We start from the raw sequence: 114,301 nt of genomic DNA on the forward strand, positions 1-114,301 counted from the left end.
GCTCCGAACCGGGGTCGGGTTGGGCTGGTGCGACGCGCTGTCGACCCCGCTGTCGGCCGGACAGGTCCGCCGCCTGGCCGTGGACGCACAGATGCTGCCCGTCATGCTCGGCACCGGCTCCCAAGCCCTCGATGTGGGCTACGCCCTACGGTTCTTCACCCCCGCCCAGCGGATCGCGTTGGCCGAACGTGACGGCGGGTGCGCGTTCTGCCACGTCCCCGTGTCGTTCTGCGACGCCCACCACATCGTCGAGGTCTCCCGCGGCGGCCGCACCGACCTGTCCAACGGGGTCCTGCTCTGCACGAGGTGTCACCACCGCATCCACGACGAGCACTGGCAGGTCCGCGCCACCGCCACCGAGGTGTGGTTCATCCCACCCGCCAACGTCGATCCCACCCGCACGCCCCGCCAAGGCGGCAAAGCCGCCCTCCACGTCGACCTACCCCAACCCGCACCCGCCACCGCCAGCCCGCCCACCTGACCACCACGCCCCAACGGCGCCACCACCCCGGGTGAGCGCCACCGAGGCACGCCCGAGCCCAGGAGGCACCTGGTGAGACTAGAAGCCGCTCGTACCCGAACCCGCGGCGTTGGCAGCGCCGACCATGGCGACCAGCGCCACCGCGTCCGGCGCCAGCATCAGCGTCCCGAGACCGCCGTCCGCCCCCTCGACCGCCACGTTGCCGAACACCCCGACCACGCGACCCTCGAGCGGCACCTCCATCGAGGAGCCCGACAGGTTGGCGTGCACCCGGACCGGTCCGTGCATCGTCAGCTGCCGGGGTGCGAGCTCCGACGCTCCCGCCGGATGCGCGGCCCACGCCTCATCAGGCAGCGTGAGGTGCCGGGCCTCGATCACCTCGGCCATCCACGCCTCGACCCGGGCGTTCGCAGCCGACCCAGCCGCCACACCCGAGCCCAGCTTCGACCGCAGGAACGTCTGCCGGTCCTGCGGGTCGGGGACGGAGACGGAACCCCCGTACAGCTCCTCCCAACCGTGGCCCGCGAACTCGTGCATGCGGCCCTCGGACACGGCGGACCCGAGGGGCTCGTCGTGGTCGGTGAAGAACATGAACGGCCTGGTCTCGCCGTACTCCTCGCCCATGAACAGCATCGGCGTGAAGGGGGACAAGAGCACCAGGGCGAGCGACGCGGCCTGCGCGCCGGGGGAGAGACGCGACGCCGGACGGTCGCCCAGCGCCCGGTTGCCCACCTGGTCGTGGTTCGAGGCGAACACCACGAACCGCCGCCGGTCCACCGCGTCCGGCACGGGTGCGCCCCAGTCCTTGCCGCGGAAGGAGGAGAACCCGCCGTCGTGCACGAACACCGAGCGGTACGCCTTGTCGAGCGCCGCGAGAGACCCGAAGTCGCCGTAGTACCCGTGCGTCTCCCCGGTGAGGTACGCGTGGAGGGCGTGGTGCACATCGTCCGCCCACTGGGCCGTCATGCCGAGCCCGCCCTCGGCGGTCGGCGTCACCATCACGGCGTCGTTGAGGTCGGACTCCGCCACCAGGGACAGCGGCCGGCCCACCCGATCCGAGAGAGCCCCGACCGTGTCAGAGAGCTCCGCCAGGATGTGGCGGGGCGAGTCGTCGACCAGGGCGTGCACCGCGTCGAGCCGCAGCGCATCGAGGTGGAAGTCCTCGAACCACCGCACCGCGTTGTCGACGATGAACGAGCGCATCCCGGCCGCGCCGTCCTGGTCCAGGTTCACCGCCCAGCCCCATGGGGTCTCGTGAGCGTCGGTGAAGTACGGGCCGAACTGCGCGAGGTAGTTCCCGTCTGGACCCAGGTGGTTGTAGACCATGTCGAGGCACACGCCCAGGCCGATGCCGTGCGCCCGGTCCACGAACCGCTGGAGCGCCGCCGGGCCCCCGTACGCGTCGTGCACGGAGTACAGCGCCACGCCGTCATAGCCCCACCCGCGCGAGCCCGGGAAGGCTGCAAGGGGCATGAGCTCCACCATCTCGACGCCGCGCGAGGCCAGGTCGCGCAGCTGGCGCTCGTCGATCGCGTCGAGAGTACCGCGCGGCGTGAAGGTTCCCACGTGAAGCTCGTAGGTGACCGCGCCCAAGGCGGAACGGCCCGCCCAGTCGGCGTCGGTCCAGGTGAAGCTGCCCGTGTCGAACACCCGCGACGGCCCGTGCACGCCATGCGGCTGCCACGCGCTGCGCGGATCGGGGAAGGGTCCCGCGCCATCGACCGCGAAGGCGTAGTCCGTCCCGTCCGCGAGCGCCGGGCCTTCCCACCACCCGTCCCCATCCGGGTGCATGACATCGACCACCGCGGCATCCGCCGGCCCGACCAGCACCTCGACGCGCGACGCCACGGGCGCCCAGACCCGCACCGGCGCGCTCATGCCCGCTCCAGGAGAGCCACGGGGTGCGAGCGCAGCAGCTGCGCGATCGGCACCGCCCCGCCCTCGATGGTGTGCCGGCCGATCACGTCCCGCCAGCGGCCCTCGGGCAGCTGCACCGTGTGCTCGCCCCACCCTCCGAGCCTCTCGAGCTCCAGGCCCGCCCGGGTCGCGACCGTCACGGCGACAGGCTCGTCGCCGTCGGTGCGAGCGAACACCACCGCATGGCCGGACGACGCGGCGAGCGGCACATAGCCTGCATCGTCGCCGACGAAGGCGTCAGGGTGGGACCGCCGCAGCCGCAGGGCGGCCGCGGTCACGAGCATCTTCTCCTCGGCGAGGCCGCGCGGCCTCGCCTTGCCGAGGGCGCGCTCGAGCATGTCGGCGCGCACCTCGTAGTCGACCGGACGGCGGTTGTCGGGGTCCACCAGGCTCGGCGCGAGCGACTCGGTGCCCTGGTAGACGTCAGGGACGCCGGGCATCGTGAGCTGCAGCAGCTTCTGCCCGAGGATCGCGGCACGCGTGCCGGTGGCGGTCGCGCGATGCCAGCCCTCGATCGCCTCGCGGACCGCGGGGTCGGCGTGGGTGGTCTGCGCGAACCAGAGCACCTGCGACTCGTAGGTCTCGTTCACGGAGGTCCACGTGGTGTGCGACTTCGCCTCGCGCATCGCCTTGATGAGGTAGCCCTCGAGCCGGTCCCACTCCATGAAGCCGTCCTCGTCGGACGTGCCGACCAGCGTCTGCCACCAGAGGTTCTCGGTGCGCCCGTCGAGCTCGGCCGGCCGCATGTCCTCCGTCGCCTCGCGGAGGCGCTGCACCAGCTCGTCCCACTGGTCCGCGGCCTCCGAGAGCACGCCGAGCCGCGCGCGCACGTCCTCGGACCGCTTGGTGTCATGGGTCGACAGGCACGTCATCGCGTGCGGGAAGAGCTGCTGCTGCTCGATCGCCCAGGCATGGAAGGCCGCCGGCGGCATCGCGAAGCGTCCCGCGGGCGAGCCCACCTCGCACAGGGGGAGGAGGTGGGTCCATCGGTAGTAGGCCGTGTCCTCGACGCCCTTCGCCATGACCGCGCCGCAGGCCTGCTGGAACCGCATGACGAGCTCGCGGCGCTTCGCGTCCGCGGTGCGTCCCGCGGAGCCGACCTCGGCGCCCTTGAGCAGGTCCACCACGACGTCGAGCGTCTCGTGGCGCTCGGGATCCAGCAGTCGCCGCGCGCGGTCGGCGGCGTGGTCGATCGCCTCGAGCGATCCGGGTCGCGGCGCGACGTCGGGGACCACGTACGCGCGGTAGCGGTCGAACGTCACGAGCATGGTGCGGAGGCAGTCGTACAGCGCGCGCCACGTGTGGTCGCGCAGCCGCACGTCGGTGGTGCAGACCGTGTGGGCGATCGTCGCGAGACGATGGACCTCGCTCGACAACGACTCCTTCACGATCTCGCGCTTGGCCGCGTCGATGAGGTCGGGGAGCTCGCCCATCGCGTCCCCGGTGACGCGGTGCAGGGTCCCGGCCAGGGGAGCCGCGCCCGAGGGGTCGCGCAGCAGCGCGCCCACACGCCACGAGGCGTCGTAGCCCGTGGTGCCCGCGCACTTCCAGCTGGTGGAGAGGCGCTCCTCGTCCTCGAGGATCTTCTCGACGACGATCCAGGCCCCCGCGGTCGCCTCCGAGAGCCGCGCGATGTACCCCTCCGGGTCGGCAAGGCCGTCGGGGTGGTCGATCCGCAGGCCCTGCAGCGTGCCGTCCTTCACCAGGGAGACGATGCGCGCGTGCGTCGCGTCGAAGACGTCCTCGTCCTCGACCCGCACCGCCACCAGCGAGCCCACGTCGAAGAAGCGACGGTAGTTGAGCTCCTCGTTCGCGACGCGCCAGTACGCGAGGCGGTAGTGCTGCTCCTCGACCAGCGACGCGAGCGGCAGGTGCTCGGTGCCCTCCCGGATGGGGAACACGTGGTCCCAGTACCGCAGCACGGGCACCTCGCCCCGGTCCTCGAGGCCCGGGATCACCATGTGGTCCACGGTGAGCTCGCCCGCCGCGAGGATCGTGCCGATGCGCTGACCCAGCACCGGCATCAGCACGGGCTCGCCGGACTCCCAGTCGACGTCGAACCAGTGCGCGAAGAGCGAGTCGTGGCCGTGCTCGAGCACGTCCCACAGCGCCTTGTTGTGGAACGCGGGGGTGGGGACCGCCATGTGGTTGGGCACCACGTCCGCGATCAGGCCGATGCCCCGCTCGCCGGCCTGCCACGAGAGGTCGCGAAGGCCCTCCTCGCCGCCGAGCACCTGGTCGATGCGCGAGTGGTCGACCACGTCGTAGAAGTGCGTCGAGCCCGGGGCCGCGGTGAGCACGGGGGAGAGGTAGAGGTGCGTGACGCCCAGCGCCGCGAAGTAGTCGAGCCGGGCCGCGGCGTCGGCGAACGTGAAGTCCGCGCTCAGCTGCAGCCGATACGTCGACACCGGGACCGGCGCACCCGCGCGCTGACCCGGCCTCTTCCTGCTCCTCGTCCGTTCGTGCGTGCCGTCTGCCATAGAGAGAATCAGCCTCCTCAGGTGATGTCCATCATGACAGACACGACCTGAGGAGGCTGGTATTCCCTTGGCGCGGCCTTTACTTCGCGGTGACCGTGATCTCGACGGGGATGTTGCCGCGCGTCGCGTTGGAGTACGGGCACATCTCCTCGGCCTTCTCGGCCACGCGGTCCGCGGTGTCCTGGTCGACACCGACGACGGTCACGTGCAGGCGAACGCCCAGCCCGAAGCGGTTGAGCGCGATGGGGCCGATGCCCACGCGCGCCGTGACCTCGGAGGACTCGAGCTTCACCTTCATGAGCTTGGCCGCGCTCTGGAACGCCGAGTTGAAGCACGCCGCGAAGCCCGAGGCGAAGAGCTGCTCGGGGTTGGTCTTCTTCGGCTTGGTGAGGGGGTTCGGCGTCACCAGGTCGAGGTCGAGCAGGCCGTCGCTGGTCGCGACGCGGCCGTTGCGGCCGTCGCCCGTCGCGGTCGCCTCGGCCGTGTAGAAGGCCTTGGGCCGCTTGGGCGCCTTGTCGTGGTGCACGCCCTCGCCGGGCGTGATGTCGACCTCGGTGGTGGTGGGCTCGGTCATGGCTGCTCCTCGGTCTCTCGGCGTAGAGTTACTAGTACGTCTACATCAGGCTACACCGAGATGCGGGATGATCGAGTCCCGGACCCGATCGGTCCCGGAGGCAGAGAAGAGGGATCCACGTGAGCACCACGGCCATCAAGGCCCCGGCCAGGCGAGGGCCCGCGGTCCGCGAGGCCATCGTCGACGCCGCCGCGGCGCTCTTCGCCGAGCACGGCATCCGGGCGATCAGCGCCGATCGCATCCTCGCGGAGGCGCGCTTCTCCAAGGTGACCTTCTACCGGCACTTCCCGACCAAGGACGATGTGGTGGTCGCCTACCTCGAGCGCGAGCTCGCGTACGTACGGGACGTGCTGGGGAAGGCCGAGGGCGCCGACTTCACCGTCGACGAGATCGCCGCCGCGCTCACCGAGCAGATGTGCCGGCCCCACTTCCGTGGGTGCCCCTTCATCAACGCCGCGGCGGAGTATCCCGACCCCGCGCACCCCGTCCGCAGGCTCGTCGCGTCCTTCCGCGCGCTCATGACCGCCGCGATCGAGCGGTGGCTGGCCACGGCGGGGCTCGACGCGGCGTCGGCGTCCTCCGCGGCCACCCAGGTGATGATGCTCCGCGACGGCGCGCTCGTCGCCGGCTACCTCGACCAGGACCCGGACCGCGTCGCGGCGGGCCTCGCGGACGCGATCCGCGCCATCCTGGACCGCACGCCGTGACGGATGCGTGGCAGATCCGCGACTGGCGCGTCCGCGTCGCGGACCTGTACGCCCGCGTGCGCCTCGAGGCGGACCCGCGGGCGGCGCATCGTGCCTGGGTGGACGGCCGCGCCGCGCTGCTGCGCGAGCATCCCGCGAGCCCCGTCCCCGAGGCCGCCCGCGCATCGTTCATCCCGGATGTCGCGCCCTACGACGCGTCATTCCGGTTCGTGGTGCCCGTGGACGCGGCGCCGCCCGAGCGTCGCGAGGTTCCCACGGCGACCGACGGCATGGTCCCCTTCGCGCGCCTTGGCCGCGTCGAGCTCCCCGGGCTGGGCGGGCTCGACGTGTGGTGGCTCGACTCGTACGGCGGGGGGATCTTCCTCCCGCTGCGCGACGCCTCTCCGCGCACCTACGGCGGCGGGCGCTACGTGCTCGACACCGTCAAGGGAGCGGACCTGGGCGGCACGCCCGAGGCGCTGGTGATCGACCTCAACTTCGCGTACCAGCCGTCGTGCGCGTACTCCTCCGACTGGGTCTGCCCGCTGCCCGGCCCGGGCAACACGCTCGACGTGGCCGTCGAGGCGGGGGAGAGGTACCGCCCCGTCGAGGGTTGACGGATCAGGACGCCTCGACGTTCATCCGCAGCAGCTCGATCACCGTCCGCGGGTGGTAGGTCGAGAACCGGTCCGCGACCAGCGCCATCGTCGCGCCCGAGGCGGGGTCGGTCAGGGTGAGCAGGATGTCGGTGAGCCTTCCCTTGACCGCGACCTCGAGCTGGGACCGGTCGAAGGTGCCCATGAGGTAGGCCTGCTCGGGATGCGGCGCGAAGAAGCCGTGGGGAAGCCCGAGGAGGTGCAGCCGCGTGGGCGTCACCGCGAGGCACACGTGCGGCGGCAGGTGCGCGCGGTCCGCCGCGAGGTCGGCGCCCAGGTCCGCGCCGGCCTCCACCGTCTCGGGGCGGCCGTCGGCGTCGAGCGGGACGCGGTGGTCGGCGCGGTCGTTCCAGATCGGGTCGTCGAGCGCGGACTCCGGCATGAACTCCGCGACATCCGTGATGGTGTCGTCGCCGGTCACGGTCCGCGCGGCGGTCATGAGGCGTTCCTCGCGTGACATGGCGGCCTCCTCCCGGGCGGCATGGCATCGTCGCCCGCATTCCACCGTACGCGCGCCGCGGACGCCGTGCCGGGCGGGGAAGCACGAAGGCCCCCGGGGGATCCCGGGGGCCTTGCGATGTGGTGGGCGATACTGGGATCGAACCAGTGACCTCTTCCGTGTCAGGGAAGCGCGCTACCGCTGCGCCAATCGCCCGTCTTCTCCAGACGGAGCAATCGCCGGGCTCCCAGGGGGAGACCGGCGATCCTTGGAGCGGACGACGGGACTCGAACCCGCGACCCTCACCTTGGCAAGGTGATGCTCTACCAACTGAGCCACGTCCGCGTTGCCGGGGCAGAAGCCCCGGACTTCATGAGGATCCCGAAGGAACCTCGTGGTGGGCGATACTGGGATCGAACCAGTGACCTCTTCCGTGTCAGGGAAGCGCGCTACCGCTGCGCCAATCGCCCGAGGTGGAGATGGGATTCGAACCCACGTATACGGCTTTGCAGGCCGCTGCCTCGCCTCTCGGCCACTCCACCGTAGTGCCGTAACCTAGGGCTACGACGCTCCGAGCGGACGACGGGACTCGAACCCGCGACCCTCACCTTGGCAAGGTGATGCTCTACCAACTGAGCCACGTCCGCATGTCTGGGCTGTTGCCCTGACGAGAGATAGACCTTAGCGGATGTCTGGCCTCGAAACCAAATCGGCTCCGCGTCCCGCGTGTCGCCGCGACCGCGCTGAACGGGCGCCGAACGGGAGCCGTGCGGGCGGGCGCCGTCGGCTCCCGCCAGTAGCGTTGTCGCCATGACACGGGAGGACGATGCGCGCCGCGCCGGGAGCGCCGCGTTCCGTGGTGTGCGGGCGTGGGAGCCCGTCGAGCACGTGGCGCTCGACCGGGCGGGCGAGCGCATCGCCGCCGGCGGGTTCTGGGTGGTCGTCGCTACCTTCGAGGGTCGGCTCGATGCCTGGCGCATGGCCCGCGTCGAGAGGGACGATGCCCGCCCCGAGCCTGCGCCGAAGCCCGGCCGCGACTGGCGCGGCCCCGAGGCGCACTCCTGGAGCACCTCACTCGACGAGGCCGCGTACCGGGCAGGCGTCGAGCGCATCCGGGGCGACATCCGCGAGGGCGACGTCTACCAGGTCAACCTCTGCCGCATGCTCGAGGCCCCGCTGCCGGCGCCCGAGCCCGGGCCGGACGCCGTCGCGCTCGCGCACCGTCTCGCGACGGGCAACCCCGCGCGCCACGCCGCCCGCATCGTGATCCCGCGCGCGGACGCGTGGCCCGGCGCGTGGGTCGTGTCCGCCTCGCCCGAGCTCTACCTCCGCATCGATGGCACACGGGTGCTGTCGAGCCCGATCAAGGGCACGGCGGCGCCGGGGGAGGCGATGCTGCCCAAGGACGAGGCGGAGAACATCATGATCACCGACCTGATCCGCAACGACGTGTCGCACGTCGCGCTGCCCGGATCCGTGACCGTCCCCGAGTTCCTGGGCCTCCACGAGCTTCCCGGGCTGGTGCACCTGCAGTCCACCGTCGCCGCGACGCTCGCTCCCGACTACGACTGGACTCCGGCCCTCTGGCCGGCGCTGCTCGACGGCACCTTCCCGCCCGGGTCCGTCAGCGGGGCCCCGAAGTCGTCCGCGCTGCGCATCATCGAACGCGAGGAGCCCGGCGTCCGCGGGGCGTACTGCGGGGGCATCGGATGGATCGACGCGGACCGCCGCGAGGCCGAGCTCGCCGTCGGCATCCGCACCTTCGAATGGGTCCCGGACCAGGGGGGACGCCTCCGGTTCGGGACCGGTGCGGGCATTACGTGGGGTTCCGACCCTTATGGGGAGTGGGCGGAGACGGAGCTCAAGGCGCGTCGCTTGATAGCGCTTGCCTCGGCCCCCAGAATGGCGACATGACAACAGTGGTGTGGGCTGGGGGGCTCCTGCGCGGCGAGGATGATCCGATCATCACCGCAGGTGACCACGGGTGGACAGTCGGCGACGGCGTCTTCGAGACCCTCGAGGTGGTGGACGGTCGCGCCTTCGGGCTCAGGCGGCACCTGCGCCGCCTCGCGTACTCCGCGGCCCGCATGGGCATGCGGGAGATCGACCACGAGGCCGTGCGGGAGGCGGTCGGCGAGGTCCTCGGCGCTGCGCAGGGGCTCCGTCGGCTGCGCATCACCGTGTCGAGCGGGCCGGGACCTGGCCCTCTCGCCCGAGGGGAGGGTCCGCACACCATCGTGGTGACGGCGAACGACTCCCCGCCTCCCGCCTCGTGCCACGCCGTCCGCGTCCCGTGGCGCAGGAACGAGCGCTCCGCGCTCGCGGGCGTGAAGAGCACGTCCTACGCCGAGAACGTGGTGATGATGGAGTTCGCCCGCTCGCGTGGGGGCGACGAGGCCATCCTCGCGAACACGCACGGGCACCTGTGCGAGGGCGCGACCTCGAACATCCTCATCGAGCGCGGAGGCGAGGTCCTGACCCCGCCGCTCGCGTCGGGATGCCTCCCCGGCATCGTCCGCGGGCTCGCCCTCGAGTGGGGGGCCGATGCGGGGCTGCCCATCCGCGCGGCCGCGCCGGGGGAGCTCGAGATGAGCGTGCTCGACGAGGTGGTCGCGGGGGAGTCCTTCGCGGCCGTCACGTCCTCGACGCGCCGGATCCAGCCGCTCGCGTCGCTCGACAGGGCGCCGGTCGAGCACGGCCCGCTGCTCCTGCAGCTGGGCACGATTTTCGAGGAGCGCGCCGCCGCGGACAGCGACCCTGCACCGAAGCACTCCAAATAGCCGCTATAGTTGTCGTCGCACCGCAGAGCGGGGCACAACTGAAGACGGGCGATTGGCGCAGGGGTAGCGCGCTTCCTTCACACGGAAGAGGTCACTGGTTCGATCCCAGTATCGCCCACCATGACGAAGGGCCGTCCGGATCTCCGGACGGCCCTTCGGCGTTTCCCCTGGCTGTGGTCAGTCGCCGGTCGACGCGGTGGTCGCCGGCTCCTCGGACGAGGGCGAGGCTGCGGACGACGTGCCGGCCGCGCGGGCACCGCGCGCTCGCCGGGCCCGGATCACCGCGAGCGCCACCGCGCCGAGGACGGCCGCCGCGACGAGCCACGGCAGCAGCACGCCGGTCACCACGAGCACGCCCCCGAGGAAGCTCACCAGGCCGTTCCAGCCGGACTCGAGGCCGCTCCAGAAGCTCCGCGGCGAGTCGTCGACCTCGACCACGGGCTCGGTGGTGAGCGAGAGGTCGATGGTGGACATCGACACCTGGTCGTCGAGGCCCCGCTGCCGCGCCTCGAGGCTCTCGAGCTCCGCCTGCCTGCTGTCGAGCTCGTCCTCGAGCGTGATGATGTCCTTGATGTCCTCGGCATCGGCCAGGAGTCCCTCGATGCGCGCGGTCGAGGCGCGCAGCGTGGAGATCTGGGCCTCGAGGTCCGTGACCTGCGTGGTGACGTCGGCGGTGTCGGTCGAGAACTCGTCCACGGTGCCGAGCGTGCGCAGGTGGTCGACGACGGAGTCGAAGCTGCTGGCGGGCACACGCAGCGTGAGCTGGGCGCTGCCCCGCTCGTAGGGCCCGTCGGCGGTCTCGCTGCGGGCATCGATCCGGCCGTCGGCGTCCTCGACGATCTCCACCGCGGCGTCGGCCGCCGCGATCGGATCCTCGACCGTCATGTACATCCAGCCGGTCACGATGAGCGAGCGGTCGTCGGTCCGGATCTCGCCCGCGCCGTCGGTGCCCATGTCCTCCTCGGCGACCGCGGCGTCGGCACCGGCGTAGCCGTACTCCTCGCCTCCGCTCGTCGACTCGTCGGCACCGGACGTGCAGCCGGCGAGCGCCCAGGCGAGGGCGAGGATCGAGGCCGCGACGGCGCCTCGGCGGGTGGTGCGGGGCCTTGCTGCGGCGTGGATGCTCATGGCGCTCATGCTAGGGAGACGTCGGGGGTCGCGGAAGCGTTGGTGATCAACCTGTGACCCGGCTGTGACCAGGCGTGATGTTCCCTTGCGAGGGATGCGCCGGTGCCAGGCGCCGTCCATGCCCCAGAATCGGAGACAGGCGGAGGCGAGGGGCGGGATATGGGCGAGCAGACGGCGGTGGTTCAGCGCCGCGAGGTGTCTCCCGTCGAGCTCCTGTTCGATCTCGCGTACGTGCTGGCGATGATCCAGCTCACCCATCACCTCGTCGGCCACCTCGGCTGGCGCGCGGGGGCCGAGACGGCGGTGATGCTCGTCGCGGTCTACTCGGTGTGGACCTTCACCTCGTTCCACCTCACCCTGCGCGATGTCGAGCGGCGCTCGACGCGCGCGGTCACCATCGTCGTGATGGGACTGGCGCTCGTGATGAACGGTGCGATCGGCGTCGCGTTCGAGGAGGGCGGGTGGCTGTTCGTCATCCCCCTGGTGCTGGCTGGCGCCGTGCCGAGCGCGATCTCCGCGGTGCGGGAGCAGCAGTCGTTCTTCCGTAGCCACAGCCGCAACATGCTCGTCTGGGTCGCCGCCTCCGCGCCGTTCTGGCTCGTGGGCGCGGCGATGGAGCCCGAGGTCCGGCTCTGGTGGTGGATCGCGGCGGCCACGATCGACGTCGCGGGGGTGTTCAGCGCTCATCCCGTGCCGCGCCACGTCCTGGAGCCGACGGCGGTCGACTACGACGCCCCGCACATGTTCGAGCGCATGCGGCTGTTCCTGCTCATCCTGCTGGGCGAGACGATCCTCGGCATCGGCGGTGCCATCGCGGATGCGGGACCCGAGCCGGTGGTGGTCGCGGGGGTGCTCGGCGCCTTCGTCGCGGTGGTCTGCCTCTGGTACTCCTACTTCGGCGGCGCCGAGGATCTGGTGGTCGCCGAGGCGCGGGGCACGCGCGACCCGATCGGCACGGTGCATCGCGGCATCGTGGTCCTGCTCTTCGTCATGGCGGGGCTGATCCTGTTGGCGGCGGGCGCGGACCTGGTGGTGGCCCATGTCGAGGACGAGCACGCGGGCGTCGACGGCGCGCTGCTGCTCATCGGCCCCGCGGTCTTCCTCGCCGCCCAGGCGGCGTACGTCATCGGTGCGGGCATGACACGGTGGCGCGTGCGGATCGTCGGCGCGATGCTGCTGGTGGCCGGCTCGGCCGTGGCGCCGTCGCTGCCCCCGCTCGCCGCGGTGGCGCTGCTGGACCTGATCCTGGTGCCCATCGTCGTGGGCGCGAACTGGCGCGACGCGGGCGAGCCCACGCGCGCCGGCGGCGACAGCTAGAAGGGCCGCCCATGCGCGGCGGTTCCGTCGCCGCAGTACCGTGAGGCGTGAGGCTCTTCATCGGGATCATGACCCCCGACATCGTCGACGACGCCCTCGACGATGCTCTCGGCGCGACGCTGCGCGGCCGCGCCCGCGACGCGGGGCTCGATCGCTGGACGCCGCGCGAGGAGCGTCACCTCACGCTCAGGTTCATCGGCGAGACCGACGCCGAGGCCGCGGTGACGCGCGCGGCGGCCCACGCGGCCGCGTCGTTCGCCGCGATGCGGATGCTCCTGGGCGCCCAGGCCGCTCCGCTGACCGCTCGTGTGGTCGCGGTCCCGGTGGCCGGTGCCGAGCACATGGCGGCGGCGGTCGACGCGGCGCTCGCGGACGAGGGCTTCGCTCCGCGCGACCGGCTCTTCACGGGACACGTGACGGTGGCGCGCGCGAGCCATCACCTGCGCGTCGCCGCCGTCGAGCAGGCCCTGCACCACCCGCCGCTGGCGGTGCCGTGGCAGGCGGAGGGGATCGAGGTGATCGCGAGCTCGTCCGACGGCCCCCACCGCTACGTGGTGCGCACGACGCATCGCCTGCTGGGCGCGGCGGCGTGACGGTTGGCGATCCCGCGCGCGGGTCGCTACCGTCCCCGTAAGGATCGACGGGAGAGCCGCATGGACGACGCACGCGAGGGCGCTGAACGGGGCTCGACCGACCCGGGCGGTGTGCCGTCCGTCCCCGACCCGCGCGTCGCGCGATCCGTCCCCGAGGAGCTCGACGAGTTCCAGCGGGGCGAGTACCGCCCCGAGTACCGGGTGGACCTCGAGCGCATCCGCTTCTCGCCGTACTTCTCGCGCCTGTCGGCCGTGACCCAGGTGATCTCGCAGTCGGGCGCGGGCCTCGCGGTGCACAACCGCCTCACCCATTCGGTGAAGGTCACCGCGGTGGCGCGCTCGATCGCGGTGTCGCTCAACGGCGACTGGGGCGAGCGCGGCGCCCTCGTGCGGGACCTCGGCGGCTGCGACCCCGTGGTGGTGCAGGCGGCCGCGGCGGCCCACGACCTCGGCCACCCTCCGTTCGGCCACCTGGGGGAGCAGACGCTGGACCGGCTCGCGAGGGAGCGCTTCGGTCTCGAGGAGGGCTTCGAGGGCAACGCCCAGACGTTCCGCATCCTCACGCGGCTCGACGAGTACGACCGCGCCGGGTCGGGGCTCAACCTCACGCGCGCGGTGCGGGCGGCGGTGCTCAAGTACCCGTGGACGCGCGAGCAGGGCGAGGGGTGGAGCGGGGGAGCGGACACCCCGCGAGGCCTCTCGCCGCGCCGCCCCGGGGAGGGCGCGCGCAAGTTCTCGGCGTACACGCTGGACCTCGACGACATGCTCGACGCCCGCCACGCCTACCCCGAGATCGCGCGCCGCCAGCAGACCGTGGAGTGCTCGGTCATGGACATCGCGGACGACATCGCGTACTCGCTCCACGACCTCGACGACTTCTACCGCGCGGACCTCCTCAACCAGGCCGCCGTCTCCGCGGAGTTCCGCACGTGGAGCCGCGACCGCGCCGCGCTCGCGGCCACGCCGCTCGAGCAGCTGCATCGCGCGCGCCGGACGCCCGGGCACGGGCTCGAGCTGCTGCGCCGGCGGCTGGTCGCGCGTGATCCCTGGGTCGCTCAGGACGATGCTTTCGCCGAGTCGGTCGCGCGCGTCGCCGACGAGGTGGTGGACGGCCTGCTCTCCGTGCCCTACGACGGCTCGCTCGCCGCGGACCGCGCGCTCGCGGTCTTCATGGCGGGCTGGATCGCGCGCCTCCAGCACTCGATCGTGGTGACGCGCGACCCCGACATCCGCTCGGGGCACGTGAGCCTCGATGCGGCCGCCTTCCACGACGTCGCGGTGCTCAAGTTCCTCCAGGAGCGGTTCGTGCTCCACCGCCCCGACCTCGCGGTGTACCAGCGGGGCCAGGCGAGCGTGATCGAGCGGCTCGTCACGAGCTTCGCGGCGTGGCTCGACGACGACGACGATGTCCGGCGTGCGCCCCGGCGCCTGCTCGACCTGGTCGAGCTCGCGGCGGAGGACTACCTCGCGGTGCGGGACCGGACCCCCGAGCTGCTCCCCACCACCGACGCCCAGGCGCTGCATCGCTACGCGACCGGGCGCGGGATCGTCGACTATGTCGCGTCGCTCACCGATGCACAGGCGATGTCCGTCGCGAACCTCGTCTCCGGCGCCTCCGAGCGTCTGTGGGACGGGGGACAGGGGCTCTGATGCACGTGCGCGCGGCGACTCGGGCCGCGATGGCTCGGTAGCATCGTCTCCGTACCATCCACACCCGAGGAGTGACCCTGTGCCCAGCGTGAATGCGACCATCGACGGCGTCGAGCGAGAGCTCGAGGCGGGCACGACGGGCGCCGACCTGTTCGCCGACCGCAAGGACGTGGTCGTCATGCGCGTGGACGGCGCGCTGTGGGACCTCGCGCGCGAGGTGCCGGCGGGCGCGACCGTCGAGGCCGTGCCGGTCACCGAGCCCGACGGGCTCATGGTGCTGCGCCACTCGACCGCGCACGTGCTCGCGCAGGCCGTGCAGCAGGTCAACCCGGACGCGAAGCTCGGCGTGGGCCCGCCCATCGAGAACGGCTTCTACTACGACTTCGACGTCGAGACCCCCTTCACCCCCGAGGACCTCAAGGCCCTCGAGAAGGCGATGCAGCGCATCGTCAAGGAGGGCCAGGCCTTCGTGCGCCGCGAGGTGACCAAGGAGGAGGCTCTCGCGGAGCTCTCCCACGAGCCCTACAAGTGCGAGCTGCTCACGCACGACACCGAGGGTGCCGAGGGCGCCTCGGTGGAGATCGGCGAGGGCGACATCACCATCTACGACAACGTGCGCCGCAACGGCGAGCGCGCATGGGGCGACCTGTGCCGCGGCCCGCACGTCCCGAGCACCCGCGTCCTGCAGAACGGCTGGTCGCTCATGCGCTCCGCCGCCGCGTACTGGAAGGGCTCCGAGAAGAACCCCCAGCTCCAGCGCGTCTACGGCACCGCGTGGCCCACCAAGGACGAGCTCAACGCGTACAAGGAGCGCCTTGCCGAGGCCGAGCGCCGCGACCACCGCAAGCTCGGCGCCGAGATGGACCTGTTCTCCTTCCCGGATGAGATCGGCTCAGGCCTCGCGGTCTTCCACCCCAAGGGCGGCATCGTCCGCATGGAGATGGAGGAGTACTCGCGCCGTCGTCACATCGAGGAGGGCTACGAGTTCGTCTACACGCCCCACGCGACCAAGGGGAAGCTCTTCGAGGTCTCGGGCCACCTCGACTGGTACAAGGACGGCATGTACCCCGCGATGCACCTCGACGAGGAGCGCGACGCGGACGGCAACGTCACCAAGCAGGGCCAGGACTACTACCTCAAGCCCATGAACTGCCCGATGCACAACCTGGTCTTCGACTCGCGCGGCCGCTCGTACCGCGAGCTGCCGCTGCGCCTGTTCGAGTTCGGCACCGTGTACCGCTACGAGAAGTCCGGCGTGGTCCACGGCATGACCCGCGCGCGCGGCTTCACGCAGGACGACGCCCACATCTACTGCACCCGCGAGCAGATGAAGGACGAGCTCACCAAGACCCTCGAGTTCGTGCTCGGCCTCCTCAAGGACTACGGACTCGAGGACTTCTACCTCGAGCTCTCGACCAAGAACCCCGAGAAGTCGGTCGGCTCGGACGAGGTGTGGGAGGAGGCCACCGAGACGCTGCGCGAGGTCGCCGTCGCCTCCGGCCTCGAGCTGGTCCCGGACCCGGGCGGCGCCGCGTTCTACGGCCCCAAGATCTCGGTCCAGACCCGCGACGCGATCGGCCGCACGTGGCAGATGTCGACCATCCAGCTCGACTTCAACCTGCCCGAGCGCTTCGAGCTCGAGTACACGGCCCCCGACGGCTCGCGCCAGCGTCCCGTGATGATCCACCGCGCGCTCTTCGGCTCGATCGAGCGCTTCTTCGCGATCCTCACCGAGCACTACGCGGGACAGTTCCCCGTGTGGCTCGCGCCGGTCCAGGTGCGTGCGATCCCCGTCGCCGAGCCCTTCAACGACTACCTCGCCGAGGTGTGCGCGAAGCTGCGCGCCGAGGGCGTGCGCGTCGAGCTCGACGACTCGGACGAGCGGTTCCCCAAGAAGATCCGCACCGCCTCCAAGGAGAAGGTGCCGTTCGTGCTCATCGCCGGCGGCGACGACGCGGACGCGAACGCGGTCTCGTTCCGCTACCGCGACGGCAGCCAGGACAACCAGGTGCCGGTCGACGAGGCGGTGCGCCGCATCGTCGAGGCCGTGCGCACCAAGGCGCAGGTCTGACGATGCCCGACCAGGTGGACGCCGAGACGATGGGGGGTGTCCCCGACGGGCTCGAGCGCCTGTGGACACCGCATCGTCTCGCGTACATCGAGGGCGACAAGCCGAAGGGCGCCGATGCCGGCTGCCCGCTGTGCAAGAAGGCGGGGTCGGACGACCGCGAGCACCTCGTGGTCCACCGGGGCGAGCACTGCTACGTGGTGCTCAACCTGTACCCGTACAACCCCGGCCACCTCATGATCTGCCCGTACCGCCACATCGCCTGGTACACGGAGTGCACCGACGCGGAGCGGGACGAGATGTCGACGCTCACCCAGCAGGCCATGCGGGTGCTCGCGAAGGTGAGCGGACCGCGCGGCTACAACATCGGGATCAACCAGGGAGAGGCGGGTGGCGCCGGGATCTCGGCGCACCTGCATCAGCACGTGGTGCCGCGGTGGGAGGGGGACACCAACTTCCTCCCGATCATCGCGCAGACCAAGGCCGTGCCCCAGCTCCTGGACGACACATGGCGGCGCGTGAGCGACGCCTGGAGAGAGGACCACTAGATGCTCGGCAGGCTCCGGCCGTACATGGCCGCCCTGTGGCAGGCGCCCGCGCGCTTCCTGCTGTCGAAGGGGATCCACCCGAACGTCATGACCGTGCTCGGCACGGTGGGCGTGGTGCTCGGCGCCGTGCTGTTCTTCCCGCACCAGGGCATCTGGTTCTTCTGGGGCACGATGTTCATCACCTTCTTCGTGGTGACGGACATGCTGGACGGCACGATGGCCCGCCTCGGCGGCAAGAGCTCGCGCCTGGGCGCGTTCCTCGACTCGACCTTGGACCGCGTGGCCGATGCCGCGATCTTCGGCACCCTCGCGTGGGTGTTCATCGACATCGACCGAGCGACCGCGCTGGGCGCGCTGCTGTGCCTCGCGATCGGGTCGCTGGTGCCCTATGCGCGTGCCAAGGCCGAGGGCATGGGCGTCGCCGCCAACTTCGGGCTCGCGGAGCGCTCGGACCGCCTGGTGATCTCGCTCGTCGCGACGGGCTTCTACGGGCTCGGGCTGTTCCCGCTGTGGGTGCTCACGGGCGCGCTGTGGTTGCTCACCGTGCTCGCGACCATCACGGTGGGCCAGCGCATCTGGGCCGTGGTGCGCCAGGCGCGCCTCCACCCCGAGTGGAACGCGCGGCTCGAGGGCCAGCCCCAGCCGTACCCGCACGAATGAACGCCTTCCTGCTCGCGTTCCGCGCCTCGCGGTACGCGCCGATCTCGCTCACGCGCGGCCTCCTGTGGTCCGGCACGATGCTCCAATGGGCCCGGCGCTCCAAGCCGGCCCGCCGCCTCGAGGACAACCTGCATCGCGTCACCGGTCTCGAGGGCGATGCGCTGCGGCGGCTGTCGCGTCGGGGCATGGCCTCCACCGCGCGCTACTACTCCGAGACGTTCGAGCTGGGCCGCATGACCCCGGCGACCGTGGACTCGCGCGTGCGCGTCGAGGATCCGCACGGGGCCCTGGAGCGCATCGATGCCGAGGGCCGCGCCGTGCTGGTCCTCTCGCACTCCGGCAACTGGGACCTCATCGGGGCGTACGCCTGCCGCCACATCGCGAAGGTGACCTCGGTGGCCGAGGTGCTCAAGCCGCGCGAGGTGTTCGACGAGTTCGTCGCGCTGCGCGAGAAGGTCGGCATGCGCATCCTGGGGCACGAGGGCGGCTCCACGTTCCGCGAGCTCATCCGGATCGGTCGGAAGGAGGGCGGGATCCTGTGCCTGCTCGCCGACCGCGACCTCTCGGGCTCGGGCGTCGAGGTCGAGATGTGGGGCCAGGGGGTCAAGGTCGCGCCCGGCCCGGCGGCCCTGGCCGTCGCGATCGGCGCGCCCCTGATCCCGGTCCACGTCCGCTACGAGAGGCTTCACGGCCGCGCGCGGTGGCGGGCGCGCTCCCGCTGGGGCTGCGTGCTGCGCTTCGGCCCGCAGATCGAGCCGGGCGACGCGCCGGAGGACGACCGCGTCGGGCACCTCAGCCGTGCCTGGGTACAGTTCATGTCCGAGGCCATCCGGGAGCATCCCGAGGATTGGCACATGCTCCAGCGGTTCGGATGGACGGAGACCTAAGAGGTGAGGATCGGCATCGTCTGCCCGTACTCGCTCGACCGGCCCGGCGGCGTCCAGCTGCATGTGCTCGACCTCGCGAAGGCGCTCATGGCGCGCGGGCACGATGTGAGCGTGCTGGCGCCAGCCGCTGAGGACACCCCGGTACCCGCCTACGTCTCGAGCGCCGGGCGCTCGGTCCCCATCCGCTACAACGGCTCGACCGCGCGGCTGACGTTTGGCCTCATGGCCGCCAGCCGCGTCCGCGAGTGGCTCAAGCTGGGGCACTTCGACGTGGTGCACCTTCACGAGCCCGGGGCGCCGTCGCTCAGCGTCATCGCGATGTGGGCGAGGGTGGGGCCCACGGTCGCGACCTTCCACTCGTCGCAGTCGGAGTCGCTTGCCATGAGGCTCGGCAAGCCGTGGATCAAGCCGGGCTACGAGGAGCTCGACGCGCGCATCGCCGTGTCGCCCTCGGCCGCCGCCACCATCCGCGACCACCTGCGCGTGCAGGCGACCCACATCATCCCCAACGGCGTCGACACCGCGCGCTACGTCGAGGCCACGTCGGACCCGCGCTGGGAGGGGCGTGAGGACGCGCCGACCATCGGGATCCTGGGACGCCTCGACGAGCCGCGCAAGGGGCTCGAGACGCTGCTGGGCGCGATCCCCGCGGTGCGCGCCCGGCATCCGCACGCGCGGTTCCTGGTCGCCGGCCGCTTCCCCGACCACATCGCCGCGAAGGCGGCACGCGCCGGCGCCGAGGTCGTGGGCGAGCTCGACGAGGAGCAGAAGGCGAGCTTCATGGCGTCGGTGGACATCTACTGCGCGCCCAACCTGGGCGGCGAGAGCTTCGGCATCGTGCTCGTCGAGGCGATGGCCGCCGGAGCCGCCGTGGTGGCCTCCGACCTGCAGGCGTTCATGGACGTCTCCACCATGGCGGACGGAGGCAACGCCGCCGCGCACCACAAGGTCGGCGACGCCCAGGCGCTCGCCGCGGAGATCAACGCGCTGCTGGACGATCCCGCCGCGCGCGCCGAGCTCGCGGACCGCGGACGCGAGTGCGCCGCGGCCTTCGACTGGTCCAATGTCGCGCCTCGCGTCGAGGAGACGTATCGCGACGCCATTAGGATGGACGCCGAGTTCCATCCCCATCCGACGAAGGACGTCACATCGCCATGAGCACCATCGAAGAGACCACGAAGCCCCAGGTAGGCACCGACCTCGTGAAGCGCGGCATGGCCGAGATGCTCAAGGGCGGCGTCATCATGGACGTGGTCACCCCTGAGCAGGCGAAGATCGCCGAGGACGCCGGCGCCGTCGCCGTCATGGCGCTCGAGCGTGTGCCCGCGGACATCCGCGCCCAGGGCGGCGTGTCCCGCATGAGCGACCCCGACATGATCCAGGGCATCATCGAGGCCGTCTCGATCCCCGTCATGGCGAAGGCCCGCATCGGCCACTTCGTCGAGGCGCAGGTCCTCGAGAGCCTGGGCGTGGACTACATCGACGAGTCCGAGGTCCTCACGCCGGCCGACTACACGCACCACATCGACAAGTGGAACTACACCGTTCCGTTCGTGTGCGGTGCCACCAACCTGGGCGAGGCGCTCCGTCGCATCTCCGAGGGTGCGGCGATGATCCGCTCGAAGGGTGAGGCAGGCACGGGCGACGTCTCGAACGCCACCACCCACATGCGCAAGATCCGCGCCGAGATCAAGGCCCTCACCGCGATGCCCGAGGACGAGCTCTACGTGGCCGCCAAGGAGCTCCAGGCGCCGCTGCCGCTGGTCCAGGAGATCGCCAAGACGGGCAAGCTCCCCGTGGTGCTCTTCACCGCGGGCGGCATCGCCACGCCGGCGGACGCCGCGATGATGATGCAGCTGGGCGCCGAGGGCGTGTTCGTCGGCTCCGGCATCTTCAAGTCGGGCAACCCCGCGCAGCGCGCCGCGGCCATCGTCAAGGCCACCACGTTCTACGACGACCCGTCGGTCATCGCGGACGTGTCGCGCGGCCTCGGCGAGGCGATGGTCGGCATCAACGTCGAAGAGGTCCCCGAGCCGCACCGCCTCGCCGAGCGCGGCTGGTAAGCGGGTCTCGCACGCGTATGGGCGCCGCGTCGGAGGATCGCATCCACCGTCGCGGCGCCCGCGTGCTGCTCGTCGACCACACCGGCGACGAGCCTCGCCTCCTCATGGTGAGGGGGCACGATCCCCACGCGACCGAGCGCTTCTTCTGGTTCACGCCGGGAGGCGGGCTCGAGGCGGGGGAGACGATGCGCGACGCGGCGGTCCGCGAGCTGGCGGAGGAGACGGGGCACGTCCTCGAGACCCACGAGCTGGTCGGACCGGTGTGGCGCCGCACCGCGGTCTTCGACTTCGCGTCGAGGCCGTACACGCAGTTCGAGGAGATCTTCGTGGGGCTGCTGTCGCACGCCGAGACGCGGGCGCGGACGGCAGCGGAATGGACGGCGGTCGAGGTCGAGACCATCGACGAGGTCGCCTGGCTCACCGAGCGCGAGCTGCGGGAGGCCGAGATCGAGGTCTTCCCCGCGCCGCTGCGTGACGACTGGACGTGGTTCCTCCGGTGGGACGGCGTCACACGGGACTTGGGAGAGGTGGACGAATGAGCACCGTCGGCGTGCTGGCCCTGCAGGGAGACGTGCGCGAGCACCTGGCCGCGGCGACGCGGGTGGGCGCGGAAGCGGTGGGGGTGCGCCGCCTCGGGGAGCTCGAGGCCGTCGACGCGCTCATCATCCCCGGCGGCGAGTCGACCACCATCGACAAGCTCCTCCGCGCCTTCGACCTGTTCGCGCCCCTGAAGGAACGCATCCACGCCGGGATGCCCGTGATGGGTTCCTGCGCGGGCATGATCATGCTCGCGACGGATCTGGTGGGCGGCATCCACGACCAGCAGAGCCTGGCCGCCATCCCGATGACGGTGCGCCGCAACGCCTTCGGCCGCCAGGTCGACTCCGCCGAGACCGAGCTGGTGTGGGAGCCCGACGGCTCCGCCATGCACGCGACGTTCATCCGGGCTCCGTGGGTGGAGTCGTGCGCGCCGGAGGTGGAGGTCCTTGCGACCGCAGCCGGCCCCGACGGCACCCGTCACCCGGTGGCCGTGCGTCATGGGAACGCGATCGCCACGAGCTTCCACCCGGAGATCGCAGCCCCGGGCGCCGTCCACGACGACCGCGTCCACCGCCTGCTGCTCGACCTCGTCTGAGCCCTTCCGCCTCCTGGCGGGACCTGGGTGCTGGATCCGACCCGGATCCGACCCTCGTGTCCCGCTGCGGGACGATCAGCCCTCGATGCCGGGCGGCTCCTCGCCGGTCACGCCGTCGATCACCTGACGGTCGCCCAGGTCCGCCTCGAGCTCGACCTTGAGGCTGTCCAGGCAGGCGTCCCCGGGATCGCGCTTGGTCGAGGTCACGGTGATGGTCACGGTGCTCTCCGTCTCGACGATCTCCGCCACCGGATCCCCGTTGCAGGTGTCGATGTGGACGACCTGCACGTCGCCGCCGTTCGACCAGCCCACGATCGGCACGGGTCCGCGCGTCTCGGTCGGCTCGGATGCGTCGCACCCTGCGAGGACGAGCAGGGACCCGACGAGGAGGATCGCGCGCGGCAGCGTCATGGCCAGACGCTACCGCGTACGGCCAGCCGCCGCATCGTCCCTTCCCGCTGGCACTACACTGGACGGGATTCCAGACCGCCATTCGACGAGGAGCACACGTGTCCGGGCATTCCAAGTGGGCGACGACCAAGCACAAGAAGGCCGCGATCGACGCCAAGCGCGGCAAGCTGTTCGCCAAGCTCATCAAGAACATCGAGGTCGCGGCGCGTGTGGGCGGCGGCGACCCCGCGGGCAACCCGACGCTGTTCGACGCGATCCAGAAGGCGAAGAAGTCGTCGGTCCCGAACGACAACATCGACCGCGCCGTCAAGCGTGGCTCCGGTGAGGACGCGGACGGCGTCAACTACGAGACGATCATGTACGAGGGCTACGGCCCCAACGGCGTCGCGATCCTCATCGAGTGCCTCACGGACAACCGCAACCGTGCGGCGACCGAGGTGCGCGTGGCGCTCACCCGCAACAACGGCACGCTCGCCGACCCGGGCTCGGTGTCGTACCTGTTCTCGCGCAAGGGCCAGGTGATCGTGTCCAGCGAGGGCGACGTCACCGAGGACGCGCTCATGGAGGCGACGCTCGAGGCCGGCGCGGAGGAGATCAACGACCTCGGCGACGTGTTCGAGATCATCTCCGAGGCTACCGACTTCGTCGCGGTCCGCTCCGCGCTGCAGGAGGCGGGCATCGACTACGAGAGCGCCGAGGCCACGTTCATGCCCTCGATGAAGGTCGAGCTCGACGTCGACGGCGCCCGCAAGATGCTGCGCCTCATCGACGCCCTCGAGGACTCGGACGACGTCCAGAACGTCTACGCGAACTTCGACGCGTCGGACGAGGTGCTCGAGGCCGCGCAGGCCTAGCGGCACCCGGCGGACGCACGATGCGCATCCTGGGGGTCGACCCCGGCCTCACCAGGTGCGGCATCGGCGTCGTCGAGTCCGGCGCCGCGCGGCGCGTGTCGATGCTCGACGTCCGCGTCGCGACGTCCCCGTCGACCCACGAGACCCCCAGGCGCCTCGCGCAGATCGCGACGGTCCTCGAGGCGATGCTCGACGAGCATCAGCCCGAGGCCGTCGCGATGGAGCGCATCTTCGCGCGCTCCGACGTCTCGACCATCATGGGCACGGCCCAGGTGTCGGGCGTCATCATGCTCGCGGCCGAGCGGCGCGGGCTCCCGCTCACGCTCTATACGCCGTCCGAGGTCAAGGCCGCGGTCACGGGCAACGGCCGCGCCGACAAGGCGCAGGTGACCTTCATGGTGACGCGCCTGCTCGGTCTCGACGAGGCCCCGCGGCCCGCCGATGCGGCGGACGCCCTCGCGATCGCGATCGCGCATGCCTGGAAGGGCGGGGCCGCGCCCACGGGCTCGGGTGCCACCACGCCCGCGCAGCGGCGCTGGGCCGAGGCGGAGAAGGCGGCGCGGCGTCGCGGGTGAAGTCGCACCCATCGGCTAGCCTGTTCGCACAGGTGTTCGAAAGGGGTACGGCGTGATCGCACAGCTCAGGGGGAGCGTGGCCCACGCTGGCGCGACCGCTCTGGTCCTCGACGTGGCGGGTGTGGGGTACCGCGTGCTCGCGACCCCCGCGGCGCTCGCCGAGCTGCGCACGGGTCAGGACGCCACGCTGCACACCCACATGGTGGTCCGCGAGGACTCGATGACGCTGTTTGGCTTCCTCACGGCGGGGGAGAGGGACACCTTCGAGCAGCTGCAGAGCGTCCAGGGCGTCGGCGCGAAGCTCGCCCTCGCGATGCTCGCGGTGCACTCGCCGGAAGCGCTCGCCGCCGCCGTCGCCGCGGGCGATCAGAAGGCGCTCACCAAGGTTCCGGGCATCGGCCCCAAGGTCGCGTCGCGCCTGCTTCTCGAGCTGGGCGGCAAGCTGGTGCTGCCGGAGGACGCCCCGGGCGCCCCCGCGGCCGATGCGCGCGGCGAGGTGGTCGAGGCGCTCGTGGGGCTCGGCTACCCGCTCAAGACGGCGCAGGCCGCGGTCGACGCGGTCGCCGAGGAGCCCATCGCGGCCGGCGAGACCGGCTCCACGCTGCGCGCGGCGCTCAAGCACCTCGGAGGCACGCGTGGATGACGAGGCCCGGGTGGTGAGCCCCGACGCGGACGCGATCGAGCGCTCGAACGAGGCCGCGCTGCGGCCCTCGAACCTCGACGAGTTCGTGGGCCAGCGCGTGGTGCGCGAGCAGCTGTCGCTGGTGCTCAGCGCCGCCACCGGGCGCGGCACCCCGCCCGACCACGTGCTGCTGTCCGGCCCTCCCGGACTGGGCAAGACCACGCTCGCGATGATCATCGCGCAGGAGCTGGGGAGCGCGCTCCGGCTGACGTCAGGCCCCGCGATCCAGCACGCGGGCGACCTCGCCGCGATCCTCTCGTCGCTCGACGAGGGCGACGTGCTGTTCCTGGACGAGATCCACCGCCTCGCGCGTCCGGCCGAGGAGATGCTCTACCTCGCTATGGAGGACTTCCGCGTCGACGTGGTGGTGGGCAAGGGCGCGGGAGCCACATCGATCCCCCTGAGCCTCCCGCCGTTCACCGTGGTCGGCGCGACCACGCGCGCGGGCCTGCTCCCGGCGCCGCTGCGCGACCGCTTCGGCTTCACCGGCCACCTGGACTTCTACGAGGACGACGAGCTCAAGGCGATCGTCGTACGCTCGGCGGGCCGTCTGGGGGTGTCGATCTCGCACGACGCGGCGCATGAGATCGCCTCGCGATCCCGCGGGACCCCGCGCATCGCCAACCGCCTGCTGCGCCGCGTGAGGGACTGGGCGCAGGTCCACGGCTCCGGTCGCGCCGACATGGTCGCGGCGCGCGAGGCGCTGGCGGTGTACGAGGTCGACGAGCGCGGCCTCGACCGGCTCGACCGTGCGGTTCTCCGCGCGCTGTGCACGCGCTTCGCGGGCGGCCCGGTGGGGCTGTCGACCTTGGCCGTGACCGTGGGCGAGGAGACCGAGACGGTCGAGACCGTGGCGGAGCCGTTCCTGGTCCGCGAGGGCCTCATGTCGCGCACGCCGCGCGGGCGCATCGCGACCGCGGACGCGTGGCGCCACCTGGGCCTCACCCCGCCGGCGGACGCGATCGGCGGCGAGGCCGGCGGGCGGCTCTTCGACTGAATCGGCCGGCGCGCGTGGCCCCGTGCAAGCGTCCTTGAGCCCGACACCGCGTGCCGTGTTCGACTGAGGGCCCCGGACCCGCCTAGAATCGCCCGGGGCTCAAGCGAGCCGAGACCGTGAGGAATCCTGTGGCACGTGTGAAGAACGAGGCGCGTCGTGCGCTGACCTGGCTGGGCGCGATCGTCGTCGGCCTGTATGGAATGTTGGCCGTCGGAGTGGTGACGGGCGGTGCGTCCTGGACGCCCGACCTCGCGCTCGACCTCGCCGGCGGACGCGAGATCGTGCTCGCGCCCGTGCTGACCGAGGGCAGCGAGGAGACGATCACCCAGACCGACCTGGACCAGGCCGTGGAGATCATCCGCCGACGCATCGACGCGTCCGGTGTCTCTGAGGCGGAGATCAGCACGCAGGGCCAGAACATCGTGGTCGCGCTGCCAGGCAACCCGTCCGAGGAGACCGTCGACCTGGTGCGCCAGAGCGCGCAGCTCCAGTTCCGTCCCGTGCTCGAGATCGGGTACAGCGACCTGACCACCGACACGTCGGCGACGCCGGAGCCCAGCGCGACCGCCTCCGACGAGGCGACGGACGAGTCGTCCGCCGAGCCGACCGCCGAGGCGACTGCCGAGGCCACCGCGGAGCCGTCGGCCGACGAGAGCGCCGCTCCCGCCGCCACGGACGAGGCGACCGCGGAGCCGTCCGCCGAGGCGACGGACGAGTCGTCCGCCGAGGCCTCCACCGAGCCCGCGGAGGGCACCGACGCCTCGTCGCTCGAGTGGATCACCGATGACGTCCAGGCGAAGTACGACGCGCTCGACTGCACGAAGGCCGCGAACCTCGCGGGCGTCACGCCCGGCGACCCGACCAAGGCCGACGCGGTCTGCGACCAGGACGGCTACGTCAAGTACATCCTCGGCCCCGTCGAGATGGACGGTACCGACATCGCCACCGCGACGTCGGGCCCGGAGTACAACACGCAGGGCAACCTGACGGGCCGCTACGAGGTCCGCATGGAGTTCACGAGCGACGGCGGCGACACGTTCGCCGGCATCACCGGCCGCATCAAGGACCTCGAGTCGCCGCGCAACCAGTTCGCGATGGTGCTCGACGGCGTCGTGATCTCGGCCCCCTCGGTCTCCACCACCATCACGGGCGGCCAGGCGTCGATCACCGGTGAAGGCATCACGCAGGAGTCCGCCGCACAGCTGGCCAACCAGCTGAAGTTCGGCGCGCTCCCGATGACGCTCGAGGTGCAGTCGGAGCAGCAGATCTCCGCGACGCTCGGCGCCGACCAGCTCCAGAAGGGCCTCATCGCGGGCCTCATCGGTCTGGTGCTCGTGGTGATCTACTCGCTCATCCAGTACCGCGCGCTCGGCCTGGTGACGGTCGGGTCGCTCGTGATCGCGGGCGGCATCACGTACGGCCTCATCGCGGTCCTGTCCTGGACCATCGGCTACCGCCTCTCGCTCGCCGGTGTCGCGGGTCTGATCGTCGCGATCGGTGTGACGGCGGACTCGTTCATCGTCTACTTCGAGCGCGTCCGAGACGAGCTCCGCGAGGGCCGCAGCCTCCAGTCGGCGATCGATCACGGCTGGCGTCGCGCCCGCCGCACGATCCTCGCGTCCGACGCGATCAACATCCTCGCCGCGGTGGTGCTCTACGTGCTCGCGGTGGGCGGCGTCCGAGGCTTCGCGTTCACGCTCGGCCTCACGACGCTCGTGGACATCCTCGTGGTGTTCCTGTTCACCCACCCGGTGCTCATGCTCCTGGCCAAGGTCCCGTTCTTCGCGCACGGTCACCCGTGGTCCGGTCTCGATCCCCGCCAGCTGGGCCGCGACACGATGTACAAGGGCCGCGGCCGCGTGGTCCGCACCGACCAGCCGACGCTCGCCGAGCGCAAGGCCGCCGCCGCGATCGCCGCCGCGAAGGGCGATGCCCCGGAGGCCGATGCGGACGATGCCGAGCCCGCCGACGCCAACCCCGCGGGGGAGGAGAACCGATGAAGCTCAACCTGGCGCAGTGGGGCAACAAGCTCCACTCGGGTGAGAAGACCTACCCGATCGTCCAGCAGCGCAAGCGCTGGTTCCTCGTCTCGGGCGTGCTCGTCGCGCTGTCCCTGCTGCTGCTCTTCACCAAGGGCCTCAACATGGGCATCGACTTCACCGGCGGCACCGAGTTCCGTGTCACCGACACCGCGATCACGGAGCCCGAGGAGGCCCGCGCGGTGATCGAGGAGCTCGCTCCCGGCGAGACCGCCCGCGTCACCATCCTGGGCGACAACGACGTCCGTATCCAGATCGGCGTGCTCGACGAGGACACCGCCACGGAGACCGCGCGCGAGATCACCACGCAGCTCGCCGAGGCCTACGACGTCCCCGAGGCGCAGGTCAGCTTCACGCAGATCGGCCCCACGTGGGGCGCGTCCGTGGGCAAGGCCGCGGTGCAGTCGCTCGTGGTCTTCCTGGTGCTCGTCTCGATCGTCATGGCGCTGTACTTCCGCGCGTGGCGCATGTCCGCCGCGGCGCTCGTCGCCCTCGCGCACGACCTCATCATCACGGTGGGCGTGTACGCGGCGACCGGCATCGAGGTCACGCCGGCGTCAGTGATCGGATTCCTCACCATCCTGGGCTACTCGCTCTACGACACGGTGGTGGTGTTCGACAAGGTCCGCGAGAACACCGCGAACCTCACGTCGCAGCACCGGTACACGTACGACGAGCTCGCGAACCTGGGTCTCAACCAGACCCTCGTGCGCTCCATCAACACCTCCGTGGTGGCGCTGCTGCCCGTGAGCGCGATCCTCTTCATCGGCTCGTTCCTGCTCGGCGCGGGCACGCTGCTCGACATCTCGCTCGCGCTGTTCGTCGGCATGGCGGTCGGCACCTACTCGTCGATCTTCGTCGCCACGCCGGTCGAGGTCGCGCTGCGCGACAAGGAGGAGCGCATCGCGTCGCACACCGCCAAGGTGCTCGAGCTGCGTGCGTCCGGCGAGACCGATGTCGCGATCTCCGAGGACGGCGAGGTCCGCGTGGGCGCCGTGAACAAGGGCAGCCACCAGGGCACGGCGGCGCAGCCCAAGCGCAAGAACCGCAAGCACTGACGGGAACCCGTCCCGAGGGGGACGATGCGCGGAAGCCTTCCGTGCATCGTCCCCCTCGGTCTTTACCAGGGAGAGCATTCAGGACGTCCGCGCGCGGATAGACTGTCGGTCTACCAGCCACGGAGGTGCGTGTGACGGAGACCCGTCCCTCGACCGGGACGCTCGGGCTCGGGTTCCTCCGCCGGGGGAGCCGGGAGTCGAGCGCGATCGACGGCGTGCTCGACACGTATCGGCGCATGTACCCGCGCGGACGGACCGGCCTGATCGAGCGCGCCTACAAGGTGGCCGAGGAGGCGCACCGCGAGCAGAAGCGCAAGAGCGGCGAGCCCTACATCACGCACCCCATCGCGGTCGCCCAGATCATCGCCGACCTGGGCATGCCGGACTCGGTGATCGCCGCGGCGCTCCTCCACGACGTGGTCGAGGACACGGACTATCCGCTCGAGCGCATGGAGGCCGAGTTCGGCGGCGAGGTCGCGATGATCGTCGACGGCGTCACCAAGCTCGACAAGGTCAAGTACGGCGACGCGGCCCAGGCCGAGACGGTCCGCAAGATGGTCGTCGCGATGGCCAAGGACATCCGCGTGCTGCTGCTCAAGCTGTGCGACCGGCTGCACAACGCGCGCACGTGGAAGTACGTCGCTCCCGAGTCCGCGCGCAAGAAGGCGCAGGAGACGCTCGAGATCTACGCGCCGCTCGCGCACCGCATGGGGCTCAACGCGATCAAGTGGGAGCTCGAGGACCTCAGCTTCCAGACGCTGTACCCGAAGATCTACCAGGAGATCGTCGACGTCGTCACCGACCGGGCGCCCGAGCGCGAGAAGTACCTCGCCCAGGTGCGGGCGGAGATCGAGAAGGACCTGCGCGGGATGCGCATCAAGGCGGAGATCACGGGCCGCCCCAAGCACTACTACTCCGTCTACCAGAAGATGATCGTGCGGGGCCGCGACCTCAACGACATCTACGACCTCGTGGGGATCCGCATCTTGGTCGAGACGGTGCGCGACTGCTATGCGGTCCTGGGCGCGATGCATGCCCGGTACCAGCCCGTCCCGGGCCGGTTCAAGGACTACATCGCGATGCCCAAGTTCAACCTGTACCAGTCGCTGCACACCACGGTGATCGGTCCCACGGGCAAGCCCGTCGAGCTGCAGATCCGCACGTACGACATGCACCGTCGGGCCGAGTACGGCCTCGCGGCGCATTGGCGCTACAAGGAGAACGCGAAGACCGGCGAGCAGTCGCGCGGCAGCCAGGGCGACATGGGCTGGCTGCGTCAGATCGCCGACTGGCAGCAGGAGACGGCCGACCCGACCGAGTTCCTCGACAGCCTGCGCGGCGAGATCTCGCGGGCCGAGGTCTATGTGTTCACGCCGCGCGGCAAGCTCCTGTCGCTGCCCCAGGGCGCGACCCCCGTCGACTTCGCCTACGCGGTCCACACCGAGGTGGGCCACAAGACCATCGGCGCGAAGGTCAACGGCCGCCTGGTCCCGCTCGACTCGACGCTCGAGAACGGCGACACGGTCGAGGTCCTCACCACGTCGGACGAGAACGCCCATCCCAAGCGGGACTGGCTCGAGTTCGTCCAGTCGACGCGCGCCAAGAACAAGATCCGCCAGTGGTTCACGCGCGAGCGGCGCGAGGAGTCGATCGAGACCGGCCGCGACATGCTCGCCCGCGCGATCCGTCGCCAGCAGCTGCCGATGCAGCGCCTGATGTCCCGGCCCACGCTCCTCGCCCTCGCGAAGGAGATGCACTACGAGGACGTCGACTCGCTCTACGCCGCCATCGGCGAGCACAAGGAGCAGGCGGCCGACGTGGTGACCCGCATGGTCGAGGCCGTGGGCGGCCAGGAGGGCGCGGACGAGGACCTCACCGAGATCACCCGTCCCGGCCTGCCCGCGCAGCGGACCCCGTCGCGCCGCGGCGATCCTGGGGTGGCGGTCCACGGGCTGACCGACGTCGTGGTCAAGCTCGCGCGCTGCTGCACCCCGGTGCCGGGGGACCCCATCCAGGGCTTCGTCACGCGCGGCTCGGGCGTCTCGGTGCATCGTGCCGACTGCGAGAACCTCGCGCAGCTCCGGGCGCAGAACGAGCGTCTCATCGACGTCGAGTGGACCGGTCACAACGCCGGGACGTTCCTGGTGCAGATCGAGGTCGAGGCGCTCGACCGCAACCGGCTGCTCTCGGACGTGACGCAGGTGCTGTCCGACCACCACGTCAACATCCTGTCCGCGAACGTGTCGACCAACCGCGAGCGGGTCGCGATGTCGAGCTTCCAGTTCGAGATGGCCGACCCCTCGCACCTCGGCGCGATCCTCAGCGCGGTGCGGCGCATCGACGGCGTCTACGACGCGCGGAGGGTCACGGGGGCCAAGCGCCCCTGAGCGCCTGAACCAGGGAGACGAGCCGCACGTAGCCCGCTCCTGTGGGAGCCTCCCGCTCGAGCTCCACGAGCAGGGTGCGCGTCCGTATCCGCCCGGACGCGAGGCCGGCGCCGACAGCCCGCAGCGCCGGCTCGGGCGGCTCCCACCTCAGCGCGTCGAGGCACGCCCGCGCCGGCGCGGCCACCCGCAGCGGGCCGATGCGGACGGCGTGCGTGGCGGTGCGGCCCGAGTGGAGCTCGACCAGGCACCCGGCCGGGCGGTAGAGGCCGCGTGCCCCGACCGCATGCCAGGTGGAGGGTGGCGCCGGCAGCCATCCGTGCGTCCAGAGCGCCGCGAGCCCCGTGAGGACGGTGTGCGCGGGCACGCGGGGCGCGGCGACGATCGCGCGGAGCCCGGGGGAGTCGGGGATGTCCCGGGGGCGTGCGGTGCCGCGGATGGCGACCGCGAGGGCGCCGTCGCGCAGCAGCCGCGCATACGCGAGCGGTCCGACATCGTCGGGGTGCACCAGGATCACCGGTCCAGGGTGCCGTGCGCCGTGCCCGACGCGCGACCGGGCTGTGGACTGCCGCCGCGCACCGCCCCGCCCCGGCTGACAGTTCCAACGGATCTCGCGGCGACACGCCCCCTCGCGACCGATAACAGGCGCGACACGCCGGCAGGCCGGGATCAGCTCCGTTGGGAGTGTCGAGGGGGCAAGCACGAGCGCCCCGCCACCTTGCGGTGACGGGGCGCTCGTGACGGCTGCGGCTAGAGCGACTGGATCTGCTTGAGCCACGCCTTGCGTGCCTCGAGCGACTCCTCGAGCTTCGCGGTGCCCTTGCCCTTGGCCTTGGCCTCCGCGATCTCCGCCTCGAGCGCTTCGATGGCCGAGAGCAGCTGCGCGGCGGCGCCGGTGGCACGCGCCTCGAGCTCCGGGTTGCGCGAGTTCCACTCGGCGTCCTCGGCATCGCGCACGGCCTTCTCGACGACGCCCATGCGCTTGGTCAGGCGCGCGACGTCGGCGCGCGGCACGCGGCCGGCCGCCTCGAAGCGGTCCTGGATGGGACGCAGCGCCTGCTTGGTCGCGGCGAGGTCCTTGATCGGCAGCAGCGCCTCGGCCTCGACCACGGCGGCCTCCTTGGCCTCGACGTTGCCCGACAGGGCCTCGTCCTCGGCGTCGGCGGCGCCCCGGCGAGCCTCGAAGAAGGCATCCTGGGCGGCCTGGAACCGCTTCCACAGCGCATCGTCCACCGAGCGTCGGCCGCGACCCGCGGTGCGCCACTCGTTCATGAGATCGCGGAAGCCGCGCGCGCCGCGGTCCCAGTCCGTGGTCTGCGAGAGCTCCTCGGCACGAGCGACCAGCGTCTCCTTGCGACCCGCGACATCCGCGTTCGAACGGTCGAGCTCGGCGAAGTGGTGCTTGCGCGCCTTCTCGAAGGCGGACCTTGCGTGCGTGAACCGCGCCCACAGCGCGCGCTCGACGTCCTTGGGGATACGCGCGCCGGAGCGCTGCGCCTCCTTCCACTGGTCGAGCAGGCCGCGCAGCGTCGCGGTGTCGTTCTTCCAGTGGACCTGGTCCTCGGGCTTGGCCGCGAGGGCCTCGGCCGTGACGACGATCTCCTCGCGCGCGGCGACGGCGGCCTCGCGGGCCACGCGGCGCTCCTCCTGGATGCGCGTGCGGACGTCCTCCGCCTCGGCCTTCACGGCGGCGTAGCGCTCGACGAGCGTGTCGAGGTCGCCGACCACGCTCGGGGGAGTGAGGATCGCCTCGATCGAGGCGATCGACTCGTCGATGTCCTTGGGAGCGAGCTCCGCCGAGGCCAGGCGAGCGTGGAAGCGCTCGACGGAGGCCTCGAGCTCGAAGAACGCGTGCGCATAGGCGTGCAGCGCGTCGTCGTCGGCCGCGGGGCCTACCTCGACGCGCTCCTCGGCGACGATGACGTACGCCTTGCCCTCCTCGACGAGGCCGTGCGCGAGCGCCTCCTCGAAGCGCTCCTGGGGCACCTCGGCCGCGACGGGCACGGGCACCACCGTGTGCGTCGCCTGCTTGGCGACGGCGACGGGGGAGGGGGTCTTGAAGGAGCCGGGCTTGGGTGCGCGAGGCTTCGGGGCCTTGGCCGGCTTCACGGCGGGCGCCTCGGCCTCGGGGGCCGCTGCGGTCTCCTCCGTGGTCTCCTCGGCGGGCGCCTCGGTTGCCGGTTCTGCGGCGGGCTCGGGGGTGGGCTGGGACTCGGCCGCGGGGGCCTCGGTGTGCGGCGCCGAAGCGTCGGACGACTCGGTCATGAGACGGATACCTCGTTCACGATGACGGACTTGGCCGGGGTGCCATCGGTGTCCCCGGTGATGGTGCCTGCATTGGCAACAGAGACCACCCTATCGGTCCCCGCAGTCAGATGACCGAGCACGGTGTAGCCGCCGGCCGAGTCGGACGGGATGGTGGAGTCCTCGTAGACGATGAAGAACTGGCTTCCCATCGACTCCCCGTTGCCGCTCACGCGCGCCATGGCGATGGTGCCCGCGGGGTAGAGGTCGTCCGCCGGGGCGTTCTCGATGGGGCCGTAGCGATAGGCGGGGCCGCCCGTGCCGAGGCCGGTGGGATCGCCGCACTGCAGCACGTAGATGCCGGCGGTGGTGAGGCGGTGGCAGCTGGTGCCGTCGAAGTAGCCGTCCTCGGCGAGCTTGATGAAGCTGGCGACGGCCTGAGGTGCGGCGGCGCCGTCGAGCTCCATCACCAGGTCGCCCTGGTTGGTGCCCATGGTGACGGTCCAGGTGCGGTCCTCGGCGTAGGACGGGTCCGGCGGCTCGGGGGAGGCGGCCCAGCCCGAGGCGATCTCGACGTCGAAGTCGTCGGCCGCGTCGCTGGAGCCGTCCGTGGACCCGGTCGAGGCAGTCGCGGTCGCGGCCGGCGTCGTGGCGGCCGCGGCACCGGTGTCCGCGTCGTCGTCCTGGAGGGCGAGCAGCAGCACCGTGAGTCCGCCGCCGAGCACGAGCGCGGCGAGCGTGATCACCGCGGTCAGGCGGATGACGTGCTGCTGACGGCGTCGCTTCGCTGCGACGCGCTCCTCGTAGGCGTGCTGGCGCTTGGCCGCCTGGGCCTTGGCCTGCTTCTTGGTGGTCATGCGTGGTTCTCCCGATCGGCGTGGTGCCAGGTCAGTCTAGGGCGGGCCGATGCGGAACAATGGCGGGCATGGCACGCGTACAACCGCTCTCCGGATTCCCCGAATGGTCCCCGCAGGAACGCCTTGTCGAGGCGCATGTGCTCGCGACCCTGCGTGAGGTCTTCGCGCTGCATGGCTTCGGCGAGATCGAGACGCGTGCCGTCGAGCCCGTCGAGCGGCTCGCGGGCGACTCGGACGCGTCGAAGGAGATCTACGCGATCGGGCGCCTCAACGCGGAGGAGGGCGGCGACCGCCGCGCCAAGGAGGCGAAGCTGGGCCTCCACTTCGACCTCACGGTGCCGTTCGCCCGCTACGTCGAGGAGAACCAGGGCCACCTGCAGTTCCCGTTCCGCCGCTGCCAGATCCAGAAGGTGTGGCGAGGGGAGCGTCCGCAGGAGGGCCGCTTCCGCGAGTTCTATCAGGCCGACATCGACGTCGTCGGGCGGGACACCCTCCCCGAGCACCTCGAGGCCGAGGTGGCGATCGTCATGGCGCGCGCCCTGCGTGCGCTGCCGCTGCCTCCCGCGCGCATGCACCTCAACAACCGCGGCCTGGTCGAGGGCTTCTACCGGGGCGTCGGCATCCTCGACATCGCCGGCGCGCTGCGCAGCGTCGACAAGCTCGACAAGATCGGCCCCGACGGCGTGCGCGAGGAGCTGCACGGCAAGGGCGTGAGCGCCGCGGCGGTCGACGCGATCCTCGAGCTCGCCGCGATCCAGACCCCGGACGGCTCGTTCGTCGACCTGGTCGAGGCGCTGTGGGACCACAGCCCGATCGTGGACGATGCGGACGAGGCCCGCGCGCAGTTCGACCGCGGCGCCCGTTCGCTCGCGGTGCTGGTCGACGCGGTCAACGCCGCCGTGCCGGAGACCGCGATCGCGGACCTGCGCATCGCGCGCGGCCTCGACTACTACACGGGCGCGGTCTACGAGACGGTGCTCGAGGGGCACGAGGACCTCGGCTCGATCTGCTCGGGCGGGCGCTACGACTCGCTCGTCGCGGGCGGCGGCTTCCCGGGCGTCGGCATGTCGATCGGCGTGAGCCGGCTGGTGAGCCGCATGCTCGGTGCCGGGATCGCGACGGCCTCGCGTTCCGTGCCCCAGGCCGTGCTCGTCGCCGTGACGGACGAGGAGCACCGCGGCGCATCGTCCGCGATCGCCGACCGCCTGCGCGCGCGTGGGATCGCGACGGAGGTCTCGCCCAACGCCGCGAAGTTCGGCAAGCAGATCCAGTACGCCGATCGCCGGGGGATCCCGTTCGTGTGGTTCCCGGGGGCGGGCGACGGCACGTCGCCCGACGGCGAGGTCAAGGACATCCGCTCGGGCGAGCAGATCCCCGCCAACGCCGACACGTGGGCACCCCCGACCGAGGACCTGAAGCCGCGCATCGTCCGCGGCTAGACTGGTACCCGCTCTTCACCCAGACGCGCGCACCCTGCGCGAACGAAAGGCACAACCTTGCTCCGCACGCACCTTGCTGGAAACCTGCGCGCCGCCGACGCGGGCGCGACCGTCACCCTCGCCGGGTGGGTGGGCCGTCGCCGCGATCACGGAGGCGTCGCCTTCATCGACCTGCGCGACGCGTCCGGTCTCGCGCAGATCGTGCTGCGTGAGGACATCGCGCACGCGCTGCGCACCGAGTACGTCATCCAGGTCACCGGCGAGGTCCGGCTGCGTCCCGAGGGCTCGGCGAACCCGAACATGGCGTCCGGCGAGATCGAGGTCGACGTCAAGGACGTCGTGATCCTCAACGAGTCCGCGCCGACGCCCTTCCCGATCGACGAGCACGTCACCGTGGGCGAGGAGGCGCGCCTCAAGCACCGCTACCTCGACCTGCGCCGCCCGCAGCCGCGCGCGAACATCGTGCTGCGCTCCGAGGTCAACAAGGCCGCCCGCCGCGTCCTCGAGCGCCACGACTTCCTCGAGATCGAGACGCCGACCCTCACGCGCTCGACCCCCGAGGGTGCCCGCGACTTCCTGGTGCCCGCGCGCCTGTCGCCCGGCTCCTGGTACGCCCTCCCGCAGTCGCCGCAGCTGTTCAAGCAGCTGCTCATGGTGTCGGGCATGGAGCGCTACTACCAGATCGCTCGCTGCTACCGCGACGAGGACTTCCGCGCGGACCGCCAGCCCGAGTTCACGCAGCTCGACATCGAGATGAGCTTCGTCGACCAGGACGACGTCATCGCGCTGGGCGAGGAGCTCGTCAAGGAGCTGTGGTCGCTCATCGGCTACGAGGTCTCGCTTCCCATCCCGCGCCTCACGTACGCGGAGGCGATGGCGCGCTTCGGCTCCGACAAGCCCGACCTGCGCTTCGGCCTCGAGCTCACGGAGCTCACCGCGTACTTCAAGGAGACGCCGTTCCGCGTGTTCCAGGCGGAGTACGTGGGCGCGGTGGTCATGCCGGGCGGCGCCTCGCAGCCCCGCAAGGTGCTCGACGCGTGGCAGGAGTGGGCCAAGCAGCGCGGCGCCAAGGGCCTCGCGTACGTGCTGGTCCAGGAGGACGGCACGCTGGGCGGCCCCGTCGCCAAGAACCTGTCGGAGGCCGAGCTCGCGGGCCTCGCCGAGGCCGTCGGCGCGAACCCCGGCGACTGCATCTTCTTCGCGGCCGGCAAGACCGGCCCGTCGCGCGCGCTCCTCGGTGCGGCCCGCAATGAGATCGCGAAGCGCGTCGGCCTGATCGACGAGGACCGCTTCGAGTTCTGCTGGGTGGTCGACGCCCCGCTGTTCAAGCCGGTCGACGTGGACGATGACGACGTCGCCCTGGGGACCTCGGCCTGGACCGCGGTGCACCACGCGTTCACGAGCCCCAAGCCCGAGTTCATGGTCACGTTCGACACGGACCCGGGACCGGCCACGGCCTACGCGTACGACATCGTCTGCAACGGAAACGAGATCGGCGGCGGCTCGATCCGTATCCACCGCCAGGACGTCCAGCAGCGGGTGTTCAACGTCATGGGCATCGGCGCCGAGGAGGCGCAGGAGAAGTTCGGCTTCCTGCTCGACGCGTTCCAGTTCGGCGCCCCGCCGCACGGCGGCATTGCGCTCGGCTGGGACCGCGTGACGGCGCTGCTCGCCAAGGCGGACTCCATCCGTGACGTCATCGCCTTCCCGAAGTCGGGCGGCGGCTACGACCCGCTGACGCAGGCCCCGGCGCCCATCACCCCGGAGCAGCGCTCCGAGGCCGGCGTGGACTTCGTCCCCGAGGACGAGGAGCCGGCCGAGGCCTGAGCGCCCGCCGCATCGCGCTGAACGAGGGCGGGATCCCCATGGGGGGTCCCGCCCTCGTCGTCTCGGCGCGTGCCGGCTCAGACCGGTGCGGCGCGCTCGGGAACGGTCGCTCCCGCCGGGACGATGCGGGACTCCGCAGGTTTGGAGGAGGGCGAGGGCCGCGACGCCCAGAGCACACCGGCTACCACGAGCACGCCGCCCGCGAGCTCGCCCCACCCAGGCGCCTCGCCGAGCGCGAGCCACGCGGTGACGATGCCGACCACCGGCACCAGCATCGAGAACGGCGCGACGGTGGAGGCCGGATACCGGGCCATGAGCCACACCCAGATGCCCGAGCCGACGAGCGTCCCGAGCAGGATCGTGTAGGCGAGCCCGAGCCACGCGGGGATCGCGGCGACGCTGAGCGAGGACAGGAGCGCGTCGCCGATCCGGGCCGGGCCCTCGACCGCGAGCGACAGCGCGAGCATGGGCAGCGGCGGCACGACCGACATCCAGAGGACCAGGTGAAGGGGCCGTTCTGCCCGCGCCTGGCGGCTCGCGAGGTTGCCGAGCGCCCAGCCGAGCGCGCCGAGCAGCACCAGCAGGAACGGCACGACGGGCGCGGATGTGCCGTAGCTGACTCCGACCGCCGCGAGCCCGGCGACCGCGACCGCGACGCCTGCGATGCGGCGCCCGCCCAGCCGCTCCCGCAGCAGGAGCGCGCCGAGCACCACCGTGAAGGGCGCCGAGGCCTGCAGCACCAGCGACGCGAGCCCGGTGGGGAAGCCCGCGTGCATGCCCAGGTACAGGAACAGGAACTGGAGCGTGCCGAACCCGAGCCCGTAGCCGAGCAGCCATCGCAGCGGCACACGGGGCCGGGGAACGAGCAGCACGGTCGGGATCGCGATGAGCGCGAACCGCACGGCGACGAGGAGGAGCGGAGGGAACACCTCGAGCGACGCATGGATCGCGACGAAGTTCACGCCCCACAGGACGGCGACCAGGACGGCGAGCGCGACGTGGCGGATGGGCATGACGCCAGTCTGGTCCGGCGCGTCATGAAGAACCAGCGCATGCTTCTGAACCGACCGTTTAGGATGCCTACATGGAAGTCCGCCACCTCGAGCTGCTGCGCGACCTGCGGGAGCGGGGCACTCTGGGCGCGGTCGCCGCGGCCACCTACCGGACGCCGTCCGCGCTGTCCCAGCAGCTGAGGACGGCGGAGCGTGAGCTCGGCGTGCAGCTCGTCGAGCCCGTGTCCCGGGGACTGAGACTCACGTGGGCGGGGGAGATCCTCGCCGATGGCGCGGACGATGTGCTGGCGGCCCTCGCGCGCGTGGAGGCGTCGCTCGACGCCGGGCGCGGCGAGCCGAGCGGCACGGTCCGCATCGGTACCTTGCCGAGCGCCGGCGCCGCCTTGCTGCCAGGGCTGATGGCGAGGCTCGTGGGCACGCGCATCGCGATCGAGCTCGAGGACTTCGACCTCGCGGAGGCCGACTACGCGGGTCGGACGCTCGACGACGACCTGGTGATCGCGCACAGCCTCAGCGCGGACGTGCCGGCCGGTGCCGAGGGGCTGTTCTCCCAAGTGGTCGCTCGCGAGCCCATCGACGTGGCGGTGCCCGCCGACCACCCGCTCGCCTCGCGCGCCGTCCTCGCGCCTGACGACGTCGTCGCGTACCGCTGGATCGCGGTGCCGCGCGGCTACCCGTTCGCCACCGTGCTCGAGAGCATCGAGGGGTCCACCGGCGCGACGCTCGAGCGCATCGTCGAGATCAGGGACAACAGGCTGGTCGAATCGCTCGTGAGCAGGGGGCTGGGGCTCGCGCTGCTGCCGCGGTTCTCGACGCCGGCCTCACCGGCCTACCGCCTCATCCCCCTCACCGGGGTGCGGGCGGTGCGGAGCATCGTGGCCATCGGGCGTCCCGAGCGGGTCGCCCGCCACGCGGTGCGGGCGGTGATGGACGTCCTCGCGGACGTGGGGAAGTCCCTCGGGTGAGAGGCCGCCGTCAGCGGGTGGCGGGCACGTGCGCAGGATCCTCGGCGGACCCGGCCTGTGTGCGCGGCTCGGGCGCGGGCCACCGCCCGATGGCGAGCGCGCCGCACGCGAGCGCGCCCGCGAGGGCGCCGAAGCCGACCGCGAGCGAGGTGGCTCCCGCGACGGCGCCGAGCGCCGCCGTGCAGACGAGCGCCGCCGACTGGAGCGCCATGGACTGCACGGACAGCAGGGTGGCACGCTCCGCGGAGCCGACCTCGCCGTGGAGCAGGGACGCCGTCAGCGGCCCGCTCACGCCGAGCAGAAGGTAGAAGGCGACGAAGGCCGCCGCGGCCGCACCCGCGAGCGGCAGGGCGACGCAGGCGAGCGCGATGGCGGCACCCGCGATGGAGAGCGCGGCCGCCCTCGCATCGTGACGGAAGAGGCGCGACGCTGCGGGCGCGAGCGCCGCGCCGGCCGACGAGCCGAGGAACCCCGCGGTGACCAGCACGGCGTACGGGCCCGCGGCCGCGGCCTCGCCGCCGAGCAGCGCCGACGCGCGAGCGGGCGCGAGCAGCTCGATCCCGGCGAGCGCCACCCCGAGCGCCCCGGTGAACGCGAGCAGGCGGCGGATGCGGGCGGATCCACCCGCGACTCGCAGCCCCCGTGCCACGGTGGCAGGCACCTCGCGCGCGCTGGCGCGGGAGCCGGCGACGATGCGCGCGAGGGCGCCGCGCTGCTGGGGCGCGGCGAGGCCGGGCCGGCGGTCCGGGACCTCGTCGACCCAGGCGAGCGTCACGGCGATCTGCACGAGCGACAGCACGGCGCGGAGGAAGAAGGGGACGGACAGCGCGACGAGGCCCGCGCCCGACGTCGGCCCCGGCACGATCGCGACCGCCGCGCCCGCGGCAAGGGCCCCGACGGCGAGCGAGCCGGACTCCGCGACGGCGGCACGCGACAGTCCCGGCGTGAGGTCCGCATCGGGGTCGACCGCGTGGACGCGGTCCACGTACCAGGCCTCGAGCGGACCCGAGTCGAGCGCGCGGGCGAGGCCCATGAGCACGAACGCGACCGCGAACCACGCCGCGCTGTTCGCGAACGCGACGAGCGTCGAGCCCAGCGCGCTCACCAGCGACGAGGCGACGATCACGCCCCTGCGCCCGACGACGTCGGCGAGGCCGCCGGTGGGCAGCTCGAGGAGCAGCGTCGACGCGCTGAACAGCGCCGTCAGGAGGCCGATGGTGGTGAGGGACATCCCGCGGGTGCTCAGCAGGAGCACGATCAGCGGGGCGACGAGGCCCGTCGGGAGCCAGCGCAGCGCGGTGAGCGTGACGTAGCGGCGGCGGAGCCGAACGAGGTCCTGGCTCATGCGCGGGGATCCTCGCCCGGGTAGGCGTAGGCGAAGTACCGGACCGCGCGCGCCCCGTCGGGACGGGCGGCGGGATCGTGATCACGGTCGACGTAGGGCGCGAAGAGGCGCAGCATGGCCGACTTGAGCGCGACCAGCTCCGCGGGTGTCATCCACGCGACCACGTCGGTGGACATGTCTGCCGCGCGCCAGACCGCCGCCTCGTGGTCGCGGCGGGAGCGGTAGGCGCGCCACGCCTCGAAGCGGTAGTCCTCGATCACGCTGGACAGCGCGGCTGCGGCGACCTCATGCGCCGTCCCGGCCGCGCCGCTGCTGTCCCACGAGATCCCTTCGGAGCGCGCGCGCCACGGACGCTCGCGACCCTTGCCCCCCTCCGCGGGGAGCACATGCCCGTACTTGGCGAGCTGGCGCAGGTGGTAGGAGCAGTTCGCCGGGGTCTGGCCCAGGCGCTCCGCGCACTGGGATGCCGTGAGGGGACCCTCGGAGAGCAGGTCGAGCAGCGCGAACCGCACGGGATGCGCGAGGGCGCGCAGCTCGCGCGGGTCGGTGATCTCGCGGACCGGCCAGGGTGCCGCCTCGTTCTCGGGGTTCTCCACGAAATCGAAAGTACTCTTTCGAAAGAAACCTTGCAACGCGGGAGTGGGCGCGACGCAGGCGTCAGTGGCGGAGCCCGAGCCGCGCGTGCAGCCGGCGCAGGGGAGCGGGCGCCCACCAGTTCCAGTCGCCCAGCAGCGTCATCGTCGCGGGGACCAGCAGCATGCGCACCACGGTGGCGTCGAGGATGACGGCGACCGCGAGCCCGACGCCCACCTCCTTGATCATGAGCAGGTCGCCCAGCGCGAAGCCCAGGAAGACGAGCACCACGACCGCCGCCGCGGACGTGATGATGCGGCCCGAGCGCTGGAGGCCCTTGCGCACCGCGGCATCGTTGTCGTCGCCCGCGTCCACGTACTCCTTGACGCGCGCGAGCAGGAAGACCTCGTAGTCCATCGCGAGCCCGAAGCCGAACGCCGCGATAATGACCGCGACGTACGTCTCGATACCCCCGGTCGATGTGAACCCCAGGGTGGCCTCCAGATGGCCCTCGCCGAAGATCCATGTCACCACGCCGAGCGTCGCGAGCAGGGACAGCGAGTTGATCACCAGGGTCTTGACGGGCACGAGCAGGGACCCGGTCATGAGGAACAGCAGCACCAGCGTCGCGACGACGACCAGGCCGCCCGCGAGCAGTGCGCCCTCGACGATCGCGGCGAGGAAGTCGATCTGCGTCGCGGCGACGCCGCCGACCTTGAGCTCCACGGGCTCCTCGAGCAGGCGGATGTCCTCGACCGCCCGTACGGCCTCGGGACCCGACGGGTCGGTCGCGTCGAGCCGCACGCCGACGAAGGTCTCGCCGTCGACCGTCTCCGGCGCGTCGAGCGCCCGCACGCCCTCGACCTCCGCGACCTGGTCGAGGAAGCCGGTCAGGTCCGCGGGGTCCGCCAGCGTGTGGATCGTGATGGCGGGCTCGCCGAGGTCCGGGAATCCCTCGCGGAACGCCTCGACGAAGTCGCGCCGCTCGTTCCCGGCGGGCAACGCCTCGATGTCGGAGTTGCGCAGCGTGATGCCGAGCACCGGGGTCGCCAGCAGAAGCAGCAGCGCGGTCGCGGCGCTGACGACGAGCCAGGGGCGACGTTGCCCCCATGCGGCGAGCCTCGAGAACGCGCCGTCGTCGCGGTCGACATCGGCGGTGGTGGCGATGACGCGCCGAAGCCCGGGCACGCGCGACAGGACGCTCGGTCCCGTGATGCGCGGAGCGAGCAGGTAGAGGACCGCAGGGACGATGGTGAGGGCCGCGACCATCGCGGTGAGCACCACGCCGACCGCGGCGCCGCCCATGCCCTTCATGATCACCGGCGCGAACAGCAGCAGCCCGCCGACCGCGATCGTCACGATGAGCGCGGAGAAGGTCACGGTCCGCCCGGCCGTCGCCATCGTCGCCTCGAGCGCGTCCGTCCGGGTGGCGCGGGGCTCGCCTCCGCGCCGATGCAGCTCCTCCCGGAAGCGGGACACGATCAGCAGCCCGTAGTCGATCGACAGCCCGATGCCGAGCACCGTCACCACGTTGACCGCGCTCTGGTCCAGGTCCAGCGCGAAGGAGAATCCGTACAGCACCGCGAGTCCGCCGGCGATCGACGCGACCGCGCCCGTCAGAGGCGTGGCGGCGGCGAGGAATCCCCCGAACACGAACACCATGACGATGAGCGCGGCGGGCAGGGAGATCATCTCGCCTGTGCGGAGATCGTGTTCGAGCTGGCGCGTGAAGTCGTCGAACACCAGGGGGTTCGACGAGGTGTCCGCCACCGCGTCCGGTTGGGTGGCGCGCATGTCCGCGACCGCGTCGTCGACGATGCGCGCGACCTCCTGGTGGAGCGGCAGAGGGTCTGCGTCGCCCAGATCCGTGAACCCCACGTCGATGAGGAAGCCCGTGCCGTCGATATCGACCAGCTCGGTCGCGAGGTCGCGCGTCGCGCCGTCATGGGCGGCCGCGGGGTCGAAGGCGGGGCCCGGCACGGCGCCGAACGGGGAGGCCGCCACCGTCACGCCGTCGATCTCCGCGATGCGCGCGACCGCCGCCTGCGTGGCGTCCTGGACCGCCGCATCGTCCAGCGCGACCTGCCGGACATAGGCAGTCGCTCCCGGACCCTGCGACTCGTCGGCGGTGCGGAGCCGTGCCTGGTAGACGGCCCACGAGTCGGAGCCCTCGACGAGCGGCGGGCCGGTGGTGACCCGCTGGAACAGGCCCTCGCCGTTCACGCCGATCGTCGCGAGCGCGTACAGCGCGAGCGTGCCGATCACCGCGAGCACCACGACGAGACGCGGCGCCCGCGCGATGAGCCGTCCGACCCGCGCGAATCCCCCCACGCGTCCAGGCTACGAGGCGTGCGATGCGTCCGGGGAGGCGACGGCGGGAGCGGGCCGTTGCTCGGCAGAGCAGGAAGTGTTTGTTACTCTGCTCGCGTTCGCCGGACGTGCGCCGCGGCGAAGGCGCCCGGTGGGCGGACCGAGAACGAGTCGACCGCCATCTAAGGGCCACCCGCGCATGTCCGTCCCCACCGCCTCCGCGCGCCCCTTGCGCGCGAGCGACACGATGCTGGCCGTCGCCGCGGCGGTGACGCTCGCACAGTCCGGGGGCGAATGCCGCGCCCGTCGTCTCGAGCGCGACGCTTCCGACCGCAGCTGTCTCGTCGTCGCTGCTGGGCAACGAGATCACGTCGCTCTGGGTGGACGTCGAGGAGTGCATCTTCCGTGCCGGGTCCGCGACCAGCACCAAGGAGGTCGCGATCGGCTACAAGCGGGCTCGCGTCACGGCGACCGGCAACGGCCGCTCCGGGTGGATCGAGTTTTCGATCGGCGGCGTCAAGGGCCGGATGCCGCGGAGGTTCCTCACCGCGATCAAGCCCACGCCCGACCCGACCCGGGTCTGGACCACGGAGGACAGCCTGGCGCTGCGCTCGGGCCCCGGCAACAACTACGCCGTCAAGAAGACCGTGCCCGCCGGCACCAAGGGTGTGTTCCAGAACATCCGCCGCAACGGTTGGCGGCTCATCAAGTTCGGCGACACCTACGCGTGGACCTTCCGCAAGAAGGTGAGCGTCGGCGGCTTCTACGACCGCGACGCCATCCTCTCCCTCGCGCACTCGCAGGTCGGCTACCGCGAGCCCGCGTGGCAGACCAACAAGTTCAACACCTGGATCGGCGGCTCCAACGCCTGGTGCAGCGTGTTCGTCTCCTGGGTCTTCGACCACACGGACTTCGCCGCCGGCGTGCCCAAGCGCGATCGCTTCAAGGACTATGTTGCGGACCTCCGCAAGGCGGGAGTCCTCGACACCACCCCCAAGGCGAGCGAGCTGCAGAAGGGCGATGTGGTCCTGGTCGACTTGTACCCGTACGACGGCCCGACGCACACCGGAATCGTGGACCACGTCGCCGGCGACTACGTGTGGCTCGTCGAGGGCAACACGCTCTCGGGCACCGGCGACAAGACCCGCGGCGTGTTCTACCGCAAGCGCGCGCTCGTCAACATCAACGCCGTGTACGACCCGTGGGACTACGCCTGGGAGACCCGCTGACCGTCGCCCGGTCGGGCGGCGTCGGACCCAGCATCTACGCTGGCCCTCGTGGATCTGTTCGACGCCGCCCGCACCGCCGCCTCGGGTGTCCCTGAGGCGCTGGGGAACGCGCCCCTCGCGGTGCGCATGCGTCCCCGCACCCTCGACGAGGTGGTCGGGCAGCAGCACCTCCTGACCGAGGGATCGCCCCTGCGGCGGCTCATCGGCGACGACGCCCCCGCGACGAGCGTGGTGCTGTGGGGACCGCCCGGCACGGGCAAGACCACGCTCGCCTACCTCGTCGCGGGCAACCGTCGCTTCGTCGAGCTGTCCGCGGTGACCGCCGGCGTCAAGGATGTCCGCGCCGTCGTCGACGACTCGAAGCGCCGCATCGCGACGGGGGAGCGCGAGACCGTCCTCTTCGTCGACGAGATCCACCGCTTCACGCGGTCGCAGCAGGACGCCCTGCTCCCCGCGGTGGAGAACCGCTGGGTGACGCTCATCGGCGCGACCACCGAGAACCCGTCGTTCTCGGTGGTGGGCCCGCTGCTGTCGCGATCGCTGCTGCTGGTGCTGCAGCCGCTCGCCTCGACGGATATCGCGGCGGTCCTCGCCCGCGCCGTCGAGGACCCGCGCGGCCTGGGCGCCTCGGTCTCCCTCGAGGACGATGCGCGCGACCACATCCTGCGCGTCGCCGGCGCCGACGCGCGCAAGGCGCTGACGCTGCTCGAGTCGATCGCGCAGGCGGCAGGCCCCGAGCGCACGGTCACGGCGGCGCTGGCGGAGGCGACCATGGACGCCGCCCTCGTCGCCTACGACAAGTCGGGGGACCAGCACTACGACGTCATCAGCGCGTTCATCAAGTCGGTGCGCGGCTCCGACGTCGACGCGGCGCTCCACTACCTGGCGCGCATGGTGGTGGCAGGCGAGGACCCCCGGTTCATCGCACGGCGGCTCGTCATCCTCGCGGCCGAGGACATCGGCATGGCGGACCCGCAGGGTCTCGTGATCGCGCAGGCGGCCGCCGACGCGGTGAGCTTCATCGGCATGCCCGAGGGCCGCATCGTCCTCGCAGAGGCGACGACCTACCTCGCGAGCGCACCCAAGTCGAACCGCTCCTACCGGGCGATCGACGCGGCCATCGCCGACGTGCGCGCAGGCCGGGCCGGCGTGGTCCCCGAGCATCTGCGCGATGCCCACTACTCCGGCGCGGCGCGTATCGGCCACGGCAAGGATTACCAGTACTCTCATGACGCGCCGCATGGTGTGGCCGCGCAGGAGTACCTGCCGGAGACGCTGCGCGGCGCGCGGTACTACGAGCCCACGGAGCACGGCTATGAGCGCACGCTCACCGAGCGCCTACGGGCCATCCGGGGGATGCTCGGCCGCTGATCCTCGCGGTGGTAGGTCGCGACGACGCCGTGGCCGACTGAGGGGACACTCCGCATGCACCATTCCTCGACCCACCGCCACCTGCGCGGGTGGGCGGCCACGGCCGTCACCGTCGCCCTGACCACGGCCGGGCTGTCGACCGCGCAAGCCGCGGACGACGGCATCGAGACCGTCGAGGGGCATGTGGTCCGCGTCCTGTCCGAGGTGCTCGTGCCGGACACGGCGGGGGAGGTCGAGGAGACGTTCATCGTCGACTCCGCCACGGACGAGATGATCCCGGTGACGCTCCCCGACGGCGCCGACGTCGACTCGAGCGCGACGGTGCTCGCGGACATCGACACCGCGACGGGGACGGTCGTCGACCTCGAGACCGTCCCGCAGGCGCGCGTCCTGGAGTCGCAGGGCACCGGCGCGCACACGGCCTACGTCCTCGCCGTCGGCGACGATGTGGGCAACCCCGCCGTCGCGCTCGACGATGCGATCGCGGACCTCACCGATGCGGCGGACTACTGGGTCGCGCAGTCGCGCGGTGCGATCCCGTCCTTCGGCATCGGCGCGTCCGCGACCGTCACCTGGACCTCCGCCTGCCTGTCGTACACGCGCCTGTGGACGGAGGCCAAGGCGCAGTTCCCGGGGATCGACTTCGACCTGGGCACCAACCACCTGGTGGTGTACACGCCGGCGACGTGCAGCTACTCGTACGCGGGAGTGGCGACCGTCCCCTACGGGGACACGCTGTGGGGCGGTCTCATCCACATCGCTGAGCCCGGCATCACCGTGACCGCGCACGAGCTGGGCCACAACATGGGGCTCGGCCACGCGAACCTGCAGGTCGACGTCGCGCCGGGGGAGACCGAGGTGCTCGAGTACTACGGCGTCTTCAGCCTCCAGGGCGCCGCCTTCGACGGCTACGACGCGCCGACCCTCGACGCGGCCTGGCGCGACTACCTCGAGCTGGACGGCCACATCTCGCAGACGCGGGCCGCGACCATCGACCGGGACCTCCCGGACTCCTTCTCCGTCACGCTGTCCGACGTCTCGCTCACGAGCGGCACCACCGCGGTCAAGCTGACCGACGCCCTCACCGGCGAGGAGACGTTCATCGAGTACCGGTCCGGCGTGGGCGCCGATGCGGACGCGTTCTACGCGGACGAGTACCCCTACCTCGGGGCGGTCGACGGCCTGGACCAGACGCACTACCTCGACTACACGCCGGGCGTGGTGATCTCGCAGCTCGACCGCGACCTGGGCGAGCTGACCTTCCTGACCAACGAGGCGGAGGACCCGTGGGACACCGCGTCGCTCCTCGCCTCGGAGACCTACACGCACCCCGACGGCAGCTTCGCGGTCACCGTGACCTCGTTGGACGCGTCCACGGCGGTGGTGAGCGTCCAGGTGGGCGAGGTCGCGGGCGTCTCCGCGACCACCACCACCGTCTCGGTGCCCGCCGTCTACCAGGGCACCGCCCCGAAGGCCAGCATCACGGTCGCCGCCGACACCACCGTGAGCGGCAAGGTCGCCGTCTACGTCGACGGCGCGAAGTACCGGACCGTGGCGCTCGACACCACGGGCGGGGCCTCGGTCGCGCTGTCCTCGAGCCTCGCCGTCGGATCCCACACGGTCCGGGCCGTCTACGTGGGCAGCGCCGCGTTCGGCGTGTCCGAGAGCACATCGACCGTGAAGGTGAAGGCCAAGATCGCCAGCACCACGAGCGCCACCGCCTCCACGCGGGTCTTCGGCAAGGCGATCCCCGTGGTGGTGTCGGTGCCCGCTGCCAAGGGCCACGGCGGCAAGGCCACGGTGACCTTCGGCTCCGGCCGCTGGACCGCGTCGGTGTCGCCGAGCACCGGCAAGGCCACGCTCTGGATGCCCAAGAACTGGAAGCCGGGCACCCGGACCCTCACGGTCACGTATGCCGGCACCGCCGCGGTCAAGGCGTCCACGACCACCGTCAAGGCGGTGACCAAGAAGGCCACGCCGTCCGTGAAGATCACCAGCGCCGGCAACATCGGCCTGGGCAAGCGCGCGACCCTCAAGGTCGCGGTCACGGGGCCGCTCACCGCCAACGAGGCGGGGACCCTGCGGGCGTACGTCAACGGCAAGGCCGTATCCTCGACGGTGACGCTCACCCGGTCGGGATCGTCGTACGTCGCCTCCTTCAAGACCTACCAGCTTCCGAAGGGCCAGATCACGCTGAAGTACGTGTCCAAGAACGCGTTCGTCACGTCGCGGACCGTGGGCACCAAGTACGTCGTGAGGTAGCGCGCGCCGCGGCGTGTCGTTCGCTGGTGACGAGCCAGGGGCTTTGCTACACTTGTTCAGCCCTCGCGGACGGTTGGCTGCTGTCGCCGCGAACTCAGCACATATCGATCATTTCCTCGGACGCATCCGCGCGCCCGGGGAGCTGTGAAGGAAATCATGACCTCTGTTCAGAAGGCACGTCGTCAGGTCCGCCTGTCGCGCAGCCTCGGGATCGCCCTGACCCCGAAGGCCGTCAAGCACTTCGAGAAGCGCCCGTACCCCCCGGGCGAGCACGGCCGCACCGCCCGCCGCAAGGAGAGCGACTACGCCGTGCGTCTGCGCGAGAAGCAGCGTCTTCGCGCGCAGTACGGCCTTCGCGAGAAGCAGATGACCTCGACCTACGCCGAGGCCAAGAAGGAGACCGGTCTGACCGGTGAGAACTTCGTCGAGCTTCTCGAGATGCGTCTCGACGCCCTGGTGCTCCGTGCCGGCTTCGGCCGCACGATCCTCCAGGCCCGTCAGTCGGTCCTGCACCGCCACATCCTCGTGGACGGCAAGATCGTCGACCGCCCCTCGTTCCGCGTGAAGCCGGGCCAGACCATCCAGGTCAAGCCCAAGGCCGTCACCATGGAGCCCTACATGGCCGCCGCCGCCGGTGCTCACCGCGACGTGCTGCCCCAGGTGCCCGAGTACCTCAACGTCACGCTTGAGAAGCTCACCGCCACGCTGGTCCGCCGCCCGAAGCGCGCCGAGGTCCCCGTGACCTGCGACGTGCAGCTGGTCGTCGAGTACTACGCTCGCTAAAGCGCACCGGTGAGGCCCTCGCGGGCCCACCAGCAGTGGCCGCGGTGCGCCGCCCCTCGGGGTGGTGCACCGCGGCTTTTCTGCACGATGCAGGGTGGACCAGGCGCGCATCGCGCCACGGGTCCCGGACACGAGAAGGACTGAGAACCAAGCATGCAGACCTCTGAGATCGCCAAGCGGTGGGTCGACTACTTCGAGAAGAACGACCACCACATCGCGCCGAGCGCCTCGCTCGTGTCGCCCGATCCGTCGCTGCTGTTCACCGTCGCCGGCATGGTGCCGTTCATCCCGTACATCATCGGGACCGACACCTCCCCGCACCCGCGCATCGCCTCGGTCCAGAAGTGCATCCGCACCAAGGACATCGAGGAGGTCGGCAAGACCACACGCCACGGCACCTTCTTCCAGATGCTGGGCAACTTCTCCTTCGGCGACTACTTCAAGGAAGGCGCGATCAACTACGCCTTCGAGTTCCTCACCGGCCCCGAGTCCGAGGGCAACCTCGGCTTCGATCCCGAGCGCTTCTGGGTCACCATCTGGAACGAGGACGAGGAGGCGTTCAGCCACCTCACGAACATCGGCGTCGACAAGTCGCGCATCGTCAAGCTGACGCGCGAGGAGAACTTCTGGGACACCGGCCAGCCCGGCCCCGCCGGTCCGTGCGCCGAGTGGCACTACGACCGCGGACCCGAGTTCGGTCCCGAGGCGGTCGGCGGCACCGTGGATCCGGGCGGCGACCGCTACCTCGAGGTGTGGAACCTCGTGTTCGATCAGTTCCTGCGCGGCGAGGGCGCCGGCAAGGACTACCCGCTCATCCGCGAGCTCGACCAGAAGGCCATCGACACCGGCGCCGGCCTCGAGCGTCTCGCGTACCTCAAGCAGGGGGTCGCGAACATGTACGAGATCGACGAGGTGTTCCCCGTCATCGCGAAGGCGCAGGAGCTCTCGGGCCGCATGTACGGCGCCGACGAGACCGACGACGTGCGCATGCGCGTGATCGCCGACCACGTCCGCTCGTCGCTCATGCTCATCGGCGACGGCGTGACCCCGGGCAACGAGGGCCGCGGCTACGTGCTGCGACGCCTCATCCGCCGCTCGGTGCGCGCGATGCGCCTCATGGGCGTCGAGGACCGCGCGCTGCCTGAGCTGCTGCCCGTGTCGCTCGACGCGATGAGCGCGAGCTACCCCGAGCTCGAGGCGAACCGCGCCCGCATCGAGGCGGTCGCGTACACCGAGGAGGACGCGTTCCGTCGCACCCTCGCCTCGGGCACCACCATCTTCGACGTCGCCGTGTCGAAGGCGAAGGACGCCGGCGCCAAGGCGCTGTCCGGATCCGACGCGTTCACGCTGCACGACACCTACGGCTTCCCGATCGACATCACCCTCGAGATGGCGGCCGAGCAGGGCATCCAGGTCGACGAGGCGAAGTTCCGCGAGCTCATGAAGGAGCAGAAGGAGCGCGCCCGCGCCGACGCGAAGGCCAAGAAGGGCGGCCACGCGGACGTGGGCGTCTACAACGGCATCAAGGAGGCGCAGGGGCTCACCGAGTTCCGTGCCTACCAGGAGCTCAACACCGCCACCGAGATCACCGCGCTGATCAAGGACGGCATGTCCGTGCCCGTCGCGTCCGAGGGCGAGACCGTCGAGGTCGTGCTCCCGCAGACCCCGTTCTACGCGGAGTCCGGCGGCCAGGAGGCCGACTCGGGCGTGATCCGCTCGGCTCACGGCACGCTCGAGGTCATCGACGTCCAGCGCCCGGTCAAGGGGCTCATCGTCCACACGTGCAACGTGGTCGAGGGTCAGGTGGCCCAGGGCGACCAGGTCTCGGCCGAGGTCGACCCCGAGTGGCGTCGCGGCGCCCGCCAGGCGCACTCCGGCACGCACATCCTCCACGCCGCGCTGCGCGAGGTGCTCGGCCCGGACGCGCTCCAGTCGGGCTCCTACAACAAGCCCGGCTACCTGCGCCTCGACTTCTCGTGGCCCTCGGCGCTGTCCGTCGAGACCCGCTCCGAGATCGAGGAGGTCACCAACCGGGCCATCCGCGCGGACCACACGGTCTCGGCCCAGCACATGACGCTGCCCGAGGCCAAGGAGTGGGGCGCGGTCGCGCTGTTCGGCGAGACCTACGACGAGACGGTGCGCGTCATCGAGATCGGCGGTCCCTGGTCGCGCGAGCTCTGCGGAGGCACGCATGTCGAGCACTCGAGCCAGGTCGGGCTCGTGGCGCTGTCGACCGAGTCCTCCGTGGGCTCAGGCTCGCGCCGCATCGAGGCCTTCGTGGGAATCGAGGCGTTCCAGAAGCTGGCGGCCGAGCGTGCGCTCGTGTCCGAGCTCACCTCGACGCTCAAGGTGCAGCCGGGCGAGCTCAAGGGCCGCGTCGAGAAGGTGCTCGAGCGCCTCGCCGAGGCGGAGAAGCAGCTCGCGGGCTACCGTCAGCAGGCGATGCAGCAGGTGGCCGCGGGCCTCGTCGACCGCGCGGTGGACGTGGCGGGCATCCGCGTCGTCACCCACGTCTCGGAGAACGCCGCCGACGCCGACGACCTCCGCAGCGTGGTCACCGACGTGCGCGCCCGCCTGGGCGAGTCCGCCCCGTCCGTGGTCGCTGTCGCGGCGGAGATCAATGGCCGCCCCCAGATCGTGATCGCCACCAACCAGGGTGCGCGCGATGCGGGCCTCAGGGCGGGCGACCTGGTCAAGGCCGCATCGTCCATCCTCGGCGGTGGCGGCGGCGGCAAGCCGGACCTCGCCCAGGGTGGTGGCCAGGACGCGACGCAGATCCCTGCGGCGCTCGAGGCCGTCGCCGCGACCGTGGCGGCGCGTGCTTAAGGGCGCACGCCTCGGGGTCGACGTCGGCACCGTCCGCATCGGCGTGGCGGCGTCCGACCCCGACGGCCTCATGGCGTTCCCCGTCGACACCGTGCAGCGGGGCGACGGGGACGCCGAGGCCGTGGCGCGCCTGGCCGAGGAGCGTGGTGCCGTCACCGTGTTCGTCGGCCTGCCGCGCAAGCTCTCCGGGCAGGAGGGCACCAGCGCCGAGGACGCCCGCGCGTTCGCGGCCAGGCTTGCGGAACTCACCTCCACGAGCATTCGTTTGATCGACGAGCGGTTCTCGACCGCGACCGCCTCGCAGGCCATGCGCAGCGCGGGTCGCAACGCCAAGAAGCAGCGGCAGGTCATCGACCAGGCCGCCGCCGTGGTGATCCTTGAGAACGCCTTGGATGTTGACAGGAACGGTAATCTCGACACGGTGACGATCGAGGTTCCGCGCAAGGGGAATGATGACTGACCTTTTCGAGGCCGAGGCGACGACGACGACCTCGCTTGACCTCCGCCGCCTTCAGCGCAGCAAGCGCCGCGCGGCGCGGCGACGAATGACGTTGCTCGTGACCGCCGTGGCGGTGGTGGTGCTCACCATCGGCGGCTCGGTCGCGTACAGCTTCCTCCAGGGCTTCGAGTCCACGGAGGAGGCGATCCAGGACTACGAGGGTGCCGGCCAGGGCAACATCCAGGTGGTGATCCCCGAGGGCGCCACCGGCACCGACATGGCTGCGACGCTCCTCGAGGACGGCGTCATCGCGTCGACGGAAGCGTTCATGGAGGCCTGGAACGCGAACCCCGACGCGTCCTCGGTGCAGCCCGGCTACTACTACATGCACAAGGAGATGAAGGCCGAGTACGCGCTGGACGCGCTGCTCGACCCCTCCAACAAGGACGTGCGCACCATCACCGCGGTGGAGGGCAAGTCGCTCGACTACTACAAGCAGGCGATCGCCAACCTCACGGGCGCCTCGCAGGACGAGGTCCAGGCCGCGATGGACAACACCGAGGCGCTGGGCCTGCCCGAGGAGGCGAACGGCAACCTCGAGGGATGGCTCTTCCCCGACACGTACACCTTCGATCCGGGCGTCACGCCGCAGGAGGTGCTCACGGCGATGGTGCAGCGGACCATCAACGTGCTCGACAAGCACAACGTCAAGCCCGAGGACCGTGAGCGGGTGCTCACGGTCGCGTCGCTGGTCGAGCGCGAGGCGAAGAAGGACGAGGACCGCGCCAAGATCGCGTCGGTCATCTACAACCGCGTCGACGCGGACATGAAGCTGGAGCTCGACTCCACGGTGAAGTACCTGTCGCCCACGGAGGGCGTGTGGACCACCGACGAGGAGCGCGCGATCGACAGCCCGTACAACACGTACATGTACCCGGGCCTGCCCCCGGGCCCGATCGCGGGCGCTGGCGAGAAGTCGATCGAGGCGGCGATCAACCCGGCGGAGACCGACTACCTGTTCTTCGTCACGGTGAACCTCAAGACCGGTGAGACCAAGTACGCGACGGAGTACGCGGACCACCTCGCAAACGTCCAGGAGCTCCGGGACTGGGCCGCCGCCAACTCGACCTCCACCGACGAGTGAGCCCGGCGCGCCGGGCCGGCGTGCTCGGTCACCCGATCTCGCATTCGCTGTCACCGGTGCTGCATCGCGCGGCATACCGCGAGCTCGGGATCGACTGGGAGTACGACGCGCACGACGTGCCGGCAGGGGGCCTCGCGGGCTTCCTCGCGGACCTCGATGGCTCGTGGGCGGGGCTCTCGCTCACCATGCCTCTCAAGGTCGAGGCGATCCCGCTCATGGACTTCGTCGAGTCGATGGCCAAGCTGGTGGGCGCGATCAACACGGTGCTCGTGCAGGACCTCGGCGGGGTGCGGCAGCTCACGGGCGCGAACACCGACGTGTGGGGCATCCAGTCCGCCCTCCGTGAGGCCGGACTCGACCGCGCGTCGAGCGGGCTCATCGTCGGCGGGGGAGCGACCGCGACCTCCGCGATGGCCGCGCTCGGCGCCATGGGTGTCGAGGCGCCGCTGGTCGCGGTGCGCCACCGCGGCCGCGCGGGAGGGCTCCTGCGGGCGGCGACGAAGATGGGCGTGCGCCCGCACTTCATCGCGCTCGAGGACGTGCCCGGCGCTGCTGCCGAGGTCGAGGCGGCCGTCTCGACGGTCCCCGCCGAGGTGGGCGCGGAGCTCGGCGCCGCGCTGACGCGGGTGCGCGACGACGCGTGCCTGCTCGACGCGGTCTACGACCCGCTGGTGACGCCGCTGGGAACGGCATGGGCGCGTGCGGGCGGCGTGCGCATCGGCGGCGAGCGCATGCTTCTGCACCAGGCGGGGGAGCAGGTGCGGCTCATGACCGGGCGGCAGGCGCCGCTCGACGCCATGGGTGACGCTCTGGCGCTCGCCCTGCGCGCCGCGTGAGATAAGCAACACTCAACCTCACGCGTGAAGTGCCGATGGTAACTTCGCACGGTTATCTTCACGCGTAGGGAGCACGGATGAAGCAACTGGGAAGCATCCTGCTCGAGGACGGCACGCTCACCGAGGACCAGCTCGTCGACGCGATCGACGCGCAGCAGCAGCGGGGACAGTCGCTCGGGCGCACGCTGGTCGAGCTCGGGTACATCTCCGAGGGGCAGCTGGTGCGGGCGCTCGCGCAGCAGGTCGGGATGGAGTTCGTCGAGCTCGCCGAGTACCCCGTCGACCGCACCGCCGTCGCGATGGTCCCCGAGGCCGTGTGCCGCCGCCACCACGCGCTCCCTCTCGCGGTGGGCGACGGCATGATGAAGGTCGCGATGTCGAACCCCGGCAACGTGGTCGCGGTCGACGACATCGGCACCATCACGCGCCTGCGCGTGGTCCCGGTCGTCGCGGCGCACGACGACCTGCAGCAGGCGATCGACCGCTACTGCCGGTCGGACCAGGAGCTCCAGAACCTCCAAGGCGAGATCAGCGACGAGCCCGACGGCGTGGACCTGTCCGACATGGGCGCGGTCATCGAGGACGACGCTCCCATCGTCAGGTTCGTCAACCTGCTCATCACGCAGGCGATCCAGGACCGTGCCTCCGACATCCACATCGAGCCGGCCGAGGCGGATGTGCGCGTGCGCTACCGCATCGACGGCGTGCTCCACGAGATGCAGCGCGCGCCGAAGGCGACGCAGAACGGCATGATCTCGCGCATCAAGATCATGTCCGACATGGACATCGCGGAGCGGCGCAAGCCGCAGGACGGCCGTCTCTCCGTCAACCACCAGGGCCGCAAGATCGACCTTCGTGTCGCGTGCCTGCCCACCGTGTGGGGCGAGAAGATCGTCATGCGTGTGCTCGACAACTCGACGGCGACGATGGCGCTCGAGGACCTGGGCCTGCGCGAGCAGAACCAGGCGCTCTACCGCGACTCGTACACCAAGCCCTACGGCATGATCCTGGTGACCGGGCCGACGGGTTCGGGCAAGTCGACCACGCTCTACGCGACGCTCAACCAGGTGTCGCGCCCCGAGATCAACGTGATCACCGTCGAGGACCCGGTCGAGTACCGCATCCCCGGCATCAACCAGGTTCAGGTCAACCCCAAGGCGGGACTCACGTTCTCGGGCGCGCTGCGCTCGATCCTGCGTGCCGACCCGGACGTGGTGCTGCTCGGTGAGATCCGTGACGGCGAGACCGCCCAGATCGCGATCGAGGCCGCGCTCACCGGTCATCTGGTGCTGTCGACGCTCCACACGAACGACGCGCCGTCCGCCATCACGCGACTCACCGAGATGGACATCGAGCCGTTCCTGGTGGGCTCCGCTGTCGACTGCGTGGTCGCGCAGCGACTCGCGCGCCGGCTGTGCCCGAAGTGCAAGGAGGAGTACACGCCCACCGAGCACGAGCTGGCGCGCTTCTCCTGGGAGGGCGCGGGCGTGCCCACGCTCATGAAGCCGGTCGGGTGCTCGAACTGCTCGCACACCGGCTACCGGGGCCGCCTCGCGCTTCACGAGATCATGCCGGTCAACGAGGAGATCGAGCGCCTCGCGGTCGCGCGGGCCTCGTCGGCGGAGATCTCCCTGGCAGCCCGCGATGCGGGCATGCAGACGCTTATCGAGGACGGCTGGGCCAAGGTCATGGACGGGTCCACCTCGGTGGAGGAGCTCCTGCGCGTTGTGAAATAACTCACAGCGCGTGCGGGAGGTTCCCAAGAAAATGTTAAAGCACGGCGTGAAATAATCCGATTGTGAAGTGAGCGCCGGTAGTCTCCGGAGCGATCAAGGGAGAGGGCCCGATGGACGGATCGATGCCAGACCGACAGTCCTGGCCTGTGCCGCAGCCTCAGACGCCGCCGCAGGTGTCGCTGCACGGCGCGGGACAGCAGCCGGCCCGCGCGCCGTTCCTGGCCGAGCGTCGGGGGACCGGGGCCGATGTCTCGCAGCCCGCGCCGCCCACTGGTGCACCCGTCCCGGGCGCCGCGCCCGCCTCGTTCGTGCCGCAGGCTCCCGCAGCCCCGGCCGCCGCCCCGCAGGGATCGTTCTCGCCGCAGGCTCCGGCCGCATCGTTCGCGCCCCAGCAGCCCGCATCGTTCACCTCGCAGGCACCCGCCGCGTCGCAGCCCGCACCCGCAAGCCCGGCGCAGGCCTTCGAGCAGGCCGCGCAGGCCCAGCTCGGCCAGCAGACCTTCGCGCCGGCCCCGGCGCAGCAGCAGGCACCCGCCGCGCCCGAGGCGCCGGCCCAGCCCGCCGCGCCCGCCCGTCAGGCGGCCCCCGCGACCTCCGCCGGCGGCAACCGCATCGGCATGGCGAGCCAGCGCGAGGACTCGGACCTTGACCTCCAGCTCGCGCTGCGCGAGATGATGCGCCTCGGCGCCTCCGACCTCCACATCACCACTGGCGCGCCGCCGATGGTGCGCCTCGACGGCGGCCTCACGCCCATCCCGAACATGGAGCGGCTGACGCCCGCGAGCATCCAGCGCTCGCTCTACTCGATCCTCACGCAGAAGCAGCGCGAGGTCTTCGAAGAGCACCTCGAGCTCGACTTCTCGTACGCCCTGGTGGGGGAGGGGCGCTTCCGCGTCAACCTGTACCAGCAGCGCGACTCGCTCGGCGCCGCCTTCCGTGTGATCCCCTACGAGATCAAGGCGCTCGAGGCGCTCGGCGTCCCGCCGGCCGTCGGCAGCCTCGCGGGCAAGCACCGCGGCCTCGTGCTGGTGACCGGTCCCACGGGCTCGGGCAAGTCGACCACGCTGGCCTCGCTCATCGACCTGGTCAACCGCAACCGTGCGGCGCACATCATGACCGTCGAGGACCCGATCGAGTTCCTGCACAAGCACAAGAAGTCGCTGATCAACCAGCGCGAGGTGGGCGCCGACACGCACTCGTTCGGCAACGCCCTCAAGCACGTGCTGCGTCAGGACCCCGACGTCATCCTCGTGGGCGAGATGCGCGACCTCGAGACCATCTCCGTCGCGCTCACCGCGGCCGAGACCGGTCACCTGGTGTTCGCGACGCTGCACACGCAGGACGCGGCGCAGACCATCGACCGCATCATCGACGTGTTCCCCTCGGAGCAGCAGGGCCAGGTGCGCACGCAGCTCGCCACCGCGATCCAGGGCGTGGTCTGCCAGGCGCTCGCCAAGCGTGCCGACGGCGCGGGCCGCGCGGTCGCGACCGAGGTCATGATCGCGACGCCCGCGATCCGCAACCTCATCCGCGAGGGCAAGACGCACCAGATCTACTCGATGATGCAGTCGGGCTCGCGTCAGGGCATGCACACCATGGATCAGCACCTCGCGGAGCTGGTGCGCAGCGGTCGCATCTCCTACGAGTCCGGCCTCGAGCTGTGCCACCACTACGAGGACTTCAACCGCCTGTGCGGCCGCACCGGTGCCGATGCGCAGGGAGGCCAGCACTGATGGCGGCCACCGACATCAAGAAGTTCGACTACGCGGTCCGCGACACCCACGGCAAGATCCAGAAGGGCACCATCGAGGCGCCCTCCGAGGGCGCCGTCGCCCACCGCCTCAAGGAGATGGGCCTCGCGCCGGTCTCGATCACCGAGGTGAAGACCGGCGGTCTCCAGGCCGAGATCAAGATCCCGGGCCTGTCCGACAGGATCAAGCTCAAGGACGTCGCCGTCATGTCGCGCCAGCTCGCGACCATGATCGCCTCGGGCCTGTCCCTGCTGCGCGCGCTCAGCATCCTCGCCGAGCAGACCGAGAACCCCGCGCTCGCACGCGTGCTGCAGGAAGTCCGCAACGACGTCGAGGCCGGCTCGTCGTTCTCGGCCTCGCTGTCCAAGCACGACAAGGCGTTCCCGCCGCTCATGGTCAACATGGTGCGCGCCGGCGAGGTGGGCGGATTCCTCGACGACGTCCTCGAGTCCGTGGCCGCGAACTTCGAGGCCGAGGTCAAGCTGCGCGGCAAGGTCAAGTCGGCGATGACCTACCCGGTGGTGGTGTTCGTCATCGCCATCCTCGCCGTGATTGGGATGCTGCTGTTCATCGTCCCGGTGTTTGCGACCATGTTCGCGGACCTGGGAGGCGAGCTGCCGTTCCTTACCCGGATCCTGGTGATGATGTCCGACGGCCTCAAGATCGGCATCGTCCCTCTGATCGTGGGCATCATCGCGCTCAACGTGTTCTGGACCAAGAACAAGAACAGGGTTGAGTTCCGCGAGAAGGTGGAGCCCGTCTACCTCCGGCTCCCGGTGTTCGGGCAGCTGATCCAGAAGATCGCGATCGCGCGCTTCACCCGCAACCTGGGCGCCATGGTCCGCTCGGGCGTCCCGATCCTTCAGGCCCTCGACATCGTGGGCCAGGCGAGCGGCAACATCGTGATCGAGCGCGCGGCCAAGGACGTGCGCGAGTCGGTGCGCACCGGAAACTCACTCGCCAAGCCGCTCGCGCAGCACGAGGTATTCCCGCCCATGGTGGTCCAGATGATGGCCGTCGGCGAGGACACGGGCGCGCTCGACACGATGCTCGACAAGGTCGCGGACTTCTACGACCAGGAGGTCGAGGCGACCACGGAGGCGCTCACGTCGCTCATCGAGCCGCTCATGATCGCGGTGCTCGGCGGGATCATCGGCTTCATGGTCATCGGTCTGTACATGCCGATCTTCTCGGTGTTCTCGCTGGTCGAATAACAACACAAAGGCTTCTCCCCGGCGGACGTCTGAGGCGCTCACCGGGGCAGGAGGGACACACCACCTGGGTGTCCTTGACTCATCACAACGAAAATGAAAGGGAGGCAGCGAAATGATCGCTCGCATCCGCAAGGCCCAGGAGACCGAGGGCTTCACCCTCATCGAGCTCCTCGTCGTCATGATCATCATCGGCATCCTCGCCGCGGTCGCCATCCCGATCTTCCTCTCGCAGCGCGAGAAGGCGGAGGACTCGGCCGCCAAGGCCGACGTGTCGACCCTCGGCAAGGAGATCGCGACGTACTACGTCGACGGCACCGGCACGCCGACCGTGGCGCAGGACGCGACGTCGGGCAAGTACACGCTGACCGGCACCGCCACCGGTGCCACTGCCAAGCCGATTGGCAACTCTTCCGCGAACGTCCTGCTCGGTGACGCTGTCGAGCAGCGTGGTACGGGCACGGCCATCGACTCCACCAACTGGTGCATCGATGTCACCAACCCCAAGGGTGACAAGGCCGTCGTGGGCTACCGCTACTCGGCACAGGGCGGTCTCGAAGAGGGCGCCTGCGCCTAAGAAGGCATGACTGGTCGTTGGTGGTGGGGCGCACGTGCGCCCCACCACCAACGACCGAGGCTAGAAGAGCTGAGGATTGAGATATCGTGACGATGCGCCTGCGACGCCACCTGCTGGACTCGCGTGACGAAGGATTCACGCTGGTCGAGCTGGTTGTCGCCATGTTCATCATCGCGATCGTGCTCGTCTCCCTGATCGGAGTCCAGCTCTCGTCGATGGTCACCATCAGCAACGCGACCAAGCGCCAGCAGGCGACTGCCTACGCCAACCAGGCGATGGAGACCTTGCGTGCAATGCCGTGGGACACCCTTAACAAGGGGAACGTGCCCGGATTCCAGTCGGTGTCGGGGAACTTGGACCCTTACTACAGCGGTAGCAACTCGGCTGGCACCGTCACGGTCGACGGCGAAACGTACACGGTCCGCCTCGCGACCTCGAACACACAGAACCTCGCGTCCCCGCGGCCGCCGTTGTTCGACGCGACGGGCAAGAACGTCGTGATCAGCACTGATCCCGCGATCCCTGGGTTCACCTTCACCACCCGCGCGTACATCGTCGATTCGCTCGCAGGGACTCAGGCATCCGTGGGCTTGCTCGTCATCGTCTCGTGGCAGGACCAGAAGACGGGCGAGAGAGACGACCTGGCGCTTCGCTCATCTGCATTCCCCGGCTCCGAGGGCTGCGGGAAGCTCGAGGAGCTTCCGTACCTGGTCTCGTGCCAGGACCGGTTCACGTTCGCGGCGTCGTCCGGCAGCGTCACCACCTCCCTGAGCTCTACCGAGACGGATTCGACCATGCAGATCGAGCTCCTGGAGGGCTCGGGCTTGCGTGAGCTGGCTGTAACATCGGGCCTGGTATCCGCGTCGGGCGAGTCGGTGCAGGTGACTTCGACGGAAGGCAAGGCTCGGCGCGGAGGCGTCGTGTCCACGCAGCTGCCCGCGACGGCTGCGGACCCGGGCACCACCACCGAGACCGGGTTCTCCGAGACCGCGACGGAGGCGTCCAACAACTTCGCCCTCGCCAATGGCGCTCCGGTTGACGATCAGAGCCTGGTGAGCGCCGCCGGGAGCTCCCAGCAGTCGCTGAGCGTGGGCAGCTGGGTGCTGAAGGCCAAGGGCGACGACGTCCGTTCGGGGACGTCGCGGTCCTCGACCACGCAATCCTGCTTTGCGAGCGGCCTCTACGCTGGCTCGCCTTGCTCCTACACCGACCTGAGCGGCGCGGGAGACCTCGAGATGAGCGTCTCCGTCGCATCGAACACGATGTACCCGGTGGTGCGTCGAGGCACAGCCGCCTCGACCGCGGGCGGCGGCCGGTTCACCACCTCGGTGCCCGGCACCGCCTTCGGGTGCCAGACGCTGAGCTCGTCGGGGTGCACCTCGGCTTCGGGCACGTTCAAGGAGACGCAGCTGGGGATCGGCTATCTGGCGGGAGGTTGGGGCGGCGGCAGCGACTACCTGGTCGAGGTCAGCTACCAGGACTCGGTGCTCGGACAGAGAGGCGCCTCCCAGATGGCGGTCGCGCCGACCGTCACGCGCTCGGCGACGGTGAAGCTCTCGAGCGGTTCGCCCATCTCCATCGGCGCCTCCTCATCGGGCGTGATCGCGACCGGCGCGCCCGTAACCTGGAGCCCGACGGGCGGAGTCGTGGTCACTGCGACCGCCGCCGTGTCCGCGACTCCGGCCTCGACCACGCAGGTCGGGGAGGATCCCGTCGTCGACTGCTCTACTGACGTGTGCGCCGTCACCGCGAACGCAGGCTCGATCACCGTGAGCGTCAAGTACCAGGTGGTCACGTCGACCGGATCCTGGGACATGTATCAGAACACGGTGATCGCAGGGTCCTCCGTGAGCGCGTCCTACGAGCGGAGGAACGGATGAGGCGGCAGCGCCAGGCGGCGCGTCGCCTCCTGCGCGACGACAGCGGCATGACCCTGACCGAGCTGCTGGTCGCCATGATGATCTTCGGCGTGCTCATGGCGATCGTGATGGCGGTGATGATCCAGCTCATGCAGCTGTCGAAGGACAACATGGGTCGCGTGAGCGCTGCAGAGAACGCTCGCCTCGGCGTGTCCCAGATCGACAGGCAGGTCCGTTCGGGGAACGTGATCCTTGATCCTGCACTCGAGTCCCTCGCTGGCTCGGGCGTGGACCCCTACTACTCGTTGCGTATCTTCACGCAGGCGGACGGTGACTCCCGGTGCGTCCAATGGCGTGTCATCGACGCCGACGGCGACGGCTCCGGCGAGCTTCAGTATCGCGAGTGGGATCCTTCGTACCCGGTCGTGGTCGATGTCCAGCCCTGGGGTGTCGTCGCACATGACGTCGTCCTCGGCACGGGCACCACGCCGGACCCGACGGACCCCGCGACGTGGCCGCCGTTCTGGAAGGACACGACGACGATGGTCGCCGCCGGAAGCACCCCGGCCCAGAACGTGCGCATCACGCTCCATGTCAAGAACGACGAGATGCGGGACTCGGCCAAGCCGGTCACCGTCTCGACGGTGGTGACGGGCCGCAACACGGTCCTCGGCTACTCCGAGTCCAACTGCTCCGTCATCCCGGCACCGTAGGAGGCACCGCATGCTCAACCGAATCCGTGATGACCGTGGATCCGCTCTGGTCGCGGCGGTCGCCGTCGCCCTAATCGGCGTCGCCATCAGCATCGTGGTGGTCGCACAGGCGATCATGCTGACGAACGACTCCGCGCGGGACTCCGTCCGGACCAGCGCCGTGCACGGCGCAGAAGCCGCGCTCGACACTGTCATCGAAATGCTCGCCGTTCAGAACCCGTGCCCGACGGTGACGTTCACAGACGTCGCCCAGGGGACCAACTCGGTGGATGTCACCGTGTCGATCGAGTATCGGGACCAGAGCGGCGCGGACCTGACTACGTGCACCAGCGGCCAGATCGTCGGTACGCCGTACAGCGCGATGATCAAGGCAACGGCGACGCCGACCCACGAGGTCAACGGGATCGAGCCGGTGCGGTCGGTCGAGGCGGCCGTCTCGCTGGTCCCGCGCGCGGGTCACTCTGCGGCGATCTACAGCGCTACAGCGCCGTCGACAGGCGCCGGATTCAGCCTCGACCCGTTCATCCCGACCGATACCGCGAACGTCTGGGTCGACAGCGGGGACTTCGTGAGTAACACGAATGTGCAGATCGACGGTGACCTGACCGCGGTCCAAGGCTCAATCACGCTCAACGGCGAGAGTTGGGCCGAGGGCCACGTCTGGGCGCAGAACAACGTCAAGATCGTCTCGACGGCCTCTCACGCCCGCACAGGTGACGGGCTCACGGCGCGCACGGGCAACCTTTCCATCTCGAACGCCTCCCAGGTGTTCAACGGCAATATCTACGTCGGGGGGTCCGCGTCCGGCTGGGGCTACACATCGGGCACGATGGTGGTGAACAATGGGTCGGTCTTCCTGAACGACGCGAGCATCGCCAATCTCTCGCCGATCGGCATCCCTGTGGTGGGCATCGTCCCGTCGGACTGGGCGGGCTTCACGTTCAAGGCGCGTGGTCTCGCGGATGGGAACGCGACCACGTACGGCGGTGCGAACTCCTTCAAGAACGACATCATTAGCGGAACTTCCGGCGGCATCAACCAGTACCAGCGGAGCCAGCTCGACGGCTGTACCGTCGCGAACTGGATGGCCGACTCTCAGGTCGGTGGGTTCGCCGAGATCAGCCTGCCTCCGTTCACCGCCTACGACCTCACGGGCTACACCAACTCATCCCAGAAGTGCACGACGCTCACCCTTCAGAACGTCCGCTTCAAGCTCACCGGCGATGTCGTGTTCTTCGTGAAGAACGTCTCGGCCAACAACCCCGTGCAGGTCGTGAGCGCGGACGGCCTCGAGCACAACATCTGGTTCATCTCGCCCAATGACGATCATGCCTCGATGCAGTCGGTGGGGTACTCGGACTCTGGCGCCGCTATCACGTTCCACTCGGGTACGAACCTCTTCCAGGATCCCATCAAGGTGTTCCTGTATACGCCTGGCACCCTGAGCTTCCAGAACTCGGTCCTGACGAACGGCCAGATGTACGGCGGCACGGTCAACATCGGTCCCAATCAAGACTTCTCGTACTATCCCGTAGGAATCCCGGGCGTGGATCTGACGACCACGCACGCGACCGGTTCCGACGTGACGATCGAGTACAAGCGCGAGGACCGGTAGGTGGCATTGCTGATCAGCCTCGCGGGAGTGCTCGGGCTCCTCTGCGGGTCGTTCGCCAACGTGCTCATCGCGCGCGTCCCCGCACGTGAACCGTGGGCGAACGAGCGCAGCCGATGCCCGCGGTGCGGGCACGAACTGGCGTGGTACGACAACATCCCAGTGCTGTCGTGGCTGTGGCTGCGGCGGCGGTGCCGCTACTGCGCGGCTCCCATCCCGGCGCGCTACCCGATCGTCGAGCTCGCCACCGCAGCGCTCTTCGCGGCGGTCGTCGCCGTCCACGGGGCGAGCTGGCTAACCGCCGGCCTGCTCTACCTGGCGCTCGCGTCGGTCGCGCTGGTCGTGATCGATCTCGATGTTCAGCGTCTCCCGAACGGACTGGTGCTGCCCGCTATCCCGGCGGTGCTCGGCGCTGTCGCGGCGCAGGCGAGCGCGGATGGTGACTGGTGGATGCTCGCCCGCGCCGCGCTCGGAGGGTTGGTGCTCGGTGGGTTCTACTTCGTGCTCTGGCTCATCTACCCCAAGGGCCTGGGTTTCGGGGACGTCAAGGCGGCGTCGCTGCTCGGCACGGCGCTCGGTGCGGTGGGGTGGGACGCCCTCGCCGTCGGGGGCATCCTTGGACCGCTCATCGGCGGGATCGCCGGCACCGTGGCGATCGTCCGCCATCGCGCCGTCGCAGGTGTGCGCATCCCCTACGGGCCGTGGCTGATCGCCGGGGCGTGGGTGGGCCTGCTCGCCGGTCCGGAGATCTGGACGTCCTACATGAATGTGGCCCTTGGTGCTTGAGCATCCGGGGTTCGTGACCGATAGGGAAGACAACGTGGCTCGAGAAGAGGGAGTGCCGTGGCAGTCAAGAGGATAGGCCTCGACATCGGCAGCACCGAGGTGCGCCTCGCCGAGGTGGAGTTTGCTGGCAAGGGCCCCCACGCGGGTGGCAAGGGCACGCTGACCGCGTTTGCGCGCGTGCCGCTGCCGTCGGGTGCGGTCCAGCAGGCTGAGGTCGTCGATGTATCGACCGTAGGTGCCGCCATCAAGAAGGCTTATCACGCCGGCGGCTTCAGCACCAAGGACGTGGTGGTCGGCGTGGACACGCCTGCGGTGGTGGTGCGCGAGCTCGAGCTGCCGGAGATGCCCCTTCAGCAGTTGCGCAGCTCGCTCCCGTTCCAGGTGCAGGAGATGCTGCCGATGTCCGCGGACGAGGCGCTGCTCGATTTCTACCCGACGGGCCAGCGTGACACCGACAACGCGTCGCTGCTTCGAGGGATCCTGGTCGCGGCGCCCAAGGCGCTTGTCGCGCAGAACGTTCTGGCCGTGGAGAACGCCGGGCTGCGTCCCGTGCAGGTGGACCTCGGCGCTTTCGCTCTCCTTCGGGCGCAGATGACCGATACCCTCGCAAATCAGGTGGTCGCCTTCGTCGACATCGGCGCGCGCACCACCACGGTGGCGATCGCGGCACAGGGCTCGCCGCGACTCGTACGTATGCTCGCGGATGGTGGGCAGAGCATCACCTCGGCGATTGTGACGACGGCCAAGGTGGACGCGGTGCAGGCCGAGCAGCTCAAGCAGCAGCTGGGAAGTGCGCCCGCGGATGTGCGAGAGGCTGTCGATTCGGCACTGCGTGGCCTGGTCGAGGGCATCCGCAACACGTTTGTCTACTACGCCAGCTCGAACCCGGGCTCGGCGATCGATCAGGTGGTGATCACCGGAGGTGGCGCCTACACGCCCGGCCTCGGCCAGGGCCTTGCGAGCGCGAGCCGCCTCCGAGTGACATACGGCAACGCCTTCGCACGCGTGGCGGCCGGCAAGAAGGTGTCGCGCGAGACCCTGAGCGGTCTCGAGTCCATGGTGCCGATCGCGGTCGGCCTTGCGTTCGGGGAGGTCTCGTGAATCCGGTACCTGAGTCCGTCAAGGCGCCGCAGGCGCCGCAGGTCAACCTGCTTCCGCCCGAGATCGAGGCGCGTCGCACGCAGGGCCGAGCGAAGGGCCTGTTGGCATTCGCGCTCTTGGCTCTGGCCGTGGTGCTCGGCGCGGCGTGGTTCTGGTTCCACAGCGAGCGAGTCGCTGCGGAGGATGCCCTCGCCGCGGAAGAGGCGCGCACCCCTGAACTGCAAGCCGAGCTGGCCTCTTACGACTACATCAACGGCGTCGCAGCGGACTACAAGAACGCCCTGCTGGCGCGCGCGTGGGCCGGCGCGACCGACGTCGAGTGGGCGGCTCAGGTCGACGCGCTTATGGAGGTGTTCCCGAAGGGCGTCGCGCTGACCTCCATGCAGGTGACTCCCGCCACTCCCTACGGCGCGGTCGCGGATGACGGCACCGTGTTCGCACAGTCCGATATGGGTGCGATCACTTTCGCCGGAAGTTCCTCGGAGCCGGTGGACGTCGCCGACCTGATCGAGCAGATCGACGGTCTCCCCGGTTTCACTGGGACGTGGATCGATACCGAGACGATCGCCAGCGTCGAAGGTCAGAATGACCCGTACTACGAGTATTCCGGATCGGTCAGGGTGACGTACAACGTCCTCTCCAACCGGCTGGAGACCGAGCAGACCAAGGCAGACCCGGATGTTCTTGCCGCTATCTCGGGGGAGGACAACTGATGAAGGCTCAGCAGAGCACGGGCGTATGGATGCTCGCCGGCACCATCGTCGCGGTTATCATGGCGGCGCTTGCTTGGTTCCTCCTCATCTCGCCCGAGGTGGACGCAGCGGCGGAAGCCAACGATCTCGCGGCCACGGCTGCTGACCATAACGACCTGATCGAGCTTCAAATCGCTCAGATGGCGGCTCTCGAGAACGACGTTCCCGATTGGCGGGAGCAGATGGCGAAGATCGCTATGGACATGCCGCCGACGCCGGAGTCGGACGCGGTATACCGCCTCATCGCCGAGACGATGGCGAGCCTCGACCTTCCGGTGGTCCAGCTCGGCATCGGCAAAGCGACCACGGTCGATCCGGGCGCGCTCACCGAGACAGAGCTGCCCACGATCGCCGAGGCTCAGGGTGAGGACCCCGACGCTCCCGCCAGCCCGGAGCCGACGCCCAGCCCCGAGGCCACGGTCGATGCCACCGACGATGCAGGCGCGACCGACGATGGGTCCGGCACCTCGACGGACGAAACGTCGGACGGCGCCAGCGCCGGCACTCCCACTTCGGAGGTCCTATTCGAAGGGCTTCAGGGAATGGCGGTGACGATCACCACCGAGGGCGACCATGCGACGCTCCTCGAGCTGCTGTACACGTTGTCGACGCAGAAGGACCGCTTCTTTACGGTCACGGGCCTCTCCATCCAGCAGGCCTCCGAGATCGACGAGACCCCGGGGCGCCCGGCCCTCACCCGGGACGACTGGACGGTGACGATCACCGGGCTAGTGTTCTCGCTGGTGGATGACACGTTGTCCTACCCGGCCGACGAGGATGGCGAGGTGGCTTCGTACTCGAAGGGCTCGAAGACGGCGAATGTGTTCGAGCCGCTGCCCCAGAGCGTGGGCAAGGGCGAGTGATTTCACCCGTGTGACCCGTGTGTGATATCGCGAGGGGCCGTCCATCCGGGCGGCCCCTCGCGGCGTCCCAGGACGCCGCCGATCTCACCATCCGGACCGGGTGTCCAGTCGTGGAAGAATGACGGCCATGCTCAGATGGCTCACCGCAGGCGAATCCCACGGCCCCGCGCTGGTCGGCACCCTCGAGGGTCTCCCGGCCGGCGTCGAGATCACCAGCAGCGAGGTCCAGGCGGCCCTCGCGCGCAGGCGCCTCGGCGCTGGGCGCGGCGCGCGCATGCAGTTCGAGCAGGACCAGGTCACCTTCCTCGGCGGCGTGCGACACGGGATCTCCCAGGGTGGACCCGTCGCGATCATGGTGGGCAACACCGAGTGGCCCAAGTGGGAGACGGTGATGTCCGCGGACCCCGTCGACCCCGAGGAGCTCACGGGCGCCCGCGCGGCCGCGCTGACGCGACCGCGCCCGGGTCACGCGGACCTGGTCGGCATGACCAAGTACGGCTTCGACGACGCTCGCCCGGTCCTGGAGCGTGCGAGCGCCCGTGAGACCGCCGCCCGCGTCGCGCTCGGGCAGGTGGCGGAGAACTTCCTTGCGCAGGCCGCCGGCATCCGCCTCGTCGCGCACACGGTCCAGGTGGGCGCGGTGGCCGTGCCGGACGATGCGCCCCTCCCGCCCGCGGACGCCACCCCGGGCCTCGACGCGGATCCCATCCGCTGCTTCCACGCCGAGACGTCGCGGGCCATGCTCGAGGAGATCGACGACTGCCAGAAGGCCGGCGACACGCTCGGCGGCGTGGTCGAGGTGGTCGCCTACGGCGTCCCCGTCGGGCTCGGCAGCCACGTCCACTGGGACCGCCGTCTCGACGCGCGCCTCGCTGCCGCGCTCATGGGCATCCAGGCCATCAAGGGCGTCGAGGTGGGCGACGGCTTCCGCACCGCCGCGCGCCGCGGCTCTCAGGCGCACGACGAGATCGAGTACGGCGAGGACGGCGTGACGCGCCGCACCAACCGCGCCGGCGGAGTCGAGGGCGGCATGACCAACGGCGAGCCGCTCCGTGTGCGCGCCGCGATGAAGCCCATCAGCACGGTCCCGCGCGCGCTCGACACCATCGACACCGCGACCGGCGAGGCCGCGAAGGCCATCCACCAGCGCTCCGACGTGTGCGCGGTCGCCCCGGCGGCGGTGGTCGCGCAGGCGATGGTGGCGCTCACGCTCGCCGACTCGCTGCTCGAGAAGTTCGGCGGCGACTCCGTGGCCGAGGTCGCGCGCAACATCGAGTCCTACGTCGCCGCGATCCCGGAGCACCTGCGCTGATGGCTCCGCGCGCCGTCCTCATCGGCCCGCCCGGCTCGGGCAAGTCGACCATCGCGGCCAAGCTCGCCGCGCTGTGGGGCGCGGAGCGCCGCGACACGGATGCCGATGTCGAGGCGCGCGCGGGGAAGGCCATCGCCGACCTCTTCCTCGAGGAAGGCGAGGCGCACTTCCGCGAGCTGGAGCGCGAGGCCGTCGCGGCTGCCCTGGTGGAGCACGACGGCGTGCTGGCGCTCGGCGGCGGCGCGATCCTCGCGCCCGAGACGCAGGCGCTGCTCGAGGCGTACGCCCGCGACGGGGGAGCGGTGGTCTTCCTGGACGTGTCCCTGGCTGCGGCGGCTCCCCGCGTGGGGCTCAACGCCTCGCGCCCGCTCCTGGTGGGCAACCCCCGGGCGCAGTGGGTGGCGCTCATGGAGGCGCGCCGGCCCGTCTACGAGCGCCTCGCCACTGTCACCGTCCTCACCGACAGATCGACTCCGGCACAGGTCGCCGCGCAGATCGACGAGGCACTGAAGGAGCGCGCATGACCGTCGCCCACACCATCGCCGTCGCCACCGCGTCGCCGTACACCGTCACGGTGGGCGAGCACCTGCTTCCCGACGTGGCTGGGGCTGTCCCCGAGACCGCGTCGCGCGTCCTCATCGTGTCCGCCGCGCCGCTGCGCTCCCAGGTGGACGCGCTGCATCGTCTCCTCGAGGATCGGGGCCTCACCGTCGTGGTCGCCGAGGTCCCGGACGCGGAGGCGGGCAAGACCGCCGAGGTCCTCGCGTTCTGCTGGCAGGTGCTCGGCAAGTCCGACTTCACCCGCAGCGACATCGTCATCGGCCTCGGCGGAGGAGCGGTCACCGACCTCGCCGGCTTCGTCGCCGCGACCTGGCTCCGGGGTGTGGGGGTCATCCAGGTGCCCACCACGTTGCTGGCGATGGTCGACGCCGCCGTGGGCGGCAAGACGGGCATCAACACCACCGAGGGCAAGAACCTCGTGGGCGCGTTCCACGAGCCGCTGTCGGTGTGGTGCGACGTGCGGGTGCTCGATGCGCTGCCCCGCCACGACATCGTCGCCGGCCTCGCCGAGGTGGTGAAGTGCGGCTTCATCAAGGACCTCGAGATCCTGCGGATCGTCGAGGACAACCTCGCCCTCCTCAGGGCGGACGATGCGCAGAGCGGCTCGCGCGCCGACGGCCAGGAGAGCGCCGCGGGGCTGGGGATCGAGGCACGGGCGGTGCTCACCGAGCTCATCGCGCGTGCAGTGCAGGTCAAGGCCGATGTGGTCGCCGCCGACCTGAAGGAGTCGTTCCTCCGCGAGATCCTCAACTACGGCCACACCTTCGGTCACGCGATCGAGTACACGGAGCGCTACCAGTGGCGGCACGGCGCCGCCGTCTCGGTGGGCATGGTCTTCGCCGCCGAGCTCGCGCATCTGGCCGGCAGGCTGACGGAGGCCGAGGTCGAGCGGCACCGCATCATCCTCGCGGGGCTGGGCCTGCCGACTTCTTACCCGGGCCACCGGTGGGACGCGCTGCTCACGGCCATGCGCCGCGACAAGAAGACGCGAGGCGACCTGTTGCGCTTCGTGGTCCTCGCGGGCATTGGCAACCCGGTGCGTCTCGAGGGTCCCGATCCCGCCCTGGTCCAGGCCGCCTACGCGGCCGTGTCCTCCTGACGGCCGCATCGTCCCCGGATACGCTGAGCCGCATGAACGTCCTGGTCGTCAACGGTCCCAACCTCCGCAGGCTCGGCACGCGCGAGCCCGAGAAGTACGGCACCACCACGCATGACGAGCTCGCGGTGCTCGCGACCCAGTGGGGCGCGGACCTGCACCTCGAGGTCGAGGTGCGACAGTCGGACGACGAGGCAGACCTGGTGCACTGGATGCACGAGGCCGTGGACGCGGGCTGGCACGTGGTGCTCAACCCCGCCGCGTTCACGCACTACAGCTACGCGCTGCGCGACGCGTGCGCGCTCGTGAGCTCCGCGGGGCTCGCGCTGGTCGAGGTGCACCTCACCAACCCGCATGCGCGCGAGGAGTTCCGGCACACCAGCGTCATCAGCGGCGTGGCGAGCGGGACCATCGCGGGCTTCGGCGTCGAGGGCTACCGGCTCGCGCTCGAGGCCGTCTCGCGGCGCGTCGGCTAGAATCGTCTGCGGACTATTCCCAGACATCTGTGTAAGGACACCCCTGTGGCGACTTCGAACGACATCAAGAACGGCTCCGTGCTCAACCTCGACGGCAACCTTTGGTCCGTCATCGAGTTCCAGCACGTGAAGCCTGGCAAGGGCGGCGCCTTCGTCCGCACCAAGCTGAAGAACGTGCTGACGGGCAAGGTGGTCGACAAGACCTTCAACGCCGGCGCCAAGGTCGAGTTCGAGACCGTCGACCGTCGCGACATGCAGTACCTGTACTTCGACGGCACGTCCTACATCTTCATGGACCCGCAGACGTTCGACCAGATCCCCGTCTCCGAGGCGGTCATGGGCGACGCGACCGACTACCTGCTCGAGAACGAGTCGGCGGTCATCGGCTCCAACAACGGCAACCCGATCTTCCTCGAGCTCCCCGGCTCCGTGGTCCTCGAGGTCACCTACACCGAGCCCGGCCTTCAGGGCGACCGCTCGTCGGGCGGCACCAAGCCCGCGACGCTCCAGACCGGCAAGGAGATCCAGGTCCCGCTGTTCCTCGAGGTGGGCACCAAGGTCAAGGTCAACACGCAGACCGGCGAGTACCAGTCGCGCGTCAACGACTGATGTCCGCCCGGACCAAGGCGCGCAAGCGCGCGCTCGACATCCTCTTCGAGGCCGACCAGAAGGGCGCCAACGTCCTCTCGGTCCTCGAGGAGCGGCTGCGCGTCCCCGGCCGCGAGGCGGGTCTGCCGCCCTACGCCGAGGAGATCGTCCGTGGCGTGGTGCAGTGGTGGGTCGAGCTCAACACGATCATCCAGGACGCCTCTCCCGAGTGGACCCTGCCGCGCATGCCCGCGGTGGACCGCGCGCTGCTGCGCATCGCGGCGTGGGAGATCCTGTGCAACGACGAGGTCGACGTGGCCGTCGCGATCGACGAGGCCGTGACCATCGCGGCGGAGCTCTCGACGGACGACTCCCCGGGCTTCGTCAACGGCGTGCTCGGCACCATCGCGCGCGAGGCGCCGGCGCTGTCGCGAGGCGAGTAGCTCCCAGAGAAGCGGCTCGCGCCTGAAGGCGCGGGCCGCTTCTTCTTGCCCCTGTGGATAACTATCCGAATTGTCGGTTCGCTGTCGGTGGGTGGTGATGGACTGGTGCCATGACCAGGACGGACACCGTCGCAGACCTTGAGGGTCTGCGCGCGCGCCTCGATGTGTGCGGCGCGGCCGAGGACTGGGAGATCGACAACCTGATCCGCGACCTTGTCGACGTCAGACGAGCAGCCGACCTGATGCTCGCCGAGGCCGCCGGCCGTACGGGCGCGCGCTCCGGTCCCGGCAACGGCGGGATGGCGCGTCGCCAGGGGCACCGCAGCATCGACCACTACCTCGCGAGCCGGACCGGCGGCACGGTCGCGGAGGCCGAGCGGCTGCGCCTGCTCGGCGCCGCCTTGCTTGCGGAGGGGGACGATGCCGCGGCCGGGGCCCCCGTCCTTCCTCACCTCACGTGGGTGGCGCGGCAGCGAGAGCTGAGCGTGGACGCGTTCTTCCTTCTCCGTGACGTGCTCATGCGTCATCCGGACGCCTTGGAGGCGGTCGGCGCGACGGTGGACGATGCGCTGCGCGAGGTTCCGCTGGCAAGGGTGCCTCTCGCGCGGCTCGAGCAGGTGACCGTCGACAAGGCGCGGGGTGCCGCTCTCAGCTCCGTCCGCACGCTGGTCGCACAGGTCGAGGTCGGGCTCACGCCCGTTCCCGATGCCGAAGACGGCTACGAGGCGCTGACGCGGCAGCGCTTGGCCTTCTTCCGGGAGGAGCGCAGCGGAATGATCCGCTTGACCGCCCTCCTCGACCCGTTGACGGCCGCGCACCTGATGGCGGCCACGGACGGCTACCTCAAGAAGGCATTCCTCGCCCGCAAGGACGGGGGAGCAGGGGAGGATGACCGCACCCCCGCGCAGATGCGCGCAGACGCATTCGGATGGCTGGGGCGCCACGCCGCCGCATGCGAGCAGCCGCACGAATCGGTGGCCACGGTGGTCAATGTCCGCATGTCGCTCGAGAGCCTCCAGGCGCTCGCCGGTCAGGCGGGCATCGACGGCATCACGCGGAGCTTGCCGGTGGGAGCGTTGCGACGCGAGCTTGCGGAGGCCGGCTTCATCCCGACCGTGGTGGGCGGTGATTCCGAGGTGCTGGACCAGGGACGCATGGAACGTCTGTTCACGCTGCCCCAGCGCCGCGCGATCGGGGAGCGGGACCGCGGCTGCGGCAAGTGCGGCCTCCAGCCGAGCATGTGCCACACGCATCACGTCATGAATTGGCGGCACGGGGGAGCGACGGACCTCAAGAACGGGCTCATGCTGTGCGCGTACCACCACCACTGGCTGCATGAGGAGAAGTGGCAGGTGGTGAGGCGAGGCGGCCTGCCCTGGTTCGTGCCGCCGGCGTCGGTGGACCCGCAACGTCGGCCCCAACCGGGTCACCTTGCCCAGAGCACGCTCACCGACTCCGACCTGCAGGCGATGAGCCGACAGGGGCCGTGGTGAGGGCGGTTGTCGCGGGAGCCCGAGGCCGTGGCATCCGGTAGGCTGACCAGCGCACACCCAGACATCCTTTAATGACCGTCCTGTGAGGCGGGGAAGGGGGTCGCCAGGTGACTGGCACCATCATGGGGGCGGCGGACATCTCGCGCGCTCTCACACGCATCGCCCACGAGATCGTGGAGCGCAACGACGGAGCCCTCGACGTGGTGCTCCTCGGGATCCCGAGCCGCGGGCTGCCGCTCGCGCATCGTCTCGCGCAGCGCATCGCGGAGATCGAGCCCGGCTTCGACGCCGACGTCGCCACGGGCGCGCTCGACATCACGATGTACCGCGACGACCTCTTCAAGAACCCCACGCGCGCCATCGGCACCACCACGGTGCCCGAGGCCGGCATCGACGATGCCGTGGTGGTCCTGGTCGACGACGTCTTCCACACGGGCCGCACCATCCGCGCCGCCCTCGACGCGATCCGCGACCTCGGCCGCCCGCGCGCCGTGCAGCTGGCGACGCTGGTCGACCGCGGCCACCGCGAGCTGCCCATCAGGGCCGACTACGTGGGCAAGAACATCCCCACCTCCCGCTCCGAGCGCGTCGACGTCCACGTCGAGGAGCTCGACGGCGAGGACGCCGTGATCCTGCGCAAGGGGGAGTGACGATGCGCCACCTTCTCAGCACGCAGGACCTCTCGCGTGACGACGCGATCCTCATCCTCGACACCGCTGCCCAGATGGCGGCGACCCAGGAGCGCGAGGTCCGCAAGCTCCCCACGCTGCGCGGCAAGACCGTGGTCAACCTCTTCTTCGAGGACTCGACCCGCACCCGCATCTCCTTCGAGGCCGCGGCCAAGCGCCTCAGCGCTGACGTCATCAACTTCTCCGCCAAGGGCAGCTCGGTGAGCAAGGGCGAGTCCCTCAAGGACACCGCGCTCACGCTCCAGGCCATGGGCGCGGACGCCGTGGTGGTCCGCCACTGGGCCTCCGGAGCGGCCTACCAGCTCGCGCACGGCGGCTGGCTGCACGGCAGCGTGCTCAACGCGGGCGACGGCACCCACCAGCACCCCACGCAGTCGCTGCTCGACGCCTTCACGATGCGCCGCCACCTGGTCTCCGACCCCACCGGCGCGGACCTCGCGGGCCTCACCGTCGCGATCGTCGGCGACGTGCTCCACAGCCGCGTCGCGCGCTCCAACGTGCACCTGCTGCACACGCTCGGCGCGAAGGTGGTGCTCGTGGCGCCGGCCACGCTGGTCCCGGTCGGGATCGACCCGTGGCCGTGCGACGTGGTCCACACGCTCGACCAGGCGCTCGAGGCGTACGACATCGACGCGCTCATGATGCTGCGCGTCCAGCGCGAGCGCATGACCGGCGGAGGCTCGGCGTTCTTCCCGAGCCCCGCCGAGTACACGCGGCTGTTCGGCCTCGACGGCGACCGCATGCGCCGCCTGCCCGACCACGCCATCGTCATGCACCCCGGCCCCATGAACCGGGGCCTCGAGATCTCGGCCGAGGCCGCCGACTCGCCCCGCTCCGTCATCGTGGAGCAGGTCGCGAACGGCGTCGCCGTCCGCATGGCCGCCCTGTACCTGCTGCTTGCCGGAGAGGAGGGCGCCCAGTGAGCCGCCCCATCGTCATCGAGAACGCGTCGCTGTACGGCGACACCACCGCCAGCCTCCTCATCGAGGACGGCGTCATCACGGCGGTGGGGGAGGTGACCGCCCCCGAAGGTGCCGTGGTCGTCGACGCCACCGGCCTGGTCGCCCTCCCGGGCCTCGTGGACCTGCACACGCATCTGCGCGAGCCCGGTCGTGAGGACGCCGAGACCATCGAGACCGGCTCGCGCGCCGCCGCGCGCGGCGGCTGGACCGCCGTCTTCGCGATGGCCAACACCAACCCCGTCGCGGACACCGCCGGCGTGGTCGAGCAGGTGTGGAGCCGGGGGCGCGAGATCGGCCTGGTCGACGTCTTCCCGGTCGGCGCCGTCACGGTCGGCCTCAAGGGCGAGCACCTGTCCGAGATGGGCGCCATGGCGCACTCGAAGGCGAATGTCCGCCTGTTCTCCGACGACGGCGTGTGCGTCTACGACCCCGTGATCATGCGCCGCGCCCTCGAGTACGTGAAGACCTTCGACGGTGCGATCGTCCAGCACGCGCAGGACCTCCGCCTCACGGAGGGCTCGCAGATGCACGAGGGCGAGGTGAGCGCCGAGCTGGGTCTCGCCGGCTGGCCCGCCGTGGCCGAGGAGTCGATCGTCGCGCGCGACGCCCTGCTCGCCGAGCACGTGGGCTCGCGCGTCCACGTCCAGCACCTCTCGACCGCCGGTTCCGTGGAGATCATCCGCTGGGCCAAGGCACGCGGCATCAGCGTGACCGCCGAGGCCACGCCGCACCACCTGCTCCTCACCGACGAGTCCGCGCGGACCTACGACCCGCTGTTCAAGGTCAACCCGCCGCTGCGCACGCAGTCCGACGTCGACGCGCTCCGTGCCGCGGTCGCGGACGGCACCATCGACATCATCGCGACCGACCACGCGCCGCACGCGGCCGAGGACAAGGACTGCGAGTGGGCCGCCGCCTCGTTCGGCATGCTCGGCCTCGAGACCGCGCTCGGCGTCATCCAGAAGGCGCTCGTCGACACCGGAGCGCTCACGTGGCGCGACGTCGCGCGCCTCATGTCGGAGAACCCCGCCCGCATCGGCAAGGTCGAGGACCAGCACGGCCGCCCGCTCGCCGAGGGCGAGCCGGCCAACATCACCCTCGTGGACCCGAACGAGGCCTGGACCGTCGACGGCGCCCAGCTGGCCTCGCGCGCCTCCAACACCCCGTACGGTGGCATGGAGCTCCCGGGCCGCGCCGTGGCCACCCTGCTGCGCGGCGAGCCCACCCACCTCAGCCCCCGTTTCGAAGGAGCGTTCGCGTGACCGATGCGACCCGCGCCGTCCTCGTCCTCGAGGACGGCCAGACGTTCGAGGGCCGCGCCTACGGCGCGGTCGGCGAGACGCTCGGCGAGATCGTCTTCAACACCGGCATGACCGGATACCAGGAGACCCTCACCGACCCGAGCTATCACAAGCAGATCGTCGTGATGACGGCCCCGCACATCGGCAACACCGGGGTCAACGACGAGGACGACGAGTCGCGCCAGTACTGGGTCGCCGGCTACGTGGTCCGCGACCCCGCCCGTCGCCCCTCGAACTGGCGCGCGCAGCGCAGCCTCGACGAGGACCTCGTGGCGCAGGGAGTGGTGGGCATCTCGGGCATCGACACCCGTCAGCTCACCCGCGTCCTCCGCACCGCCGGCGTGATGCGCGCCGGCATCTTCTCGGGCGACGCCCTCGCCTCGGACGATGCGCTGCTCGCCCGAGTGCGCGAGTCCGCGCAGATGAAGGGCGCGCACCTCGCGGACGAGGTCTCGGTCACGGAGCCCTACGAGGTCCCCGCGATCGGCGAGGAGCAGGCCCACGTGGTGGCCGTCGACCTCGGAATCAAGGCGATGACGCCGCACCAGATGGCGCAGCGCGGCATCCGCGTCACGGTGGTGCCCTCGCGCATGCCGGCCGCGGAGATCCTCGCGATGAGCCCTGACGGGGTGTTCTTCTCCAACGGCCCCGGCGACCCGGGCGCGGCGGACGCGACCGTCGCGACGCTGCGCGAGATCCTCGACGCCAAGGTGCCGTTCTTCGGCATCTGCTTCGGCAACCAGATCCTCGGCCGCGCCCTCGGTTACGGCACGTACAAGCTGGCCTTCGGCCACCGCGGCATCAACCAGCCGGTGATGGACCGCACCACGGGCAAGGTCGAGGTCACCGCGCACAACCACGGCTTCGCCGTGGATGCGCCGCTCGAGGGGGAGTCGGACTCCCCGAACGGCTACGGCAAGGTGCTCGTGAGCCACGTGTGCCTCAACGACGACGTGGTCGAGGGCCTCGAGTGCCGCGACATCCCCGCGTTCTCGGTCCAGTACCACCCCGAGGCCGCGGCGGGTCCGCACGACGCCTCGTACCTCTTCGACCGCTTCCTCGACCTCATGAAGGGCCGCAATGCCTAAGCGCGACGACATCAAGTCCGTCCTGGTCATCGGGTCCGGCCCGATCGTCATCGGCCAGGCCTGCGAGTTCGACTACTCCGGCACCCAGGCGTGCCGCGTCCTCAAGTCCGAGGGCATCCGCGTCATCCTCATCAACTCCAACCCGGCCACCATCATGACCGACCCGGAGTTCGCCGACGCGACCTACGTCGAGCCCATCACCACCGAGGTGATCGAGCGCGTCATCGCGAAGGAGCGCCCCGACGCGCTGCTGCCGACCCTGGGCGGTCAGACCGCGCTCAACGCCGCGATCGACGCGGCCGAGGCAGGCATCCTCGACAAGTACGACGTCGAGCTCATCGGCGCGAACCTCGAGGCGATCCACCTGGGCGAGAACCGCGAGCTCTTCAAGGGCGTGGTGGAGCGCTGCGGCGCTGACTCCGCGGCCTCGGTGATCTGCCACACGATGGACGAGTGCCTCGCCGCCGCGGAGCAGCTGAAGTACCCCGTGGTCGTGCGTCCGTCCTTCACGATGGGCGGGCTGGGCTCGGGCTTCGCCTACGACGAGGCGGACCTGCGCCGCATCGCCGGCGCAGGGCTTCACTATTCGCCGACCACCGAGGTGCTCCTCGAGGAGTCCATCCTCGGCTGGAAGGAGTTCGAGCTCGAGCTCATGCGCGACAAGCACGACAACGTGGTGGTCGTCTGCTCGATCGAGAACGTCGACCCCGTGGGCGTCCACACCGGCGATTCGGTCACCGTCGCCCCCGCGCTCACGCTCACCGACCGCGAGTACCAGCGCATGCGCGACATCGGCATCGCGATCATCCGCGAGGTCGGCGTCGACACGGGCGGCTGCAACGTGCAGTTCGCGATCCACCCGGACACCGGCCGCATCATCGTCATCGAGATGAACCCCCGCGTGTCGCGCTCGTCGGCGCTGGCCTCGAAGGCCACGGGCTTCCCGATCGCGAAGATCGCCGCGCGCCTCGCGATCGGCTACTCGCTCGACGAGATCCCGAACGACATCACGGGCTCCACGCCCGCGAGCTTCGAGCCCACGCTCGACTACATCGTGGTCAAGGTGCCCCGCTTCGCGTTCGAGAAGTTCCCGGCCGCGGACCCCGTGCTCACCACCACCATGAAGTCCGTGGGCGAGGCGATGAGCCTGGGCCGCAGCTTCACCGAGGCGCTCGGCAAGGCGCTGCGCTCGATCGACAAGAAGGGCGCCAACTTCCACTGGGACGGCCCCGTCCCGGCGGGGGAGGAGCTCGAGGAGCTGCTGCGCGCGATCGAGATCCCGACGGAGAAGCGCTTCATCCAGGTCCAGCAGTGCCTGCGCGCGGTCGAGGCCGGCACGATCACGCTCGAGCGCGTGTTCGACGCCTGCAAGATCGACCCGTGGTTCCTCGACCAGATGCTCCTCATGAACGAGGTCGCCACCAAGGTCGCCGCCGCGCGCACCCTCGACGCAGACCTGCTGCGCGAGGCCAAGGGCCACGGCCTCGCCGACCAGCAGATCGCGGACCTCCGCGGCCTCAAGGTCAACGAGGTCTTCCAGATCCGCAAGGCGCTCGGCGTGCTGCCCGTGTTCAAGACCGTGGACACGTGCGCCGCCGAGTTCGAGGCCCGCACGCCGTACCACTACAGCTCGTACGACGCCGAGACCGAGGTCCAGCCGCGCGACCGCGAGGCCGTCATCATCCTCGGCTCGGGCCCCAACCGCATCGGCCAGGGCATCGAGTTCGACTACTCGTGCGTGCACGCGGCACTGACGCTCAAGGACCGCTACGAGACCATCATGGTCAACTGCAACCCCGAGACCGTCTCGACCGACTACGACACGGCCAACCGCCTCTACTTCGAGCCGCTGACGTTCGAGGACGTCATGGCCGTCTACGAGGCCGAGCTCGCGGTGGGCCCCGTGAAGGGCATGTTCGTCCAGCTGGGCGGGCAGACCCCGCTGTCGCTCGCGCAGCGCCTCGCCGACGCGGGTGTGCCGATCCTGGGCACCAGCCCCGAGGCGATCGACAACGCCGAGGACCGCGCCGCCTTCGGCCGCGTCCTCGACCACGCGAAGCTGCCCGCCCCGGCCTACGGCACCGCGCACGGCATCGAGCAGGCCATCGAGATCGCCGAGTCCATCGGCTACCCGGTGCTCGTCCGCCCGAGCTATGTGCTCGGCGGCCGCGGCATGGAGATCGTCTACGACCGCGCGCAGCTCGAGGACTACGGCACGCGCATGGACTCGGTCGGCGACCACGCCACCGATGCTCCGCTGCTCGTGGACCGCTTCCTCGACGACGCGATCGAGATCGACGTCGACGCGCTGTTCGACGGCGAGGAGATGTTCCTCGGCGGCGTGATGGAGCACATCGAGGAGGCCGGCATCCACTCGGGCGACTCGGCGTGCGTGCTGCCGCCGTTCTCGCTGAGCAAGGCCGAGCTCGAGCGCATCCGCACCTCGACCGAGGCCCTCGCGCGCGGTATCGGCGTGCGCGGTCTCATGAACGTCCAGTACGCGCTCGTGAGCGACGTGCTCTACGTCCTCGAGGCGAACCCGCGCGCCTCGCGCACGGTCCCGTTCGTCGCCAAGGCCACGGGCATCCCGCTCGCGAAGGCGGCGTCGGAGGTCATGGCGGGCGCGACCATCGCGGAGCTCAAGGCCAGCGGCATGCTGCCCGAGCGCGATGCGGCGAGCGTCGACATGAACCAGCGCGTGGCCGTCAAGGAGGCCGTGCTGCCCTTCAAGCGCTTCCGTACGCACGAGGGCATCGCGGTCGACTCCGTGCTCGGCCCCGAGATGCGCTCGACGGGCGAGGTCATGGGCTTCGACGAGACCTTCCCGCTCGCGTTCGCGAAGTCGCAGTCGGCGGCCTTCGGCGGCCTGCCGACCGGCGGCAAGGTCTTCGTGTCGACCGCGGACCGCGACAAGCGATCGATCACGTTCCCGGTGGCGCGCCTGCGCCAGCTCGGCTTCGAGATCCTCGCGACCGCGGGCACCGCGCAGGTGCTCCAGCGCATGGGCATCCCGTCGACCGTCGTGAGGAAGCACTCGGAGGGCCGTGGCCCGAACGGCGAGCCCACCATCGTCGACGTGATCCACGAGGGCGGTGTCGATCTCATCATCAACACGCCGTCCGGTCAGGGCGCGCGTGCGGACGGCTACGAGATCCGCGCCGCGGCCACCGCCGCGGACATCGCGATCGTCACGACGACCCAGCAGCTCTCGGCCGCGGTGCTCGCGATCGAGGCCCTTCAGGCCGGGCCCTTCGAGGTGCTCAGCCTTCAGGACGCCGCGCGCGCCTGACACCCTCGCGTCGCATCGTCCCCTCGCCGGGGACGATGCGACGCGCCCGGGGCGCGCCCGCGCGCCCGTCCAACATCGCAGGTAGTGTTGCTATGGCTGCACATTCAGGGCAGCTCACAAGGAGGTAGGGATGGCGTTCGGCGCCCGTCTCGCGGCCGCGATGGACCAGTACGGTCCGCTCTGCGTGGGGATCGATCCCCACCCGGGTCTGCTCGCGGCGTGGGGCATGGAGGACACGGCGCAGTCGCTCGCCGATTTCGGCGATGCGGTGCTCGAGGCGGCAGCCGGGGCATGCGCGGCGGTCAAGCCCAACGCGGCGTTCTTCGAGCGCCACGGCTCGGCCGGGGTCGCGGCCCTCGAGCATGTGCTGGGGCGCGCCCGCGAGCTCGGCATCCTCACGGTGCTCGACGCGAAGCGCGGCGACATCGGCTCGACGATGCAGGGCTACGCGGACTCGTACCTGAGGCCAGGTGCCCCGCTCGAGGCCGATTCGCTCACCGTCTCGCCCTACCTGGGCTTCGGTTCGCTGAAGCCCGCGCTCGACCTTGCCGCGGAGCACGGCAAGGGCATCTTCGTGCTGGCGCTCACCTCGAACCCCGAGGGACCTGAGGTCCAGCACGCGATCGCGCCGGACGGCCGAGCCGTCGCGGCCGTGGTCGCCGACGAGGCGGCCGCGCTGAACATCGATGCCAGCCCCATGGGAGACGTCGGCCTGGTGGTCGGCGCGACCGTGGGGGACGCCGTCCAGCGGCTCGGCATCGATCTGGACCGGGTCAATGGTCCCATCCTGTCCCCTGGAGTGGGTGCTCAAGGGGCGGGTGCGGCGGAATTGTCCCTGGTCTTCGGGAACGCGCGGGGTCGCGTGCTCGTCAACCAGTCGAGGGGCGTGCTTCAGGCCGGCCCCGTCGTCGAGAAGCTGCGCGAGGCCACCATCGAGGCATCGTCCGCAGCGAGGAGCATCCTGCGCTAGTCGCAGGCCGACTTTGGAGGGAGAGGCCATGGCCACCCCGGAACTTACCGATGAGCAGCGCGCGGCAGCGCTGGTGAAGGCGACCGCCGTGCGGTCCGCACGACGTGTCTTCAAGGAGGAGCTCACGCGTGGGGAGATGTCCCTCGCGGAGGCGATCCGGCGTGCGAAGGCGGACGAGGCCCTCGCCGGCATCCGCGTGCGCGACCTGCTGCAGTGCCTTCCCGGCATCGGCCCCAAGCGCGCGCAGCTCGTGATGGAGGAGATCGGCATCTCGCTGGCCCGCCGCATCCGCGGCCTGGGTCAGCACCAGGTCGACGCGCTCGTCGAACGCGAGCGTCGATGAGCCGACTCATCGTCCTTGCCGGCCCGACGGCGGTCGGCAAGGGCACCGTCGTGCGCACGTTGCGCGACATGGCACCCGAGGTCTACATCTCCGTCTCCGCGACCACTCGCGACCCGCGCCCGGGCGAGGTGGACGGAGTCCACTACCACTTCATCTCGCGCGACGACTTCGAGCGTCGCATCGCGGCGGGGGAGTTCCTCGAGCACGCCGTGGTCCATGGTCAGAACCGCTACGGCACGCTGAGGGGTCCCGTCGACGAGCGCCTCGCCCAGGGTGAACCGGTGCTCCTGGAGATCGACCTCCAGGGCGCGCGGCAGGTCAAGGAGACGATGCCGGACGCGCACTTCGTCTTCCTCGCGCCGCCGTCGTGGGACGAGCTCGTGAACCGGCTCGTCGGCCGCGGCACCGAGGACGCGGACGAGCGCGAGCGTCGTCTCGCCACCGCGAGGGACGAGATGGCGGCCGTCGAGGAGTTCGACCAGGTCATCGTCAACGACACGGTCGAGCGCGCCGCGGCGGAGCTCCTGTCGGTGGTCCGCGGGACCCGGTAGACTGTCCCGAGTCTTTTTGTGAAATCTGAGGAGTGAACGTGGCCGGAACCGTTGCCAACCCCATCGGCATCACCAACCCGCCGATCGACGAGCTGCTCGCCAAGGTGGACTCGAAGTACGCCCTGGTGATCTACGCGTCCAAGCGCGCCCGCCAGATCAACTCGTACTACGAGGCGCTGGGCGAGGGCCACTTCGAGAACGTGGGCCCGCTCGTCGAGGCCGACACCACCGACAAGCCGCTGTCGGTCGCGCTGCGCGAGCTCAACCAGGGCGACCTGCTGGAGCTCGGCGACTCCGGCGAGCAGGAGTAACCCACCCCGTGCGCGTCCTCCTGGGCGTCACCGGCGGGGTCGCGGCGTACAAGGCCGCCATCGTGCTGAGACGGCTCAAGGAGGACGGTCACACCGTCCGCGTGGTCCCCACGGCTGCCTCGTTGCAGTTCGTGGGGCGCGCGACGTGGGAGGCGTTGTCGGGCCTCCCCGCCACGACGGACACCTTCGACAACGTCCCCGCGGTCGAGCACGTGCGGCTCGGCCAGCAGGCGGACCTCGTGCTGGTCGCGCCCGCGACCGCCGACTTCCTCGCGCAGCTCGCCCACGGCGAGGCTCGCGACCTCCTGGGCAACGCCCTGCTCGCGACGCGGGCCCCCGTGGTGGTGGCGCCCGCGATGCACACCGAGATGTGGGAGCAGGCCTCGACGCAGGCCAACGTCGCGACGCTGCGCTCCCGTGGGATCACGGTCATCGAACCCGCGGTCGGTCGGCTCACGGGTCCCGACTCGGGACCCGGGCGCCTTCCCGAGCCCGAGGACATCGTCGCGGCGGCCTACGCCGTGGTCGGCGGGGGACCCGTGCCCGCCGGCTCATCGTCCGCCCCTTGGGGCGACCTCGCCGGCGTGCGCGTCATCATCTCCGCCGGGGGGACGCGCGAGCCGATCGACGCCGTCAGGTACCTGGGCAACCGGTCCTCGGGCCATCAGGGCTTCGCGCTGGCGGAGGCGGCGCGGGAACGCGGCGCGGACGTGACGGTGGTCGCGGCGAACGTGACGCTCCCGCTGAGCGAGGGCGTCGCGCGCATCGACGTCGAGACGAGCGTGGAGCTCGCCGATGCCGTGCGCGAGGCCGCCGCCGAGGCGGATGTGGTGATCATGGCCGCGGCGGTCGCCGACTTCCGACCGCGCGAGGCCTCCACCACCAAGATCAAGAAGGACGGCAGCGGGACGCTGTCGCTCGAGCTCGTCGAGACCGAGGACATCCTCCGGTCCCTGGTGCTCGCGCAGGTGCCCGGCCGCACGGTCGTGGGCTTCGCCGCGGAGACGGGCGACGATGCCGCCTCCGCCCTCGAGCACGCGCGCGCCAAGGCGCGGCGCAAGGGAGCCGACCTGCTCGTCTTCAACCCCGTGGGCGGCGGCCGCGGCTTCGGCGACGTCCCGAACGAGCTGACGATGCTCGACGCGTCGGGCGAGGAGCTCGCCCGGGCGGCGGGCAGCAAGCTCGCCGTGGCGCATGCGGTGCTCGACGCGGTGGCGCGGCTCCGAGGCTGAGCGTCTCCCCGGGGCTATGATCCCGGCATCTACCTGGGGGAGCAGCGATGATCCATGGACAGCAGCCTGCCGCGCATCACGGCGAGGGCGCCCTCGACCCGGCGTTCGCCGCGCTGACCGCCGGAGGCGACGGACTCGACGACGTCCGTCCGCACCGCACGTGGATCGCATTCGTCACGATGGCGGTGGTGGTCCTGGGCGCGCTCCTGGGCTGGCGGCTGATCACGGGCGGCGAGGCGGACGCGCGCGCCGAGGCGGCATCCGATGGCATCGTCCTCGTCGCGCCCGAGAGCGCCCGGGTCCAGATCGACGCGGTGGGGGACGGGTACCACGTGTGCGTCTACACGGGCACGGGCGACTCCGGAGACTTCGCCGAGACCGACGACCTCTGCGAGATCGGCCCGTACACGTACCGCGTGGTCCCGACCACGGCGAGCGAGGCAGCGAGCTGGGACGCGTACCCCGATGCGGTGGATGGGCTCACCCTGCGCTGGGACCCGGAGGCCGTGCCCGACCCGCTCCTCGTGGTCGACACGGGCGACAGGGTCTGGCGCGTGGCGTCCGAGACGCGTGACGACGACGCGGCCGGGAGCTTCTCGCTGCTCCTGGGCACGGTCACCTTCGAGGCGGCCGGGTAGTCGCACCCCGCCATTACGATGTCCCGCATGACCTCCCTCAGGCTGTTCACCTCCGAGTCCGTGACCGAGGGTCACCCCGACAAGATCTGCGACCAGGTCTCCGACGCGATCCTGGACGAGATGCTCCGTCAGGACCCGCTGTCGCGCGTCGCGGTCGAGACCATGGTGACCACGGGGCTCGTGCACGTCGCCGGTGAGGTCACCACCGAGGCGTATGTCGACATCCCTGGAACCATCCGCGGCGTGGTCAACGACATCGGCTACACGTCGTCCCATGTGGGCTTCGACGGCGACTCGTGCGGCGTCTCGGTGTCGATCGGCGAGCAGTCGCCCGACATCTGGATGGGCGTGGGCAACGCGACGGACTCGGCGGACCACGAGCTCGGCGCGGGCGACCAGGGCCTGATGTTCGGCTACGCGTGCCAGGACACCCCCGAGCTCATGCCGCTGCCCATCCACATGGCGCACGCCCTTACCGGGCGCCTCGCGGAGGTGCGCCGCTCCGGGGAGGTCGCCGGGCTGCGTCCCGACGGCAAGGCGCAGGTGACCATCGGCTACGACGGCGAGCGCGCCGTCTCGGTGGACACGGTCGTCGTGTCGACCCAGCACGCGGAGGAGTTCGCCACCGCGGACCTGCGGGCCGCCGTCGAGGAGCTGGTGATCGCCCCGGTCCTCGCACGCTACGAGCTCGACGCCTCCGCGCACCGCTCGCTCATCAACCCCACCGGTCGTTTCGAGATCGGCGGGCCCAAGGGTGACGCGGGCCTCACGGGCCGGAAGATCATCGTCGACACCTACGGCGGCATGGCGCGCCACGGCGGCGGCGCGTTCTCCGGCAAGGACCCGTCGAAGGTCGACCGCTCGGCCGCGTACGCGATGCGCTGGGTCGCCAAGAACGTGGTGGCCGCCGGTCTGGCCGACCGCTGCGAGGTCCAGGTCGCGTACGCGATCGGCACCGCGCATCCCGTGGGCCTGTACGTGGAGACCTTCGGGACCGCGACGGTGGCAGAGGACCGCATCGTCGCCGCGATCCGCGACGTCTTCGACCTGCGTCCCGGCGCGATCATCGAGGCGCTCGACCTGCGCCGCCCGATCTACCGCCAGACGGCCGCGTACGGGCACTTCGGCCGCGAGCTGCCCGACTTCACGTGGGAGCGCACCGACCGCGCCGCCGATCTCGCGAGCGCGGCGCGATAGCCGCGCTGCTGCCCCGCACTGTCGCGCGCGTCTGCGTCGACAGCGAGCTGCCGCACCTCGACAGGCCCTTCGACTACGAGGTGCCGGAGAAGCTGCTCGCCACCGTCGCCGTGGGCTCGCGCGTGCGCGTGCGCTTCAGCGGGCGCCTGCTCAACGGCGTGGTGATCGCGCTGGACGACGACAGCGACTTCGAGGGCACGCTTCTTCCGCTCCACTCCGCCTCGGCGGTTCCCTCGTACACGCCGGAGTCCATCGTCTTCGCGGAGCAGGTGGCCCGGCGCTACGGCGGCAGCCTGTGGGACGTGCTCCGCCTCATGGCCCCGCCTCGGGTCGCCGGGGTCGAGAAGCGCGACTGGTCCACGGTGGAGCACGACGAGCAGGCCTTCGCCGAGGCTCACGCGACGCTCGCGCCCGCCGCGGCGCAGGTCTCCCTTCCCGACGATGCCGTCGCGCGAGGCGCCCGGATCGTCTGGGAGGCGGTGCCCGACCCGTCCCGCCGCCACGGGCTGCCGATCGACGCACTGCTCGCGCCCGCCGTGGCCGTGGCCTCACGAGGCCTGTCGTCGCTGGTGATCCTTCCCGACGCGCGCGCGGTCGCGGCGGCCTCCGACGCGTTGGAGCGCGCGGGGCTCGCACGCTGGACTGCCCGCTCGGGCGGTCACTTCGCGGTGCTCCACGCGGACGACGGCTCGTCCGTCCGGTTCGGCTCCTATCTCGCGGCCCTCCAGGGCCACGCGCGCATCGTGCTCGGGACACGCCCGGTCGCCCTCCAGCCGGTGCCGGCGCTCGGGCTGATCGTCATGTGGGACGAGGCCTCGCCGGTCTACGACGATCCCCACGCGCCGTATCCGCACGCGCGCACGCTGGCCGCGATGCGGGCGGACGAGGCCGGCGCCGGCGTGCTCCTCGCCTCGTACGCGCCGAGCGTCGAGGCGATGTCGCTGGTCGCGCACGGCTGGGCCGAGCGTGCGGGCGTGCCGCGCGGCGAGGTGCGCAGCGCGACGCCCCTGGTCACCGTGGTGGACGATGCGCGGCGGGAGGCCGAGGGCGCCTCGGGCTGGCACTGGATGCCGGCCTCGGTGTGGCGCCGGGCGCGCGCGGCGCTCGAGCACGGGCCCGTCGGCATCATGGTCCCGCGCGCCGGCTACGTGCGGGCCACGGCCTGCGCCCGATGCGGCGAGTGGGCCGCGTGCCCGACCTGCGACGGGCCCCTGCGCCGGGACTCCGCCGCCGACCCGCTGCGGTGCGGCGAGTGCGGCGCCGAGCATCCGCACTGGCACTGCTCCCAGTGCGGCTCGCCGGCGACCAAGCAGCTGCGGCAGGGCGTCGAGCGGATCGCGGAGCAGGTCACCGCGATGGCGCCCGGGGTCCCGGTGACCCTGTCCGCCGGCGCGGTCGGCACCGTGCCCGACGGTCAGGTCTCGGAGGGGATCGTCGTCGCCACCCCGGGGGCCCTGCCGGCGGTCGTCGGCGGCTACGCGCGCATCGTCATCGTCGGCGCGGACGTACCGGCGGGAGGCGCGCTCGGCGCGGAGCTCCAGGCGCTGCGCTGGTGGCTGTCGGTCGCGGCGCTCGCGCGCCCTCGCGGCGACGGGGGAGAGGTGCTCGCGGTGGGCGAGCTGCCGCCCGCCGTCCGTGAGGCGCTGGTCGGGTGGTCCGCCGGCGACTCCGCGTGGGAGGCCTACCTCGAGCGTGCCGACCTCGCCCTCCCGCCGTACCGGCGCGCGATCCGGCTCTGGGGGGAGCGGCCCGTGCTGACGCTCGCGCTGTCCGAGACCGTCGAGGGGGAGCGCCTCGAGCGCCACAGGGACGTGGCGGTCGTCGACGCGAAGGGCGGTGTCACGCTGCTGGTGACGCGCAGGGCCGCGCAGGCCGTGGTGGACGTGCTGCGCCGCCGGCAGCAGGAGTTCTCCAAGGCCGGCGACGGCGAGCTGCGCATGCGGGTCGACGCCCCGCTGGAACCCGTGTCCTGAGAGCCGCCCCTAGACTGGTCCGATGCGCCTGATCTTCGCCGGAACGCCCGAGATCGCCGTCCCGACGCTGGCCGCCCTCGAGGATGCGGGCCACGAGATCGTGGCCGTCCTGACCCAACCCGACGCGCGCGGCAAGCGTGGTCGCACGCTCCATCCGTCGCCCGTCAAGGAGTACGCGCTCGAGCGCGGCCTCGACGTATGGACGCCGGAGAAGGCCTCCGCGCCCGAGGTGGTGGCCCGCGTCAAGGAGCTCGAGGTCGACGCCGCCGCGGTGGTGGCGTACGGGCAGATCCTGCGCCCGCGGCTGCTCGAGGCGGTGCGCCTCGCGTGGGTGAACCTGCACTTCTCGGTGCTCCCCACGTGGCGGGGTGCCGCCCCGGTGCAGCGCGCGATCATGGCCGGCGACGAGGTCACGGGCGCGAGCACGTTCGTCATCGAGAAGGGGCTCGACACCGGGCCGGTGATCGGCACGCTGACCGAGCGCATCCGCGTCACCGACACCGCGGGCGACCTCCTCGAGAGGCTCGCCCGGCTCGGCGCGCCGCTCATGGTGCAGTCGCTCGAGGCGCTGGACTCGGGCGTGGCCCGACCCGCCGCGCAGAGCGGCGACGACGTCAGCTACGCGGAGAAGCTCACGCGCGAGGACGCCTATGTCCGCTGGGACCTCGCGGGGCACCTCGTCGACCGCCGCATCCGCGGGTGCACGCCCGCGCCGGGCGCCTGGACCACGCTCCCCGACGGCTCGGTCGCCAAGCTCGGCCCGGTGTCGCCGCGGCCGCAGCGCGCCCGCACCGTTCCGGGGCAGCTCCGCGAGGAGGCAGGCGAGGTGCTCGTCGGCACCGGCACCGAGCCGGTCGCGCTCAGCTGGATCGCTCCCGCGGGCAAGAAGCCGATGGACGCCGCGGCCTGGTGGCGCGGCGCACGCCTGGGCGAGGGCGCCCAGCTGGGGGAGGCATGAGCCGCGCACGGGACGTCGCCTACGACTGCGTGATGGCGGTCTCGACCGAGGGCGCGTACGCGAACCTGCTGCTCCCTTCGCTGCTCGAGAAGGCAGGGCTCGAGGGGCGCGACGCCGGCTTCACCACCGAGCTCGCGTACGGAGCCCTGCGCATGCGCGGGCTGTACGACGCGATCATCGGCAAGGCCTCGGGCCGCGACCCGCGCGACCTCGATCCCGAGGTGCGCGTCGCGCTGTGGCTCGGCACGCATCAGGCGATCGCCATGCGCGTCCCCGCGCATGCCGCCGTGAACGAGACGGTCGACCAGGTCCGCCGCGAGCGCGGTGCGGGTGCCGCCAAGTTCGCCAACGCGATCATGCGCCGCGTGACCGAGCGGGACGCCGAGGGCTGGCTCGCCGCGGTCGCCGCGGGCGACTCGCGCGCGGCGGTCGCCACGCGCCATTCGCACCCGGAGTGGGTGGTGCGGGAGCTCGAGGAGGCGCTCGCCGCCGACGGGCACGGGGGAGAGGTGACCGCGCTCCTCGAGTCGGACAACTCGCCGGCGCGCGTCACGCTCGTGGCGCGACCCGGGCTGATCGACCGCGAGGAGCTGATCCAGCAGGCTGGCGGCGAGGCCGGCGAGTACTCGCCGTACGCGGTGGTGCTGCCCGGCGGGCGTCCCGGCGACCTCGAGGCGGTGGCCGACGCCACCGCGGCGGTGCAGGACGAGGGCAGCCAGGTGGTCGCGGCCGCCCTGGCGTATGCGCAGCCGGTCGAGCCCGGCGAGCGCTGGCTCGATCTGTGCTCGGGTCCGGGAGGCAAGGCGGCGCTGCTCGGTGCGCTCGCCGCGGACGGAGCCGCGACGCTCGACGCGGTCGAGCTGCACCCCCACCGCGCGGACCTGGTGCGCCGCTCGACGCGTGCCGTTCCCGAGGGCGTGGTCACCGTGCATACCGGTGACGGGACCACGTGGGGCGAGGACGAGGCGTACGACCGCATCGTCCTCGACGCGCCGTGCTCGGGGCTGGGCGCGCTGCGTCGCAGGCCCGAGTCGCGCTGGCGGCGCCAGCCCGAGGACCTCCCCGAGCTCGTCGACCTCCAGAAGGCGCTGCTCGCCAACGCCGAGCGGCTGCTCGCCCCGGGCGGGCTGCTCGCCTACATCACGTGCTCGCCGGTCCTCGCCGAGACGCGCGAGATCGTGGCCGGCACCACGCTCCGTCAGCTCGATGCGCGCGACGCGGTCGCCGCGGTGACCGGCACCGTGCCCCGCATGTGGGGCGAGGGGCCGCACGTCCAGCTCTGGACGCACGTGCACGGCACCGACGCGATGTTCCTCGCGCTGCTGGAGAAGCCCCTCAGCTGAGACGCGGATCTGGGCCGCCGCGGTCACGGCTAGGCTCGTCGCATGGCCATCCAGATCGCGCCGAGCATCCTGTCCGCCGACTTCGCGAACCTCGAGCGGGACATCCTCGAGGTCGCCGACGCGGACTGGCTGCACGTCGACGTGATGGACGGGCACTTCGTGCCCAACATGACGCTCGGGCTGCCCGTGGTCGAGCGCATCGCGCAGGTCTCGCCGCTGCCCATCGACGCGCACCTCATGATCGACGACCCCGACCGCTGGGCGCCGCGCTACGCGGAGGCAGGAGCCGCATCGGTGACGTTCCACCTCGAGGCGGCGCGGGACCCGCGCGCGATCGCCGCGGACCTCCACAGCCTGGGCAAGCGGGCCTCGTGCGCCATCAAGCCCGGCACCCCGGTGGAGGACGTGCTGCCGCTCATCGACACGCTCGACATGGTGCTCGTGATGACCGTGGAGCCGGGCTTCGGCGGCCAGTCCTTCATGGCGGACATGGTGCCCAAGCTGACGACGCTGCGGGCAGCCGCCGAGGCCGCCGGGCGGGACCTCCGGCTCCAGACCGACGGCGGCATCGCTCGCGCCACGATCGGCACCGTGGTCGAGGCCGGCTGCGACGTGGTGGTCGCCGGCTCCGCGATCTACGGCGCCCCGGACCGGGCCGGTGAGATCGCCGCGCTGCGCGAGCTCGCGGAGGCGGTGCACCATCACGCGTGAGGCCGCCGGCGCCGACGCGGTGCATCTCGCCCGCGCGGTGGAGCTCGCGGCGCGCGGACCTGCGCACGGCCCCAACCCGCGTGTGGGCTGCGTCATCGTCGCAGCCGACGGCACGATGCTGGGCGAAGGCTGGCATCGCGGCGCGGGGACCCCGCACGCCGAGCCCGCCGCGCTCGCCGATGCGCGCGAGCGCGGGCACGACGTGGCAGGCGCCACCGCGTACGTGACCCTCGAGCCGTGCAGCCACACGGGCCGCACGGGGCCGTGCACCGACGCGCTGGCCGCCGCGGGCATCGCGTCGGTGCGTTTCGCGGTCGAGGACCCCAACCCTCAGGCGGCCGGAGGCGGCGAGGTGCTGCGGGGTCGCGGCATCGACGCCCGCCATGCGGCCTACGCGCCCGCCGCGGCGCTCAACCGGCGCTGGCTCGGCGCGGTCGAGCAGGGCCGCCCCTGGGTGATCGTGAAGTGGGCGCAGACGCTCGACGGCCGCACCGCCGCCCAGGACGGCACCAGCTTCTGGATCACGGGCGAGGAGGCGCGGGCTCACGCCCACGGCGTGCGTGCCGAGGTCGACGCGATCCTGGTGGGCACGGGGACGGTCGTCGTCGACGACCCGTCGCTCTCGGCCCGACCTCCCCACATCGAGGACCCCCACCAGCCGTTGCGCGCGGTGCTCGGGCTACGCGACACGTTCGGGGCCAAGGTGTGGCGCGACGACAACGCGATCGCCATCCGCTCCCACGACCCCCACGAGGCGCTCGCCGCGCTCGCCGCGCGCGAGGTGCGTACCGTGGTGGTCGAGGGAGGGGGCACGGTCACCACCGCGTTCCTGCGCGCGGGCCTCGTCGACGAGGTCCACGCCTACATCGCCCCGGCCATCCTGGGCGCCGGGACATCGGCCGTGGGAGACCTGGGAATCGGGACGATGGGCGGGGCGTTGAGGGGGCGGGACGTGACCGCGACCGCCCTGGGCGTCGATACGCTGGTCACCGCCTTCTTCCAGAGAGGACCGCAGTAGATGTTCACCGGCATCGTCGAGTCGCTCGGCACCGTCACCTCCGTGACCGGCACCGACGCGACCGCACGGCTCACCATCGAGGCCCCCGGCCTCACCGATCTTGTCCACGGCGAGTCGATCGCCGTCCAGGGCGTGTGCCTCACCGTCGCGACGCACGAGGGCAGCACCTGGACCGCTGACGTCATGCGCGTCACGCTCGAGACCACCGCGCTCGGCGACCTCGCGGCGGGCTCGCAGGTCAACCTCGAGCGGGCGACCCCCGCGGGCGGGCGCCTCGGCGGCCACATCATGCAGGGCCACGTGGACGGGGTCGCGACGCTCGTGACGCGCGACTCGCAGCCCGAGTGGACCGACCTCACGTTCGAGATCCCGGCCGAGCTCACCCGCTACGTGGTCCGCAAGGGGTCGATCGCTCTCAACGGCGTGTCCCTCACGGTCGCCGAGATCGACGATGCGCGGGTGACGGTCTCCCTCATCCCGACCACCCTGGCGGAGACGACGTTCGGCTCCATCGAGGTCGGCGCGCGCGCCAACGTCGAGGTCGACGTCGTCGCGAAGTACGTCGAGAAGCTCGTGGCGGCGCACGCATGAGCGTGGACGTGATCGCGCTCGTCGAGCAGGCGCTGGCGGACATGAGGGACGGCAAGCCCGTCCTCGTGTCCGACTCACGCGACCGCGAGGACGAGGCGGACTTCATCATGGCCGCCGAGACCGCGACCGCGGACTGGATCGCCTGGGGCATCCGCCACTCGAGCGGCTACCTGTGCGCGCCCATGCCGACGGAGCGCGCCGACTCGCTCAACCTGCCCCTCATGGTGCCCTCGAGCCAGGACCCGCGCCGCACCGCGTACACGGTCTCGGTCGACGCGGCCGTGGGCGTCACCACCGGCATCTCGGCCGCCGACCGCACCACCACCCTCAAGGTGCTCGCGAACCCGGACGCGACCGCGGAGGACCTCATCCGACCCGGTCACGTGCTGCCGCTGCGCGCGGTGCCCGGGGGCGTCCTGCATCGTCCCGGCCACACCGAGGCGTGCGTGGACCTCGCCCGTCTGGCCGGCCTCGAGCCCGTGGGCGTGATCGGCGAGATGGTCAACGACGACGGCACCATGATGCGCCAGGGCGACGCCTCGGCGATCGCCGCGCGCGACGGGCTGACGTTCCTCACCATCCAGGACCTCATCGAGTACCGGCGAGCGGTGGGCGACCTCGCACCGCCGATCGCCCCCCGCCCCGAGCGCGTGCTGCACCAGGGCGAGGCCCGCCTGCCCACGCGGCATGGCGAGGTCACCATCCACGCCTACCGCGACGCGCGCACCGGCGACGAGCACGTCGCGCTGGTGGTCCCTCCGAAGCCCGGCACCGTCCCGTACGTGCGCGTGCACTCCGAGTGCCTCACCGGCGACGCGTTCGGCTCGCTGCGCTGCGACTGCGGCCCTCAGCTCGACGCCGCGATCGCGCGGATCGTCGAGGACGGGGGAGCGGTGGTGTACCTGCGCGGGCATGAGGGACGCGGCATCGGCATCGCGGCGAAGGTCCAGGCGTACGGCCTCCAGGACCAGGGCTACGACACCGTCGACGCCAACACGCACCTGGGCCTGCCGGTCGACCGCCGCGAGTACGGTGCGGCGGCATCGATCCTTCACGACCTGGGCCTCATGCAGATCCGCCTGCTCACCAACAACCCGGCGAAGGTCGAGGGTCTGCGCGCGTCCGGCATCGAGTGCATCGAGCGCATCCCGCACCGTGTGGGCGCGCATCCGGAGAACGAGAGCTACATCCGCACGAAGGTGCTGCGGATGGGACACCTGTGGGGAGACAACTCATGAGCGGTGCAGGAGCGCCCACCGTCGAGGTCGACGCGTCGGGCATGACGGTCGAGATCGTCGCGTCCTCGTGGCACACCGAGGTCATGGACGGGCTGGTCGCGGGCGCGATCCGGGCCGCCGAGGCCGCGGGCGCCTCGTATCGCGTCACGCGCGTGCCGGGGGCGTTCGAGCTCCCCGTGGTCGCCGAGGCGCTCGCGCGGAAGGGCGCCGATGCGATCGCGTGCCTGGGCGTGGTGATCCGCGGCGGCACCCCGCACTTCGAGTACGTGTGCGACGCGGTCACCCGCGGGCTGACCGATGTGGCGCGCACGCACGCGACGCCGGTCGGCTTCGGCATCCTCACCACGGACGACGACGCGCAGGCGCTCGACCGTGCGGGACTGCCCGGCTCGAGCGAGGACAAGGGCGCCGAGGCGGTCGAGGCCGCCCTCGCGACCGCGGTCGTCCTGCGCGGCCTGTAGGGGCCGCGGCGCCCCCCGATCTGGGGGCTTGCAGCGGACCTGCCTCCGTGGTCGGGTACGCCTGTGGAGACCATGGCGCACGGCGCGGCGGACAACCTCGAGCAGAGGCGGGCGTCGGCGCGCGTGCTGGACATCGCGCACGTCCTCGCGCTCGGCTCCCTGCTGATCGGCATCCTCTACGTGCTCGCGTCGCCCTGGGTCCTGCTGGCGGGCCTGGGCTCCGCCATGACCGAGGGCGGGAACCCGCTGTCGATCGTGGAGCTCGCGGGGTGGGTCGTCATCCCCGGCACGGTCGCGGTGGCGGCGATCGGCTTCTCGATCGCGGCGCACCTGCGACGCGCGCGCTTCGCCGCGGACGAGCTCGCGATGATGCTCGGCGGCTGGACGGCGCGCTCGCTCCTCCTGTCGGTCATCGGGACCGCGCTCATGGGCGTCCCGTGGGCCTGCATGGTCGTCCTCGTGCTCCGCGACGGCCTTCGCTGAACCGCGGCGTCGAGGCCGGTCCGCCACGCCGGGACCGATAGGCTGGCGGACGTGAAGACGTTCGAGAGCCTGTTCGAGGAGTTGCAGCGCCGCGCCGTGGAGCGGCCCGAGGGTTCGAGCACCGTCAAGATGCTCGACAAGGGCGTCCATGCGATCGGGAAGAAGCTGGTCGAGGAGGCCGCCGAGTCCTGGATGGCCTGCGAGCATCAGACGGACGAGGAGGCTGCCGAGGAGATCTCGCAGCTCCTGTACTGGGCCCAGGTGATGATGGTCGCCAAGGGCCTCACGCTCGACGACGTCTACAAGAACCTTTGAGGAGAGAAGTGCTCCGCATCGCCGTGCCCAACAAGGGCTCCCTGTCCGAGCCCGCCGTCCAGCTGCTCAAGGAGGCGGGCTACCAGCAGCGTCGCGATCCCCGCGAGCTGGTGCTGGTCGACGAGCGCAACAACGTCGAGTTCTTCTTCCTGCGCCCGCGCGACGTCGCCGTCTACGTGGGCGCCGGGACCGTGCACGCCGGCATCACGGGACGCGACCTGCTGATCGACTCGGGTGCCGACGCGGTCGAGCACCTCGAGCTCGGCTTCGGCGGCTCGACCTTCCGCTACGCGGCCGAGCCCGGCGTCGCATCGTCCATCGCGGACGTCGACGGCAAGCGGGTCGCGACGTCCTACCCGCGCCTGGTCGAGCAGCACCTCGCCTCGCACGGCGTCACCGCGACCGTGGTGCGCCTCGACGGCGCGGTCGAGTCCTCGGTGCGCCTGGGTGTGGCCGATGTGGTGGCGGACGTCGTGTCGACCGGCACCACGCTGCGGGCTGCGGGCCTCGAGATCTTCGGCGAGCCCATCCTCGGCTCCGAGGCGATCCTCATCCGCGCGCAGGACGCGCCGGTCGAGGACATCGCGATCCTCACGGGCCGCCTCCGCGGCGTGCTCACCGCGCGCAAGTTCGTGCTGGTCGACTACGACGTTCCCGCGGACAAGCTCGACGAGGCCATCGCGGTGAGCCCGGGCTTCGAGGCTCCCACCGTGACGCCCCTGCACGGCTCCGACTGGCACGCGGTCCGCGTGATGATCCCGCGCAAGGAGATGAACCACATCATGGACGCGCTGTACGCCGTGGGCGCGCGCGCGATCCTCACCACCGAGCTGCTCGCGGTCAGGGTCTGATGCCGGTCGAGAAGGCGCAGCGCCTGCTCAACCTCATCATCGGGCTGTCGAGCACGCGTCACCGCCTCACGCGGGACCAGATCCGCGACACCATCGAGGGCTACGAGCCGCTGCCGTACGGCGCGGACGAGGAGGCACGTCGCAAGGCGGACGCGAGCTTCGAGCGCATGTTCGAGCGCGACAAGAAGCAGCTGCGCGAGCTCGGGGTCCCGATCGAGACGGTCGAGGACCCGGTGCACGGGGACGAGATCGGCTACCGCATCCGGCCCGCCGAGGCGGCGATGCCGGCGCTCGACCTCACCGCCGCGGAGCTGGCGGTCGTGTCGATCGCGACCGACTACTGGCGTGGCGCGGTCCTCGGGGGCGATGCGCATCAGACCGTGATGAAGCTCGCCTCGTCGGCGGAGCACGGCCCGCGCGTGGAGCTGCCCTTCGCGGCCCTGCCGGCGGTGGCCAACGATGCGTTCGGGTCGCTCGTCGAGGCGGTCGCGGACCGCCAGACCGTGCGGTTCGAGTACTCCTCGGTGAGCTCGGGCGCGGGGACGCGCACCATCGACCCGTGGCGCGTGGTGCTGCGTGCCGGCATCGCATACGTGATCGGCTTCGACCGGGACCGCGAGGAGCCGCGCACGTTCCGCGTCCAGCGCATCGGCGGCAAGGTACGACCGGTCGGCGAGCCCGGGGCCTACGCGATCCCCAAGGACATCCCGCTGGGCGCGCTCGCCGAGAGCGGCGATGTCGCGACCGCGCGCATCGCCCTGCGGCCCGAGTCCGCCCACGCCCTGCGTCGGCGCGGGACGCCGGTGGGCGCGGAGGAGGGCTGGGAGCTCTACGACGTCGACTACGCGCACGCGGATGCGCTCGTGGCCGAGGTGCTGGCGCTGGCCGGCGGGGCGCGCATCGTCGCCCCCGCGCCGCTCGCCGACGCGGTGATCAAGGCCGCGACCGCGGCGCTGGAGGTGGAGCGTGGCTGAGCAGGCGACCGATCGGCTGGTGCGGATGCTCGGCATCCTCACGTACGTCGAGCGTCACGGCGACACGCCGTTCTCGGAGCTGGCCGAGCACTTCGGCGTCACCGTCGCCCAGGTGCGCAGCGACATCAACGCGCTCTGGGTGGCGTCGGAGCCGGGCGACTCGTGGCTGCCCATCGACTTCTCGGCCGACGCCTTCGACCAGGACATCGCGTCGCTCGTGCGCAACGACGGGGTCACCCAGGTGCGCCTGTCGCCGCGCGAGGCGGTCGCGCTCGTGGGGGCGCTGTCGACGATGCGCGGCGCGGGTGCGCTCCCGGAGGCGGGCACGCAGCTGCTCGAGAAGCTGCGCGATGCTCTCGCGGAGCCCGTCACCGTCGTCGGTGACGATCAGGTCGGGCCGGAGATCCGTGAGCCGCTCGTCGAGGCGATCGACCGCTACCGGCGCGTCGAGATCGAGTACGTCGACGCGATGGACCGGCGCTCGACGCGCGTGGTCGACCCGCACCGCCTCGTGGTCATCGACGGCCACGCCTACCTCGAATGCTTCTGCCGCCGCGCGCAGGACTACCGCGTGCTGCGGCTCGACCGCATCGCCTCGGCGACCGTCCTCGACGGGGCGATCGAGCATCCGCCCACGGACTCCGCGGGCTTCTCGCTCACCCCGGCCTTCCGGGCGACGGTGACCGTCGGGCGTGCGGGCCGCTACGCGGTCGAGGACATGCCGGGCGTGGTCATCGAGGACGCGGACGATGCGGTGGTCGCGACCTTCGACGTGGTCGACGCCGCCTTCGTGGCCGGGCGGCTGCTCGCGGTCGCCCCGCACCTGCGCTCGGTCTCACCTCGGCGACTCGCCGACGCGCTCGAGCGCCAGGCGAAGGCTGTGCTCGACGTCCAGCGATAGACTGGTCATCAGTCACCGCCTCGAAGGAGCACATCGCCTCATGCCTGGTCGCAACGAGCTCATCATCGTCCTCGTCATCATCCTGCTGCTGTTCGGCGCCCCGAAGCTGCCTCAGCTCGCGCGCTCCCTCGGGCAGTCGATGAAGATCCTGAAGGACGAGACGAAGGGCCTGCGCGACGACGAGAAGGCCGACGCGCCCGCCGACGGCACCAAGGAGACCCCGAGCGAGAAGCCCGCGAACTCGTCCTCGGACGAGCCGCGTGACGCCGAGAAGTAGCAGCGCGCGTCGGGGCAACCCCGATGCACGCATGCCCCTCGCCGATCACCTGAGGGAGTTCCGCAAGCGGGTGGTGCTGGCCGCCGCCGGCATCGCCACGGGAATGGTGATCGGCTGGTACCTGTACACCCCGGTGTTCGAGGCGTTGCAGAAGCCTGTCCTGGCGGCCGCGGAACGCGATGACGCCATGGTGACGGTGAACTTCGCCGGCATCGCCACGGCTCTCGACATGCAGATCAAGATGTCGCTCGTGCTGGGCATCGTGGTGAGCGCCCCGTGGTGGCTCTATCAGCTGTGGGCCTTCGTCGCTCCGGGTCTCCACCGGCGTGAGAAGCGCTACACCTTCGCGTTCCTCGGCGCGGCCGTGCCGCTGTTCTTCGGCGGCGTCGCGTTCGGGTGGCTCGTGTTCCCGCGTGCGATCAGCGTCCTCACGGGATTCACGCCTGAGGGCGCCGCGAACTTCCTCGACGCGCAGCTCTTCATGACCTTCGCGATGAGACTCATCCTCGCGTTCGGCCTCGCGTTCGTGTTCCCCGTGGTGATGGTGATGCTCACCTGGACCGGGCTGGTCAAGGGCAGGACCTGGCTGCGTGGATGGCGCTGGGCGGTGTTCCTCATCTTCGTCGCCGCGGCGATGCTGACCCCCACGCCCGACGCGGTGACGATGCTCTTCATGGCCGGTCCGATGGTGCTGCTGTACTTCACCGCGGTCGGCATATGCCTGTTGCGGGACCGCCGCCGGTCGAAGAAGGAGGCCAGCCTCGCGTGAGGACCATCGGCATCATCACGAATCCGACATCGGGGTCGGGACGTGGGGCTCGACGAGGAGCCGAGGCCAAGGCCGCGCTCGCCGCGGGCGGGCATCACCTGATCGACCTGTCGCGTGGCTCGTGGGCCGCGTCGTACGAGGCCGCGATGGCGCATCGTGACGCGCTCGACGCCCTGGTGGTGGTCGGGGGTGACGGCATGGCGCACCTGGGCCTCCAGGTGTGCGCCGAGCATTCGCTGCCGCTCGGCATCGTCGCCGCGGGCTCGGGCGACGACATCGCGGCGGCCGTGGGGCTCCCGCGCCACGACATCGCGGCGTCGGTCGCGCGCATCGAGGAGGGGCTGCGCGGCGCGACGGTCGCTCTCGATGTGGGCAAGGCGGACGGCGCCGCGATCGAGGAGCCGTGCCGGCCCCGCTACTTCGGCGCGGTCCTGTCGGCGGGCCTCGATGCGGCCGTCGCCTCGTACGCCCGCGCGATCACGTTCCCGCGTGGACCGCTCAAGTACAAGGTGGCGACGATGCGGGAGGTGCCGCGCTTCCGCCCCTACGGGGTGCGGATCACGGCAGACGGGCGCGAGTGGACGCAGACGTGCACGCTCGTGGCCGTCGCCAACGCGCGCATCTTCGGCGGCGGGCTCGTGATCTCGCCCGAGTCGCACGTGAGCGACGGTCGGCTCGAGCTGGTGACCGCCGAAGCGATGGGAAAGCGTGACATCGCGCGGCTGTTCGCCAAGCTCAAGGACGGCAGCCACTCGACGGACCCGCTGGTGACCATCCAGCAGGTCGACTCGGTGACCATCGTGCCCGACTCCTCGGGCGCCGCGCTCCCGCCCGCCTTCGCCGACGGCGAGCTGGTCGGCGCGACCCCGCTCACCATCACCGCGGTGCCCGGCGCGGTCACCGTCCTGGGCGGGCTCGCACAGTAGCCTGACGGCATGACCACCCCCGCCGAGCGCTACGCGGCGGCGCGTGCCCGCACGCGTCACGCCGACCTCGTCGAGTTCGAGGAGGCGCTGTCCTTCCCGCTCGACCCCTTCCAGCGCGAGGCGTCCCAGGCGGTCGCGGACGGGCACAGCGTGCTGGTCGCCGCGCCCACCGGCGCCGGCAAGACGCTCGTCGGGGAGTACGCCGTCCGGCACGCGTTCCGCAACGGCGAGAAGGCCTTCTACACCACCCCCATCAAGGCGCTGTCGAACCAGAAGTTCCACGACCTTCAGCGGGCCTACGGAGACGAGAACGTCGGGCTCCTCACCGGCGACACCACCATCAACCCCGACGCGGACATCATCGTGATGACCACCGAGGTGCTCCGCAACATGATCTACGCGGGCTCGAGCACCATCGACCGCCTCGGCGTGGTGGTGCTCGACGAGGTCCACTACCTCGCGGACCGCTTCCGCGGCTCGGTGTGGGAGGAGGTGATCATCCACCTCCCCGAGCGGACGTCGATCATCGCGCTGTCCGCGACCGTGTCCAACGCCGAGGAGTTCGGCGCTTGGCTGCGCGAGGTCCGCGGCGACACCCGCGTGGTGGTCTCGGAGCATCGTCCGGTGCCGCTGTGGCCCCATGTGCTGGTGCGCGAGGGGATCTTCGACCTCTACGCACCGGGCGTCGACCCGCAGGAGCCGGGGCTGACGCCGCGGCTCAACCCCGAGCTCGAGGCGATCGCCAAGCGCTCGCGCCACGAGGGCCCCGGCCGCAGCTCCGGCCGCCCGACCCGGGGCGGCAGGCGTCCCGAGGGCCGCCGCGCGCCGCCGCGCTTCGCGGTGGTCGACGTGCTCGACCAGCAGGCGCTGCTCCCCGCGATCGTCTTCATCTTCTCGCGCGCGGGCTGCGAGGACGCCGCGGACCAGGTACGCGCGGCCGGCATGGTGCTCACCACCGAGGCCGAGCGGCGCGAGATCGCGCACATCGTCGAGCAGCGCTGCGCCTCGATCCCCACCGAGGACCTGGGCGCGCTCGGCTACGCGCACTGGCGCGACAGGCTCGAGGCCGGCATCGCGGCCCACCACGCGGGCATGATCCCGCTGTTCAAGGAGGTGGTCGAGGAGCTCTTCGCCGCCGGCCTCATCAAGGTGGTCTACGCGACCGAGACCCTTGCCCTGGGCATCAACATGCCCGCGCGCTCCGTGGTGCTCGAGAAGCTCGTGAAGTGGGACGGTCAGGGCCACAAGGACCTCACGGCGGGGGAGTACACGCAGCTCACCGGTCGCGCGGGGCGTCGCGGCATCGATGTCGAGGGCCACGCGGTGGTGGTCGAGCACCCCGGCTTCGACGCGACCCAGCTGGGCCGCCTCGCGTCGAGGCGGACCTACCCGCTCATCAGCTCGTTCCAGCCCACGTACAACATGGCGATCAACCTGCTGTCGCAGCTGGGTCTCGAGCGCGCGCGTGAGGTCCTGGAGATGTCTTTCGCCCAGTACCAGGCCGATCAGTCCGTGGTCGGCAAGGCGCGCAAGGCGCGCGAGCTCGAGTCGACGCTCGCGGGCTACGCCAAGGCGGCCGAGTGCGACCGTGGCGACTTCATGGAGTACGCCGCGTTGCGCGAGCGGCTGAACCGCCTCCAGAAGCAGGCCGCGAAGGCGACCACTCGCGCGCGCCAGGAGGCCACCGCATCGTCCCTCGCGGCGCTGCGCATGGGCGACGTGGTGCGTGTCGGAGGTGGCCGCCGGGCGGGCCTCGCGACGGTGGTGCAGCCCGACGACAACCCCGTCGCGCCGCGTCCGCTGGTGGTCACCGAGCACGCGCGCGTGCATCGGCTCGCGGTGTCCGAGCTCCACCACGGGCTCGAGACCGTGGGCGCGGTCAAGGTCCCGCGGCGGTTCGACGCGCGCAACGCGCGCAGCCGGCGCGAGCTCGCCCAGGTGATGGACGATGCGCGGGGCGGCTTCGAGCTGCGGCGCACGCGGCAGCGCAACCCCGAGGCCGCCACGAACGAGGCCGCGGAGCTCGAGGTGCGGCGCCGCATGCGCGAGCACCCGTGCCACCAGTGCCCCGACCGGGAGGCGCACGCCCGGTGGGCCGAGCGCTACCACCGGACGATGCGGGACAAGGACCGCGTGGTCGGCGAGATCCAGCGCGCGACCGGCTCGATCGCGAAGGTCTTCGACCGCCGGCTCGCGATCCTCACCGCGCTCGGGTACGTCGAGGAGGTCGACGGCCGGCCCGTGCCGACGAGCGCGGGCGAGATGATGCGACGCCTCTACGCGGAGAACGACATCGTGATCGCCGAGGCGCTCCGGACCGGGGCATGGGAGGGGCTTCACCCGCCCGCGCTCGCCGCCGCCGTCTCGACGCTCCTGTACCAGGGCCGACGCGAGGACGAGGCACGCGCACCGCACGTGCCGGGCGGCCCCTCGGGCGTGCTGGGAACGGCGCTCAAGGACACCGTGCGGCTGTGGTCGAAGATCGACGACATGCAGCGCGAGAGGGGCCTGCCGGACCTGCCCGCGCCGCACTGGGGGATCGTGGGTCCCATCCACGGCTGGGCGCAGGGCAAGGGGCTCGACGCGGTGCTGCGCGGTCAGGAGCTCGCGCCCGGCGACATGGTGAGGTGGTGCAAGCAGGTGATCGACGCGCTCGACCAGATCGCCGATGTCGCCCCGAGCGCCCACGTCCGGGCCGCGGCCGTGAGCGCGATCAAGGCGATGCGCAGGGGAGTGGTGGCGTATTGATGCCACCCGGCACCCTTAGGCTTGGCAGGTGCTGACCGGACTGAGGAACCTCCTGCTGGCGATCGCCGCGGGAGCCGGTCTCAACCTCGCGTTCCCCGACACGTCCTGGTGGTACCTCGCCCCGGTGTCGGTCGCGGTGCTGTGGTGGGCGCTCGAGCGCGCCGCGGCGTGGAGCGCGCTGGCCATCGGCTGGGCGTACGGCCTCGCGTTCATGCTGCCTCACCTGTGGTGGGCGGACTACGCGGTGGGACCGATCCCGTGGATCGCGCTCAGCGTCGCGGAGGGTCTCGCGTGGGGCCTGCTCGGCATCGGATGGGCCCACGTGCGCCGCTCCGGGATGCTCGACGGGCACCGGTGGGCGGCCGCGCCGACCTTCGCGCTCATCTGGGTGGGCGTGGAGCAGCTGCGGGGCATGGTGCCGTTCGGAGGCTTCCCCTGGGGGCGCATCGGCTACGCGCTCGTCGACGCGCCGGTGGCCAGGCTCGCGTGGCTCGGCGGCGTGCCGCTCGTCTCGTTCGCCGTGGTGCTCGCGGGCGCGCTGCTGGGGCTCGCCTGGGAGTCGGCGCGCACGCGTCACGTGGTGACGGCGGCATCCGCGCCGGTGCTCGCGCTCGCCATCCTCGCTGCGGGTTACCTGGTCCCGCTCGACAGCCAGGCCCAGGCCGGGACGATGCGCGTGGGTGCGGTGCAGGGCAACGTCCCGGACCGCGGTCTCGACTCCTTCTCGCAGGCGCGCGAGGTCACGCAGAACCATCTCGCCGAGACCCTGCGGCTCGCCGCGGACGCCGCGTCCGACCCGGTCGACCTGGTGGTGTGGCCCGAGAACGCCGCGGACATCGATCCGCGCGTCGACGCCGAGACCATGGAGGCGGTGCAGGAGTCGATCGGGGCGACCCGCGCGCCCCTGCTGCTCGGGACGGTCGACTACACGCCCGTCGAGGGGCGCTACAACACCATGCTCGCGTTCGATGCAGCCGGAGCGCTGGTCGACACCTACTCGAAGCAGCGGCCGGCGCCGTTCGCGGAGTACATCCCGCTGAGATCGATCGCGCGCCAGGTCGCGCCCATCGTGGACCAGGTCACGGACATGCTCGCTGGCGTGGGCGTCGCCACCGTCGAGGTGCCCATCGAGTCGCTCGAGAGGTCGGTGCGCATCGCGACCCCGATCTGCTTCGAGGTCGCGTACGACTCGATCGTGCGCGAGGCCGTCGCCGCGGGAGCCGAGCTGCTCGTCGTGCCGACCAACAACGCGACGTTCGGGCGCACCGCCGAGAGCACCCAGCAGCTCCAGATGACGCGCATGCGCGCGATCGAGTCGGGCCGCTGGGCCGTGCAGATCTCGACGGTCGGCGTGAGCGCCGTGGTGGATCCGAGCGGGCACGTGGTCGAGTCCACGGAGCTCTTCGAGGCGGAGCACATGATCGCCCGCGTCGGGCTGCGCACCGAGGTGACCCCCGCCGTGCATGCCGGCTGGTTCATCGGGTGGGCGTTCCTGCTGCTCCCCGTCCTGATCGTCGGCCTCGCCGTGCGCAGCCGCATCGCAAGGAGGTACGACTGGTGACCGCGGCCCTCGTCATCATCCCCACGTACAACGAGCGCGAGTCGCTGCCCCGGCAGCTGGACGCGGTGCTCGCCGCGGCCCCCGACGTCGACGTCCTGGTGGTCGACGACGGCTCGCCGGACGGCACGGGGGAGTGGGCGCAGCAGCGCTCTCTCGCCGACCCGCGGGTGCACGTGCTCCTCCGCGCCGCGAAGAACGGCCTGGGCGCCGCGTACCTCGCGGGCTTCGCGTGGGGCCTCGAGCGCGGGTACCCGGCGCTGTGCGAGATGGACGCGGACGGCTCCCACCGAGCCGTCGACCTGCCTGCCCTGCTCGAGCGATGCGGCAGTGCGGACCTGGTGATCGGCTCGCGGTGGGTCCCCGGCGGCAGCGTGGTGAACTGGCCCTGGCATCGTCGGGTGCTGTCGGTCGGGGCGAACACGTACGTGCGCCTTGCGCTCGGCATCTCCGTGCACGATGCGACGGCCGGCTTCCGGGTCTACCGCGCCGACCTGCTGCGCGGGCTCGGTCTCGCGGACGTCGAGTCTCAGGGGTACTGCTTCCAGGTCGACATGGCGTGGCGAGCGCTGCGGGCGGGTGCGAGCGTCGTCGAGGTGCCCATCACGTTCGTGGAGCGCGAGGCCGGGCAGTCGAAGATGTCCGGCGCCATCATCCGCGAGGCCCTGGTCAAGGTCACCGTGTGGGGCGCCGCGCATCGTCTGCGGCAGCTCGCGGGGCTGTTCCGCCGACGGGCATGACGAAGGGCCCGGCGATCACCGGGCCCTTCGTGACGTTCTCGGCTCAGCGGCGGCTGGCGCGGAGCACCTCGAGCCGCTCCTCGAGCAGCTCCTCAAGCTCCGGGATGGTGCGCCGCTCGAGCAGCATGTCCCAGTGGGTGCGCTGCGGCTTGATGTCCTTCTGCTCGGGCCGGTCGCCGTCGCGCAGGAGCGCGAGCGCTCCGCAGTGGCACTCCCAGGAGAGCGGGACGTCGGCCTCGACGGAGAAGGGCATCGCGAGCACGTGCCCGTTGGGACAGTCGTAGTGCACCTCGACGCGCTCGGCGAGCTCGGCGTGGTGGATCGACTCCATGGACTGGGTGCCCAGTCGCATGCCTCGAAGCGCGCGGTCTGCCATGGCGTCCTCCTTCCGGCAGGTGGGGGTCACCTGCACATGCACAGAACGAACGTTATTGCACAGTTGTTCCGCCGTCGCGGCGAGGACCGGCGGCGAACTGCCTGATCGGGTGGATGACCGGGCCGAAACGGACCGGGGTCTCGATTGGGTGGCCACTGAGTGCCGAAATTGAGGGATTGTGAGATCATCCACGCCGCCGTCACGGCCGTGCGGGCGGGCAGCGGCGCGTGATTTCTGAGGGGTTGTGACAAGCGCCATACCGCGCCTCTGAAAATACCTTGAAATTGCCCCGATAAACTTCTAACACCGCTGGTAAGTCACGCTATTGAAGTGCCGCAAACCGACTTGCGGTGTAGATATCACGGTGATATCCACCAAGGGTTTTCGCGCCTAATCTCGCCGGCATGCCGACGCCGAAAGCCTCCCACCGCACGGGACCCGCGCCCGCAGCCGCGCGTGGCCTGCAGCTCGCTCTCGCCGCGCTGCTCGCGACGCTCCTGACCGTGGTGCTCGCGCCCCCGAGCACCGCCGCGTACGAGCTGGGCGGATCGCCTCATCAGCCCACCGGGACAGCGTCGGCCCGCACCGCGGTCGTCATGGAGGACGCGGCGCGCATGACGCAGCCCCGTAGCTGGGCGACCCAGAAGGGCGCCTACCGCAAGGGCCGCACCCTGACGCTCTCATGCTCCGTGCAGGGCAGCAGCATGTTCGGACGGGGGAGTGCGAACATCCCGGGCGCCTTCAGCCGGCTCTGGTACCGCACGACCGACGGCTACTACGTGGCCGACGTGCACCTCGACACGGGCAGCAACTCGTCCGTCACAAAGTCCTGCACGTCGGTGTCATCGAATATCACCGTGACCACCACCGCGTGGCAGGGGATCACGTCCAAGCGCACTGGGACACGCGTCGCGATCCATACCAAGAACCCGACCAACGGGACTGCGGTGAGGACGCAGCGCGCGAACAGCAGCCGCACGGCTCAGAAGTTCCGCTTCATCCGCGACGAATTCGGCACCTACCGCATCGTCACCGCGTTCAACCCTAACCAGGTCGTCACGGTCGGCGGATCGACGACGAAGTCGACGGCCCGATCCGCGGTCGTCATGCGACGATGGGCGGGCAGCCAGTCGCAGCGATGGGTCGTGCGCCGTGTGGGAACCTCGAAGTATGTGACCCTGCGACCGCGGTCCAACAGCAACCTGTGCCTGACGGTGCCGGCGAACGGCACCGCGCGGCTGACGGTCGACCGGTGCGGACGGGCCGGCCAGCTCCTCGGGCTGAGCGGCACCGGCATCGCTGGCACGCATGCGAAGTCGGTGACGACGTACTACCGCAACACGTACGGCCGTTCGATCGCCGCACCCGACGGCAGCGACCGCGGAATCTGCCGCTCGCTCACCGAGGACTACCTGGCGCGCGTCTACGGCCTGTCCGTGAGCGGACTCGGCGACTACGTGCCGGGCGGCGGCGACGGCGCGGCGGAGCTCAAGCAGCACGGCCTCACGTGGCGCGCGACGTCAGGTACGCGCGGGCTGCGCACCGGCGACATCCTGGTGTTCCGCTCGACCCGCGCGGGTCAGCCGGGCCATGTCGGCATCTGGGTCAACGGTCGGCTTTATGACCAGAACAACCGTTCGCGTGGATACTTCAGCACGGCACGGCTGTCGCCGTACCCGGTTCCCGGGATGAAGCTCGTCGGATACTGGCGGGCCTGAGCCGCCACCTGCGGAGGTCTTCCCGCAACGCCGATAATGCGCATTATGTCATTCTGAGTGCGGATGACGCCGGAAGGGGTGCTCCCCGACCGATCCCTGACAACCGCGTTGACGCCGCGTCAGTCGATCGACGCCCAGACGATGCCGATCGCGATATCGATCGCGCCCAGGATCATCCCGGCCAGCGCCTTGCCCGGGGCGAATCGCTCCCAGTCGCGCTCCGTGCGGCCCCGATAGCCCACGATGATCGCGATGACCCCGAACGGGACGTTGAAGAAGAACAGCCCGATGATGCCGAGCACCAGCGCGTTGAGTCCCACGCTCGGCGCCCTCACGCCGCCGATGCGGCCGGGCTTGGCGGCGGCCGCGGCGTCGCCGTGCTCCTCGGTCGTCGGTGCTTCGTTGCCCATCGACGGCTCCCTCTGCGTTGGATGACGGCCCGCTGCGGCCGGACGCGTGAACGCTACACGGACCAGGACTCCGCGCCGTGTCACGACGCGAAGGCGCACCCCACTCGAACCCATGAGGCTGCGGATCGCTCGAGGAGCACCCCGTGGTGGGGTTCACCCTCATATCTACCAGGGATGTCATAACGGTCCGACGCCTGGGCGGGAGCCCCTCCCCCACGGCCGCCACGCCGCAATCCCGGCGTTATGCCTGGTACGTCGCATGCGGCGGTATCCTGGTCCCACCGGCGCACCCGCGCGCACCACCCTGAGAAGGCTGGAGGAGATGGCGATGACGGTACTCGACGAGGCCCTGGCGGGACCCGATGGAGCCTCTGCGGAGGTGGTCGACCTCGCGTCCCGGTGGCGGGAGCACGATGCGCAGTTCAAGACCGCGCGCTCCCAGGCGCCCCGCACGGACTCGGCCCTGCTCATCGATCGCGGCAGCCGCGTGGTGCTGACCGCGCCGCATGGCACGCGCCACTACCGCGCGGGCGCGATGAAGCAGGCCGACCTCCACACCGCCTCCCTCACGCTGCTCGCCGGCGAGGTCGCGCACGTGTCCGCGGTGGTCTCGGCCGGCGCTCGATCCGAATGGGAGACGTGGGACGAGCGCGACGACGAGTTCAGCCGTCACCTGCGCGAGCTCGGCGATCCTGCGCGCATGCTCATCGACATCCATGGCATGGGCGACCACCATGGACCCGACTTCTGCCTGGGCACGGGGCCTCGACCGGGCGCCCTCGAGGAGGCCGCGGTGGAGATCCTCCGCGCCGAGCTCGCGCCGTTCGAGATCGCGGTCGACTCCCCCTTCGATGCGAGCCCGCACTACACCGTCACGAGCCTGGCCCAGCGCCACCTCGACCTCGCAGGCCTCCAGATCGAGGTGGCGGCGCGCTGGCGCAGCATCCACGACGATGCGGCCGCCCCGGCGGTGGCCGCGCTCACGCGGGCCCTCACGGCGGTCGAGGACCACCTGCGCGCGGCGGCGTGAGCGCTCGCTACCCTGAGACGATGCGCCGCCTCATCCTCGTCGCCGTGACCGCCCTGACCGTCGCCGGCTGCGCGGGCACGCCTGCGTCGGAGCTCGGCCCGGAGGTATCCGAGCGCCTCGACGCGCTCGATGCGGCCGTAGCCGACTGGGCGGACGCATCGTCCCTCGAGGAAGCACAGGGGGCCGCCGAGACCGCCCGGAACCTCGTCGTCGGGCCCGATGGCCCGCTGTACGGGGACGCCGACGGCGACGGGGCCATCGGGGGCGAGTCCGCGCAGGGCCTCCTGCCCGGGTTGGACGGCTCCCCCGGACTCGCGGTCGAGCCCGCGCTCAACGCGTGCGTCGAGCGGGACGTGCTCGGCGGATCCTGGGAGCAGCCTCAGCAGCGGTGGGACGAGGCCCTCGCCGCGATCGACGCGTGGGCGCCGGGCAACAACACGTTCCCGTCGCTCCCCTCGCATCCGCAGCGCACCGTCGGCTGGGCGACGCTCACGCTCGCGACGGAGGACCTCGACGAGGCGCTCGAGTACGCGGGCCACGCGCGGCTGCATGTCGACGTGACGCGAGCCTCCTTCGAGGAGTGCGACTCCTAGCCGACGGCCTTTCCGGCATCGCGTGCCTGGTGCGTTGGTCCCTGGCGCGCGGAAGCGGACATTCGTTATCTTCTGGGCATGCCTCTCGACACCGATCAGGACTCCCCCGCCGATGCCGCTCTGCGGGCGCTCGCCGCATCGGCGGCCGATGCGTCACCCGCCTTGCTGGCGACGCTGGCGGCCGATCCGGAGGCCCGCGTGCGCCACGCGGCCGTGCGCCACCCGGCGCTGCCGCCCCGCGCGATGCTCGAGACCGTGCGCTTCGCCGACGCGGCCACGTGCGAGATGCTCGGAGAGAACCCGGCCGCGCCCGTCGCGATCGTGAGGCTCCTCGCGTCGCACCTTGCGGAGGAGGTGCGGGTCGCGGTCGCGCGGCACCCGCGCCTCGACATCACGACGCTCGAGCGCCTCGCGGCCGATCCCTGCGGCATGGTGCGCGCGGTCGCCGACGCGGTGCTGAGCCGAAGGCTCGCGGGCACCGCGCCGGCCTGAGCCCCAGGGAGGCCGCCGCGTCAGCGGTGCTTGCGGTGATGGTTCTGGATGGCCACCGTCACGGTTCCCCCGATCCCCGCGAGGACGAGGGCGATCATGAGGTAGAAGCCGGGCTCGAAGGAGCCTGCGGCGGCGCTGAGGGTGGATGCGGACGCCAGGGTGACGGTGAACATGAACTCTCCGTTGAGTCGTTCTGCGAGGGTCGATGGATCGCACCGGCCTCGCTGCCAGGTGGGGACCTGACCCCAGCATATGGCCCCAGGAGCGGCCGCTCGAACGCGTGTGACGCGTGTCTCAGGCCTCCGGTGCGTCGTCCTGAATACCAGGGACGATGACGTCGTCGGCGGCCTCGCCCGCGTCCGGGTAGAGCGCGAGCGACAACGCCGCGCCGAGGGCGCCGCCCACCAGCTGCGCCGCGATGAACGGAGCGACGGACCCGGGCGCGATGCCGGCGAAGGTGTCGGAGAACATGCGCCCGAGCGTCACCGCGGGATTGGCGAACGAGGTCGAGCTGGTGAACCAGTACGCGGCCCCGATGTAGGCGCCGACGGCGGGGGCGGCGAGCGCCCCCCTGCCCGTACGCGCGAGCGCGAGGATGACCGTGACGAGCCCGATGGTCGCGACGACCTCGGAGATCAGGTGCGCCGCCGAGGCTCGGTCCGTCGTCGCGAGCGCCGTGGGGACCTCGAACATGACGTTCGCGAGCAGGGCGCCGAGGATGCCTCCCGCGCACTGTGCCGCGGTGTACGCGCCGACCTCCGGGAGGGTCAGCCCTCTCCCCCGCCTGCGACCCACCCACCAGTCGACGAGAGAGACGACCGGGTTGAAGTGCGCGCCCGAGATCGGGCCGAACGCGAGGATCAGGACCGTGAGGCCGAACGCGGTGGCGATGGCGTTCTCGAGCAGCTGGAGCCCGACGTCCTCGGGCGACAGCTGCGCGGCGGCGATGCCCGAGCCCACCACGATCGCGACGAGCGCGGCCGTCCCGACGGACTCGGCCAGCAGGCGGCGGGACAGGGAGGGGTGCGCGGTGCGGGTCACGGCGCCATCCTGGCGTGCCGTGCGCGCGGCGTCAAATACATCTCAACCGCGATTGAGATGACTTGCCGGGGCTCCGCGACGCACCTGCCTGCTGACATGGACGAGGGCGCGCCGTAGCGTGGGGAATGCCGTCGCGACGGCGTGGCGGTGCAGCATCCAGACACCCACAAGGGGGGATCATGACCGACCAGACTCCACCGCCGCCGTACCCGTCGACGCCGCCTGCGTCCCCGCCGCCCTCGGCCGGGGGGTTCTTCGCGGCGCTCTTCGACTTCTCCTTCACCCGCTACGCCACGACGAGCGTGATCAAGGTGATCTACGTCCTCGGGACGGCGTTCTACGCGCTGATGCTGCTGGTGGTCATCATCGCCGCCTTCTCCCAGGACGTCGGCACCGGGATCGGAGCGCTCATCGTCGCACCCATCGGCGCGCTCATCTCCCTGGCGCTGTTCCGCGTAGGCCTCGAGGTCCTGTCCGCGGTGATCTTCATCGCCGAGACGGTGCGGGCCTACGGACGCCGGGACGGCGTGGTGTAGCGCCCCGCATGCGTCGGGGCCGCCTCCCGGGAAGGGAGGCGGCCCCGTGCGCGAGCGATCCTGTCAGCCGGCCGCGATGCCCTCGAGCTGGGTCGCGACTCCGGTCGCCCAATCGCGGACCGCGGTGAAGTCGCGGAAGTCGCCCTTGGGCGGGTTGAGCACCTTGATGAGCGCCTTCTCGCCGACGTTGAGCTTGTCCCAGTCGAGCGCGCCCGGGAAGCGCGCGTGGTCGTGGGCGCCGATGTCCTTGGCGAAGCCGTCGGCCTCGTCGAGAGGCTGCCCGGGCTCGACGACCGTCTCCATGCCCACCGAGAACAGCCACACGTCCTTCTCGCGGAGCTCGTCGAGGTGCTCCTTGACCAGATAGGACGCGTCGCGACGCCACAGCCCGCCATAGACGGCCGAGCCGAGCACGACAGCCTCGTAGTAGTGGATGCCCTGGACGTCGCTCGCGTCCTCGAGGTCGACCTCGAAGCCGTGGCTCTCGATCTCCTCCGCGATCCGCTTCGCGACCTCGCGCGTCGCGCCGTACTTGGAACCGACTGCTACCAGCACCTTCATGGTGACCTCCTCCGGGGTTTGCGGCACCATCGTCCCGTGGCTCTGGGCCGAGCCGACGGGACGATGGTCCCCGACCCTTCGACTATTCGACCACGAGCACCAGGTCGCCGCCCTCGAGGGACTGCGACGTGGGGATGACCACGCGCGAGACGGTGCCGGACACCGACGTCGTGATCGACGACTCCATCTTCATCGCCTCGATCACGGCGACGGTCTGACCCGCCTCCACCTGGTCGCCCTCGGACACCCGCGCGGTCACGAGCCCGGTGAACGGCGATGCGATGTGCCCCGGCCGCGACGGGTCCGCCTTCTCGCGCTGCACCACATCGACCTTCGCGGACAGGTCGCGTACCTGGAGCGGACGGATCGAGCCGTTGAAGTTGAAGATCACGGTGCGCTCGCCGTGCGAGTCGGGCTCGCCGACGGCCTCGATGGCCGCGATGATCTTGACGCCCCGGTGCAGCTCGATGACGGCCTCCTCACCCGAGCCGACCGAGAGGCCGTACAGGTAGTGGAACGTGTCGATCACCGAGATGTCGCCGTACTGGTCGATCGCCTGGTCGAAGTCCTTCGCCGGCCCAGGGAACAGCAGGTGGTTGAGACGTCGGCGACGCGGCTCGCCCTCTTGGGCGAGAAGCTCGCGGTCCTCGTCCGTCAGCTCCGCGATCTTCCGCTCCACGTTGCGACCCTGCAGGGCCTTGGTGCGGAAGGGCTCCGGCCAGCCGCCCGGCGGGTCGCCGAGCTCGCCCGCGAGGAAGCCGATGACCGAGTCGGGGAGGTCGTACTTGTCGGGGTTCTCCTCGAAGTCGGCCGGGTCCGCGTCGTTCGCGACCAGGTGGAGCGCGAGGTCGCCGACGACCTTGGACGAGGGCGTCACCTTGACGAGGTTGCCGAGGATCCGGTTCGCGGCCGCGTACATGTCCTCGATGGCCTCGAACTTGTCGGCGAGGCCCAGCGAGATCGCCTGCTGACGCAGGTTGGAGAGCTGACCGCCCGGGATCTCGTGGTGGTAGACGCGTCCGGTCGGGCCGGGCAGGCCCGACTCGAAGGGCGCGTACAGCTTGCGCACGGACTCCCAGTAGGGCTCGAGGTCCTGCGCCGCGGCCAGCGAGATGCCGGTGTCGCGCGTGGTGTGCTCGAGGGCCGCGATCAGCGCGGACATAGGCGGCTGCGACGTGGTTCCCGACATCGCGGCGTTCGCGACGTCGACGGCGTCGACCCCTGCCTCCGCGGCCGCGAGCAGGGTGCCGATCTGGCCGCCCGCGGTGTCGTGCGTGTGGAGGTGGACGGGCAGGTCGAAGCGCTCGCGCAGCGCCGACACGAGCATGAAGGCCGCTGCGGGACGCAGGAGGCCCGCCATGTCCTTGATCGCGAGCATGTGCGCGCCGGCGTCGACCAGCTGGTCGGCGAGCCGCAGGTAGTAGTCGAGCGTGTAGAGCGACTCGTGCGGCGAGATCATGTTGCCCGTGTAGCACAGCGTCGCCTCGGCGACGGCGGTGCCGGTGCCGCGCACCGCCTCGATCGCGGGGCGCATCTGCTCGACGTCGTTGAGCGCGTCGAAGATGCGGAAGATGTCGATGCCCGTCGCTGCCGCCTCCTCGACGAATGCGACGGCGACCTCGTCCGGGTACGGCGTGTAGCCGACGGTGTTGCGGCCGCGCAGCAGCATCTGGAGCGCGATGTTCGGCATCTTCGCCCGCAGGTCCTCGAGGCGCAGCCACGGGTCCTCCGACAGGAAGCGCATGGCGACGTCGTACGTCGCGCCGCCCCAGCACTCGACCGACAGGAGCTCGGGGGTCATCCGCGCGGTGTGGCCGGCCGCCGCGAGCAGGTCGTACGTGCGCACGCGGGTCGCGAGGAGCGACTGGTGCGCGTCGCGCATCGTCGTCTCGGTGAGCGCGAGCGCGCTCTGCTCGCGCAGCGCGCGGGCGAAGCCCTCGGGGCCGAGCTCGAGCAGCCGCTGACGCGAACCGGCGGGCGCCTCGGCGCCCAGGTCGAGCTGGGGCAGCTTGTCCGCAGGGCGCACGAAGACCTCGGCGTGCTCGCCGTTGGGGCGGTTCACCGTGGTGTGGCCCAGGAAGGCGAGGAGCTTGGTGGAGCGGTCCGGCGTGGTGGCCACATCGAGCAGCTCGGGGTGGCGCTCGATGAAGGCTGTGGTGACGCCGCCCGCCTGGAAGTCGGGGTGCGACAGCACCGCACGCAGGAACTGGATGTTCGACGTGACGCCGCGGATCCGGAACTCGGCGAGCGCGCGAAGCGCGCGGCGCGACGCGGTCGCGAAGTCCTGGCCGCGGCACGTGAGCTTGACCAGCATCGAGTCGAAGTGGCCGGTGATGACGTTGCCCGCCATACCGGTCGCGCCATCGAGGCGGATTCCCGCACCACCCGGCGAGCGGTAGGCGACGATGCGGCCGGTGTCGGGCAGGAAGCCGTTCGCGGGGTCCTCGGTGGTGATGCGCGTCTGGATCGCGAAGCCGCTGACGCGGATGTCCTCCTGACGGATCCGCATGTCCTCGAGCGACTCGCCCGCCGCGATCCGCAGCTGCGAGCTCACCAGGTCGATCCCGGTGACCTCCTCGGTCACCGTGTGCTCGACCTGGATGCGGGGGTTCATCTCGATGAACACGTGCTGACCGGCGCGCTCACCCTCGGTCGCGAGGAGGAACTCGACGGTGCCCGCGTT

107 protein-coding genes and 6 tRNA genes (1 of these 113 cut by a window edge) are annotated in these 114,301 nt (G+C 71.1%); 89 read left to right on the plus strand and 24 right to left on the minus strand.

Annotation, left to right across the window (positions count from 1 at the left end):
* Positions 1 to 481 (plus strand): HNH endonuclease (locus tag AOM06_RS11300; protein WP_156163687.1); only part of this gene is annotated, 481 nt, incomplete at its 5' end.
* Positions 482 to 559: 78 nt separating this feature from the next.
* Here the strand turns inward: AOM06_RS11300 and treZ are convergent.
* From treZ to AOM06_RS11315, 3 genes are all read right to left on the minus strand, one after another.
* Positions 560 to 2,359, minus strand: coding sequence for a malto-oligosyltrehalose trehalohydrolase (gene treZ, locus AOM06_RS11305; protein WP_062306070.1), 1,800 nt, complete (start codon positions 2,357 to 2,359; stop codon positions 560 to 562).
* Positions 2,356 to 4,806 carry a malto-oligosyltrehalose synthase gene (gene treY, locus AOM06_RS11310; RefSeq protein ID WP_369401409.1) on the minus strand — a complete coding sequence of 817 codons (2,451 nt, stop codon included), beginning with the start codon at positions 4,804 to 4,806 and terminating at the stop codon, positions 2,356 to 2,358. Before treY ends, treZ begins: the two co-directional genes overlap by 4 nt.
* A gap of 151 nt (positions 4,807 to 4,957) precedes the next feature.
* Positions 4,958 to 5,452, minus strand: coding sequence for an organic hydroperoxide resistance protein (locus AOM06_RS11315; protein ID WP_082105534.1), 495 nt, complete (start codon positions 5,450 to 5,452; stop codon positions 4,958 to 4,960).
* A gap of 119 nt (positions 5,453 to 5,571) precedes the next feature.
* Between AOM06_RS11315 and AOM06_RS11320 the strand changes: the two genes are divergently transcribed.
* Entirely contained in the window at positions 5,572 to 6,159 is a 588-nt protein-coding gene (locus AOM06_RS11320; RefSeq protein WP_062306075.1) for a TetR/AcrR family transcriptional regulator, read from the plus strand.
* Positions 6,156 to 6,755 (plus strand): DUF1684 domain-containing protein, encoded by a 600-nt coding sequence (locus tag AOM06_RS11325; protein WP_062306078.1) that lies wholly within the window; start codon positions 6,156 to 6,158, stop codon positions 6,753 to 6,755. The genes AOM06_RS11320 and AOM06_RS11325 overlap by 4 nt, the downstream gene beginning before the upstream one ends.
* A 4-nt stretch (positions 6,756 to 6,759) precedes the next feature.
* Here the strand turns inward: AOM06_RS11325 and AOM06_RS11330 are convergent, their stop codons facing one another.
* From AOM06_RS11330 to AOM06_RS11355, 6 genes are all read right to left on the minus strand, one after another.
* The gene (locus AOM06_RS11330) at positions 6,760 to 7,254 is read right to left on the minus strand and encodes a hypothetical protein (RefSeq protein WP_062306080.1); all 495 of its coding nucleotides are present in this window, start codon (positions 7,252 to 7,254) and stop codon (positions 6,760 to 6,762) included.
* 120 nt (positions 7,255 to 7,374) lie between these two features.
* Positions 7,375 to 7,449, minus strand: a tRNA-Val gene (locus AOM06_RS11335).
* A gap of 53 nt (positions 7,450 to 7,502) precedes the next feature.
* Positions 7,503 to 7,578: transfer RNA gene (locus AOM06_RS11340), tRNA-Gly, on the minus strand.
* Between the two features lie 50 nt (positions 7,579 to 7,628).
* A tRNA-Val gene (locus tag AOM06_RS11345) sits at positions 7,629 to 7,703 on the minus strand.
* Between the two features lies 1 nt (position 7,704).
* A tRNA-Cys gene (locus AOM06_RS11350) sits at positions 7,705 to 7,775 on the minus strand.
* 32 nt (positions 7,776 to 7,807) lie between these two features.
* Positions 7,808 to 7,880 (minus strand) — tRNA-Gly (locus tag AOM06_RS11355).
* Between the two features lie 163 nt (positions 7,881 to 8,043).
* Between AOM06_RS11355 and AOM06_RS11360 the strand changes: the two genes are divergently transcribed.
* From AOM06_RS11360 to AOM06_RS11370, 3 genes are all read left to right on the plus strand, one after another.
* Positions 8,044 to 9,147 (plus strand): chorismate-binding protein, encoded by a 1,104-nt coding sequence (locus AOM06_RS11360; RefSeq protein ID WP_062306082.1) that lies wholly within the window; start codon positions 8,044 to 8,046, stop codon positions 9,145 to 9,147.
* The gene (locus AOM06_RS11365) at positions 9,144 to 10,013 is read left to right on the plus strand and encodes an aminotransferase class IV (protein WP_062306084.1); all 870 of its coding nucleotides are present in this window, start codon (positions 9,144 to 9,146) and stop codon (positions 10,011 to 10,013) included. The genes AOM06_RS11360 and AOM06_RS11365 overlap by 4 nt, the downstream gene beginning before the upstream one ends.
* A gap of 46 nt (positions 10,014 to 10,059) precedes the next feature.
* Positions 10,060 to 10,134, plus strand: a tRNA-Val gene (locus AOM06_RS11370).
* Positions 10,135 to 10,190: 56 nt separating this feature from the next.
* Here AOM06_RS11370 and AOM06_RS11375 read toward each other — a convergent pair.
* Positions 10,191 to 11,141: a DUF4349 domain-containing protein gene (locus AOM06_RS11375; protein ID WP_062306087.1), complete on the minus strand. Its 951-nt coding sequence runs from the start codon at positions 11,139 to 11,141 to the stop codon at positions 10,191 to 10,193.
* Positions 11,142 to 11,300: 159 nt separating this feature from the next.
* Between AOM06_RS11375 and AOM06_RS11380 the strand changes: the two genes are divergently transcribed.
* The 11 genes from AOM06_RS11380 (at position 11,301) to pdxT (ending at position 22,062) form a co-directional block, all read left to right on the plus strand.
* Positions 11,301 to 12,458 (plus strand): low temperature requirement protein A, encoded by a 1,158-nt coding sequence (locus AOM06_RS11380; RefSeq protein ID WP_062306089.1) that lies wholly within the window; start codon positions 11,301 to 11,303, stop codon positions 12,456 to 12,458.
* A gap of 47 nt (positions 12,459 to 12,505) precedes the next feature.
* Positions 12,506 to 13,051, plus strand: coding sequence for a 2'-5' RNA ligase family protein (locus AOM06_RS11385; RefSeq protein ID WP_062306092.1), 546 nt, complete (start codon positions 12,506 to 12,508; stop codon positions 13,049 to 13,051).
* A gap of 60 nt (positions 13,052 to 13,111) precedes the next feature.
* Positions 13,112 to 14,701, plus strand: a complete 1,590-nt coding sequence (locus AOM06_RS11390; RefSeq protein ID WP_082105536.1) for a deoxyguanosinetriphosphate triphosphohydrolase family protein — start codon at positions 13,112 to 13,114, stop codon at positions 14,699 to 14,701.
* A 79-nt stretch (positions 14,702 to 14,780) separates the two neighbouring features.
* Positions 14,781 to 16,772, plus strand: coding sequence for a threonine--tRNA ligase (thrS, locus tag AOM06_RS11395; protein ID WP_062306096.1), 1,992 nt, complete (start codon positions 14,781 to 14,783; stop codon positions 16,770 to 16,772).
* Positions 16,773 to 16,774: 2 nt separating this feature from the next.
* Positions 16,775 to 17,317 (plus strand): HIT family protein, encoded by a 543-nt coding sequence (locus AOM06_RS11400; RefSeq protein ID WP_062306099.1) that lies wholly within the window; start codon positions 16,775 to 16,777, stop codon positions 17,315 to 17,317.
* Positions 17,318 to 17,977 (plus strand): phosphatidylinositol phosphate synthase, encoded by a 660-nt coding sequence (gene pgsA, locus AOM06_RS11405; RefSeq protein ID WP_062306103.1) that lies wholly within the window; start codon positions 17,318 to 17,320, stop codon positions 17,975 to 17,977.
* Positions 17,974 to 18,864, plus strand: a complete 891-nt coding sequence (locus AOM06_RS11410) for a phosphatidylinositol mannoside acyltransferase (RefSeq protein ID WP_062306105.1) — start codon at positions 17,974 to 17,976, stop codon at positions 18,862 to 18,864. The genes pgsA and AOM06_RS11410 overlap by 4 nt, the downstream gene beginning before the upstream one ends.
* 3 nt (positions 18,865 to 18,867) lie before the next feature.
* The gene (locus AOM06_RS11415) at positions 18,868 to 20,022 is read left to right on the plus strand and encodes a glycosyltransferase family 4 protein (protein ID WP_062306108.1); all 1,155 of its coding nucleotides are present in this window, start codon (positions 18,868 to 18,870) and stop codon (positions 20,020 to 20,022) included.
* Entirely contained in the window at positions 20,019 to 20,927 is a 909-nt protein-coding gene (gene pdxS, locus AOM06_RS11420) for a pyridoxal 5'-phosphate synthase lyase subunit PdxS (RefSeq protein ID WP_062306111.1), read from the plus strand. The genes AOM06_RS11415 and pdxS overlap by 4 nt, the downstream gene beginning before the upstream one ends.
* A gap of 17 nt (positions 20,928 to 20,944) precedes the next feature.
* The gene (locus AOM06_RS11425) at positions 20,945 to 21,466 is read left to right on the plus strand and encodes an NUDIX hydrolase (protein ID WP_062306114.1); all 522 of its coding nucleotides are present in this window, start codon (positions 20,945 to 20,947) and stop codon (positions 21,464 to 21,466) included.
* Positions 21,463 to 22,062 (plus strand): pyridoxal 5'-phosphate synthase glutaminase subunit PdxT, encoded by a 600-nt coding sequence (gene pdxT / locus AOM06_RS11430; protein ID WP_062306116.1) that lies wholly within the window; start codon positions 21,463 to 21,465, stop codon positions 22,060 to 22,062. Before AOM06_RS11425 ends, pdxT begins: the two co-directional genes overlap by 4 nt.
* Positions 22,063 to 22,137: 75 nt before the next feature.
* Here pdxT and AOM06_RS11435 read toward each other — a convergent pair whose 3' ends face one another.
* Positions 22,138 to 22,473, minus strand: coding sequence for a hypothetical protein (locus tag AOM06_RS11435; protein ID WP_062306120.1), 336 nt, complete (start codon positions 22,471 to 22,473; stop codon positions 22,138 to 22,140).
* 98 nt (positions 22,474 to 22,571) lie between these two features.
* On the opposite strand from AOM06_RS11435, the gene AOM06_RS11440 reads away from it, so the two are divergent.
* The 7 genes from AOM06_RS11440 to AOM06_RS11470 all read left to right on the plus strand — a co-directional run bounded on the left by AOM06_RS11440 (position 22,572) and on the right by AOM06_RS11470 (position 31,065).
* Entirely contained in the window at positions 22,572 to 23,327 is a 756-nt protein-coding gene (locus AOM06_RS11440; RefSeq protein ID WP_062306123.1) for a YebC/PmpR family DNA-binding transcriptional regulator, read from the plus strand.
* 20 nt (positions 23,328 to 23,347) lie between these two features.
* Positions 23,348 to 23,902 (plus strand): crossover junction endodeoxyribonuclease RuvC, encoded by a 555-nt coding sequence (gene ruvC / locus AOM06_RS11445; protein WP_062306125.1) that lies wholly within the window; start codon positions 23,348 to 23,350, stop codon positions 23,900 to 23,902.
* A gap of 52 nt (positions 23,903 to 23,954) precedes the next feature.
* Positions 23,955 to 24,545: a Holliday junction branch migration protein RuvA gene (ruvA, locus tag AOM06_RS15105; RefSeq protein ID WP_062306129.1), complete on the plus strand. Its 591-nt coding sequence runs from the start codon at positions 23,955 to 23,957 to the stop codon at positions 24,543 to 24,545.
* A complete protein-coding gene (gene ruvB, locus AOM06_RS11455) occupies positions 24,538 to 25,581 on the plus strand; it encodes a Holliday junction branch migration DNA helicase RuvB (RefSeq protein ID WP_062306131.1) in 1,044 nt (347 codons plus the stop codon). The genes ruvA and ruvB overlap by 8 nt, the downstream gene beginning before the upstream one ends.
* Before the next feature lie 128 nt (positions 25,582 to 25,709).
* On the plus strand, positions 25,710 to 27,581 hold the full coding sequence (secD, locus tag AOM06_RS11460) for a protein translocase subunit SecD (protein WP_062306133.1): 1,872 nt from the start codon (positions 25,710 to 25,712) through the stop codon (positions 27,579 to 27,581).
* Complete coding sequence (gene secF, locus AOM06_RS11465) at positions 27,578 to 28,678, plus strand: protein translocase subunit SecF (protein WP_062306137.1); 1,101 nt, start codon at positions 27,578 to 27,580, stop codon at positions 28,676 to 28,678. The genes secD and secF overlap by 4 nt, the downstream gene beginning before the upstream one ends.
* A 131-nt stretch (positions 28,679 to 28,809) precedes the next feature.
* Positions 28,810 to 31,065, plus strand: a complete 2,256-nt coding sequence (locus AOM06_RS11470; RefSeq protein ID WP_062306140.1) for a RelA/SpoT family protein — start codon at positions 28,810 to 28,812, stop codon at positions 31,063 to 31,065.
* Here AOM06_RS11470 and AOM06_RS11475 read toward each other — a convergent pair.
* The 3 genes from AOM06_RS11475 to AOM06_RS11485 form a co-directional block, all read right to left on the minus strand.
* Positions 31,043 to 31,579 carry a hypothetical protein gene (locus AOM06_RS11475; RefSeq protein WP_062306143.1) on the minus strand — a complete coding sequence of 179 codons (537 nt, stop codon included), beginning with the start codon at positions 31,577 to 31,579 and terminating at the stop codon, positions 31,043 to 31,045. The genes AOM06_RS11470 and AOM06_RS11475 overlap by 23 nt on opposite strands.
* 233 nt (positions 31,580 to 31,812) lie before the next feature.
* Entirely contained in the window at positions 31,813 to 33,327 is a 1,515-nt protein-coding gene (locus tag AOM06_RS11480; protein ID WP_062306146.1) for a DUF349 domain-containing protein, read from the minus strand.
* Entirely contained in the window at positions 33,324 to 34,163 is an 840-nt protein-coding gene (locus AOM06_RS11485; RefSeq protein WP_062306148.1) for a peptidylprolyl isomerase, read from the minus strand. The genes AOM06_RS11480 and AOM06_RS11485 overlap by 4 nt, the downstream gene beginning before the upstream one ends.
* A 68-nt stretch (positions 34,164 to 34,231) precedes the next feature.
* Here AOM06_RS11485 and hisS point away from each other — a divergent pair, with 68 nt between their 5' ends.
* Together hisS and aspS are read left to right on the plus strand one after the other, a co-directional pair.
* Positions 34,232 to 35,602, plus strand: coding sequence for a histidine--tRNA ligase (gene hisS, locus AOM06_RS11490; RefSeq protein WP_062306665.1), 1,371 nt, complete (start codon positions 34,232 to 34,234; stop codon positions 35,600 to 35,602).
* A gap of 57 nt (positions 35,603 to 35,659) precedes the next feature.
* Positions 35,660 to 37,429 (plus strand): aspartate--tRNA ligase, encoded by a 1,770-nt coding sequence (aspS, locus tag AOM06_RS11495; RefSeq protein ID WP_062306151.1) that lies wholly within the window; start codon positions 35,660 to 35,662, stop codon positions 37,427 to 37,429.
* A gap of 77 nt (positions 37,430 to 37,506) precedes the next feature.
* Here aspS and AOM06_RS11500 read toward each other — a convergent pair whose 3' ends face one another.
* Positions 37,507 to 38,442 (minus strand): EamA family transporter, encoded by a 936-nt coding sequence (locus AOM06_RS11500; protein ID WP_062306153.1) that lies wholly within the window; start codon positions 38,440 to 38,442, stop codon positions 37,507 to 37,509.
* 71 nt (positions 38,443 to 38,513) lie between these two features.
* Between AOM06_RS11500 and AOM06_RS11505 the strand changes: the two genes are divergently transcribed.
* Positions 38,514 to 39,407 carry a LysR family transcriptional regulator gene (locus AOM06_RS11505; RefSeq protein WP_062306155.1) on the plus strand — a complete coding sequence of 298 codons (894 nt, stop codon included), beginning with the start codon at positions 38,514 to 38,516 and terminating at the stop codon, positions 39,405 to 39,407.
* A 10-nt stretch (positions 39,408 to 39,417) separates the two neighbouring features.
* Here the strand turns inward: AOM06_RS11505 and AOM06_RS11510 are convergent, their stop codons facing one another.
* From AOM06_RS11510 to AOM06_RS11520, 3 genes are all read right to left on the minus strand, one after another.
* Positions 39,418 to 40,752, minus strand: a complete 1,335-nt coding sequence (locus AOM06_RS11510) for an MFS transporter (protein ID WP_062306158.1) — start codon at positions 40,750 to 40,752, stop codon at positions 39,418 to 39,420.
* Positions 40,749 to 41,348, minus strand: coding sequence for an ArsR/SmtB family transcription factor (locus tag AOM06_RS11515; protein WP_062306161.1), 600 nt, complete (start codon positions 41,346 to 41,348; stop codon positions 40,749 to 40,751). Before AOM06_RS11515 ends, AOM06_RS11510 begins: the two co-directional genes overlap by 4 nt.
* 61 nt (positions 41,349 to 41,409) lie before the next feature.
* Positions 41,410 to 43,656 (minus strand): MMPL family transporter, encoded by a 2,247-nt coding sequence (locus AOM06_RS11520; RefSeq protein WP_062306163.1) that lies wholly within the window; start codon positions 43,654 to 43,656, stop codon positions 41,410 to 41,412.
* Positions 43,657 to 44,015: 359 nt separating this feature from the next.
* Between AOM06_RS11520 and AOM06_RS11525 the strand changes: the two genes are divergently transcribed.
* The 57 genes from AOM06_RS11525 to AOM06_RS11805 all read left to right on the plus strand — a co-directional run bounded on the left by AOM06_RS11525 (position 44,016) and on the right by AOM06_RS11805 (position 104,861).
* Entirely contained in the window at positions 44,016 to 44,864 is an 849-nt protein-coding gene (locus AOM06_RS11525) for an SH3 domain-containing protein (protein WP_062306165.1), read from the plus strand.
* Positions 44,865 to 44,912: 48 nt separating this feature from the next.
* Complete coding sequence (locus tag AOM06_RS11530; RefSeq protein WP_062306168.1) at positions 44,913 to 46,235, plus strand: replication-associated recombination protein A; 1,323 nt, start codon at positions 44,913 to 44,915, stop codon at positions 46,233 to 46,235.
* 54 nt (positions 46,236 to 46,289) lie between these two features.
* Positions 46,290 to 48,497 (plus strand): Ig-like domain repeat protein, encoded by a 2,208-nt coding sequence (locus tag AOM06_RS11535; protein WP_062306170.1) that lies wholly within the window; start codon positions 46,290 to 46,292, stop codon positions 48,495 to 48,497.
* 156 nt (positions 48,498 to 48,653) lie between these two features.
* Positions 48,654 to 49,280 (plus strand): 30S ribosomal protein S4, encoded by a 627-nt coding sequence (gene rpsD / locus AOM06_RS11540; RefSeq protein ID WP_062306173.1) that lies wholly within the window; start codon positions 48,654 to 48,656, stop codon positions 49,278 to 49,280.
* Positions 49,281 to 49,433: 153 nt separating this feature from the next.
* Entirely contained in the window at positions 49,434 to 52,106 is a 2,673-nt protein-coding gene (gene alaS / locus AOM06_RS11545) for an alanine--tRNA ligase (RefSeq protein WP_062306175.1), read from the plus strand.
* On the plus strand, positions 52,099 to 52,566 hold the full coding sequence (ruvX, locus tag AOM06_RS11550; RefSeq protein WP_062306178.1) for a Holliday junction resolvase RuvX: 468 nt from the start codon (positions 52,099 to 52,101) through the stop codon (positions 52,564 to 52,566). The genes alaS and ruvX overlap by 8 nt, the downstream gene beginning before the upstream one ends.
* Complete coding sequence (gene mltG, locus AOM06_RS11555; RefSeq protein ID WP_062306186.1) at positions 52,559 to 53,689, plus strand: endolytic transglycosylase MltG; 1,131 nt, start codon at positions 52,559 to 52,561, stop codon at positions 53,687 to 53,689. Before ruvX ends, mltG begins: the two co-directional genes overlap by 8 nt.
* Positions 53,686 to 54,525 carry a shikimate dehydrogenase gene (locus tag AOM06_RS11560; protein ID WP_062306189.1) on the plus strand — a complete coding sequence of 280 codons (840 nt, stop codon included), beginning with the start codon at positions 53,686 to 53,688 and terminating at the stop codon, positions 54,523 to 54,525. The genes mltG and AOM06_RS11560 overlap by 4 nt, the downstream gene beginning before the upstream one ends.
* A gap of 77 nt (positions 54,526 to 54,602) precedes the next feature.
* Complete coding sequence (locus AOM06_RS11565) at positions 54,603 to 56,261, plus strand: GspE/PulE family protein (protein ID WP_062306193.1); 1,659 nt, start codon at positions 54,603 to 54,605, stop codon at positions 56,259 to 56,261.
* A gap of 146 nt (positions 56,262 to 56,407) precedes the next feature.
* Complete coding sequence (locus AOM06_RS11570; RefSeq protein WP_304512049.1) at positions 56,408 to 57,994, plus strand: type IV pilus twitching motility protein PilT; 1,587 nt, start codon at positions 56,408 to 56,410, stop codon at positions 57,992 to 57,994.
* The gene (locus AOM06_RS11575) at positions 57,994 to 59,226 is read left to right on the plus strand and encodes a type II secretion system F family protein (RefSeq protein WP_174447471.1); all 1,233 of its coding nucleotides are present in this window, start codon (positions 57,994 to 57,996) and stop codon (positions 59,224 to 59,226) included. Before AOM06_RS11570 ends, AOM06_RS11575 begins: the two co-directional genes overlap by 1 nt.
* A 112-nt stretch (positions 59,227 to 59,338) precedes the next feature.
* Positions 59,339 to 59,800 carry a type II secretion system protein gene (locus tag AOM06_RS11580; protein ID WP_062306195.1) on the plus strand — a complete coding sequence of 154 codons (462 nt, stop codon included), beginning with the start codon at positions 59,339 to 59,341 and terminating at the stop codon, positions 59,798 to 59,800.
* A 92-nt stretch (positions 59,801 to 59,892) separates the two neighbouring features.
* On the plus strand, positions 59,893 to 61,680 hold the full coding sequence (locus AOM06_RS11585) for a type IV pilus modification PilV family protein (RefSeq protein WP_228372948.1): 1,788 nt from the start codon (positions 59,893 to 59,895) through the stop codon (positions 61,678 to 61,680).
* Positions 61,677 to 62,372 (plus strand): PilW family protein, encoded by a 696-nt coding sequence (locus AOM06_RS11590; protein ID WP_062306202.1) that lies wholly within the window; start codon positions 61,677 to 61,679, stop codon positions 62,370 to 62,372. Before AOM06_RS11585 ends, AOM06_RS11590 begins: the two co-directional genes overlap by 4 nt.
* Positions 62,373 to 62,382: 10 nt before the next feature.
* Positions 62,383 to 63,987, plus strand: coding sequence for a hypothetical protein (locus tag AOM06_RS11595; RefSeq protein WP_062306206.1), 1,605 nt, complete (start codon positions 62,383 to 62,385; stop codon positions 63,985 to 63,987).
* Positions 63,988 to 64,770 (plus strand): prepilin peptidase, encoded by a 783-nt coding sequence (locus AOM06_RS11600; RefSeq protein WP_062306209.1) that lies wholly within the window; start codon positions 63,988 to 63,990, stop codon positions 64,768 to 64,770. It abuts the gene before it with no gap.
* Positions 64,771 to 64,827: 57 nt separating this feature from the next.
* Positions 64,828 to 65,871 (plus strand): type IV pilus assembly protein PilM, encoded by a 1,044-nt coding sequence (gene pilM / locus AOM06_RS11605; RefSeq protein WP_062306211.1) that lies wholly within the window; start codon positions 64,828 to 64,830, stop codon positions 65,869 to 65,871.
* Entirely contained in the window at positions 65,868 to 66,584 is a 717-nt protein-coding gene (locus AOM06_RS11610) for a PilN family protein (RefSeq protein WP_062306212.1), read from the plus strand. The genes pilM and AOM06_RS11610 overlap by 4 nt, the downstream gene beginning before the upstream one ends.
* Entirely contained in the window at positions 66,584 to 67,486 is a 903-nt protein-coding gene (locus AOM06_RS11615; protein WP_062306213.1) for a hypothetical protein, read from the plus strand. The genes AOM06_RS11610 and AOM06_RS11615 overlap by 1 nt, the downstream gene beginning before the upstream one ends.
* A 127-nt stretch (positions 67,487 to 67,613) precedes the next feature.
* Positions 67,614 to 68,798 (plus strand): chorismate synthase, encoded by a 1,185-nt coding sequence (aroC, locus tag AOM06_RS11620; protein ID WP_062306679.1) that lies wholly within the window; start codon positions 67,614 to 67,616, stop codon positions 68,796 to 68,798.
* Positions 68,798 to 69,322: a shikimate kinase gene (locus AOM06_RS11625; protein ID WP_062306214.1), complete on the plus strand. Its 525-nt coding sequence runs from the start codon at positions 68,798 to 68,800 to the stop codon at positions 69,320 to 69,322. Before aroC ends, AOM06_RS11625 begins: the two co-directional genes overlap by 1 nt.
* Positions 69,319 to 70,458, plus strand: coding sequence for a 3-dehydroquinate synthase (gene aroB, locus AOM06_RS11630; RefSeq protein ID WP_062306218.1), 1,140 nt, complete (start codon positions 69,319 to 69,321; stop codon positions 70,456 to 70,458). The genes AOM06_RS11625 and aroB overlap by 4 nt, the downstream gene beginning before the upstream one ends.
* A gap of 32 nt (positions 70,459 to 70,490) precedes the next feature.
* Positions 70,491 to 70,931, plus strand: a complete 441-nt coding sequence (gene aroQ / locus AOM06_RS11635) for a type II 3-dehydroquinate dehydratase (RefSeq protein ID WP_062306221.1) — start codon at positions 70,491 to 70,493, stop codon at positions 70,929 to 70,931.
* A gap of 45 nt (positions 70,932 to 70,976) precedes the next feature.
* Positions 70,977 to 71,540, plus strand: a complete 564-nt coding sequence (efp, locus tag AOM06_RS11640) for an elongation factor P (protein WP_062306224.1) — start codon at positions 70,977 to 70,979, stop codon at positions 71,538 to 71,540.
* Complete coding sequence (gene nusB, locus AOM06_RS11645) at positions 71,540 to 71,962, plus strand: transcription antitermination factor NusB (protein WP_062306227.1); 423 nt, start codon at positions 71,540 to 71,542, stop codon at positions 71,960 to 71,962. Before efp ends, nusB begins: the two co-directional genes overlap by 1 nt.
* A 110-nt stretch (positions 71,963 to 72,072) precedes the next feature.
* A complete protein-coding gene (locus tag AOM06_RS11650; RefSeq protein ID WP_062306230.1) occupies positions 72,073 to 73,455 on the plus strand; it encodes an HNH endonuclease signature motif containing protein in 1,383 nt (460 codons plus the stop codon).
* Between the two features lie 122 nt (positions 73,456 to 73,577).
* Positions 73,578 to 74,105 (plus strand): bifunctional pyr operon transcriptional regulator/uracil phosphoribosyltransferase PyrR, encoded by a 528-nt coding sequence (gene pyrR, locus AOM06_RS11655; protein WP_062306233.1) that lies wholly within the window; start codon positions 73,578 to 73,580, stop codon positions 74,103 to 74,105.
* 2 nt (positions 74,106 to 74,107) lie between these two features.
* Positions 74,108 to 75,067, plus strand: a complete 960-nt coding sequence (locus AOM06_RS11660) for an aspartate carbamoyltransferase catalytic subunit (RefSeq protein ID WP_062306236.1) — start codon at positions 74,108 to 74,110, stop codon at positions 75,065 to 75,067.
* A complete protein-coding gene (locus tag AOM06_RS11665) occupies positions 75,064 to 76,368 on the plus strand; it encodes a dihydroorotase (protein ID WP_062306240.1) in 1,305 nt (434 codons plus the stop codon). The genes AOM06_RS11660 and AOM06_RS11665 overlap by 4 nt, the downstream gene beginning before the upstream one ends.
* A complete protein-coding gene (gene carA / locus AOM06_RS11670) occupies positions 76,365 to 77,495 on the plus strand; it encodes a glutamine-hydrolyzing carbamoyl-phosphate synthase small subunit (protein WP_062306243.1) in 1,131 nt (376 codons plus the stop codon). The genes AOM06_RS11665 and carA overlap by 4 nt, the downstream gene beginning before the upstream one ends.
* A complete protein-coding gene (carB, locus tag AOM06_RS11675) occupies positions 77,488 to 80,784 on the plus strand; it encodes a carbamoyl-phosphate synthase large subunit (RefSeq protein ID WP_062306247.1) in 3,297 nt (1,098 codons plus the stop codon). The genes carA and carB overlap by 8 nt, the downstream gene beginning before the upstream one ends.
* A gap of 130 nt (positions 80,785 to 80,914) precedes the next feature.
* Positions 80,915 to 81,754 (plus strand): orotidine-5'-phosphate decarboxylase, encoded by an 840-nt coding sequence (pyrF, locus tag AOM06_RS11680; protein WP_062306249.1) that lies wholly within the window; start codon positions 80,915 to 80,917, stop codon positions 81,752 to 81,754.
* A 28-nt stretch (positions 81,755 to 81,782) separates the two neighbouring features.
* The gene (gene mihF / locus AOM06_RS14800; RefSeq protein ID WP_042212116.1) at positions 81,783 to 82,097 is read left to right on the plus strand and encodes an integration host factor, actinobacterial type; all 315 of its coding nucleotides are present in this window, start codon (positions 81,783 to 81,785) and stop codon (positions 82,095 to 82,097) included.
* On the plus strand, positions 82,094 to 82,648 hold the full coding sequence (gmk, locus tag AOM06_RS14805; RefSeq protein ID WP_062306252.1) for a guanylate kinase: 555 nt from the start codon (positions 82,094 to 82,096) through the stop codon (positions 82,646 to 82,648). Before mihF ends, gmk begins: the two co-directional genes overlap by 4 nt.
* A 38-nt stretch (positions 82,649 to 82,686) precedes the next feature.
* Positions 82,687 to 82,959, plus strand: coding sequence for a DNA-directed RNA polymerase subunit omega (rpoZ, locus tag AOM06_RS11695; RefSeq protein WP_062306255.1), 273 nt, complete (start codon positions 82,687 to 82,689; stop codon positions 82,957 to 82,959).
* Between the two features lie 8 nt (positions 82,960 to 82,967).
* Positions 82,968 to 84,191 (plus strand): bifunctional phosphopantothenoylcysteine decarboxylase/phosphopantothenate--cysteine ligase CoaBC, encoded by a 1,224-nt coding sequence (gene coaBC, locus AOM06_RS11700; protein ID WP_062306258.1) that lies wholly within the window; start codon positions 82,968 to 82,970, stop codon positions 84,189 to 84,191.
* Between the two features lie 47 nt (positions 84,192 to 84,238).
* Positions 84,239 to 84,829, plus strand: a complete 591-nt coding sequence (locus AOM06_RS11705; RefSeq protein WP_062306261.1) for a hypothetical protein — start codon at positions 84,239 to 84,241, stop codon at positions 84,827 to 84,829.
* A 27-nt stretch (positions 84,830 to 84,856) separates the two neighbouring features.
* On the plus strand, positions 84,857 to 86,026 hold the full coding sequence (metK, locus tag AOM06_RS11710) for a methionine adenosyltransferase (RefSeq protein WP_062306264.1): 1,170 nt from the start codon (positions 84,857 to 84,859) through the stop codon (positions 86,024 to 86,026).
* A complete protein-coding gene (locus AOM06_RS11715; RefSeq protein WP_062306267.1) occupies positions 85,978 to 87,999 on the plus strand; it encodes a primosomal protein N' family DNA-binding protein in 2,022 nt (673 codons plus the stop codon). Before metK ends, AOM06_RS11715 begins: the two co-directional genes overlap by 49 nt.
* A 22-nt stretch (positions 88,000 to 88,021) precedes the next feature.
* Complete coding sequence (gene fmt / locus AOM06_RS11720; protein WP_062306270.1) at positions 88,022 to 88,957, plus strand: methionyl-tRNA formyltransferase; 936 nt, start codon at positions 88,022 to 88,024, stop codon at positions 88,955 to 88,957.
* On the plus strand, positions 88,954 to 90,300 hold the full coding sequence (locus tag AOM06_RS11725) for an RsmB/NOP family class I SAM-dependent RNA methyltransferase (protein WP_062306273.1): 1,347 nt from the start codon (positions 88,954 to 88,956) through the stop codon (positions 90,298 to 90,300). Before fmt ends, AOM06_RS11725 begins: the two co-directional genes overlap by 4 nt.
* A gap of 42 nt (positions 90,301 to 90,342) precedes the next feature.
* A complete protein-coding gene (gene rpe, locus AOM06_RS11730) occupies positions 90,343 to 91,011 on the plus strand; it encodes a ribulose-phosphate 3-epimerase (protein WP_062306276.1) in 669 nt (222 codons plus the stop codon).
* Positions 91,012 to 91,030: 19 nt separating this feature from the next.
* Entirely contained in the window at positions 91,031 to 92,029 is a 999-nt protein-coding gene (gene ribD, locus AOM06_RS11735; protein WP_228372943.1) for a bifunctional diaminohydroxyphosphoribosylaminopyrimidine deaminase/5-amino-6-(5-phosphoribosylamino)uracil reductase RibD, read from the plus strand.
* Entirely contained in the window at positions 92,030 to 92,620 is a 591-nt protein-coding gene (locus AOM06_RS11740; RefSeq protein WP_062306280.1) for a riboflavin synthase, read from the plus strand.
* Positions 92,617 to 93,858 carry a GTP cyclohydrolase II gene (gene ribA, locus AOM06_RS11745; RefSeq protein ID WP_174447472.1) on the plus strand — a complete coding sequence of 414 codons (1,242 nt, stop codon included), beginning with the start codon at positions 92,617 to 92,619 and terminating at the stop codon, positions 93,856 to 93,858. Before AOM06_RS11740 ends, ribA begins: the two co-directional genes overlap by 4 nt.
* The gene (gene ribH, locus AOM06_RS11750) at positions 93,855 to 94,319 is read left to right on the plus strand and encodes a 6,7-dimethyl-8-ribityllumazine synthase (RefSeq protein WP_062306284.1); all 465 of its coding nucleotides are present in this window, start codon (positions 93,855 to 93,857) and stop codon (positions 94,317 to 94,319) included. The genes ribA and ribH overlap by 4 nt, the downstream gene beginning before the upstream one ends.
* Before the next feature lie 63 nt (positions 94,320 to 94,382).
* A complete protein-coding gene (locus AOM06_RS11755) occupies positions 94,383 to 94,802 on the plus strand; it encodes a hypothetical protein (protein ID WP_156163689.1) in 420 nt (139 codons plus the stop codon).
* A gap of 51 nt (positions 94,803 to 94,853) precedes the next feature.
* Complete coding sequence (locus AOM06_RS11760; protein WP_062306290.1) at positions 94,854 to 95,117, plus strand: phosphoribosyl-ATP diphosphatase; 264 nt, start codon at positions 94,854 to 94,856, stop codon at positions 95,115 to 95,117.
* Positions 95,118 to 95,125: 8 nt separating this feature from the next.
* Positions 95,126 to 95,968: an ATP phosphoribosyltransferase gene (gene hisG / locus AOM06_RS11765; RefSeq protein WP_062306293.1), complete on the plus strand. Its 843-nt coding sequence runs from the start codon at positions 95,126 to 95,128 to the stop codon at positions 95,966 to 95,968.
* The gene (locus tag AOM06_RS11770; protein ID WP_062306296.1) at positions 95,968 to 96,942 is read left to right on the plus strand and encodes a helix-turn-helix transcriptional regulator; all 975 of its coding nucleotides are present in this window, start codon (positions 95,968 to 95,970) and stop codon (positions 96,940 to 96,942) included. Before hisG ends, AOM06_RS11770 begins: the two co-directional genes overlap by 1 nt.
* A complete protein-coding gene (locus AOM06_RS11775; RefSeq protein ID WP_062306300.1) occupies positions 96,935 to 97,843 on the plus strand; it encodes a helix-turn-helix transcriptional regulator in 909 nt (302 codons plus the stop codon). The genes AOM06_RS11770 and AOM06_RS11775 overlap by 8 nt, the downstream gene beginning before the upstream one ends.
* A gap of 40 nt (positions 97,844 to 97,883) precedes the next feature.
* Positions 97,884 to 98,120, plus strand: a complete 237-nt coding sequence (gene tatA / locus AOM06_RS15180; RefSeq protein ID WP_062306303.1) for a twin-arginine translocase TatA/TatE family subunit — start codon at positions 97,884 to 97,886, stop codon at positions 98,118 to 98,120.
* Positions 98,121 to 98,151: 31 nt separating this feature from the next.
* Positions 98,152 to 98,889 (plus strand): twin-arginine translocase subunit TatC, encoded by a 738-nt coding sequence (gene tatC, locus AOM06_RS11785; RefSeq protein ID WP_062306306.1) that lies wholly within the window; start codon positions 98,152 to 98,154, stop codon positions 98,887 to 98,889.
* Positions 98,886 to 99,815 (plus strand): diacylglycerol/lipid kinase family protein, encoded by a 930-nt coding sequence (locus AOM06_RS11790; protein WP_062306310.1) that lies wholly within the window; start codon positions 98,886 to 98,888, stop codon positions 99,813 to 99,815. The genes tatC and AOM06_RS11790 overlap by 4 nt, the downstream gene beginning before the upstream one ends.
* Positions 99,816 to 99,824: 9 nt before the next feature.
* Entirely contained in the window at positions 99,825 to 102,563 is a 2,739-nt protein-coding gene (locus tag AOM06_RS11795; RefSeq protein WP_062306312.1) for a DEAD/DEAH box helicase, read from the plus strand.
* Between the two features lie 28 nt (positions 102,564 to 102,591).
* Positions 102,592 to 104,124, plus strand: coding sequence for an apolipoprotein N-acyltransferase (lnt, locus tag AOM06_RS11800; RefSeq protein ID WP_062306316.1), 1,533 nt, complete (start codon positions 102,592 to 102,594; stop codon positions 104,122 to 104,124).
* Positions 104,118 to 104,861, plus strand: coding sequence for a polyprenol monophosphomannose synthase (locus AOM06_RS11805; RefSeq protein WP_062306687.1), 744 nt, complete (start codon positions 104,118 to 104,120; stop codon positions 104,859 to 104,861). The genes lnt and AOM06_RS11805 overlap by 7 nt, the downstream gene beginning before the upstream one ends.
* Before the next feature lie 43 nt (positions 104,862 to 104,904).
* Here the strand turns inward: AOM06_RS11805 and AOM06_RS11810 are convergent, their stop codons facing one another.
* Positions 104,905 to 105,237, minus strand: coding sequence for an RNA polymerase-binding protein RbpA (locus AOM06_RS11810; RefSeq protein ID WP_062306320.1), 333 nt, complete (start codon positions 105,235 to 105,237; stop codon positions 104,905 to 104,907).
* Between the two features lie 404 nt (positions 105,238 to 105,641).
* Between AOM06_RS11810 and AOM06_RS11815 the strand changes: the two genes are divergently transcribed.
* A complete protein-coding gene (locus AOM06_RS11815; RefSeq protein ID WP_062306324.1) occupies positions 105,642 to 106,955 on the plus strand; it encodes an RICIN domain-containing protein in 1,314 nt (437 codons plus the stop codon).
* Positions 106,956 to 107,074: 119 nt separating this feature from the next.
* On the opposite strand, the gene AOM06_RS11820 is transcribed toward AOM06_RS11815, so the two are convergent.
* Positions 107,075 to 107,365 (minus strand): hypothetical protein, encoded by a 291-nt coding sequence (locus tag AOM06_RS11820; RefSeq protein WP_228372944.1) that lies wholly within the window; start codon positions 107,363 to 107,365, stop codon positions 107,075 to 107,077.
* Between the two features lie 328 nt (positions 107,366 to 107,693).
* Between AOM06_RS11820 and AOM06_RS11825 the strand changes: the two genes are divergently transcribed.
* From AOM06_RS11825 to AOM06_RS11835, 3 genes are all read left to right on the plus strand, one after another.
* On the plus strand, positions 107,694 to 108,395 hold the full coding sequence (locus AOM06_RS11825) for a hypothetical protein (RefSeq protein ID WP_062306326.1): 702 nt from the start codon (positions 107,694 to 107,696) through the stop codon (positions 108,393 to 108,395).
* A 20-nt stretch (positions 108,396 to 108,415) separates the two neighbouring features.
* Positions 108,416 to 108,988, plus strand: a complete 573-nt coding sequence (locus AOM06_RS11830) for a putative periplasmic lipoprotein (RefSeq protein WP_156163690.1) — start codon at positions 108,416 to 108,418, stop codon at positions 108,986 to 108,988.
* Between the two features lie 78 nt (positions 108,989 to 109,066).
* Positions 109,067 to 109,480, plus strand: a complete 414-nt coding sequence (locus AOM06_RS11835; RefSeq protein ID WP_062306328.1) for a hypothetical protein — start codon at positions 109,067 to 109,069, stop codon at positions 109,478 to 109,480.
* A 20-nt stretch (positions 109,481 to 109,500) separates the two neighbouring features.
* Here the strand turns inward: AOM06_RS11835 and AOM06_RS14810 are convergent, their stop codons facing one another.
* Entirely contained in the window at positions 109,501 to 109,653 is a 153-nt protein-coding gene (locus AOM06_RS14810; protein ID WP_156163691.1) for a hypothetical protein, read from the minus strand.
* A 121-nt stretch (positions 109,654 to 109,774) separates the two neighbouring features.
* A complete protein-coding gene (locus AOM06_RS11840; protein WP_062306330.1) occupies positions 109,775 to 110,521 on the minus strand; it encodes an aquaporin in 747 nt (248 codons plus the stop codon).
* Positions 110,522 to 110,700: 179 nt separating this feature from the next.
* On the opposite strand from AOM06_RS11840, the gene AOM06_RS11845 reads away from it, so the two are divergent.
* Entirely contained in the window at positions 110,701 to 111,057 is a 357-nt protein-coding gene (locus tag AOM06_RS11845; protein WP_062306334.1) for a DUF4282 domain-containing protein, read from the plus strand.
* A gap of 63 nt (positions 111,058 to 111,120) precedes the next feature.
* On the opposite strand, the gene AOM06_RS11850 is transcribed toward AOM06_RS11845, so the two are convergent.
* Together AOM06_RS11850 and AOM06_RS11855 are read right to left on the minus strand one after the other, a co-directional pair.
* Positions 111,121 to 111,618: a flavodoxin domain-containing protein gene (locus AOM06_RS11850; protein WP_062306338.1), complete on the minus strand. Its 498-nt coding sequence runs from the start codon at positions 111,616 to 111,618 to the stop codon at positions 111,121 to 111,123.
* A gap of 82 nt (positions 111,619 to 111,700) precedes the next feature.
* Positions 111,701 to 114,301, minus strand: the 3' portion of a protein-coding gene (locus tag AOM06_RS11855) for a pyruvate carboxylase (RefSeq protein ID WP_062306342.1). 807 nt of this gene lie beyond the right edge of the window; the window shows 2,601 of its 3,408 coding nt (coding positions 808–3,408); its start codon lies beyond the right edge, outside the window; its stop codon occupies positions 111,701 to 111,703.

The sequence above is a fragment of the Demequina subtropica genome, assembly GCF_000971235.1.
Classification (GTDB): domain Bacteria; phylum Actinomycetota; class Actinomycetes; order Actinomycetales; family Demequinaceae; genus Demequina; species Demequina subtropica.

What these genes read in the sequence shown, in the direction of transcription:
- alaS (WP_062306175.1), top strand. Translation starts at nt 49,434, where the DNA reads ATGCAGACCTCTGAGATCGCCAAGCGGTGGGTCGACTACTTCGAGAAG.
- AOM06_RS11410 (WP_062306105.1), top strand. Translation starts at nt 17,974, where the DNA reads ATGAACGCCTTCCTGCTCGCGTTCCGCGCCTCGCGGTACGCGCCGATC.
- AOM06_RS11400 (WP_062306099.1), top strand. Translation starts at nt 16,775, where the DNA reads ATGCCCGACCAGGTGGACGCCGAGACGATGGGGGGTGTCCCCGACGGG.
- AOM06_RS11390 (WP_082105536.1), top strand. Translation starts at nt 13,112, where the DNA reads ATGGACGACGCACGCGAGGGCGCTGAACGGGGCTCGACCGACCCGGGC.
- AOM06_RS11590 (WP_062306202.1), top strand. Translation starts at nt 61,677, where the DNA reads ATGAGGCGGCAGCGCCAGGCGGCGCGTCGCCTCCTGCGCGACGACAGC.
- secF (WP_062306137.1), top strand. Translation starts at nt 27,578, where the DNA reads ATGAAGCTCAACCTGGCGCAGTGGGGCAACAAGCTCCACTCGGGTGAG.
- carB (WP_062306247.1), top strand. Translation starts at nt 77,488, where the DNA reads ATGCCTAAGCGCGACGACATCAAGTCCGTCCTGGTCATCGGGTCCGGC.
- AOM06_RS11315 (WP_082105534.1), bottom strand. Translation starts at nt 5,452, where the DNA reads ATGACCGAGCCCACCACCACCGAGGTCGACATCACGCCCGGCGAGGGC.
- AOM06_RS11580 (WP_062306195.1), top strand. Translation starts at nt 59,339, where the DNA reads ATGATCGCTCGCATCCGCAAGGCCCAGGAGACCGAGGGCTTCACCCTC.
- aroQ (WP_062306221.1), top strand. Translation starts at nt 70,491, where the DNA reads ATGAACGTCCTGGTCGTCAACGGTCCCAACCTCCGCAGGCTCGGCACG.
- pdxT (WP_062306116.1), top strand. Translation starts at nt 21,463, where the DNA reads ATGAGCACCGTCGGCGTGCTGGCCCTGCAGGGAGACGTGCGCGAGCAC.
- AOM06_RS11575 (WP_174447471.1), top strand. Translation starts at nt 57,994, where the DNA reads ATGGCGGCCACCGACATCAAGAAGTTCGACTACGCGGTCCGCGACACC.
- AOM06_RS11660 (WP_062306236.1), top strand. Translation starts at nt 74,108, where the DNA reads ATGCGCCACCTTCTCAGCACGCAGGACCTCTCGCGTGACGACGCGATC.
- AOM06_RS11510 (WP_062306158.1), bottom strand. Translation starts at nt 40,752, where the DNA reads ATGAGCCAGGACCTCGTTCGGCTCCGCCGCCGCTACGTCACGCTCACC.
- mltG (WP_062306186.1), top strand. Translation starts at nt 52,559, where the DNA reads ATGACTGACCTTTTCGAGGCCGAGGCGACGACGACGACCTCGCTTGAC.
- AOM06_RS11360 (WP_062306082.1), top strand. Translation starts at nt 8,044, where the DNA reads ATGACACGGGAGGACGATGCGCGCCGCGCCGGGAGCGCCGCGTTCCGT.
- AOM06_RS11740 (WP_062306280.1), top strand. Translation starts at nt 92,030, where the DNA reads ATGTTCACCGGCATCGTCGAGTCGCTCGGCACCGTCACCTCCGTGACC.
- hisS (WP_062306665.1), top strand. Translation starts at nt 34,232, where the DNA reads ATGGCACGCGTACAACCGCTCTCCGGATTCCCCGAATGGTCCCCGCAG.
- AOM06_RS11435 (WP_062306120.1), bottom strand. Translation starts at nt 22,473, where the DNA reads ATGACGCTGCCGCGCGCGATCCTCCTCGTCGGGTCCCTGCTCGTCCTC.
- AOM06_RS11815 (WP_062306324.1), top strand. Translation starts at nt 105,642, where the DNA reads ATGCCGACGCCGAAAGCCTCCCACCGCACGGGACCCGCGCCCGCAGCC.
- AOM06_RS11365 (WP_062306084.1), top strand. Translation starts at nt 9,144, where the DNA reads ATGACAACAGTGGTGTGGGCTGGGGGGCTCCTGCGCGGCGAGGATGAT.
- pyrR (WP_062306233.1), top strand. Translation starts at nt 73,578, where the DNA reads ATGGGGGCGGCGGACATCTCGCGCGCTCTCACACGCATCGCCCACGAG.
- pyrF (WP_062306249.1), top strand. Translation starts at nt 80,915, where the DNA reads ATGGCGTTCGGCGCCCGTCTCGCGGCCGCGATGGACCAGTACGGTCCG.
- AOM06_RS11425 (WP_062306114.1), top strand. Translation starts at nt 20,945, where the DNA reads ATGGGCGCCGCGTCGGAGGATCGCATCCACCGTCGCGGCGCCCGCGTG.
- ribH (WP_062306284.1), top strand. Translation starts at nt 93,855, where the DNA reads ATGAGCGGTGCAGGAGCGCCCACCGTCGAGGTCGACGCGTCGGGCATG.
- AOM06_RS11810 (WP_062306320.1), bottom strand. Translation starts at nt 105,237, where the DNA reads ATGGCAGACCGCGCGCTTCGAGGCATGCGACTGGGCACCCAGTCCATG.
- AOM06_RS11485 (WP_062306148.1), bottom strand. Translation starts at nt 34,163, where the DNA reads ATGACCACCAAGAAGCAGGCCAAGGCCCAGGCGGCCAAGCGCCAGCAC.
- AOM06_RS11850 (WP_062306338.1), bottom strand. Translation starts at nt 111,618, where the DNA reads ATGAAGGTGCTGGTAGCAGTCGGTTCCAAGTACGGCGCGACGCGCGAG.
- AOM06_RS11625 (WP_062306214.1), top strand. Translation starts at nt 68,798, where the DNA reads ATGGCTCCGCGCGCCGTCCTCATCGGCCCGCCCGGCTCGGGCAAGTCG.
- AOM06_RS11565 (WP_062306193.1), top strand. Translation starts at nt 54,603, where the DNA reads ATGAAGCAACTGGGAAGCATCCTGCTCGAGGACGGCACGCTCACCGAG.
- AOM06_RS11380 (WP_062306089.1), top strand. Translation starts at nt 11,301, where the DNA reads ATGGGCGAGCAGACGGCGGTGGTTCAGCGCCGCGAGGTGTCTCCCGTC.
- AOM06_RS11825 (WP_062306326.1), top strand. Translation starts at nt 107,694, where the DNA reads ATGACGGTACTCGACGAGGCCCTGGCGGGACCCGATGGAGCCTCTGCG.
- pgsA (WP_062306103.1), top strand. Translation starts at nt 17,318, where the DNA reads ATGCTCGGCAGGCTCCGGCCGTACATGGCCGCCCTGTGGCAGGCGCCC.
- tatC (WP_062306306.1), top strand. Translation starts at nt 98,152, where the DNA reads ATGCCCCTCGCCGATCACCTGAGGGAGTTCCGCAAGCGGGTGGTGCTG.
- AOM06_RS11615 (WP_062306213.1), top strand. Translation starts at nt 66,584, where the DNA reads ATGAAGGCTCAGCAGAGCACGGGCGTATGGATGCTCGCCGGCACCATC.
- pdxS (WP_062306111.1), top strand. Translation starts at nt 20,019, where the DNA reads ATGAGCACCATCGAAGAGACCACGAAGCCCCAGGTAGGCACCGACCTC.
- nusB (WP_062306227.1), top strand. Translation starts at nt 71,540, where the DNA reads ATGTCCGCCCGGACCAAGGCGCGCAAGCGCGCGCTCGACATCCTCTTC.
- mihF (WP_042212116.1), top strand. Translation starts at nt 81,783, where the DNA reads ATGGCCACCCCGGAACTTACCGATGAGCAGCGCGCGGCAGCGCTGGTG.
- AOM06_RS11795 (WP_062306312.1), top strand. Translation starts at nt 99,825, where the DNA reads ATGACCACCCCCGCCGAGCGCTACGCGGCGGCGCGTGCCCGCACGCGT.
- treZ (WP_062306070.1), bottom strand. Translation starts at nt 2,359, where the DNA reads ATGAGCGCGCCGGTGCGGGTCTGGGCGCCCGTGGCGTCGCGCGTCGAG.
- AOM06_RS11535 (WP_062306170.1), top strand. Translation starts at nt 46,290, where the DNA reads ATGCACCATTCCTCGACCCACCGCCACCTGCGCGGGTGGGCGGCCACG.
- aroC (WP_062306679.1), top strand. Translation starts at nt 67,614, where the DNA reads ATGCTCAGATGGCTCACCGCAGGCGAATCCCACGGCCCCGCGCTGGTC.
- AOM06_RS11820 (WP_228372944.1), bottom strand. Translation starts at nt 107,365, where the DNA reads ATGGGCAACGAAGCACCGACGACCGAGGAGCACGGCGACGCCGCGGCC.
- AOM06_RS11705 (WP_062306261.1), top strand. Translation starts at nt 84,239, where the DNA reads ATGATCCATGGACAGCAGCCTGCCGCGCATCACGGCGAGGGCGCCCTC.
- metK (WP_062306264.1), top strand. Translation starts at nt 84,857, where the DNA reads ATGACCTCCCTCAGGCTGTTCACCTCCGAGTCCGTGACCGAGGGTCAC.
- AOM06_RS11595 (WP_062306206.1), top strand. Translation starts at nt 62,383, where the DNA reads ATGCTCAACCGAATCCGTGATGACCGTGGATCCGCTCTGGTCGCGGCG.
- AOM06_RS11650 (WP_062306230.1), top strand. Translation starts at nt 72,073, where the DNA reads ATGACCAGGACGGACACCGTCGCAGACCTTGAGGGTCTGCGCGCGCGC.
- AOM06_RS11725 (WP_062306273.1), top strand. Translation starts at nt 88,954, where the DNA reads ATGAGCCGCGCACGGGACGTCGCCTACGACTGCGTGATGGCGGTCTCG.
- AOM06_RS11500 (WP_062306153.1), bottom strand. Translation starts at nt 38,442, where the DNA reads ATGCCCATCCGCCACGTCGCGCTCGCCGTCCTGGTCGCCGTCCTGTGG.
- gmk (WP_062306252.1), top strand. Translation starts at nt 82,094, where the DNA reads ATGAGCCGACTCATCGTCCTTGCCGGCCCGACGGCGGTCGGCAAGGGC.
- ribA (WP_174447472.1), top strand. Translation starts at nt 92,617, where the DNA reads ATGAGCGTGGACGTGATCGCGCTCGTCGAGCAGGCGCTGGCGGACATG.
- aroB (WP_062306218.1), top strand. Translation starts at nt 69,319, where the DNA reads ATGACCGTCGCCCACACCATCGCCGTCGCCACCGCGTCGCCGTACACC.
- AOM06_RS11330 (WP_062306080.1), bottom strand. Translation starts at nt 7,254, where the DNA reads ATGTCACGCGAGGAACGCCTCATGACCGCCGCGCGGACCGTGACCGGC.
- fmt (WP_062306270.1), top strand. Translation starts at nt 88,022, where the DNA reads ATGCGCCTGATCTTCGCCGGAACGCCCGAGATCGCCGTCCCGACGCTG.
- AOM06_RS11375 (WP_062306087.1), bottom strand. Translation starts at nt 11,141, where the DNA reads ATGAGCATCCACGCCGCAGCAAGGCCCCGCACCACCCGCCGAGGCGCC.
- rpsD (WP_062306173.1), top strand. Translation starts at nt 48,654, where the DNA reads ATGACCTCTGTTCAGAAGGCACGTCGTCAGGTCCGCCTGTCGCGCAGC.
- AOM06_RS11480 (WP_062306146.1), bottom strand. Translation starts at nt 33,327, where the DNA reads ATGACCGAGTCGTCCGACGCTTCGGCGCCGCACACCGAGGCCCCCGCG.
- AOM06_RS14810 (WP_156163691.1), bottom strand. Translation starts at nt 109,653, where the DNA reads ATGTTCACCGTCACCCTGGCGTCCGCATCCACCCTCAGCGCCGCCGCA.
- AOM06_RS11830 (WP_156163690.1), top strand. Translation starts at nt 108,416, where the DNA reads ATGCGCCGCCTCATCCTCGTCGCCGTGACCGCCCTGACCGTCGCCGGC.
- tatA (WP_062306303.1), top strand. Translation starts at nt 97,884, where the DNA reads ATGCCTGGTCGCAACGAGCTCATCATCGTCCTCGTCATCATCCTGCTG.
- ruvC (WP_062306125.1), top strand. Translation starts at nt 23,348, where the DNA reads ATGCGCATCCTGGGGGTCGACCCCGGCCTCACCAGGTGCGGCATCGGC.
- AOM06_RS11770 (WP_062306296.1), top strand. Translation starts at nt 95,968, where the DNA reads ATGCCGGTCGAGAAGGCGCAGCGCCTGCTCAACCTCATCATCGGGCTG.
- AOM06_RS11585 (WP_228372948.1), top strand. Translation starts at nt 59,893, where the DNA reads ATGCGCCTGCGACGCCACCTGCTGGACTCGCGTGACGAAGGATTCACG.
- AOM06_RS11845 (WP_062306334.1), top strand. Translation starts at nt 110,701, where the DNA reads ATGACCGACCAGACTCCACCGCCGCCGTACCCGTCGACGCCGCCTGCG.
- AOM06_RS11835 (WP_062306328.1), top strand. Translation starts at nt 109,067, where the DNA reads ATGCCTCTCGACACCGATCAGGACTCCCCCGCCGATGCCGCTCTGCGG.
- AOM06_RS11505 (WP_062306155.1), top strand. Translation starts at nt 38,514, where the DNA reads ATGGAAGTCCGCCACCTCGAGCTGCTGCGCGACCTGCGGGAGCGGGGC.
- rpe (WP_062306276.1), top strand. Translation starts at nt 90,343, where the DNA reads ATGGCCATCCAGATCGCGCCGAGCATCCTGTCCGCCGACTTCGCGAAC.